The organism is Rathayibacter sp. KR2-224, assembly GCF_049446075.1.
Classification (GTDB): Bacteria; Actinomycetota; Actinomycetes; order Actinomycetales; family Microbacteriaceae; genus Humibacter.
Map to the genome: position 1 here is coordinate 1,366,163 of NZ_JBMSEB010000001.1, position 115,343 is coordinate 1,481,505.

Consider the following 115,343-nt stretch of genomic DNA (forward strand, 5'->3'; position numbering starts at 1 on the left):
CTTCTCCTTGGTCTCCGCCTTGTCCAGGCCCTGCAGCGCCCCGTAGTGGCGCTCGTTGAGCCGCCACGAGCGACGCACCGGAACCCACAACCGGTCCGCCGACTCGAGTGCGAGGTTCGCCGTCTGAATGGCCCTGGTCAGCACGGAGGTGTGCAGCACATCCGGCAGCAGGTCGGAGGATGCCAGCAGCTCACCCGCGTGCGCGGCCTCGGTGCGCCCCTTGTCGCTGAGCCGCACGTCGACCCAGCCGGTGAAGAGGTTCTTCTGGTTCCACTCGCTCTCGCCATGGCGCAGCAGTATCAGGGTGTAGGGAGCAGGCATGCCTCAAGAATAGTGGCGCGAAACACGGGCAGAAGCACGCGAGCATCGATACTGGGTCGGTGAACCGACCTGCCAGAACACGCACCATCGGCACCGTCACACGCGGCACGACGAACACCAACCGGCTACGTCGGGTCGATCGCTGGATCGCCGCCCAACCGGCGCTTCGCGGCGCGCGGGACCCGTTGGTCGTCGACCTCGGCTACGGCGCGAGCGGCGTCACGGTGTTCGAGCTCGAAAGCAGGCTGCGCCGCGCAAGGCGGCACACCCGGCACGGCCGGGTGCGCGTGCTCGGACTGGAGATCGATCCGGACCGGGCGGAGCGGGCATCCGCTCAGTTGAAGGACGTGCGGGACGGCGTCACCCAGTTCCGCTCCGACGCGCACGTGTCGTTCGCCCGCGGCGGTTTCGAGGTGCCGACGCCGCGCGGCGAGCCGGCGACGGTCATCCGTGCGTTCAACGTGCTTCGGCAGTACGACGAGTCAGAGGTGCTGGATGCCTGGCGGCTGATGAGCGCGCGGCTGCGGCCGGGCGGCTTCGTGGTCGAAGGCACGTGCGACGAACTCGGGCGGGTGTGCAGCTGGGTGACGTTGTCGCCGGATGGCCCCGTCACGTTGACGGTGTCGCTGCGGCTGCGAGAACTCGAGCGCCCGTCGATCGTGGCTGAGCGGTTGCCGAAGGCGCTGATCCACCGGAATGTGCCTGGCGAGCGGGTGCACGGGTTCCTGTCGGCTCTGGATGCCGCATGGTCGCACTCCGCTGCGCTGTCCCCATACGGTCCGGTTCAGCGATGGATCGGCACGATCGAGCACATGCGCGACGACTGCTGGCCGGGCGGCGGCTGGCGCGTCCTGGGCGATCGCAGCAGATGGCGCCTCGGCGAGGTCAGTCTTCCGTGGAGTCACGTGGCGCCCGGGTGACGGCGCCAAGACGTGGAATGCGCGGCACATGGGCCTCGGCGCCCGCGTCGGTCGGAACGATGGTCTCCTGTGCGGCCGCGACGTCGCCGTACGCGGTCGCGACGACGAGGTCGATGGACGCGTCGGTGGAGCGTTTGACGACGGCCAGCGCTATCGGCCCGAGCTCGTGATGCACCGCGGACGAGGTGACGCGCCCCACGACGGAGTCACCCGCGCGGACTTCTGACCCCGCCAGCACCTGGATGCCCTCCGAACCATCGAGGTGCAGGAAGACGAGCCTGCGCGGCGGGTGTCCCAGATTGTGCACCTTCGCGACCGTCTCCTGCCCTCGGTAGCAGCCCTTGTTGAGGTGCACGGCTGTGCGCAACCAGTCGAGTTCGTGCGGGATGGTTCGTTCGTCGACCTCGGCGCCCAGGCGGGGCCGCCACGCGGCCACACGCAGAGCCTCGGCCGCCAGAGTGCCTGCGACGGAGAGGTCTCCCGATGCGGCCTTGGCGGCAAGGGCCGGCAGCTGTTCGCGCGGGACCAGCGTCTCGACCCAGTGGAATCCGGCGCCGGGATGCTCGTGCGCGGCCGCGTCGATCCCCGCTCGGGCGTACTGATGCCCGCCGGCCACGACAGCCGGCCACGGATCGTGCCAGACGAGGCGGATGCCGCCTGCCGAGGCGGCAGCCGAGCTCACGGCATCCGTCTCTCCGATGGTGCCGACGGTTGCGTACTCGCCCGTACGATCGACCGGCTCCACGCGCAGAATGAACCGCATCTTCTGCAGGAAGTCGAGCACGGCATCGGTGTCGGAGCGCTCGACGAGCAGCCACGCCGACTCGCCGTCGTCGACGACGTGCAGGGCATGCTCGATGTGGCCGGCCGGATCGAGCAGAAGCGCCTCGGCGGATTCGCCCGGCTGGAGTGTGCGGAGGGACTGGCTCGTCATGGAGTCGAGCCAGCTCAACCGGTCGGGACCCGTGATCGAGATGACGCCGCGTGTCGAGAGGTCGACGACGGCACCGGCCTCCAACGCGCGTTGCTCCGTGAGCGGGTTGCCGTAGTGGGCGGCAACGCCCGGATCGGCCGCGTCGTCGGCAGCCGCGACGGCTCCTTGAAGAGCTAGGAAGGGCGATGCGTTCACTCGGGGACCGCCTCATCAGTGCCGGCGAGGTCGGTGCGGGCCAGGCGGGCTGAGGCGTGCGTGCGCAGCTCCTGGCCGAGCGCCGCGATGTCCCATGCCCAGAGCAGGTGCGACTCCACGAGGCCGTACAGCCGAGTGGCCGCTGAGTAGTCCTTCGCGCCGGACGTGCGAAGCACGGCATCCGTCGCCAGGTCGATGCGCGGGCCGTTCACCTGTCCGACGTAGAGCTCGGAGATGCCATCGGGATGCAGGATCTGCGCCTCGATCTCGAAGCCGCCAGAGGAGCTGCGCAGCGTCTCGACGGACTGGGCCGTGCCGAACGGCCTGATATCAGCGCCGGGCAGGAGGCCGGGGCCGGCATCCTCGGGAAGAAGGGTGCGGCTGAGCCGCCAATAGCCCGACTCCGCCGACAGCGGTGTCTGTTGTTCGTCGAGCAGCCAGGTGAAGGAGTTGTAGGCCAACGCGGGGAGCCCTTCGTGCCTGAAGCTGATGCGCTGCCCGAACTCCCGCTGGACGTGTCCGTCGCCGGTCTCGTAGTCGAGCACACCAGTGCCCTCCCAGACGCCGAGCAGCCAGGAGAGCGGAACGAGCTCAGCGGGGAGCCCTTCTGGGATGGAGATCAGCGCTGGCCCCTGAACAGGTTGTAGACGACGAGGACCGAGACGCCGGCGATCGCCAGCACTGCAAGCGAGAGCAGGCCGACGAACACGAGCTCGAGGGTGACAAGCATGTGATTCAGTCTATCGACTCGACCTGCTTCGACTGCGCTCAACCCACGTGCACGAGCGCCAGCACGAGAGTCGCAAGCGCGACGACGACGAACGAGCCGGACAGGCTCGCGCCCATGCGCATCACGAACCCGTGCTTCTCCTGCGTCGCCAGCTGTACGCACATGGAGACCAGGATCGATGCGGCCATGGCGACACCGAGCCAGCCCAGGTACGCCTGGCGTCCGGCGAAGACGCCGACGAGCACGACCGCTATCGCCGTGGCGGCCCACACCGAGACCACGGATGTCCACCGCATGACGGGGGTGAGGGATTCGCCTTCCACCCGGCCATTCTCCCCTGCGGTGCGCGTTCCCCCAAAGGAGAGGTGCGGGGGCGGGAACGAGGAGGCCTCCGGCTGACGGTAGGATCGGGATACTCTCAAGTCCGGGCGGGAGGTCGCGTGGCTCAACTGTTGGTGCTGACGCCCACGCCCGCGCTCGAAGTGCTCGCCTCTCTCGGATTGCTCTCGCACCGCGTTCGCCAGCTCGCCGCCGATACGTCGGCTCTGCTGAACGCTCCGTCGTCCGATCTGATCTTCCTCGACGCGCGTCGCGACCTCGCGGGCGCTAAGGCCTTGTGCAAGATCCTCGCCACGACCGGCAACGCAGTCCCCGTCGTGCTCGTGCTCACCGAGGGCGGGCTCACGGCGGTCACGGGCGACTGGGGCGCAGACGACGTGATTCTCGACGGGGCAGGGCCTGCCGAGGTGGACACGCGCATCCGGCTCGCCATCGAGCGCCGCTCGAACGACCCCGCGCAATCCAAAATCCAGGCCTCGGGCGTGACGATCGACGAGGCGAGCTACTCGGCGAAGGTGCACGGCCGGCCGCTCGACCTCACGTTCAAGGAGTTCGAGCTGCTGCGATTCCTCGCCACCCACCCTTCACGGGTGTTCACGCGGGAGCAGTTGCTCAGCGAGGTGTGGGGCTACGACTACTTCGGCGGCACCAGAACGGTGGACGTGCACGTGCGGCGCCTGCGCGCCAAACTCGGAGACTCCGAGTCGCTCATCGGCACGGTGCGCAACGTGGGCTACCGCTTCAACGTGGTCGACGACGAGGACGCCTGATCGCATGGCCGACGACCTCTCCGAGGCGCTGGCCGTAGCGGATGCCGCCCGCGAGAACGACGGGGCCGATCCATTCAACGAGCAGACGCGCCTCGACCTCGCCTCGGGACGCAGGTCGGCTCATGTGGCAAGGGCGGGTGGGCAAGCCGTTGCGGCCGCCGCAACGGGTGAGGGCGAGCTCGATCTCGTCGTGCTACCCGCCGAACGCGGTCGGGGCCATGGCTCGGCCATGCTCGAGTCGCTGCTACCCGAGCTCGAGCCGGATGTCTCAGCGTGGTCGCACGGCAATCACCCCGCGGCCGCCGTGCTCGCCGGGCGATACGGGTTTCAGCGTGTGCGCACACTGCTGCGGCTGACACTGCCCGACCTTGCGCGCGCGCCGGTCGACGAGCCGCTCGAGGGCATCCTGATCAGCACCTTCGATCCCGAGCGGGATGCCTCCGAGTGGCTGGCCCTGAACGCGCGCGCCTTCGCCGCGCATCCTGAGCAGGGAGCCACGACGGCCGACGACCTGTTGGAACGCGAGGCCGAGCCGTGGTTCGACCCTGGCGACTTCCTGATCGCCAGAGACACCGACGGCCGAATGCTGGGCTTCGACTGGCTGAAGCTCGAACCAGATGGCACGGATGGCGAGGTCTACGTGCTGGGCGTCGATCCGGACGCGGCGGGCCGCGGTCTGGGCAGGGCGTTGCTGGCCCGTGGACTGCGCCGCATGCGTGAGCGCGGCCGCACGTCGGCATCCCTCTACGTCGAGGGTGACAATGCACCCGCTCTCGCCCTGTACCGCAGGGCGGGATTCCTGGACGACGCGGTAGACGTGCAATACCGGCGGCACCACCAGGGGAGCTGACACTTAACCTCCCGTTTCCATTGCCGGTGTCATGATGAGTGAATGGACGGCGAGGACACCCTGATCGGCAGCGGGCTGAGCCCCGAGTTCGACGACGATTTCGAACAGCCGTGGAATCCGGAGCAGGATCAGACCCTGCCGCCAGACCGCTACCTCGACCGCGAACTGAGCTGGCTGGCGTTCAACCAGCGTGTGCTCGAGCTGGCCGAGGACCCGCTCGTGCCGGTGTTGGAGCGCGCGAACTTCCTCGCGATCTTCGCCAGCAACCTGGACGAGTTCTTCATGGTGCGCGTCGCCGGCCTGAAGCGGCGCATCCTCACGGGGCTCGCCGTGCAGACGAACACCGGCAGGGCGCCGGTGGACGTGCTCGCGGACATCTCGGAGAAGGCGCACGAGCTGCAGTCCAGGCAGTCAGCCGCCTATCATTTCGGCGTCATGCCGGCTCTCGCCGACGCCGGAATCTCGATCGCCACCTGGGACAGCCTCGACGACGCCGACCGGGAGCAGATGCGTGAGATCTTCTCGCGGCAGATCTTCCCCGTGCTCATGCCGCTCGCCGTCGATCCGGCCCACCCGTTCCCCTACATCTCGGGTCTTTCGCTCAACCTCGCCATCCGGGTACGCAACTCGAAGACCGGCAAGGAGCAGTTCGCCAGGCTCAAGGTTCCGACCATGCTGCCGCGATTCGTGCGCATCGACCAGCGCGAGTCGATCGGGCAGATGCGGTTCATCATGCTCGAGGACCTGATCGCCCACCACCTCGGAGACCTCTTCCCCGGCATGGAGGTGCTCGCCCATCACGTGTTCCGTGTCACGCGCAACGAAGACGTCGAGATCGACGAGGACGAGACCGAGAACCTCATCCAGGCGCTCGAGCGTGAGTTGCTGCGCCGTCGATTCGGACCGCCGATCCGGCTCGAGGTCTCGGAAGACATGGATCCGATCACGCTGGATCTGCTCGTGCGGGAGCTGGACATCACGCAGCAGGAGGTCTACCTGTTGCCCGCGCCGCTCGACCTCGGCGGCCTGTTCGAGCTGACCAGGATCGAGCGCCCAGAGCTGCACTACCCGAACCATGTGCCCACGACGCCGGCTCAGCTGATGCCGCGCGAGCCCAATGCGAAACCGGATGTCTTCGCCTCGATATCCCGAGGCAGCATCCTTCTGCACCACCCGTACGAGTCGTTCGCGACGAGCGTTCAGGCCTTCCTCGAGCAGGCGGCGCACGACCCGCACGTGCTGGCCATCAAGCAGACGCTGTATCGCACGAGCGGCGACAGCCCCATCGTGGAGGCGCTGATCGACGCCGCGGAGCGCGGCAAGCAGGTGCTCGCGCTCGTGGAGATCAAGGCCAGGTTCGACGAGCAGGCGAACATCGAGTGGGCGCGAAAGCTCGAAAAGGCCGGAGTGCACGTCGTGTACGGCATCGTCGGCCTCAAGACGCACTGCAAGCTGGCGCTCGTGGTGCGCGAGGAGAACGGCGTGCTGCGGCACTACAGCCACATCGGCACCGGGAACTACAACCCGAAAACCTCGCGCATCTACGAGGACCTCGGACTGCTGACGGCCGACGACCAGGTGGGCAAGGACCTCACGCGCCTGTTCAACGAGCTCAGCGGTTACGCGATCGAGAAGAAGTTCAAGCGCCTTCTGGTCGCGCCGCTGCATCTGCGGAAGGGCCTGCTGAAGGCAATCGAACGGGAACGCGCGAACGCGGAGGCGGGAAAGCCGAGCGGCATCCGCATCAAGGTCAACTCGATCGTCGACGAAGCCATCATCGATGCGCTCTACCGCGCGAGCAGGGCCGGCGTGCCGATCGACCTCTGGGTTCGCGGCATCTGCGGGCTGAAGGCCGGGCAGGAGGACTACAGCGCGAACATCCGGGTGCGCTCGATCCTTGGGCGTTACCTCGAGCATTCGCGCATCTTCTCGTTCGTGAACGCGGGCGATCCGCAGGTGTACATCGGAAGCGCCGACATGATGCACCGCAACCTCGACCGCAGAGTGGAGGCCCTCGTTCGGCTCGCCGACCCCTCCCATATCGCCGAGCTCGAGGACCTCTTCGATCGCGCGATGGACGACCGCACCTCGTCGTGGTGGCTCGCATCGGACGGCAACTGGATCAGGCACAGCCTCGACGACGATGGACAGCCGCTCGACGATCTGCAGAATAGGCTCATGCAGTTGATCTCCCACCGTCAGCGCTCCGGCAGCCGCCGGTGACCGAAACCGCCATCTATGCCGGCGGCGCGGTGTGCTGGCGCATCATCGACGGCACGCCGCATGTGCTGGTGGTGCACAGGGCGAAGTACGCCGATGTGACGCTCCCCAAGGGCAAGGTCGACCCAGGGGAATCACTTCCCCAGGCCGCCCAGCGCGAGGTGCTCGAAGAGACCGGTCTGAAGGTCGCTCTCGGCGTTCCGCTCGGCGTCACAAACTACCTCATCTCGAGCGGTCGTGAGAAGTTCGTGCACTACTGGGCCGCGGAAGTCAGCGACAGGGCGGTGCACGCCTCGACGTTCGTGCCCAACCCGGAGATCGCCGCCATCGAGTGGGTGCCCCTTCGGCGAGTGCGCAAGTACCTCAGCTACGAACGCGACGTCGAGATCGTCGAGCAGTGGGCCGCCCTCTACGACGAAGGCGTGACCAAGACGTTCGCGCTCGTCGTACTGCGCCACGCGAAGGCCGTCTCGAGATCCCGCTGGGACGCGGCGGATGCCCTTCGCCCGCTCACGAAGGTGGGCGTGCGGCAGGCCGCGAGCAACGTACCCACCATTGGCGCTTGGCGCCCCAAGCGCATCGTCACCTCGCCTGCCGTGCGGTGCGTTGCCACGGTCGCGCCGCTCGCCGCAGCCTTCGGAGTCACCGTGAAGCGCAACGACAAGCTGTCGCAGGAGACATGGGAGTCGGGCACGGCGACCATGGGCATCCGCGAGGTGGTCGGCAAGCGCGTGCGTGCGCGTAAGACCGCAGTGCTGTGCAGCCACGGCCCCGTGATGCTCGACGTGCTCCGGGAGATCGCGCTTGCGACGGGTACCACCATGGGCAGCTACATCAGGGATGCCGCGGCACTGGAGGTCGGCGAGTACTCCGTCGTGCACCTGTCGAAGACCAACCCGGCGTCCGGCATCATCGCCATCGAGACGCACAGCCCCCGCAACTGAGACTCGAGCCGGTCTCCGCCCGTTCACCTCTCGTTCACCACAGCGCGGGAATCTGGTCACAACCCACGCATACCTTCACTCGCGGGCCGGCACCCGGTCCATGCCGCGCGTCACCCGAGCGCTGCGCTAGATGAGGCAGGCAGCCCACGGCGGCACGGCAGTCACCCACTTCCGAAGGGAACACAGTGAAGTTCAACAAAGCAGCCGCGGCGAGCGCGATCGCTCTCGCGTCCTTGCTCGCACTGACCGCGTGCTCGGGAGACGGCGGCGCGAAGAGCTCCGGCACTCCTGCGGCATCGACGACAGACGCGACCGCTGACTACAGCTCGCTTTCCGGCACCATCACCGCCGGCGGCTCGAGCGCTCAGGCGAACGCGCAGGCGGCGTGGACGGCTGCCTTCCAGGCGCAGGCAACAGGCGTCACGATCAACTACGACAAGTCGCAGGGCTCCGGTGGAGGCGTCACCAACTGGCTCAACGGCTCATACGACTTCGCGGGAACAGACGCAGGCCTGAAGGACGACCAGCAGACGCAGTCCAAGGCGATCTGCGGTGCGGGCGGCGCACTCAACCTGCCCACCTACCTCTCCGGCGTGGCAGTCATCTACAACCTTCCGGGCGTCAAGCTCCAGCTGTCGAACAAGGCCGTCGCCGACATCTTCAGCCTCAAGGTCACCAAGTGGAACGACCCGGAGATCGCGGCCGACAACCCCGGCCAGACCCTGCCGGACTCTGCCATCACCGTCGTGTCCCGTGCGGACGGCTCCGGAACCACCGCCAACTTCACGAGCTACCTGAGCCAGACCCAGCCCAGCATCTGGACCTATCCGGTCTCCACCGCATGGCCGGTGCAGGGCACGAGCGGCCAGCAGGGCGGATCCGGTGTGGTCAACACGGTGACCGCTGGAGTGGGAACCATCGGTTACGCCGACCACAGTTCGATCGGCAAGGCTGAAGCCGCCAAGATCCAGGTCGGCACGAGCAAGACGTTCGCCGACTACTCGGCCTCTGGCGCGACCAAGGCGTTCGACTCGGCCGCCACGGCGACGCCGCAGGTGAAGGGCGACCTGCTGCAGAAGATCGACTACACGAAGATCACGGACAAGTCGGCGTACCCCATCCCGCTGCTCTCGTACGACGTGGTGTGCACCACCTTCAAGGACCCGAAGCAGGCGAAGCTGACCGCCGCCTACCTCGGATTCGTCGCCAGCGAAACCGGCCAGAAGGTCGCCGCGGCCAACGCCGGCTCAGCCCCGCTTCCCACGAAGATCCAGTCGGATGTCGCGGCGAGCCTGAAGCTGGTCAAGTAGCACGTAGCACACAGGCATCCGCGCCCGTACCGATCATCGACCCGAACGTCAGAGAGAGTGAAGTGACAGACAATACGGCTGTGCGAACTCCGGTGAACGGTCTGGTCGGCGACCGGGCGGGCGCGGATGTCCCGCCGCCCGCTCCCGTGAAGCCCGCCCCTGCGCGAGCGAAGGTGAAGGCGCGGCCGGCAGACCGCATCTTCCGCTTTCTGAGCACCGGTTCCGCCGGCCTGATCATGGTGATCCTGGCCGGCGTCGCCATCTTCCTCATCGTGAAGGCCGCGCCGGCGATCGGCGCCAATTGGACGGCGAACCCGGATCTCGCTCACGGCACCACGCAGGGCCATTCCTCGTTCTGGGCGTACGTCGGGCCGCTCATCTGGGGCACTCTATGGTCGGCGCTCATCGCGCTCGTGCTCGGTGCGCCGGTGGCGATCGGTATCGCCCTGTTCATCTCGCACTATGCGCCCCGCCGGCTCGCAAGCGTGCTCGGCTACCTGGTCGACCTGCTCGCTGCTGTGCCGTCCGTCGTATTCGGCCTCTGGGGCATCTTCGTCATCCGGCCGTTCATCGTTCCGTTCCAGGACTGGCTGAACCAATACCTCGGCTGGATTCCGCTCTTCGGCGGCCCCGTGTCCCGCACCGGCTCGACGATGCTGGCCGGCGGCATCGTGCTTGCAGTGATGATCCTGCCGATCATCACCTCGATCTCCCGCGAGATCTTCCTTCAGACTCCGCGCTTGCACGAGGAGGCAGCGCTGGCGCTGGGCTCCACCAAGTGGGAGATGATCAGACTCGCCGTGTTCCCCTACTCCAGGAGCGGCATCGTCAGCGCCACCCTGCTCGGGCTGGGCCGCGCGCTCGGCGAGACGATGGCGATCGCGCTCATCATCTCGCCGTCGCTGATCTACTCGCTGCACATCATCACCGACACCAAGAACTCCCAGACCATCGCAGCGAACGCGGCGCTCAACTTTCCCGAGTCGAATCCGCTCCAGCGGGACGCGCTCATCGCCACTGGCCTCGCACTGTTCATCATCTCGTTCGCCGTCAACTTCATCGCGAGGTGGGTCGTCAGCCGCACAGGTGCCGGTTCACGGCGCAAGAACAGGGCGGCCAAGCAACTGCCACCCACCGATCCGTCGATTGCTGCAGTGACGGATGCCGCTGCCAGCCCGGTTCTCGCGCACAGGATCAACGAGAAGGCACAGGAGGCGGCTGAACGATGACCGCAACAGTCGTGCAGAACGGCCGTCGCCCCCGCGGGCCGGTGCCCAACGCTCTCACCTCCGGACAACTGCCGCGTTTCGTCGAGCTCTACACGCTGGGCGGTGCGCTCGTCGTGAGCGCCGCTGTGCTCGCGATGACCGGGTTCAGCATCGTCGGATGGCTCGTGTTGACCGCCGTGATCTACCTGATCGGCCTCGGTGTGCTCTCGACCGTCGTCGAGAACCGCCGCAAGGCCACCGACCGAGTCATCCGGGGTCTCGTCACGATCGCGTTCCTGCTCGCGCTGATCCCCCTGGTGTCCACGCTCATCACGGTCGTCGCAGGCGGAGCACCGTCGCTCACCTGGGACTTCATCACCAAGACGGGCGGAAGCGTCTTCGACCCGAAGACGCTGAAGGTGACCATCGTCGCCGGCGCCTGGCAGGCCGTGGTCGGCACGCTCATCGTCACGGGCATCGCTGCGCTCATCTCGATCCCGATCGGCATCCTCGCCGCGATCTACCTCGTCGAGTACGCCCAGCCGAAGCAGTGGATGGCACGCACCGTCACGTTCCTGGTGGACGTGATGACGGGCATCCCTTCGATCGTCGCCGGCCTGTTCGCGTTCTCGCTCTTCACGCTGGTGGTCGGGCCGAAGGCTTTCAGCGGCTTCTCGGCATCTGTCGCGCTGTCTGTGCTGATGATCCCGATCGTCATCAGGTCAACAGAGGAGATGCTCAAACTCGTCTCGAACGAGCTGCGGGAGGCCTCGTACGCACTGGGTGTGACGAAGTTCTCGACGATCGTGCGCATTGTTCTGCCCACGGCCATCGCCGGCATCATCACGGGCGTCATGCTCGCGATATCGCGTGTGATCGGCGAGACCGCGCCGATCTTCATCGCCGCGAGCTTCACCGACAACTTCAACGCGAACCCTTTCAACGGGCCGATGCAGACCCTCCCCGTGATGGCGTACTCGGGCTACAAGTTCCCGTCGCAGGACATCGCCTCGTCGTACCAGTCGGCCTGGGGGGCAGCGCTGCTTCTCGTGCTGCTCGTGGTCATCCTGAATCTCATCGCCCGCATCGTCGCCGGGGTGTTCGCACCCAAGGGTGCGCGGTAGAAAACCCGAACAGGAGCAAGCGTGTCGAAGCGCATCAACGTCAACGACCTGAACGTCTACTACGGCGATTTCCTCGCCGTCGAAGGCGTGAGCATGACGATCGAGCCTCGTACCGTGACGGCCTTCATCGGCCCGAGCGGATGCGGCAAGTCCACTTTTCTGCGCACCCTCAACCGCATGCACGAGGTGATCCCCGGCGCCCATGTGCAGGGCGAGGTGCTCATCGACGGCGACAACCTGTACGCACCAGGTGTCGACCCGGTGCTGGTGAGGCGTCAGGTGGGCATGGTCTTCCAGCGCGCGAACCCGTTCCCCACCATGTCCATCCGCGACAACGTGCTCGCGGGCGTCAGGCTGAACAGCCGGCGGATGTCGAAATCCGATCAGGACGACCTCGTCGAGCAGTCTCTGAGCGGCGCGAACCTGTGGAACGAAGTCAAGGACCGCCTGCACCTGCCTGGCTCCGGCCTCTCAGGCGGTCAGCAGCAGCGTCTGTGCATCGCGCGGGCCATCGCCGTGTCGCCCGACATCCTGCTGATGGACGAGCCGTGCTCCGCGCTCGACCCGATCTCGACGCTCGCGATCGAGGATCTCATCGAGGAGCTCAAGAAGGAATACACGATCGTCATCGTCACGCACAACATGCAGCAGGCGACGAGGGTTTCGGACAAGACGGCGTTCTTCAACATCGCCGGCACGGGCAAGCCGGGCAAGCTCATCGAGTACGACGACACAGCGACGATCTTCACGAAGCCCTCTGTGCAGGCGACAGAGGACTACGTCTCCGGCCGCTTCGGATAGTCAAGCGACTAGAGGCTCCCGCGGCGGGCATGAAAGTGCCGGACCGCAGAACGCCTCTCGGCGCGAGGCCGCTCGAAGCGGCTAATGATGGAGCCCGGGGTTACTGCGGCCCGGCCGTTCAATTGTAACGGAGCGACGCGCAGGCGTCAGTCGAGGGAGTCGCTGCGCCAGAGCCCTGCCGCAGCGGTCAGCTCGGAGGCGAACTCCGAGAACCGAAGCGCCCTGCGGGTCAGCACGGTGGCGCGTTCGGGCTCCGTGGGTTCCGCGTCGTCCGCGAGGCTCGTGCATCCCGCCGCACTGACTCTGCAGAACGCGGCCGCGCGCTCCAGTGCCACCGCGAAGTCCCCCTCGTACACACCGCGCAGGATGCGATCGGCGAGGTCGAGGATCTCGCTTGGACCCGTCGGTGCTTCCGCGCCGGCGACGACCGTGTCGATCGACTGCAGCACCTCCGTGCCGCGCTGGAACTGCAGGCTCGTCGACTCGGGGTCCTCACGGATGGCGAGTCTGATCAGGTAGATGCGCCAGAGCGCGCCCGGCAGGCTGTGCGCTGCCGCTCGCGCCCACAGCTCCGCGATCGCGTCGATCCCGTTGTCGTCGGTGTACGAGACGAGCCGGGAGACGATGTCGGGGTCGGGATGCCTGCGCACGCGCTCGAGCAGCGCGGCGGCGGTCTCGTGGGCGACGCGGCTCGTCTGAGCCGGGTCGTCCGCGCCGTGCATGTTGTCGAACTTGAAGCCGGGGAACCTGGTGGGCTTGTGATACGGGCGCTGCGAGTCGGTCACCACTCAAGGATTCCGCATCGTCCCCGACGGCGCAGCGGCAGCCCAGTGGCGGCCCAACCGCGGCGGCCGAGCCTCGCGGGAAGCACGGCCACTACGTCCCTGTCAAGCACTACAGCCCCCAGCTGCATTCGGGCTAGCGTCTCGCCCATGAACATCCTCTTGATCATCGTGGTCATCATCGCCGTCATCCTGCTCTTCACGGGCGGCTTCGTGCAGGCGCTGAACTGGCTGCTCTGGGTCGGCATCGTTCTGCTCGTACTGGCGATCATCGTCTGGATCGTCCGTGCTCTCACGGGCAGCCGGCGCGTCTGACCCTCACACTGACCTATTCGCGAAGGCGGGCGTTGCAGACAGTGTCGCGGCGCCCGCCGCTTTCGTGTCTCCGGACGCGTTGCTCCCCGCACGCCCGGTAGATTGGTCTGCGCGCCCCTCTAGCTCAGTTGGTAGAGCATCGGACTTTTAATCCGCGGGTCGCCGGTTCGAGCCCGGCGGGGGGCACCTGTCGCGTGCCGCGGAGCATCGCGAACGCGTGTGAACACGGGAATGCCCGGCCGCCTCCCTCTGTTCACATCTATGCAAACGCATACAAAACGGAGGCGGCATCCCATGCAATTCGGAATCTTCTCGGTCAGCGACATCACGCGCGACCCGACCACCGGCGTCACGCCGAGCGAGGCCGAGCGCATCGATGCCGCAGTTCAGATGGCGGTCCAAGCCGAGGAGGTCGGGCTCGATGTCTTCGCCATCGGCGAGCACCACAACCCGCCGTTCTTCTCCTCCTCCCCCACGACTCTGCTCGCCCACATCGCAGCCCTCACGAAGCGGTTGGTCGTCACCACGTCGACGACTCTGATCACGACGAACGACCCGGTGCGCATCGCAGAGGAATACGCCATGCTGCAGCACCTTTCGAAGGGTCGCATGGACCTCATGATCGGGCGCGGCAACACAGCGCCGGTGTATCCGTGGTTCGGACAGGACATCCGTCAGGGTCTTCCGCTCGCGCTCGAGCACTACAACCTGCTGCACAGGCTGTGGCGCGAGGACGTCGTCGACTGGGAGGGCCACTTCCGCACCCCCCTGCAGGGCTTCACGTCGACGCCTCGCCCGCTCGACGATGTGCCGCCCTTCGTCTGGCACGGCTCCATCCGCACACCGGAGATCGCCGAGCAGGCGGCGTACTACGGTGACGGCTTCTTCGCCAACCACATCTTCTGGCCCAAGGAGCACACCCAGCGCATGGTCCAGTTCTACCGTCAGCGCTTCGAGCACTACGGGCACGGCAGCGCGAAGCAGGCGATCGTCGGCCTCGGCGGGCAGACCTACATCGCGAAGAACTCGCAGGATGCACGCGCCGAGTTCCGCCCATATTTCGACGAGGCGCCGGTCTACGGCAACGGGCCGAGCCTGGAACAGTTCAGCGAGATGACCCCGCTCGCGGTGGGCAGTCCGCAGGAGATCATCGACAAGACGCTGGGCTTTCGCGACTACGTCGGCGACTACCAGCGCCAGCTGTTCCTCGTCGACCACGCGGGTCTGCCGCTCGGCAAGGTTCTCGACCAGCTCGAACTGCTGGGCAGCGAGGTCGTGCCGGTGTTGCGTCGTGAGTTCGACGCGGTGCGCGACCCTGAGGTTCCGGATGCCCCGACCCACGCGAGCCTCGTCAAGGCCAAGTACGGCGACGACGAGCCCAGGCAGCCGCGTCCGAACGCGAACCGCGGCGACAATGTGACGGGCGGCTCGCCATACCAGGACACCGATTCGGTCGCCGTCTCGCCGTTCGAGGAGGACTGAGATGGCGGAGGCCCAGACGTACCGGCTCGCCGTCGTCAACGCCGGCATCAGCGACCCCTCTTCCACGAAGTTGCTCGGCGACCGCCTCGGGCAGGCCGTGCGCGAGCTCGCGGAGAGGCGTGGGCATTCGGTCGTGGTCACCTCGATCGATCTGCGGGAGTTGCTGCCCGAGCTGTCGGGCGCGCTGGCATCCGGCCTGCTCGGGCCGCGATTCACGGCCGCGGTCGAAGCGCTGCGGTCGGCGGACGGCGTGATCGCGAGCACGCCGGTGTACAAGGCGGGGCCGAGTGGGCTGTTCGACTCGTTCTTCCAGGTGCTCGACAACGACCTCCTGATCGCCAAGCCGATCGCATTGGCCGCGACCGCCGGCACGGCCAGGCACGCCCTCGTCGTCGACGAGCAGATGCGCGCATTGTTCGCCTACCTCAGGGCGCTCACCGTGCCGACATCCGTGTTCGCGTCCACCGAGGACTGGCAGGACAAGGCGCTCGCCTCGCGCATTCAGCGTGCGGCGTTCGAGCTGCTGCTCCTCATGGAGAGCGGCTTCGAGCGCGAGGTGCGCGGCGAGAGCTGGCGCAGCTATCAGCACGAATACAGCAGCGCGGGCGGCACGGAGCTGGCGATCGACCTCGACAGCGACCTCATGCGCCTGGCGACAGGCGGTTCGCTGAAGCCCAGGAACTCGGTGATCGAGGGCGTCGAGGAGGCCTGAGATTCCTGGCGCCGACCCCTGTGGGTTCGCTATGCTGACCGCATCCCCAGAGAGCGCTCTCTAGCCTGCCGTGCCGGTCGCGAGAGCCCGAGGCGAAGGTGGCTCGTGACCAGCTCGAATTCCTCATTCAGCAGACGACGCTTCATGGGCATCGCCGGCGCGGTAGCGGTCGGCACGCTGGCGGGAGTTGTACTCCAGGGATGCGTGCCCGCACCGCAGCACCGCACAGCGGCGTGGACCGCGCCCGCCTCCCCCATGCGTTTCCCCAAGGGGTATGTGTGGGGCGCGGCGACGAGTGCGTACCAGGTCGAGGGGGCGTGGAATGAAGACGGCCGCGGTCCATCGATCTGGGACACCTTCTCGCACGAGGGCGGCCGGATCCGCGACCGGTTGACGGGTGACGTGGCAGCCGACCACTATCACCGCTGGCGCTCCGACCTCGATCTGCTGGCCTCGCTCGGCGTCGGCGGCTACCGGTTCTCCCTGTCGTGGCCGCGCATCCAGCCCACCGGCTCGGGCGCTGCGAACCAGAAGGGGCTCGACTTCTACAAGCGGCTCATCGACGGTGTCGCCGAGCGAGGCATCCGGCCCGCCATCACCCTGTATCACTGGGATCTGCCGCAGCCACTGCAGGATGCCGGCGGCTGGCCGGTGCGCGACTGCGCGAACAGATTCGCCGACTACGCCGACCTGGTTTTTGGAGCCTTCTCCGATGTCGACGCAGACTGGTTCACGCTGAACGAGCCGAAGACGCAGGCGTACAACGGCTACTGGTACGGCAATCACGCCCCAGGCGTGATGGACCCGAACCAAGCCGCCGCAACCGTTCACCACCAGCTGCTGGCACACGGGCTCGCAGTCCAGTCGTTTCGGTCGCACGGCGTGAAGGGCCGGGTGGGTCCCGTGCTCAACCTCACGCCGGTGACGGCCACGGATCCGGCCGCGGCGTTGCAGACGAAGAACGTCGACGCGGTGCAGAACCGACTGTTCCTCGACCCCATCCTGAAAGGCAGCTACCCCACGGATGCCATCGGCACCGGAAACGGGCAACTCCCCGCCGACCCAGACCGGTTCGCTTCACTGATCGAAGATGGCGATCTGGCGGCCATCTCCTCCCCCATCGGCGTGCTGGGCGTCAACTACTACGGCGTGTCAGGCGTCGACCTCAACGGGCAGATGGTCCAGATCCACGAGACATCGGCTGCGAGCTGGGAGCAGATCTGGGCGCCGGGGCTGTACGATCTGCTCACGCGCATCAAGAACGACTACAAGAAGGTGCCGCTCGTGCTGACCGAGAACGGCATTCCCGACGACGATCTGCAGCACGGGCTGAACGACCAGGCGCGCATCGACTACCTGCGCTCGCACTTCCAGCAGGCCGCACGGGCCATCCAGGCGGGAGTGCCGCTGGAGGGCCACTATGTGTGGGCGTTCCTCGACAACTTCGAATGGGCGGAGGGCTACACCCAGCGCTGGGGCCTCACCCACGTCGACTTCCTCACGCAGAAACGCTCGCCGAAGAAGAGCTTCGGCTGGTACCGGTCGGTGATCAAGGCGAACGCGGTGGCGCCCAAGTAGCGCGAGGCATCCGGCGCGTCGGGCTCAGCGCGCGACGACGACCTTGCCCATCGTCCGCCCCGTCTCGACAAGCCGGTGCGCCTCGCGGAAGGTGGCGGCATCCCAGCCGTGCAGCACGTTCGTGGCGGTCGAGGTGGTGCGGCCGGAGTCCACGAGGTCGGCGACGGCATCGAGCAACTCGTGCTGGCGGATCATGTCGGGCGTGCGCTGCACGGGCCGGGTGAACATCAACTCCCAGTGCCAGCTGAGGCTCTTCGGCTTGAGCAGGTCGAAGTCCACGTCTCGGCCCGAATCGATCGCCACGATCGCACCGAACGGCTTCAGCACGCGGGCGTAGTCGCCTGCGCGGCCTGCGCTGTGGGCCGAGAACACCCAGTCGACGCCCTCGGGCGCCGCCGCAAGCACGTCGCCGACCAGGTCGGCGTGGTGGTCGGCTGTGGCCGAGGCGCCGAGTGTGCGCACCCATCCGGCCTTTTCGTCGCCGGATGCCGTCGCGATCGTGCGTACGCCCGGCAGGAGCTCCCGCACGAGCTGCAGCATTATCGAACCGACGCCTCCCGTCGCGCCGACGACGAGCAGGTCACCCTCGCTGCCCTCGTCGAGCCCGAGTTTGTCGAACAGGCACTCCCACGCGGTGACGGTCGTGAGCGGCAGCGCCGCGGCTTCGGCGAAGCCGAGCGAGGCCGGCTTTCGCCCGACGATGCGTTCGTCGACAAGCTGCAGGTCGGCATCCGACCCCTGCCGGTCCAGCTGCCCTGCCCACCACACCTCATCGCCCGGACGGAACAGCGTCACGCCTTCGCCCACCTCGCGCACGACCCCAGCACCGTCGTACCCGAGCACGCGCGGCGTCTCCACCTCCGGGCTGCCGGCGCGCTGCTTCACGTCCACGGGGTTCACGGATGCCGCGCGCACCTCGACGAGAACGTCACGCGGTTCCGGCCGGGGATCGGGCAGCTCGACGTCGACGAGGCTCTGTTCGTCGTCGATCGGCAGCCCTCGGGTCAGTGCTACTGCGTGCATGCTGTGGTTCCCTCTCTCCTCGATGGCGTCACAGCCGGCCTATGCGGTCGGGAACCGTGGAGGCGAGCCCGTGCAGCCAGGATGCCTCGTCGTCCGGCCACCAGCGGCCCGCCGGCAGTCCTGCGATGGTCTGCGCGAGGCGCCAGGCATCCGAAGGCGCAGGCACAACTCGGCTCGGTGCTGCTCCGGCCACCGCTCCCAGCCACCAGTGCCGCTCGGTGACCGGCAACGACTCGGGATCGAGCACCACGAAGTAGTCGGGCAGTGTTGCCGAACCGCGTCGCAGCCGCGCAATCAGCTCCTCGACCGCGACCTCGAGCGTGCCGGCAGGGGCGCTCTCATCGAAGTAGGTCACCCAGGCGCGGCCCACACTCGCGAGAGGATCCACATCGTGCACGGCGTAGGGGCTGTGCACGGAGGCTGCGAACGAACGCGCACGCTTCTCGGCTACGTCTTCGTCCTGCGCGGCGGCTTCGGCCCCGAACCGCTCGGCGCGCACGTTGGGAAGCGAATCGAGCTCGTCGAAAACGCGGGATGACACACGGCCGACGAGCACTATCTCGGTGCTTGTTGGTCGCGCCATCTCAACCTCCGGTTGTGGCTCGTGCCGAAAGCCGGGGTCGGATTCCCCACTGCGCCTTGAACGTCTCCCCCGGGCTCAACCACTGCAGGCCCTGCCCGGAGTTGAGTGCGTTGGCAGGCGCGGTCATCGGCTCGACGGCGAGCGCGACCTCGCCGGCCGGCAGGGTCGCGAAGGAACGGTTCGTGAACGCCTGCGCGTAGCCGAACGACTCGTCGGCCCACAGCGTGACGGAGCGTCCGTCCGGTGCCGTGATCGAGTGCTCAGCACGTCCGTCGTGGTGCTGAACGCCGCCGAATCCGTGGTCCAGCTTCAGATCGCCGACCCGCTGTCCGGCCCGCAGGTCGTACTCGGTCCCCTCGACCGGGTGTTCGTCGACCACGTTCATGCGTTCGTCGACGTCGAAGTGCGTGGCGGCATCCAGTCGCAGCACGAGGTCGGCCGTGTTCACGCCGCCGATCTTGAGATAGGGATGGGCCCCGATCGCCACGGGTGCGTCGTGCTCTCCGGCGTTCACGATGGTGTGCTCGACCGTGAGGCCTTCGGCGCCCAGCGTGTAGCGCACAGTGGTGTCGAGCAGAAACGGATACCCGAGCTGGGGGTAGACGGTCGCACTCAGGGTGACCGAATCCCTCCCCCGCATGACGAGCAGGTACGGCGCGTAGCGGAGAAGGCCATGGATCGCGTTGCCGCGTGCGGGCTCGGTGACCGCGAGCCTCTGCTCGCTGACGGAGCCGGATTCGTCACGGAGCCACCAGGTGGCATCCTTCACGCGGTTCGGCCAGGGCACGAGCACGATGCCGCACCCGCCGGGCGGTGTCGACGACTCGTCGAACGGCTCGGTGACGTCGATTCCGCCGACGGAATACGAACGGATGCCTGCAGCGACCTGCGTGACGACGGCTCTCGCCTGCCCGTTGGGCGTCTCGCACGTCAACTCGTACTGATCACCTGTGGGTGCACGCATGACACCAGAGTAGGTCGTGGGACGAACTCGTTGGCGGTCCCTCAGGCGCTGACGATCGTCGTGCGCGTCGCGCGCAGCTTGCGCACCGCTCGCTCGTCAGCGGACGCGCCGAGGTATACGGCGTCGAAATCCGATAGCTCGCCGATGCGGCCCAGGTGCACCATGCCGGCCTTCGAACCGTCCGCCAGGACGACGGCACGAGCGGATGCCTGCACCATCTCGCGCTTCAGCTCCGCCTCGGGGAGGTTGATGTTGGTGACGCCCGCACTGGCATCCACTCCGTTGCAGCCGATGAAGGCGAGGTCGGCGCGCACATGAGGGAACATGAGCGAGGCGAGCGGTGCCACGAGGGAATGCTGCAGCGGGCGGAGCGTTCCGCCCGTCACGATCACCTGGACCCGAGGTATGGCGTTCTCGAGTTCGAGCGCGATGGTCAGTCCGTTGGTGATGACGGTGACATCGTGCAGGTCTTCGCGCCTGGCCAGCTCTCGCGCCAACGCCATGCACGTACTGCCCACGTCCACGATGACGCTCATGCCAGGCTCGACGAGGGCGACCGCGAGTCGGGCGATGGCCAGCTTCTCGTCTGCCGAGCTCTCCAGCGCCTCCTCGAACGAGAGTTCGTGCAGCGGGCCAGTCACGCGCGGCATCGCTCCGCCGTGCACGCGCCTGATGCCCTGCGTGCCCTCGAGTACCGCGAGATCGCCGCGCACGGTGACGTCGGAGACGCCGAACGTCTCGCTCAACTCGCCGACGCGCACGAATCCCCGCTCGCCGATCAGGCTGAGCATTCGCTGCCGCCGGATCGTCGCCGGGGCGCCGGCATCCGGAACAGCGCCGGAGGTCGAAGCTGTGGCGTCGGGCACGCGATAAACTTACGTTTGCTTTTGTTTGGTTGTCAATGCGTAAGGTAAGGTTCAGGGGTGGGCACCATCACCAAGCGAGAGCATCGTCTCGCAGACGGCCGCGAGCTCATCTACTTCGATGACGCGGACACCACCCTTCCGCCCGACCGAGCGCCCGACCTGCGCACGCTCGGTCCCCGGCCGCAGACGGCGCTCATGCGCCAGGATCCGCTGACCGGCGACTGGATCTCCATCGCCGCGGCCAGGCAGAACCGTGTCGTGCTGCCACCAGCCGAGCTCGACCCGCTCGCTCCTCAGACGCCCGACAACCCATCGGAGATCCCCAGCGACTACGACGTCGCGGTGTTCGAGAACCGGTCGCCGTCGTTCGGCCCTGCCGTGGACGATGCGGATGCTCCTGCCGGTCTCGCGGACCTCGCAGAGGTCGGCATCGGTCGCGTTCGCACGGCCGTCGGCAGGTGCGAGGTCGTGTGCTTCTCCTCCAAGCACTCTGGCGCGTTCGGCAGCATCTCGGCCTCTCGAGCGCGCACCGTGATCGAGGCGTGGGCCGACCGCACGGCCGCGCTGTCAGCACTGCCGGGCATCCAGCAGGTCTTCCCCTTCGAGAACCGGGGTGAGGCGATCGGCGTGACGCTCGGGCATCCGCACGGTCAGATCTACGCCTACCCCTACGTCACGCCGCGCACGCAGCGATTGCTCTGCTCCGTGGAGGCGTACGGTCCGAACCTGTTCGACGACATCCTCGAGTTCGAGCGTTCCGGGGAGCGGATGCTCCTCACCGGCTCGCACTGGAGCGCCTACGTTCCGTTCGCGGCGAGGTGGCCGCTCGAGGTGCATCTGGTGCCGCACAGGCAGGTTGCCGACTTCGCCGGCACCAACGGAGACGAGCGCGACGAACTCGCCACGCTCTACCTGCGGCTGCTGCGGGGCGTCGACGCCCTGTACGACACCCCGACCCCGTACATCGCGGCGTGGCATCAGGCACCGGTGAACACGCACAGGGACGACGTGCGTCTGCACCTGCAGCTCACCTCGCCCCGCAGGGCCGCGGACAAGCTCAAGTTCCAGGCAGGCAGCGAGGCGGCCATGGGTGCCTGGGTCGGTGACGTGCCGCCGGAGAAACAGGCTGAAGACCTGCGCGCTGCGATTGCGCGCGCTGACAAGGAGAACCCGGTATGACCCTCGACCTCGTCGCTGCAGCCCACACCCGCTTCACCGAAATCTTCGGCCACGCGCCGGACGGCGTGTGGTCGGCACCTGGCAGGGTGAACCTGATCGGCGAGCACACGGACTACAACGACGGTTTCGTGTTCCCATTCGCGATCGATCGGCGTACCGTCGCGGCGCTCGGCGTGCGCGACGACCGGCTCGTGCGCGTCTCGTCGTCGTTCACCGACCAGGTGGTGGAGGCGTCCTTGTCCGAGCTCGGACCGGGAGGAGCTCCCGGCTGGCAGAACTATCCGCTCGGCGTTGCCTGGGCGCTCGGACAGCTGGGCGCCGACCTCGCCGCCGTGCCCGGCTTCGACCTGTACCTCGATTCCGACGTTCCGGTCGGTGCCGGCCTCTCGTCATCGGCGGCGATCGAGTCGGCGACCGCGGTCGCGCTGAACGACGTGTGGCGGCTCGACCTCGACCGCAAGACGCTCGTGAAGGCTGGGCACATCGCCGAGAACGAGGTGGTCGGCGCGCCGACCGGCATCCTCGACCAGTCGGCCTCGCTCCTGGGGCGACCCGACAGCGGCATCTTCATCGACTGCCGCAGCTTCGAGACCGACGTCATCCCGCTCGGCTTCGACGAGGCGGGACTCGAGGTGCTCGTGATGGACACGAAGGTGGAGCACGAGCACGCGGCTGGCGGGTATGCGGCCCGGCGGGCATCCTGTGAGGCTGGGGCGCGAGCACTCGGAGTGCAGTCGCTTCGGGAGATCTCGATCGCCGACTTGCCGAGGGCACGGGAGGTGCTCGACGGCGAGACCTTCCGGCGTGTGCGTCACGTGGTCACCGAGAACCAGCGGGTTCTCGACACTGTGCGAATCCTGCGCGAGCAGGGCCCGCGCGCCATCGGGGACCTGATGGATGCCTCGCACCGATCCATGCGCGACGACTTCGAGATCTCGGTTCCGCAACTCGATCTCGCCGTGGAGATCTCGCAGAACTATGGCGCCATCGGAGCGAGGATGACGGGCGGCGGGTTCGGCGGTTCGGCCATCGCGCTCGTGCCGCACGAACTCGTATCGCAGGTGGAGGCATCCGTCGACGCCGCGTTCGCCGAGCACGGGTATGCGCAGCCCGATCTGTTCGCGGTCGTCCCCTCGGCAGGGGCATCCAGGAACGAGTGAGCCACCGGGCCCGCTGAGCACGGGCCAACGCGCCCGCTTGGCATACCCTGAATCGCATGACCGCACATCCGGATGCCCGGCTCACCTCGTTGCCGGACCGCCGATCCCCCCGCGTCGCAGACACGGGCTGGGTGGCGCCCGGCGCCCAGCTGATCGGCGCCGTCACCCTTCACGACCGTGCCAGCGTCTGGTACAACGCGGTGCTTCGCGCCGACAACGAGCCGATCGCGATCGGTGAGCGCTCGAACATCCAGGACAACTGCTCGTGCCACGTCGACGACGGCTTTCCGCTCACGCTCGGCGCAGGCGTGTCCGTCGGCCACAACGCGGTGTTGCACGGCTGCACCATCGAGGACGACGTGCTCATCGGAATGCACGCCACGGTAATGAACGGCGCTGTCATCGGTACGCAGTCTCTCGTCGCCGCCGGTGCGCTCGTGACGGCGGGCACGGTCGTGCCACCCCGGTCCCTGGTCGCGGGTGTGCCCGCGAAGGTACGACGCGAGCTCACGGACGAAGAGGTGGCGGGCATCCGTCACAACGCGGAGGTGTACTTGGAGCACCTCGAGTTGCATCGGGGCGGGACCCGGGTGGGGGTCGAGTCGTGAGCAATCTCGCCGCCGTGATGACGGGCATCGACACCATCGAACTGCAGAAGCGTCCCGAGCCGGTTGCCGGCCCGGGCGAGGCGGTCGTCGCGATCCGTGCCGTTGGCGTGTGCGGGTCGGATGTCGCCTACTACCGCTACGGCCGCATCGGCCCGTATGTCGTCGACGGCGACCTCATCCTCGGGCATGAGGTGTCGGGCGAGGTCGTGGCCGTCGGCGAGGGTGTGACGAACGTCGTGCCTGGCGACCGTGTCGCCATCGAGCCGAGCGTGCCGGACTGGACGTGCGAACAGTGCAGGGCCGGCAGGTACCACCTGTGCCCGAACCTTCGGTTCCTTGCCACGCCGCCGGTCGACGGCGCTCTGGTGCAGAGGCTGGCGATCGATGCCCGCACGCTGTTCCGCATGCCCGATTCGATGACGTTCGAGGAGGGCGCCATCGTCGAGCCGCTCTCCGTCGGGCTGTGGGGATGCCAGCGGGCGGGACTGCGTCCGGGCGACGATGTTCTGGTGACAGGTGCCGGCCCCGTCGGGCTGCTGGCCGCCGAGTCGGCGCGCGCCCTCGGGGCGAGAACGGTGACCGTCACCGATGTTGCGGAGCCGCGCCTCGAACTGGCGAGCCGGCATGAATTCGCGGTGGAGCTGAGCGGATCGGCGGGTCGCTCGTCACGCACCTTCGACGTGCTGCTGGAGTGCTCGGGCGCGCCGGGCGTGCTAGCGGACGGGCTCTCACGCCTCGGTCCGGCCGGCCGGGCGGCCGTCATCGGCATCGCCAAGCAGAACGTGGAGCTTGCGCTGCACACGCTGAACTGGAACGAGATCACGATCTCGATGGTGAGCCGCTACCAGAACACCTGGCCGCTCGGCATCGCTCTCATCTCCTCGGGAAGGGTCGACCTCAGCGGCGTGCACACGCACAGCTTCTCGCTTGCGCAGACTGCGGATGCCCTCGCCATCGGCGCTGCCGACCCTGCCGCGGTGAAGGCGATCATCTACCCGCAGGATGCCTGAGCGCCGCGTGTCTGCGGCCTGATTCCTCCTGCGCGTCAGCCGCTCCGCGCTGCCTGCTTCCTAATCCGCGCGCTGCCTGCTTCCTGATCCGCGCGCTGCCTGATGCGTGCTCCGCATCGCGGCCGGGCCTCGGCATCCGGCACGTTAGCGGGTCGGCTCCACCTCGACCTCGGCACCTCCCGTGAGCTCGACGAGTTGGTCATACGTCAGCGGGAACACCGTGTGCGGATGGCCCGCAGCCGCCCAGATCTGGGGAAATGACCGCAGTGCCGTGTCTACCCAGGTGCGAAGGGGCGCTGGGTGCCCGGTGGGCGCCACTCCCCCGATGACCTGTCCGGTCGCCTCCCTGACCGTCTCTGCGGATGCTCGTTTCAGGCTGCCGCCGAGACGCTCGCCGAGATAAGCGGTATCGACGCGATGGCCGCCCGAGGTCATCACGAGCACGGGCTCGCCGTCGAGCGTGAATACGAGGGAGTTGGCGATCGCGCCGACCTCGACGCCGAGCGCTGCGGCCGCAGCGGCGGCGGTCGGCGTCGCTTCGTCGAGCCAGACCACTTCGCCCTGAATGCCGTGTGCGCGTAGCTCGCGCTCCACCGCCTGTACCGCTGAGTGAGAGGTGTCGATGCTCATCGGTCCAGGGTAGCCAGCGATGCGAGCACCGCGTCGACGTCGGTCAGCTCGATGAGCGGCGTGTAGAGCGCCATGGCGTCGAGCGCGCGACGATGGTCGGCGTCGGTGGCGCCGGCGCAGGCATCCGCTGCCACCTGCACGTGCACGCCGGCGTCGGCCGCAGCGAGAGCCGTGGAGATCACGCAGCAGTCGGTCGAGACGCCGGCCAGCACGAGTTCGCGGCTACCGCCTGTCGCGTCGTTCAACGCCGCACCCCACTTGCCGAAGGTGGTCTCGGTGACGATCCCGTGCTCGGGCGCCGGCTCGTCGACCAGGCGGTAGAGCGGGTCGTCGTCGGGCACGAGCGCCCACGGCCACACTTGGTAGTAGGCCGCCCAGGCTCCTTGTGGGTGTTCTGGGGCGATGAACCGCGTGTGCACGACCCGGTTGCCGAAGGCGGGCAACAGACGACCGATGCCTTCCCTCGCCTCGTCGAACCGCGGTGTGAACCAGCCGCTTTGCGGGTCACCGAAGACGTGCTGCATGTCGATGACGACGAGCCAGGGCGATTCGCTCATCGCGCGCGCTCCCGAGCCGTGGAATCGGGGTCGTTCTGCGGCGGCGAGTCCTGCGGCGGCGATTCGGGCAGTGCTTCCTGCCGGCGCACGCGGCCTCGTCCGAAGATGACGACGCCGAGGTAGCCGATCAGGAGGGCGACCAGAACGCCGAGGTTCGCGGCGCCCCAGATGCCCTTGACGCCACCGAGGCCGAGTGGGCCGAGCAGGTAGCCCTGCCAGTTCAGCCAGGCGAGGCCGTATGGGTTGATGACGAGGCCCCATCCGATCGCCGTTCCGATGACGAGCAGGGCGATGGCGAGCCAGTTCCAGCTGCCATAACGACCTCGCGGATCGAACAGGTCGCGGTCGGAGTAGTTGCGGCGGCGCAGAGTGAGGTCGGCGAGGAACACGCCGCACCATGCGGCGATCGGAACGCCGAGTGTGATGAGGAAGCCCTGGAAGGGTCCGATGAAGTCGTTCGCGAAGAACACGATGTAGACGGCACCGGCGATCATGATGACGCCGTCGATGAGGGCGGCGACCGGGCGCGGGATGTTGACGCCCGCGCTGAGCAAGGCAATGCCGGATGAGTAGATGTCGAGCACGGCACCGCCGATGAGTCCGAGTACGGCGACCACGGCGAACGGCACGAGGAACCAGGCGGGGAGGATCGTGGTGAGTGCGCCGATCGGGTCGCTGCCGATGGCCGTCGACAGCTTCTGCGACGAGCCGGCGAGCATGAGCCCGAAGACCACGAGGATGACGGGAGCAAGGGAAGCTCCGAATGTTGTCCAGCCGATGACGCCGCCGCTCGAGGATCTCCGCGGCAGGTAGCGCGAATAGTCCGCGGCCGCCTGCACCCAGCCGAGGCCGAAGCCGGTCATCATGAAGACGAATCCGCCGATGAGCTTCGGCAGGTCGCCCGAGGGGAGCTCGGCGATTCTTGCGAAGTCGATGTGGTTCGCGACGAGCAGGATGTAGACGATCGTGAGCACGGCGGTGGCGATCGTGATCACGACCTGCAGGCGCATGATGACGTGGAAGCCGAACACTCCGCCGCCGATGACCAGGACGACGACGACCACGAGCGTGATGATCTCGGTAGCCGTTCCGCCGGCGCCGCCGAGCTCCTTGAAAACGGTCGTGCTGGCCAGTACCGCAAGTGCGACGAGCACGGTCTCCCAGCCGACGGTGAGCAGCCACGAGATGACCGACGGCACCTTGTTGCCGTGCACGCCGAAGGCCGCGCGGCTCAGAGTCAGAGTCGGGGCCGAGCCCCGCTTGCCTGCAAGGGAGATGAATCCGCAGAACAGGAATGAGACGACGATGCCGAGGATGCCGACGATCGTGGCCTGCCAGAACGAGATGCCGAACCCGAGCAGGAACGATCCGTAGCTCACGCCGAGCACGGACACGTTTGCTGCGAACCACGGCCAGAACAAGCCACGTGGTGTGCCGCGGCGTTCGGACTCGTCGATCGAGTTCAGTGCGTTGAGTTCAACGGCCATGGCGCTGGGCCGTGGGGCGCCTGCTCCGGTCGGGCTTGCACCGGTCGGGCTTGCTGAACCGTCGTCGAGGGTCGTCATGGCGGCGCTCCTGAGTGGGGACCTTGCGGTCGTGCGGAGTTGCAGCGGATGTCTGGAATGTAGCGCAGGGACCGGCGGGCCGGGAACATGAGCGGTCGGCGGGCATTGCACGGCGCACCCCGCGGTCGGCGGGCATTGCACGGCGCACGTTCGCCACGGGCCGTTCGCGCCCGGCGGCTTCTCTCCGGGACACTCCACGCAGCGACTCCACATGGTGTTTCATCCCGGCCCCTCCACACCGACTCCACGTGGTGGTTTCATCCCGCCCTCCGCGCAGCGACTCCACATAGTTGTTCCCACCCCTTCCGCGGGGCGGGTGACGTAGCTCCGCCCCGTTGGACTCACCCAGCTGAGCGTTCCGATCGGCGGTGCACCGTCTTTCCCGCGTGCAGCCTTCACCTGTGCCACCCGCCAATCCGTCAGACCCTTCAGCCTGTGGTGTTTTCGGCATAGATGCGCCAGGTTGTCCGCACTGGTCGTTCCGCCGTGTTCCCAGGGGATCGTGTGGTCCGCCTCGCAGGAGATCGCGCGGCGAAAGCATCCGGGGAACCGACACCAGCCGTCCCTGACCATGAGCCAGTTGCGAAGCGACTTGGGAACCTTGTAGCTCGCACGGTCGACGTCGAGAACTCTGCCCGTGACGGGGTGGGTCAACACCCGGGTCAAGCCGGGAGCGTGCGCGACGAGCCGCCTGGCCATGTCGGGTGGGATGGGGCCCGTAACCGTCGAGCTGCCCTGGCTCATCGGAGAGGCCGGCGAGTGTCATCACAGGTACCGTCACGAGCACACGCAGCGACGGCAGGACCTTCGGGGCCGGATCATCATCGGAAACATCAGGACCTCCTGCCGAACTCTCGCTGTCGGTCCTGGAACGTCCACTCACACCACCGGCGAGCAGCCGCTGCACGAGCACGTCGGTACGCAGTTGATCGATCGTGCGAGAGTCGTCGGCCTTGTGCAGATCGATGGCCTCAGAAGTGAGACTCGCTCTGATGCGCGAAAGTTCGTCGATGGGGGCGATGGCGTGCAGGCATCCCATGGCGTCATCGAGTGCCTCGAGCCATACCCGGCGCCCTGCTCGGGCACGTTCGTGTCGCACGGTCAGCGCGTCAGGCAGAACCTTCTCCCGCCAACGCCTCGCGAGCCGGCGTACCTCGCCAGGTGTCGAGACACAGGCGCGATCGAGCAATCGTTGTTCGAACTCCGCCATGGCGGCGACAGCGGGCGATTCACCATCGGTCTGCAGTAGCGCCTCGAGCTCGTCGACGATCACTGTCGCGTGTACCGAGCCGATTGTGCCGCCGCTCAGCGCGGAGTGCACGGACGGATGCGCGATCAGGGCCGCCGCTCGATCGACGTGTGCGGCAAGCGTGCGTTCCGACGTGCGGGTCGCGGTGGCGAACTCCGCGAGCATCAGACGGTGGGCGAGTTCACGCCGGTGGGCCGGCGTCTCCGAAAGCGCCACGACCTCGTCCGCCCAGCGCGCCGCCCACGCATGACCGCGCGCGAGGACCGATGCTCGTCGCGCTTCAAGCGCCGATCGCTCGCGTTCGATCGCGACGAGTTCTGCCGTGAGCACGTCGAGTTCTTCGTAAGGGGCGTCGAGAATCGGACGGGCCTCCGAGGGCGGCGGCGAAGGACGACGTGCTTCTACCTGCGGGTCGCGTCCCATCTCACGGCTGTCAGCAGATTCGGCAGACGCCTCATCGCTCGGCGGAAGCATACCGACCAGCTGCAGGTATACGGGGTCGTTCTCCGGCCAGCCAGGCGGCAAGAGTTCGGGCTCGAACCCGCCATCGTCTTCGAATGCGAAGGCATCGAGGGGCCAGGTGTCTGGATTCAGCATCTGGGCATCGAGGGGCTGCGCCTCAGCCCAGGTCGGCAACGGCCTTGCCGCCGCGACTGCTTCTCCTCGATTCATGCCTTCACAATAGAACACACAGCCGACATATCAAGTGTGTACCGGAGGAATGGATCGCACCTGTGTTCGAGTGCCGAACATCGCGGTCTGGGGACGGAAAGCCGGCCGGATAAGCGTCTCTCCTCGTCCCCAGCGTGCAGCGGGTAGCGGCCTTCCACACTCCGTGCACGCGGAGGAGCGAATGTCGCGGGCAGGCGGCAGACTTCCACGCATGGAGATCCAACTCAGCATGGTCGTTCTCGAGGTCCGCGACCTGGATGCTTCGATCCAGTTCTATCGCCAGCTCGGTCTCGACATCCCCGACCCACCGCCCGGCCGGCCGATCGTCGTGCACCGCATGGGCAGCGGCGTCAGCCTTCTGCTCACGACGAGCTTCGCGTCACGCTACGATGCGAGCTTCGAGCGGCCGGAATCGGGTTACCAGCAGCTGCTCGAGTTCTACGTCGGCCACGACGAGGTCGTGGACGCGAAATGGTCGGAACTCACGGCGGCGGGCTTCCACGGCAGAATGCAACCGGTGAAGACCGCTGGCCCGTACGCCGCCATGGTGGATGATCCGGATGGAAACGTCGTGTTGCTGACCTCGGACGAAGCAGCGGCGCCGACGAGCTCTGGAGGTGACTGAACGGCGGCACCGACAACCAGCTGAGGTGCCGCACGGCGACACTGACAACCAGCTGAGCTCGCGCAGGGCGCACGTGACGGCGGCGCCACCCACCTACAGCCGCTCGGCGGCCTCCACCACGTTCGTCATCAGCAATGCGACCGTCATTGGGCCCACGCCGCCCGGGTTCGGGGAAAGCCAGCCTGCGACATCCGCAACGCCTGGGGCGACATCGCCGTACACCTTCGACTTGCCGGTCTCGGGATCGTCCTCACGCGTCACACCCACGTCGAGCACAGCCGCCCCTGGCTTCACGTCTTCGGCCCGCACCAGATGCTTCACGCCCGCCGCCGCCACGATCACGTCGGCCTGGCGCAGGTAGAACGGCAGGTCGCGGGTGCCGGTATGCGTGAGCGTCACGGTCGCATTGATCGCCCGCCGCGTAAGCAGCAGGCCGATGGAGCGCCCGATCGTCACGCCGCGCCCGACGACGACGACGTGCTTGCCCTTCAGGTCGTAGTCGTTCCGCAGCAGCAACTCGATCACCGCACGCGGCGTGCACGGCAGCGGCGTCTCGATCGGCGCATTCACGTTCAGTACGAGCCGGCCGAGGTTCGTCGGATGCAGACCGTCGGCATCCTTCGCAGGGTCGATGCGTTCGAGGATGGCATCGGTGTCCAGATGCTTCGGCAACGGCAGCTGCACGATGTAGCCGTGGCACGCCGGATCCGCGTTCAAACGATCGATCGCCGCCTCGACGTCGTGCTGCGTGGCATCGGCAGGCAACTCGACCTGGATCGAGTTCATGCCGATCGCCTCGGACTGCCGGTGCTTCATGCCGACATAGAGCTGCGACGCAGGGTCGGCGCCGACGAGCACAGTCGCGATGCCCGGAACGATCCCCCGCTCCTTCAGCACCGCAACCCGCTCCGCCAGTTCCTGCTTGATCGCCGCAGCAGTTGCCTTGCCGTCCAGCCGGATGGCCGCCATAGCCCTCAACCCTCGATCGACGAAGCGAGCTCGACCTGCTCGACCGGGAAGCCCGACGGACCGAGTCCCGGGTAGAGCGGGAAGGCATCCGTCAGCTTCTTGACCCGAGACCGCAGCGACGGGATGTCCGCGTTCGCCTTCAGCGCGGAAGCGATGACGTCGGCCACCTCGGTGAACTCGCCGTCACCGAAACCGCGCGTCGCCAGCGCGGGCGTGCCGATACGCAGCCCAGAGGTCACCATCGGTGGACGCGGGTCGAACGGCACCGCGTTCTTGTTCACGGTGATACCGACCTCGTGCAGGCGGTCCTCCGCCTCCTTGCCCGTGAACTGGGAGGTACGCAGGTCGACGAGCACGAGGTGCACATCGGTACCGCCGGTGAGCACGTCGACACCCGCCGCCTTCGCGTCGGCAGCGGTCAGCCGCTCGGCGAGGATCTGAGCGCCCCGCACCGTTCGCTCCTGCCTGTCGCGGAACTCGTTGGTCGCCGCCAGCTTGAACGCGGTCGCCTTCGCAGCGATGACGTGCATGAGCGGACCGCCCTGCTGGCCAGGGAACACATTGGAGTTGAGCTTCTTGGCGATGTCGGCGTCATTGCTCAGGATGAAGCCGGAACGCGGGCCGCCGATGGTCTTGTGCACGGTCGAGCTCGTGACGTGCGCGTAGGGCACGGGAGACGGGTGGATGCCTGCGGCTACCAGTCCGGCGAAGTGCGCCATGTCGACCCACAACGTCGCACCCACCTCGTCGGCGATCGCACGGAACGCGGCGAAGTCGAGATGACGCGGGTATGCCGACCAGCCGGCGATGATGACCTTGGGCTTGTGCTCGATGGCCTTCTGGCGCACCACGTCCATGTCGACGCGGAACGTCTCAGGGTCAACGCCGTACGACACGACGTTGTAGAGCTTGCCCGAGAAGTTCAGCCTCATGCCGTGCGTGAGGTGACCGCCGTGCGAGAGCTCGAGCCCGAGGATCGTGTCGCCCGGCTGGGCAATCGCGCTCAGCACGGCAGCGTTCGCGGATGCCCCTGAATGCGGCTGCACGTTCGCGTACTCAGCACCGAAGAGGGACTTCGCACGCTCGATCGCGAGGTTCTCTGCGATGTCGACGTACTCGCATCCGCCGTAGTAACGCCTGCCGGGATAACCCTCGGCGTATTTGTTGGTGAGCACCGAGCCCTGCGACTCGAGCACCGCACGTGGAACGAAGTTCTCGCTCGCGATCATCTCGAGATAGTCGCGCTGGCGACCGAGCTCGAGATTCAGCACCTCGGCGATCTCGGGGTCGACCTCCGCCAATGGCGCGTTGAAGGTGGGGGAAACGGTCATGCCTGGCTCCTCTTCGTTCTCGGGCGGACGTGTGCACGTCTCATTCGCGTCGGCCCAGGCGCGCGGCCGAATCCGCCTTTGAATCTCAGAGGTTCAGTCGCTCCCCGATGGTGAACCATCCGCGACGGATGCCGGATCCCCGGCACGCGCCGATACGCCAGTTGCGACGCCGCAAGCTTACCGTGGCCGCGGGCCCGTCGCAGCACTATCGCAGGTTGTGCTGAGCCGCGGGTTGAGCCGGTCGAAACTCGGTGGTCGGTTTCGACAAGCTCAACCGGCGGTATGAGGTTCAACAGGCGGTCGGGGCACCCGGCGGTCGGGGCTCAACCGGCGGAAGGGGCTCAACCAGCGGTCGGGGCTCTACCCGCGGTCGGGGCACCCGGCCGGGCTGGCGGGAGGACAGTACGTGCCCGTCAGGCGGCGTCCCGCGCTGCGACGAACGCGTCGACGCAGCGGTGGATCTGCTCTGGCGTGTGCGCCGCGGACAGCTGCACGCGGATCCTCGCTCTCCCGACCGGAACGACCGGATAGCTGAACGCGGTGACATACACGCCCCTGCGCTGCATCTGGGAGGCGATGCCGGCAGTGCGCGCCGCATCGCCGAACATGACGGGCACGATCGGATGCTCGCCCGGTAGCAGCTCGAAACCCGCCTCCGTCATGAGCGAACGGAACAGCGCGGCGTTCTCCGTCAGCCGTACCCGTGCGTCGTCCGAGCGCTCGATGAGATCCAGCGCCGCCAGCGTTCCGGCCACGATCGCCGGCGCGAGCGAGTTCGAGAACAGGTAGGGCCGCGAACGCTGCCTCAACAGGTCGACGATCTCGCGCCTGGCAGACACGTAACCCCCTGAGGCCCCGCCGAGCGCCTTCCCGAACGTTCCGGTTCGCACGTCCACGCGATCCTCGACGCCGCACAGCTCAGGTGTTCCGCGCCCGTGCCGGCCGACGAACCCCACTGCGTGCGAGTCGTCCACGATCACGAGCGCGTCGTACTTCTCCGCCAGGTCGCAGATCCCCTGCAATGGCGCGATGTACCCGTCCATCGAGAAGACGCCGTCGGTGACGATCGCGCGGAAGCGGGCATCCTGTGCCGCCTTCAGCTGCTCCTCCAGGTCGTCGAGGTCGCGGTTGCGGTACCGCAGCCGTCGCGCCTTGCACAGCCTGATGCCGTCGATGATCGACGCATGGTTCAGCTCGTCTGAGATGACGGCGTCTTCGGCACCCAGCAGCGTCTCGAACAGGCCGCCGTTGGCGTCGAAGCACGACGAGTACAGAATGGTCGCCTCGGTGCGCAGGAACTCGGACACGCGCCGCTCGAGCTCGAGGTGCTGCTCCTGCGTGCCGCAGATGAACCGCACACTCGCCAGACCATAGCCCCATTCCCGGAGTGCGCCAGTGGCGGCATCCACCAGCTCCGGACTGTCGGCCAGGCCCAGATAGTTGTTGGCGCAGAAGTTGAGAACCTGAAGCCCATCCGCCTCGATCTCGGCCTTCTGCGGGCCCCGGATGCCACGCTCGTGCTTCGCGAGACCCGCGGCCTCGATACCGGCCAACTCGTTGGCCAGGTGCTCCTTGAGTCTTGCGTACATCACACCACCGTCCAGTCCAGGATGACCTTGCCACCGTGCGCGGATGCCGCGGCCTCGAACCCGCGCTCCCACTCGCTCGCGGGCATCCGCTCGGAGATGATCGAGCCGATCGCCTCTCGCAGAACCCCGCTCGTCTGCAGCATGGCATCCATGGCGTTCCACGTCTCGAACATTTCGCGGCCGTAGATGCCCTTCAGCGTCAGCATGTGCGTCACCACGATGCCCCAGTCGATGGCGATCGGACCGCTGGGCAGCCCGAGCATGGCGATGCGCCCGCCGTGGTTCATGTTCTCGATCATCTGCGGCAACGCGGTCGGCGCACCGCTCATCTCGAAGCCCACATCGAAGCCCTCCCGCATGCCCAGCGTGCGCTGAGCATTCCGCATCGTGTCCTCGGAGACATCGACGACGAGATCGGCGCCCATGCGAGACGCCATGGCGAGCCGGTCTTTGCTGATATCGGTTCCGACGATGAAGCGCGCCCCCACGTGCCTGGCGATCGCGATGGCCATCAGCCCGATCGGGCCGCACCCGGCCACGAGCACGTCCTCGCCCACCAGCGGGAAGGCCAGTGCGGTATGCACGGCGTTGCCGAGCGGGTCGAAGATCGCCCCGACATCCGGATCGATCGACTCGTGGTGCACCCAGACGTTGGTCCCAGGCAGCGTGAGGTACTCGGCGAACGCGCCATCTCGCTGCACTCCCAGCCCCTTCGTGCGGATGCACATCTGACGCCGCCCCGCCCGGCAGTTGCGGCACATACCGCACACGATGTGACCCTCACCCGAGACCAGGTCACCGACCACCACCTCGTGCACAAGCGGCCCCACCTCGACCACCTCGCCGAAGAACTCGTGACCGGGAATCAGCGGAGCCACGACCGCCGACGCCGCCCAGTCATCCCAACGACGGATATGCAGATCGGTGCCGCAAATCCCCGTACGAAGCACGCGGATCTTCACCTCGTCCTCAGCGGGCACCGGCTCCGGCCGATCGACCAGCGCCAGACCAGGACCGGCCTGCGCCTTGTAGAGCGCCTTCACGCTGTCGTCCTCCTTCGCACCGACACCCTTACGGTGTATCGCATCTGCCGTCCGCGTTGCGCGTCAACGGGTCAATCACGCACGAGCCGTGCGTTGATCGCTTCTCGCACGCTCAGATAGTGCGCGGGATCCGGTGAGAAGCTGTCGAACCGCAGCGTTCCGTTCGAATCGATCAGGTCGAGCACGGCGTCGAGGCCGTCGCGGTCCCGCAGCGCCTGCATGGCCCTGTGGTCGGCCATCGCCTGTGCAAACACCCGGTAGCGGATCGAGGGCAGCGGATGCCCGTTCTCGCCCGGGTACACCACGAACGGGTCGCCCCCTGGGAATGCACCACCCGAGCACGTGTCCCGGAACGGATCGACGAGTCGGAGCGAGTGCCACGAGTAGTAGAAGTTGAAGCCCCAGTGCAGGAACCCCTGGATGCCGAACCGGAACAGCTGGTGGCCGATCACCCTGTTGCGCGCAGACGGCAGGGCGAAGAACCGGTTCGCCACGTCGCGGTCCTGAGAGACGCAGTAGTACGCCCAGAGCTCGGCCGGGCGACTCTCGAGGAACGCTGCGATGGCATCCGTGGCCACCACGGGCACCTGCACCGCGCCACTGTCGTAGAACGCGAAGTCGCTGAGCGCATCGACGATGCGGCGCCCTTCCAGCAGGTCGGCGACCATGCTCTTTGCGGCCAGGTAGTTCTTGAGCTGCTCGTCGCCGTGCGGCTCGTCGGAGATGTGGAAGACCACCCGATCCCGATCGGCGTTTGCGTCCAGCACCTCGATCAGGCTCGGCAGGAGCTGCTCGAGAAAGGATCGGTACCTCGCGTCGGTCGCCGGCACATCCCAGCCGAACAATCGCACCCGCTCACCGCCGCGGTCTGCATAGACCGCTGGAGTGAATTCGGCGCCCCACTGCGTGAAGAGATGGGCGACCTCGACCCCGGAGACGCCGTGACGTCGGCACAGTTCGAGCCACCGCACCAGCCGATCGAAGCCGAAGCGGTAGGAACCCTCGGGGAGGCATTCAACGTCGACGAGCTGCACGGGCGTGCGGTAGTGCCCGACCGCCGTGTCGAGCGGAGGCGTCCAGATGGGTGTCAGCAGGGAGTTCACGCCCATGCCTGCGGCAGAGGCGACGAAGCGATCTATCAGCTCCCAGTGCTCTTCGCTGAAGACCTCGACGCCGTAGTGGTCGGCGATGGCGTCGGCGTGCAGCCAGTGGCTGTTCACGATCTCCAGAGCAGGCAGTCGCAACGGCAGCACTGTGACGTTCACCTCGCGCCGAAAGAGCTCGACGCCCGACTCGTCGGACACGACGACGATCACGCCCTGGATGCCCGCCCTCGCCTCGTCGTCGACCGTCAGATCGAACCACACGGCACGCCACGAGCCGAACAGCGGCCAGAGCTCGCCGTCGTCCAACGGCCTGAGCAGGTCAGGGTACAAGCCGGGAAGGTCCCGATCGTAGCCGTCGTCGTGTCCGGGGAACGCCGGCATCTGGCACGGAACGAGCTCGACGCGATGGATCGCGACAAGGTCGGAGGACGCCCCCTCGAGGTGGAGGCGCAGCGGCGCCGGAGTGCGGAAGCCGGCACTCATCGGCGGCCGATAGGCGAGCTGGAACGACGCCGTCTCGCCAAGCGTCGCACTCAGGCCGAGGCCCTCCTGCCACGGCCGCGGGTCGGCATCCGGGTACACCTTCTCGAGTGCGTCGCAGAGCATGAAGCTCCACTGTTCTTCAGGCGCAGCCATCACTTCAGCCCGCTGCGGCCGATGCCCGCCACCACGCGCTTCTGCAGCGCGATGAAGAGCACCAGGATGGGCAGCATGGCCATGAGGCTCGCTGCCATGAGCACCGGATAGTTGCTGCTGTGCACGCCCTGCAGGTTGGCGAGGCCGACACTCAGCGGCGCCGACCCGGCACTCGAGGTGACGACCAGCGGCCACATCAGGTCGTTCCACGACCAGAGCACCGTGATGATGCCGAGCGCCCACAGACCGTTGGCTGCCAAGGGCAGCATGATCCTCCAGAAGATCATCAACGAGCTCGCGCCGTCGATGCGGGCGGCGTCTTCAAGCTCCTGCGGAAGGCCCATGAAGAACTGACGCATCAGGAACGTGCCGAAGGCGCTGAAGACACCGGGTGCCGCGATTCCGATGACGGTGTTGAGCCATCCGAGGCTCTGGATGATCTGGTACTGCGGGATCAGGTAGATCTGGGCCGGAACCATGATGATCGACAGGATGACGGCGAGGATGACTCCTTTGGCCGTGAAGCGCATGCGCGCGAACGCGTACCCGGCGATGGAGCACAGGATCAGCTGCCCGATCAGGCGGACCGCCGTGATGGCCACGGTGATCCAGAGCTCCTGACCGAATGGCATCTGGGCGAACACGTCGAGGTAGTTGTGCCACTGCAGCACCCCCGGCCAGAACGTCGGCGGCGCGCTCTCGACCTGTTGACTCGTCGACAGCGACATGACGATCTGGTAGAGCAGCGGCGAGATCATGATCAGCCCGCCGGCGAGCAGCACGATGTGCGCACCGGCGTTCGACTGCGTTCGCCGCCCCCGCGGCCGACGTGCGGCCCTCCGCAGCTCGGCGGGGTCCTGGCCCAGGAAGGCCGCGGTCGAGACGTTCTCAGACATAGTTGACCCACCGTCGCTGCAGACGGAACTGCACGGCGGTCAGCGCCGCGATGATGACCAGGATCAGGATGCCGATGGCACTGGCGTAGCCCTGATTGTTCTGAAGGAACGCCTCGTTGTAGAAGATGTAGACCAGGCTCTGGGTCTGCGGCATGGCGAGGTTCGACTTGCCGAGCATCACGTACAGCAGGTCGAAGAGCTGGAACCCGTTCACCACTGTGATGATCGACACGAAGAAGATGCTCGGGGTCAGCAGCGGAACCGTGATGCTGCGGAATTGGCGGAACCGCGACGCACCGTCCACCTGAGCGGCCTCGTAGAGCTCGACCGGGATTTCGCGCAGGCCGGCGCTGATGATGATCAGGTTGAAGCCGAGCGACATCCAGAGCCCGACCACCGAGACGGCCACGAGCGCGAACCCTGGGGTCGCGAGCCAGTACGGCCCGGAGATGCCGACGAGCGAGAGAAGCCAGTTGATGGGGCCGAAATCGCCGTTGAAGATGAGTCGCCAGACGATTCCCACCGCAGCAGGCATCGTCACGTAGGGAATGAAGTAAAGCGTGCGGTAGAGCCCGCGGAAACGCATGCCTGGCCGCTCGATCAGCGAGGCGAGCCAGACCGCGATCGGAATGCCGAGCAACACGATGACGGTGTACACGGCGGTGTTGAGGATCGAGCGCGGGATCTGCGGATCCGCGAACATCGTCGCGTAGTTCGCCAGACCCGTGAACGTGGAGCCGCCGAAGACCCCGACCGTCGTGAAGCTGAGGTAGAAGGTCTTCAGGATGGGCCACAGATAGAAGATCGCGACGCCGAACACGACGGGAAGCACGAAGACCCACGGCCAGGGGCCGTCGGGCCGCAGGATGCGACGCCGGGACGGCGAATCCTGCGCCGTCCCGGCCGTCGTGGCCGTGGCGGTGGAGGTGCTCATCGCGTCATTCCTTCGCGAGTTCGGCGTTCATCTGGTCGGCGAGCTGTTTCGCCGCCTGGGCCATGGGAGTCTGGCCGGCGAAGGCCGCAGGCAGAATGTCCGACTCCATCTGGTTCCACGCCGAGGTGTTCTTCGAGATCGGATAGGGCGATGCCGACTTCGCCTCGTCGAGGAACAGCTGGAGGTCGAGGCCTTGGATGGACCCCGCCCACACCTCCTGGCTTCCGTTGAACGCCGGAATCACGACACCCGCCTGGGCCTGGACCAGGGCGGCCGGCTTGCTTCCGAGATAGGCGACGAAAGCCATGGCGGCCTCCGGCTCCTTCGTGGTGGCCGCGATGACGTTGCCGAGCCCGTGGATGACGCACTGGTTGCTCTTCGGACCCTTCGGCAGCTGGACCACCCCGAGCTTGTCTCCGAAGGCCTGGTGGTACGGCGTCGTCTCCCAGTCGCCGTCCATCACCATGGCCAGCTTGCCTGAGGTGAACCAGTCGTTGGCGGTCGTGGTGGTGAGCTGCTGCATGGAGGGCGAGATGCCATCGGCGATGACGTCGGCCCAGAACTGAAGGCCCTTGACCGAGCCAGACAGGTCGTAACCCGACTTCTTGTGGTCGGGCGAGATGATGTATCCGCCTGCCTGCAGCATGGTGTTGTACCACGAGGTCTGTCCACCGGTCAGGTCGCCTGCGAAGCCGTAGACACTCTTGTTGAAATGGTCGGAGACGGCCTTGCCGTTCTTCTTGATGTCGTCCCAGGTCCACGACGATGTGGGCTCGGTCACTCCGGCCTGGCTGAGCAGGTCCTTGTTGTAATACAGGCCGATGGTGTCGAAGTCCTTCGGCGTTCCGTAGAGCTTGCCGCCCACGGTGTAGAGGTTGACGAGCGCGGACGGGTAGTCGCTCTTCTTGACCTGGCCGGCGGAGACCAGCGGATCGATGGGCATGAGCTGGTTGTTCATGGCGAACAACTGGATGTGCGGCCCGTTCATCCAGAACACGTCAGGCAGGTTCTTTCCCTGCGCGAGGGTGGTCATCTTCGTCCAGTACGCGTTGCCCGCAGACGGCGTGAGCTGGATGTTGACCTTGATGTTGGGATAGATCTTGTTGAACGCGGCGACGATCTTCTCCATCGCCGGCTGCTGATTCACGTCCCAGATGGCGTAGCTGATCGTCGCCTTCAGATCTTTCGACGGCGGCTTGTAGCTTCCCGACTGGGTACCCGTTCCCGCAGTCTGCGAACTGCAGCCGGCCAGGGTGGCGCCGAGCCCGAGGCTGACGCCGCCGAGTGCCGCCAGGGAGAGGAAGGAACGACGGTCCATGATCGCTTCTCTTTCTTCGGTGTGGTGGGAAGAGGCGTCAGGCGACGCCTCGACGCTGTTGGTGGTGTGCGAAATAGTCGAGGAGCTCAGGCGCAAGGGGCGGAACGCGTCGTGGCATCGACCCGTTGCGCAACGATTCGGTCGCGGCCACGCCGGCAGCGACGGCGTTGCGTGCTGCGACGGGTGACGTGTCGGTGGCCCCTCCATCGCTCACGAAGCGGAGGAACTCGGCCACGGTGAGCGCGTCGGCTCCGTTGTGTCCGCCCTCGCCCTCGGGAATCGGGTACGACTCGTCTCCCGACTCGTTGTAGGACGTTCGGCGGTTCCAGACGCGCACGGTGCCTCCTGCTGAGTCGCCGAAGTTCTCCAGGCGACCCTCCGTGCCGATCACCGTGTAGTTGCGCCAGTAGTCGGGCGTGAAATGGCACTGCTCGTAGCTGGCGAGCACCCCGTTGTCCAGGCGCAGGGAGACCATCGAGATGTCCTCGACGTCGATCACGGGGTTGAGGCCGGTCTGCGATGCCGGCGGCCAGTTGTCGTACGAGAACCAGTCCTGCATGACGTGGCCTGTGTTGTCGGCACGATCCTGAATCGCGCCGTACACCGTCAGGTCGCCCATGCCCGTGACGTCGACGCTGTACCCGTCGGCGAGCCAGTGGATGACGTCGATGTCGTGGGCACCCTTCTGCAGAAGCAGCCCCGTCGTCTTCGCGCGCTCGGCGTGCCAGTCCTTGAAGTAGTAGTCGCCGCCGTTGCCCACGAAATGCCGGCACCAGACGGCCTTCACCTCTCCGATCTCGCCGCTCTGGATGAGCCGGCGCATGAGGCGCACGACCGGCATGTGCCGCATGTTGTGGCCGACGTAGAGCCTCGAGCCCGACTCGTAGGCAGCCCGCAGCACCTCGTCGGCGCCCTCGACGGTGATGGCGAGCGGCTTCTCGAGGTAGACCGCCACGCCGGCACGCAGCAGCTGGGACGCGATGGCCGCGTGCGTGAAGTCCGGCGTCGTGACGAAGGCAGCATCGATGCCCTGCGCGATGAGCGATCCCACATCTGGCACAACGGATGCCTCCGGCCCGAAGATCTGCGCCGCCCTCGCGCGCCCCTCTTCGGTGGTGTCCGCGACCGCCGCGATGCGTGCCGGGACCGAGGAATCCAGCGCGTTCAGCGCCAGCCGGCTCCGGGCGCCCGCGCCGACGACGCCGACCTCGATCTGTTCGCCAACGGGCATCCCTCGCTCCTCACTGCGCTTCTTCGTGCTGTGCCGTGAACCGTGCTGGGTCATTTGAGCACAACAGAAGTGACTCCGCAAGACAGAAGTTGCACGTTTGTTGCCCGTTTGTTTCAACATCGCTCAAATTGCATCGCGATGCGTGTTACCCCAATCCAGTGCGCCGGCCGCCGCATGGCCGGCCGTACCATGACAACGTTGCGCCCTCGTCTGGTGCGGCCAGGTCGGCTACCCCGAGGGGATCGGATGCGATGAAGAACCGCGCGGAACGCCTACGCGCCGTGCTCGACCTCCTCGGCGAATCGGGCAGCGTCGAGATCGGCGACATCGTCTCCCGGCTCGGCGTCTCGGTCGCCACGGCAAGGAGGGATCTCGACGCGCTCGCGACCGAGCAACTGCTCACCCGCACGCGAGGCGGGGCCAGCGCCCGCTCTGTGGCCTACGACCTTCCCCTGCGGTACAAACGGGAACACAACGCGGCTCAGAAGCAGGCCATCGCAAGGGCCGCGAGCGCGCTCGTCCCCGTCGGTGCGGTCGTCGGACTGACGGGTGGCACGACGAGCACGGGCGTCGCGGCCGCGCTCGCCGTCAGGACCGACATCGCCCAGCGCGCTCCCCAGCACGGACTCACGATCGTGACGAACGCCGTGAACATCGCGGCGGAGCTGGCCGTTCGCCCGCAGATCCGCACGGTCGTGACGGGTGGCGTGGTGCAATCACGTTCGTACGAACTGGTCGGACCGTACAGCGACGAAGTCCTCGGCCAGATCACGATGGACCTGGCATTCATCGGCGTGAACGGTGTCGATCCGGCGTTCGGCGTCACGGTCCACGACGAACGCGAAGCCGCCGTAAACGCGCTCATGGCCAGGCGAGCCGAGCGAGCGATACTCATCGCGGACTCCAGCAAGATCGGGCGAAGGGCGTTCGCCACGGTCGGCCTGCTCTCCGACTTCACGACCCTGATCACCGATGACGGCATCACGCAAGGCGATCGCGCTGCCTTCGAGAGCGCCGGAATCGAAGTCGTCGTGGCCTCGTGAGCTGCTCGGCGGCGAGCGGGTGCGCTCGGTGCTCGATCACCCCCGCCCAGGCGATCACTCTTGCAACTTTGACACGCCTTGCGATCATGAACGATCATTGCTGCCATGACCGATGACAAGACCCGCGTGCCAGGGGCAGACCTCGAGGCCGAACTCACCTCCCAGCCCGACGTGTGGGAACGCGCCGCATCGTTGACCGCCGAACGCCAACTGCTCCCGACCCAAGGCCAGCGGGTTGCCGTCGTCGGTTGCGGCACGTCGTGGTTCATGGCCCAGGCCTACGCGAGCCTGCGCGAGCGCGCCGGCCACGGTGAGACGGATGCCTTCGCGGCATCCGAAGCGCTCGTCGACCGCGACTACGACGCCATCGTCGCCATCACCCGCTCCGGAACCACGACGGAGGTGCTCGAACTCCTCGACCAGGTTCGCGCACGGGGCGGGCACGCGCGAACGGTGGGTCTCATCGGAGACCCGGGCACGCCTCTCGTCGATCTCGTCGACGACGTCGTCGCCCTGCCGTTCGCCGACGAGAAGTCGGTCGTGCAGACGCGATTCGCGACGAGCGCGCTCGCGCTGCTGCGAGCATCCCTCGGCGAAGACCTGTCGAGCGTCATCGCGCAAGCCAGGGGTGCGCTCGACGCCGAGCTCGACGACGAGCTCATCGACGCAGATCAGTACACGTTCCTCGGCACGGGCTTCGGAGTCGGGATCGCGCACGAGGCAGCCCTCAAGATGCGCGAGTCGTCGCAGTCGTGGACCGAGTCGTACCCCGCGAAGGAGTACCGGCACGGGCCCATCGCCATCGCGGCACCAGGTCGCGTGACCTGGGCGTTCGGTGATCTGCCCACCGGTATCGCGGCCGATACCGCGGCAACGGGCGCGCGATTCGAGCACAACCCGATCGACCCGATGGCCGACCTCGTGCGGCTGCACCGCGTCGCCCTCGAGCGCGCGCGCCGCAAGGGACTCGACCCGGACCAGCCCCGCAACCTGACGCGTTCCGTCATCCTGGACGCGCAATGACCACTCCCGCGTCACTCGGGCAGGGCGCTGCCGTCTACGCGTTCGATGTGGGCGGCACGGACATGAAGGCTGCTCTCGTCGACGAGCACGGCACGCTGCTGGAGACCCTGCGCGTGCCTACGCCGCTCGCGCAGGTGCACACCGGCGACCGGGTCGTCGAAGAGGCCGCGCGCCTCGCAGGCGAGCTGGCGACTCGGCATCCGCGCGTGCGGGCGGCCGCTGCCGGCCTCATCGTTCCCGGCCACGTGGACGACGTGCGAGGAATAGGCGTGTTCGCCGAGAACCTCGGCTGGCACGACTACCCCTTCCGGTTGAAGGCGGAGGAGGCACTCGGGGTGCCCGTCGGGTTCGGCCACGACGTACGCGGCGCGGGGCAGGCGGAGCACAGGCTTGGGGCGGCGCGCGGGTTCGACGACGTCGTGGTCGTCACCATCGGCACGGGAATCGCGGCGGCCGTATTCGTGGACGGGCGCCTCTACACCGGGGGCGGGCTCGCGGGCGAGATCGGTCACGACCGGGTAGCCGAGGGCCCGACGTGCGCATGCGGCGGACGCGGATGCCTCGAGGCCGTCGCCTCGGCTGCCGCCATCGCCCGGAGGTACACAGCCCGCACAGGGCGCGTGGTCGGCGGCGCGAAGGAGGTGCTCGAGCTCATGCACAACGGCGACGACAATGCGGCCGCCGCCTGGTCCACGGCGCTCGACGCGCTGGCTCTGGGTTTCTCACACGTCGTCGCGCTGCTCGCACCACAGGCCATCGTCATAGGCGGCGGGCTGTCCGGGGCGGGCGAGGAGCTGCTGCAGCCGCTTCGGGAACGGTTGGACGACATCCTCACGTTCCATCGCAGACCGCAGCTCATCGCGGCGAGCATCGGCGCCGACGCCGGCCTGTACGGCTCGGCGCTGGGTGCGCGTGATGCTCTCGCCGATGCGCTCCCGGCGGGCCAGGCGACCGGTGGCGTGGCATGACGCTCACAGCTACACGCGCTCTCGTGGCCGATGCCAGGGCGCAGGGCACGGGGATCGGCGCATTCAACGTGATCCACCTGGAGACGGCGGAGGGCATCGTGGCCGCGGCCGAGCGGGCCGGGCTTCCCGTCATCCTGCAGATCTCGCAGAACTGCGTCGCCTATCACGGCACTCTCGAACCCATCGCGAAGGGATGCCTCGCACTGGCGCAGCAGACCGACGCGCGTGTCGCGGTTCACCTCGATCATGCCGAAGACGAGGACCTGGCCAGGCGTGCCGTCGACCTCGGCTTCGGCTCGATCATGTTCGACGCGTCACGTCTCGACTACGCGGAGAACGTTGCTGCCACGCAGCGCATCACGCGCTACGCGCACGATCGCGACGTCATGGTCGAGGCCGAACTCGGCGAGATCGGCGGCAAGGACGGCGCCCATGCGCCAGGCGTGCGCACCGACCCGGAAGAGGCGCGCCGATTCGTCGCGGAGACCGGGGTGGATGCCCTGGCGGTCGCCGTCGGCTCCTCGCACGCGATGACGACGCGCGAGGCATCCCTCGACCTCGACCTGATCGCCCGGCTGCGCAGCGCACTGAGTGTGCCGCTCGTGCTTCACGGCTCATCGGGCGTGCCCGACGACGTCATAGTGGCGGGCATCCGCGCGGGCATGACCAAGATCAACGTGTCCACCCACCTCAACCGCTTCTTCACGCAGGCCGTGCGCGGGTACCTCGCCGAGAACCATGAGGTCGTGGACTCGCGCAGGTACGTGGCTGCCGGGCGCGCGGCGTTAAGCGCAGAGGCCGAACGGATGCTCCGCCTCTTCGCCGAGGCGAGCGGCGGTCGGCCGCGCGCGGCATCCGAAGGGGCCGGCTCATGAACCGTACGGAGCGGCTGCGTGCCGTGCTCGACCTGCTCGCCGAGACCGGCGCCATCGAGGTCGACGACATCGTCGACCGCCTCGGCGTATCGCCCGCAACGGCCCGCAGGGACCTTGACGCGCTCGCCGCGCAGCAGCTGCTCAGCCGCACCCGCGGCGGTGCAACCGGTCAGTCGGTCGCCTATGACCTGCCCATGCGGTATAAGCGGGAGCAGAACGCGGGACAGAAGCAGGCGATAGCACAGGCGGCGAGCGCACTCGTGCCGCGCGGAGCCGTCGTCGGCCTGTGCGGAGGGACGACGAGCACGGCCGTCGCGACAGCGCTGGGCTCGCGACCCGATGTCTCCGAGCCTTCGGTGCGGCCGACGCTGACCGTGGTGACGAACGCGATCAACATCGCCGCACAACTCGTGATGCGCCCGCAGATCAAGGTCGTCATGACGGGCGGCGTGGTGCACGCCAGGTCGTACGAGCTCGTCGGGCCCTACACCGACGCAGTGCTGAGTCAGATCGCGCTCGACTTCGCGTTCATTGGCGTCAACGGCGTCGACCCGGTGCTCGGACCCACCGTGCACGACGAGCATGAGGCGGCCGTGAACGCCCTGATGGCCGAACGCGCCGAACGCGCGGTGCTCATCGCCGACTCGAGCAAGATCGGCCGTCGCGCCCTCGCCTCCGTCGGCAGGGCCGGCGCATTCGACACGTTCATCACCGACGACGGCATCACACCGCAACAGGTGCGCGAGTTCGAGGATGCGGGCGTGCGCGTCATCGTGGCCTGACGCGCAGGCATCCGCCGGCGCGACACGAGCCGTGCCAGAGTTGTGCCGATGGCGAAGAGCACCCGCACCCTCTTGCGGCCCACGACGGGCGACGGCGCGCACCGCGTCACCTATGTCGAGCTCTTCTTCGACCTCGTGTTCGTGTTCGCCGTCACGCAGCTGTCGCACATTCTGATCGGGCACCAGGATGCGCCGGCGCTGCTGCACAGCGTGATGCTCGCCATGGTCGTCTGGTTCGCCTGGGTGTATTCGACGTGGGCCATGAGCTGGCTGAACCCCGAGCGCTGGCAGGTGTCAGCGCTTCTGTTCGTGATGATGCTGCTCGGCATGCTCGTCGCCGTGGCGATCCCGGATGCCTTCGGGGATCGTGCCGTGCTGTTCGCGGTCTCGCTCGTCGTGTTCGGGCTCACACGTAGCGTGTTCGCAGTCGTGGCCTTCCTGCCGAACAGCAGGGCTCACGCGCTCAACTTCGTGCGCATCACGTGCTGGCATGCCGGCACAGGCGCCGTGTGGATCACGGGCGCCCTGCTGCCGTCAGAGGGCCGCCTCTGGGTGTGGATCGCGGCGCTCGTCTTGGAGTATGCAGGTCCGCGACTGCGGTTCTGGGTTCCCGGCCTCGGTTCCTCCGACATCGGCACCTGGAACGTCTCGGGCGAGCACATGGCCGAGCGTGTGAGTCTCTTCCTCATCATCGCGCTTGGCGAATCCATCATCGAGACGGGTGTGAGCTTCGCCGAGGGCGGCATCGACGCGGCCAGAGCCGACGCCTTCCTTGCGGCCTTCGTCGGCACCGTGCTGCTCTTCCTCCTGTACTTCAGGCGGAACGAACGGGGCGGAAGCGACTACATCTCGCATGCCTCCGAGCGCGGCATGATCGCGCAGACCGCGTACACCTACATACCTCTGCTCCTGATCTTCGGCATCGTCGCCTCCGCGGTCGCCGACGCGCTCATCCTCGGCGGCTCCCTCGGCCACTCGAAGGCCTGGGTGGCCGGGCTCCTCTGCGGCGGAGCGGCGCTCTACGCGTTCGGGAATGCGCTGTTCCGGCGTGCGACCGGCGGACCATGGATGCTCATACACCTGCTCGGCGCGGTCGTGCTGGTTGCGCTCTTCCCGCTGAACTTCGTGGTTCCCCCCGTGGCGCTCAGCTGGATGGTGAACGCGGTGCTCCTGGCGATCGTGCTGAGCGACGGACGTTCGGATGTCTCTCCTCGCGTGCAGGAGGACGACCGCTAGCACGGGCCCTGAACGATCGAGAGTGGCGGTACCGCCGGATTTCACCTCGGCGGTACCGCCCCTTCGCCGCCGGTCGTCCCCACGCGTTCCAGCGGCATCCTGACCGTTTCGGGTCTCAGTCAGGGCCGTCGCGTCGAAGCCGAATGAGACGCGACGGTGTCCTTTCACTTGAAGAGACACTTGGCGGCGCGAATCATGACGCGAAACGGGAAAGATTTCTTCCAAACAGCAGGGGCGTGCCATTCCCGCACTTCGGCGACGGCTTCCAACTGGATCCAGAGCGCCCGAGTTCACCAGGTCGCGGCGAGGCACCTCGACCCGAGCTCAGGCCGCTTCGGCCCGACGAGTCTCGAGGTTGCTGTCACCGTCATGCTCTGACGAGCTGCGTGCGGCCGAGACGAGCATGACCGCGAACATCCCGGCGGCCACGATCAGGATGCCCAGTGCCACCCACGGCACGGCACCGATTCCGAGCGCGGCATAGGCGGCACCACCCACCACGCCTGCGCCGCCGATTCCCACGTTGAACGCCGTCGTGAAGAGTGCGCTCGCCGTGTCACGGAACCGCGCGGAAGCGGCGTGCAGAAGCGCGGTCTGCAGCAGAGGGGGCAGGCATCCGAATGCGAGGGCCCACAGCACGAAGGCCCCGATCGCAACGACGGACACGCCCGGAACTGCAGCGAGCACCGCGACGCCCACGGCCGTCAGCCCGAGGCATACCGAGGCGTACGGCAGCGGGCGCCGGCCGAAGCGCACGCCGACGAGCACGACGCCGATCGCGCCCATGAGCCCGCCGACGAACAGCAGAGGGCCGACTGCACCCGTGCCAAGCCCCATTGCGTCGGAGATGAACGGCGCGATGTAGGCGTTGAGCGTGAAGCTGCCGAGCGTGATGAGCCCGGTCAGCACGCACAGCACGATGACCGGACGGATGCTCGCGTCCCGCCGCCGCGCGCCCTTAGGCCTGGTCGGGATGCCGCCGGTCACCGTCTGCAAGCCGCCCGTCAGGGTGGGGATGCCTGCAGTACGGGAACCTGGAACCACCGCTTTCGGCAGCATGATGCCGACGACGACGGAGCCGACGATGAGCAGGCATCCCACCATCGCGAACGCGAATCGCCAGCCGAGGGCGTGCCCGATGATCGTTCCCAACGGCGAACCGAGGATCAGCGCGAGCGAGACGCCTCCCGACGTGATCGAAACAGCCCGCGCGACCTGGTGCGGCGGAACGATGTGCCCCGCGTACGCACCCGTCACCGCCCAGAACACGCCGTGCGCCATGCCGCCGGTGATCCTCGCGATGACGGCGACGCCGTACGTGGGCGAGAAGGCGAGCAGCAGCGAGCTGAGGCCGATCACGACGATGACGATCACCATGAGCGGCCGCCGCGGAATGCGTCGCGTCAGCGCAGTGAGCGGCGTCGTGGCCACGACCACCGTGAAGGCGTAGACCGACACGAGCATGCCGGTCTCAGGAGTCGTCGAGTTCAGGCCACGGGCGATCTCGGGCAGCAGACCGGTCGGAAGCGACTCGCTCGTCACCGCGAGGAACGCGGCAGCGGCGAGGGCGAGCATCCCGACCCAGGGGAAACGGCCGTTGGTCGTGTCTCTCGAATCGGAATCGGGCGACCCCATCAGCGCTCCCTTACAGCCGGCGACGATCCACTCTAATCGATTCGATCGGCGCCGCGTCGAGCCGTTCTCCCCCGTGCCATACCCTTATGGAATGTCCGTCGAGACGCCGCTTGCACCCGAGACGCCGCTCAAACACTGGGTGCTCACACTGGTCTGCTCGGACCGCCCAGGCATCGTGCACGCCGTCAGCGGGGCAGTGGTTCAGGCCCGTGGCAACATCACGGAGAGTCAGCAGTTCTCCAGCGCCGACACCGGCAGGTTCTTCATGCGCCTGCAGATCGAGTCGCCAGCCGATCGCGCGGAATTCGAGGCGGCGTTGGCGCCCGTCACCGAGCGCTACGACATGACGTGGACGCTCGACACCGTCGGCCGTCCGTTGCGTACCCTCGTGCTCGTCTCGACGGCGGCGCACTGCCTCAACGACCTGCTGTTCCGCCAGCGAGCCGGCCAGCTGCCCGTCGACATCCCCCTCGTGCTCTCCAACCACGGGGCGCTGCGCGAGCTCGCCGGTTTCTACGGGGTACCGTTCGAGTCGCTTCCCGTCACGGATGCCTCGAGCAAGGCGGCCTTCGAGGCGCGCGTTCTCGAGGAGGTCGACCGGAACGACATCGAGCTCGTGGTGCTCGCCAGGTACATGCAGATCCTCTCCCCCGAGCTGTGCGAAGCGCTCGCCGGGCGCTGCATCAACATCCACCACTCGTTCCTGCCGGGCTTCAAGGGCGCGAACCCGTACAAGCAGGCGCACGCTCGAGGCGTCAAGCTCATCGGCGCGACGGCCCATTTCGTGACGAGCGACCTCGACGAAGGCCCCATCATCGAGCAGAACGTGGTGCGTGTCGACCACACTGCATCGCCTGCGCAGCTGGTGTCGATCGGTCAGGACGAAGAGAGCCGAACGCTCACCCAGGCCGTGAAGTGGTTTGCCGAGAACCGGGTGCTGCTCGACGGCGCCCGCACCATCATCTTCCGCTGACGCTTCGAAAGACCGGCTCCACCCGGCCCCGGCTAACATGGAGGCGATGTCTGCCCAGAACTCCGAGCGTTCGCACGCCCAAGGCGAGCGGGATCCGCTCGAGCAACCCAGCATCGGTTTCTGGGAAGTTCTGCGCTTCGTGCTCGAGCTGTTCGCCTTCGTGAGCCTCGCGGTGTGGGGCTTCATCGCCTGGCCGCTCCCGTGGAACTTCGTGGTCGGCATCGGTGCGCCATTACTCGCCGCCGTGCTCTGGGCGCTGTTCCGCTCACCTAAGGCCGTCATCCACATCGATACGTTCGGCAAGGCCATCGTCGAGATCATCGTCATGACGGCTGCCGCGTTCGCCTGGTGGGATCTTCGTCAACCAGTCGTCGCCGTGGTGTTCGCCGTCGTCGCACTCGTGAGCGGCATCGTCAGCGGGCGCAAGGAGCTCGCGTGACCGCGACTCGCGTCATCCATGGAGCCAGAAAGCTGGATGCAGGCGGCCACGTCGACGACTTCTGGCTCGCGACCGCGGGCGACCGCATCGTCGCCACGGGGTCGGGCGCCGGCTGGCACGCGTACGCCGAGGGGGCCGAGATCACGGACGCAGGCGGACGCTGGCTCACCCCCGGCTTCATCGACCTGCACTCCCACGGTGCCGGTGGCCACGCCTACGAGGGCGACCTCGACGACCTCTCGCTCGCATTGCGCGTGCATCGCAGCCATGGCACCACGCGTTCCGTGCTGAGCCTCGTCGCCAATCCGGTCGACGAACTGCGCGTCAGCCTGACCCGCATCGCCGACCTGATGGAGTCCGACCCGCTCGTTCTGGGATCCCACCTCGAAGGCCCGTTCCTCAGCCCGGAGCAGAAGGGTGCGCACAACGCGGAGTTCCTGCGCACGCCGGACGATCTGGAGGCTGTCGAGCTGCTCATCGCCGCCGCTCGCGGAACCCTGCGCCAGATCACGATGGCTCCCGAACTGCCTGGCGCTCTCGAAGCCATCGACGTGCTCGTCGAGGCGGGCGTGATCGTCGCCGTCGGGCACACGAACGCGACGCAGGAGCAGGCGAGAGCGGCGTTCGACCGCGGAGCACGCGTGCTCACGCACGTCTTCAACGCCATGCCTGGCATCCATCACAGGGCACCAGGGCCGATCGTCGCCGCCTTCGACGACGAGCGGGTCGCGCTCGAGCTCATCCTCGACGGATTCCACGTGAACCCGGACGTGGCGCACCTCGCCTTCGTGCAGGCTCCGGGGCGCATCGCACTCATCACCGACTCCATGGTCGCGGCCGGCATGCCGGACGGCGAGTACGGCCTCGGATCACTCGCCGTCACCGTGATGGACGGCCACGTCTACCTGACCGGAACGAACCAGATCGCCGGCTCCACGCTCACGCAAGACGTCGCGCTCAAGATCGCGGTGGAGCAGACCGGGGTCGCGCCCGCGGATGCCGTCGCGGCGCTCACCCTGACGCCCGCGAAGGTGCTTGGTCGCGACCACGAGCTCGGCCGGTTGGCTGCGGGCTATCTCGCCGACGTCGTGCTGCTCGACCACGAGTGGAACGTGCGCGGCGTCTGGGCGGCGGGACAGACACTGGCCTGACGCCGCCGCCCTGTCGCTACAGCTGCCAACTCGGCTTGTTGTCGTAGGTGTACGTGTAGTAGTCGGCGAACCGCAGCTTGCTCGCCGCAGCCTCATCGATGATGACCGTCGCGTGTTCGTGGAACTGAAGGATCGACGCTGGGCACACGCTCGCGACGGGTCCCTCCACTGCCGCAGCGATGGCATCCGCCTTGCCCTCGCCCTGCGCGACGAGCACGAGGCGACGGGCATGCATGATGGTGCCGAGCCCCTGAGTGATGCAGTGCGTCGGCACGTCGTCGGGCGAGCCGAAGAAGCGCGCATTGTCGCGGCGCGTCTTCGGCGCGAGGGTCTTGATGCGCGTGCGCGACCGGAACGACGACGTCGGCTCATTGAAACCGATGTGCCCGTTGGCGCCGATCCCGAGGATCTGGATGTCGATGCCGCCGGCATCCACGATCGCCTGCTCGTAATCGCGGCACGCCACCTCGATGTCGACGGCACGGCCGTCCGGCACCTGCACGAGCGTTGGGTCCATGCCCAGCCGCTCGACCACCTCCGTACGAATGACCGACGCGTAGCTCTGCGGATGCTCCTCTGGGATGCCCACGTACTCGTCGAGCGCGAACCCGCGCACGCCCGTGAAGTCGAGCGTGCCGGCCTTCACCCGCTCGGCCAGGCTCGCGTAGATCGCCAGCGGCGACGAACCCGTCGCAAGGCCGACCACGGCTCGCGGCTTGGACTCCACGACCCGCTCGATGAGGTCGGCGGCGAGCACCCCGACCTCCTCGGCCGTCTGCTTGATCACGACTTCCACTGGGTGCCCTCCTGAGCTCGAGCTACGTCGGTCTCAGTCTTGCGGACTGGGCCGACGGGTACCAACCGAGGGCTCCAGCAGTGCGATGAGCGCTCGGCCGATGAGCCGCGAGGCGCCGAACGTGGCGACGTCGGCGTACTCCCGGCCATCGGACGGCCAGCCCATGTCCACAGCGAGCGTCGGGCGCGCCGCGCGCAACGCGTCGACGGTGCTTCGTGCGAACGGATGCCTGTGCATGGCTTTGCCCACCACAACGACACCCTGACCTTCGGTCACGGCAGCAAGTATGTCCGCGATCCGTCGCTCGAGACCGTCCGATGCGTGCCCGGGTGCCACGTCTTCCCGGACATCGAGCTCCGACACCACGAACACCGGGTGCGCGGCCCAGGCGAGCGAGTCCGCCGCGACCGGCTCGGCGATCGTCTGCGCGAAGGGTCCCCACGGCGCGACCCCGACCGCGATGTTGGCCTCCGTTTCGATGCGCACAACGGCGAACGGAGGCCGCCCGCTCGCCCCATCGGCATCCAGGACCGACCGCAGCGCGCCCTCCCGCACCTCGAAGCTGCCGAGCACGCGGTCGACGCTCGGCGCAGGCGCTTCCTCGCCTTCGACGCTGGGCTCGGGGATGTCGGCCCGCAGCTTTGCCAGACGGGCGGCCAGGCCGCGTACCCGGCGCGCGGCATCCGTCACGCGCTCCGCGCTGAGCCTGCCCGAGGCAACGGCCTCGTAGACGGCTTCGACGATCTCATCGAGCAGCTCGTCGGTCGTGTCGGTTCCGATGCAGAGCAGGTCGCACCCTGCGCCGAGCGCTCGCACGGCGGCCTCGGGAATCCCGATTTCTCCGCTCGCGCCCTTCATGTCCAGCGCGTCGCTGACGATCACCCCGTCGAAGCCCAGTTCCTCGCGCAGGATGCCCTGCAGGATGCGCGACGAGAAGGTCGCGGGCGCGCCGGCATCCACCTGTGGAAGCACGATGTGCGACGTCATGATGCTGAGCGCACCGGCCTCGATGGCAGCACGGAACGGCACAAGCTCCCTGGCCCGCAGCTCATCGAGTGACCGGTCGATGACCGGCAGTGCCAGGTGGGAATCGAGCGCGGTGTCGCCGTGCCCGGGGAAATGCTTGGCGCAGGCGCCGATGCCGGCCGCCTGGATGCCTCGGGTCCACGCCGCGCCGTGTCTGGCGACGAGCGTGGCATCCTCTCCGAAGCTGCGTACTCCGATGACGGGATTGTCCGGATTGGAGTTGACGTCGACGTCGGGCGCGAAGTCGAGCGTGCAGCCGGAGCGGCGCAGCGCCGACCCCACGTCGCGGCCCACCCGCTCGGTCAGCGACTCGTCGTCGAGCCGCCCGAGCACGGCGTTGCCCGGGAACGGCGAGCCCTCTGCGTAGTGCAGGCGCGTGACGTCGCCGCCCTCCTCGTCGATGGCGACCACGGCGAGCGGGTTCGCGGCGAGGATCTCGTCGTCGAGCTCCCGCAGTTGCGACGCCGAGACGATGTTCGGGCCGAACACGCACACGCCGCCGAGACCTTCGGCGAGGCGGGCGCGAAGTGCCTCGGGCAGCCGCGTGCCGGTGAACCCGGGAAGGAGGGTTGCGCTGATGTCGCGCACGACGGCAGCGCTCATGGGGTCGGGCATGTCAGCCAGTAAAGCGCAGGACGCGGTTCGGCTGTACACAGGTGCTCCACCGCGCGCATGCGGATGCCTACAAGGCGCGGCGCGCGCCGCCCGCGACTCCCTGTGGCAGCCGTGCACCACCACCTCCCCCGCCTCCAGCGGGGAGTAGGTTCACGGAACATGAGCGACACGATCCTTTTCGAGGTGTCCGACGGGCTCGCGCACCTCACCCTGAACCGCCCGGAGCGGCTGAACGCCATCGACGGCGACGCCGCGCACAGGTGGCGCGACCTCGCGCGGGAGGTGGCCGAGCGCGACGACATCCGGGCCGTACTGTTCGACGCCAGCGGACCTGCGTTCTGCGCTGGCGGCGACGTCGCCGCGATGGCATCCACGGGAGGCGGGGGTCAGGTGGTCGGGGGCCTTGCCGACGTCATCCACGAGGGCCACCGCATCTTCGACGAGACGCCGAAGCCGATCGTCGCGGCGGTACAGGGCGCCGTGGCGGGCGGCGGCCTCGGATTCATGCTCGTCGCGGACTATGTCGTTGCCGGCGAGGCCGCGTTCTTCGTGTCGAAGTACGCGGACATCGGCCTCACGCCCGACTGCGGCGTCAGCACGCTGCTGCCGCAGGCCGTCGGCGTGAGGCGGGCGCTTCAGCTGCTGCTCACCGACCGCTCCCTCACGGCCGTGGAAGGGCTGGAATGGGGGCTCGTCGCCGAGGTGGTGCCAGACGACGCCCTGACGGCCAGGGCGCGGGCGGTGGCGGAGCACTGGCTAACCGGGGCCGGCGGCGCGTATGGGCAGGCGAAGCGCCTTGTGCGCGCGAGCGTCGGCCGCAGCTACGCTGACGGCCTCGACGACGAGGCACGCACCATCGGTGCCGCGTTCGACACCGAGGATGCCCGCACGCGCGTCGCCGCTTTCGCCGCACGCTCCGCACGTTGACCGAAGGAGACACGTCCATGGCCGATCTCAAGGGCCGCACCATACTGATGTCCGGCGGCAGCCGCGGCATCGGCCTCGCCATCGCCGTGCGAGCGGCGCGTGATGGCGCGAACGTCGCCATGCTCGCGAAGACCGACACCCCCGATCCGCGCCTCCCTGGGACCATTCACACGGCGGCCGACGAGATCCGTGCAGCAGGCGGCAATGCCCTCGCGGTCGTCGGAGACGTGCGCGACGACGACGACATCGCGCGGGCCGTCGACGCCACGGTCGCCGAGTTCGGCGGCATCGACATCGTCGTCAACAATGCAAGCGTCATCAACCTGTCGCGCACGCTCCAACTGGAACCGAAGCGCTACGACCTCATGCAGGACGTGAACGTGCGGGGAACATTCATGCTCTCGCGCGCCGCGATCCCGCACCTGAAGAACGCGCTCAATCCGCACATCCTGTCGCTCAGCCCTCCCATCAACCTCGACCCGAAGTGGCTGGGCGCGCACACCGGCTACACGCTCGCGAAGTACGGCATGAGCATGGTCACGCTCGGCCTCGCCGCCGAGTTCGCGCGCGAGGGCATCGCCGCCAACACGCTCTGGCCGCGCACCACGATCAAGACCGCAGCGGTCGGGAACATCCTCGGCGGCGAGGCGCTGCTGGCCAAGAGCCGCACACCCGAGATCTACGCGGATGCCGCATACGAGGTGCTCACCAAGCCCTCGCGCGAGTACACCGGCCGCTCCCTCATCGTGGAGGACGTTCTCGCGGAGGCGGGCATCACGGATCTCGCGGCCTACTCGCCTGGGGTGCCGGAGAGCGATCTGTTCCCCGACATCTTCCTGTAGGCATCCGGAGCCTGGACGGCTCAGATCGAGGTGCCGATGCCGAAGTCGCTCGGGCCGGTCGTGACGGCGGATATGGTGGTCGGCTCGGCTGCGGCGGGTGCGGGAGCGGGAGCGGGAGCGGCAGACGCGATGCGCGCCGTGAGCGGCGCCAGGTACGCCGCCCGCTGCTGCGGCGTCACGATGCGTCCCGTGATGCCCGGCCGCTGCTGCCACGGCAGAGGGCCGGACGAGCGGCGGTATTCGACGCCGATGGCATCCAGCCTTGCCAGGTGCTGGTCGAGCCGTCCGGCGAACTCGTCGTAGTCGCGCTCACCCTCGAGCCACAGCGCCTCGGCGAGCGCGCAGAGCCGCGGGAACGCGAAGTAGTCGACCGTGCGGGGCGAGTCCATGTGCTCGGTCCAGATGTTCGCCTGGCCGCCGAGCACATGCTGCGCCTCGTCCTGCGTCAGTTCTATCGGCACCGGGTTGAACCGGTACACATCGGCGATGGTGAGAACCGTGCCGACCGGGATGGGCTCGTCCGACCTGTCCGATTGGCGGTAGTCGAGATACACCTGATCGTCCGGGCAGGCCACCACGTCGTGGCCTGCACGCGCCGCCGCGATCGCTCCGGTCATGCCCCGCCACGACGCCACCGTGGCACCCTGGCTCACGGAGCCGGCGAGGCCTCCCTCGAGGATCTCCTCCCAGCCGTACAGCCGTCGCCCTCGTCGCGCCAGGTGATCGTCGAGGCGACGCACGAACCACGCCTGCAGCTCCTCCTCGGTGGCCAGCCCCAGCTCCGCCTTGCGCTGCTGGGTGCGCTCATCGAGCACCCAGCCCGTCTTCGGGCACTCGTCTCCTCCGATGCCGATGAAGGGCGAAGGGAAGATGTCGATCACCTCGTCGAGCACGTTCGTGAAGAACTCGACGGTCGACTCCTCGAGATTGATGATGTTGTCGTCGATGCCCCACCTGGTCCATACGCCGAGCGGCTCGCTCTCCTCCCTGGCGAGGCCGAGCTCGGGGTAGGCGGCGATGGCGGCCTGGGTGTGCCCTGGCGACTCGATCTCGGGCACGACGTTGATCGACCTGTCCATGGCGTACGAGACGATCTCGCGCAGGTCGTCCTGCGTGTAGAAGCCGCCGTGCGGTCGTGAGTCGCCGCGGGCGTACGATGCGCCACCCAGCTGGCTCTCTCGCCGCCACGACCCTACCTCGGTGAGCTTCGGGTACCGCTTGATCTCGACGCGCCATCCCTGGTCGTCTGTCAGGTGAAGGTGCAGCGTATTGAGCCTGTGCATGGCCATGAGGTCGATGAAGCGCATCACGTCGTGCTTGGGCATGAAGTGCCTCGCGACGTCGAGCATGACGCCTCGCCACGTGAACCGCGGGGCGTCCCGGATGCTCACCACCGGCATCACCCACGGAACCTCCAGCACGCGTCCCTTGCGGTAGATCTGCGGCGGCAGCAGCTGCAGCAGGGACTGGCATCCGTAGAACACGCCGGCCGGGCCTCCACCTGCGATGCGCACGCCGTCCGGAGTCACGTCGAGCGTGTAGCCCTCGGGCGCGAGCTGCGGGTTCCACTCCAGCTCGATGCCGCCGTCCGGTCCGGCCTCCAGGGGAAATCCCGTCGCGGGTCGCAGTGCACCCTGCAGCCACGATGCCGCCCCCGCGAGCTCGGCAGGCGCGGTGACGCGGGTGATGCGGGTCAGCTCGAACTCTCCCTCACCGAGGGAAAGGGTCGTCGGTCGGGGAAGCAACATGGACCGGGTGCCTCTCAGTTCGTTCTGGCGGGAATACGCTCGCCAGACTCTAGCCTCTCAGGTCGCGCACAGCTTTCGCGAACGCCTCGGCGCGACGGCGGATGCCCGTCCAATCGGATTCGGCGAGCGCATCAGCAGGAACGACGGAGGAGCCGGCCGTGACGGCGTAGGCGCCGGCGTCGAGGAACGACCGGGCGTTCTCGGCGACGATGCCGCCAGAGGCGATCAGTCTGGCCATCGGCATCGGCCCGAGGAGGTGCTCGAAATGCTCGGGACCCGCCGTCTGCGCCGGGAAGACCTTCACGGCCCAGACCCCCTCCGCGAGCGCCTGCATGATCTCGCTCGGGGTGAACGCGCCCATCATCATGGGAACGGATGCCCCCGCCGCGATCTCCGCAACCGCCCGGCTGAGCCCAGGGGTCACGATGAACTGAGCGCCCGCGTCGAGAGCGCTGCGGGCCTGGCCGGGCGTCAGCACGCTGCCTGCGCCCACCATGGCCCCGGTTTCGCGGGCCATCGCCCGCTCGATGTGGCGCTCCACATCGGGCGTCGTGAATGTGAACTCGATGGCGCGGATGCCGCCGGCGACGAGCGTTTCGGCGAGCGCAGCCGCATCCGGGATGACGCTGGCCCTGATCAACGCCATCGCCCGGTCGTCGCCGATGATGTCGATCTGTGCCATGCCGCCCCTCGCGCCGTTCGCCCCTCTCGCACAGTACCGTCAGCTGGCCGCCTCAGCCATCAGGCGAGCACGGCTCGCGCCGCGCCGTTACTAGGCGAGCACGGCTCTCGCCGGGCCGCTATCAGGCGAGCACGGCTCGCGCCGCGCCGACCTCGTCGGTCACCCGGGCGAGCAGGTCGTCGGACGGCAGCTCCATCGAGTCAGGCGGCCTGTGCATGCGCACCGAGGCGGCGAGGTCGGTGAGGGCGTCGTGCAGGCGCGCGACGGCATCCGGATCCGGGTGGGCCCTGGCCTGTGCGGCATGGATGGCGGTGGAGGTGATGGCGTCGGTCACCCGCTCCAGCGCCACGATCTCGGGCCACCATGCTGCGGCAGCTGTACTGAACGGTGGCGGCTCGGCGAGCGTCTGCTGCACGAGGGTTCGCAGGTCGGAAAGCCGCCGATACGTGGTGCGTCGTGAGGCGGATCGGTCCCTCGCCGCGGAGTAACCGGCCGAACGGCCTTCACCCGCCTCCCCCGGTTCGTCGGGCGCGCCGGCGGGATCGGCCGGGGCGCCGTCGGCGATCGGTCCGAGCGCTATCGCCAGGTACCTCGCGACGTCAGCCGCGACATCCGCGACCCGATTGCCCAGCTGCCGCGACGAACGCCACGTCGAGGGCCACGGGAGGTATCCGATCAGCAGCACGATGGCGCATCCGATGAGCGTGTCGGAGACCCGGCTGACGATGAGTCCCGTGTCGCCGCCGTGCGCGAGCTCCAGCTGGATGACGATGACGGGCGTGATGAAGGTGGAGAACAGTCCATAGTTGCGGCGGATGGCCATCGGCATGGCCCCGGCAAGCAGGGCGAGCGCGACGACCTGCGGCCAGCCCTGCGGTAGCACCTCGACGACGGCAGCACCGATCAGCACGCCGACCACCGTGCCGAGGCCGCGCTGCACCGCCCTCGCGAACACCGACCCGAAGTCGGGCTTCATGATCACCGCGACGGTGAGCATGATCCAGTACGGGCGTTCGAGCGGCAGCAGCACGCTCACCGCCTCCGCCACGGCGATGCACACCACGAGTCGCAGCACGGCGAACCAGGTCTCGCCACCGCTGACGAGGTGATCGAGCGCGGTTCGAGCTCGATCGCGCGGACTCTGACGCGGCAACCCGATGGTGTCCGGGCGCGGTATGGGAACGGTCGTCGTCACGGGGTCGTCGCCCGCCAGCAGGGAGCACGCCAGGCGCAGGGAGGAAGACAACGCCGCGCGCCCCGCCGTCGAACGATCGGGAGCAGGCACTGCCGGCGGCGGCGATCCCGAGTGCTCGATCGACCTGGCGAGAGCCCGCAACGTGTTGGGCAGGCGGGGCGGGATCGGTTGACCCTCCGCAGCGACGGTGGTCGCCGCCTCCACGATCGGGGTCGCCGCGTTCAACTGCGCGACGAGTTCGCGCCAGCGGCTGTCGCGTCCTGCCAGGGAGCTGCGCGCCGCGATCATCAGGTCGTACGCCTGGTTGAGGGCGGTCGTGACGTCGCGCCTCGCCGCTTCGACGCCCGGTGTTCCGATGGCGTCGAGTTGCGCCGCAACCGCCGAATAGACGGATGCCACGACCGAGCACTCGGGAGCGCGCCCCCTGCCGCCCACCGCGATCGCAATGGCCGTGAGCGCCAGGCGCCATGCTGCACCCGCCAGCAGCACGAGCGGTGCGAGCCAGATCGGCCGCAGCCCGAAGTCGATGCCGCTTCCGACGACGGTGTAGACGAGGAACTGCAGCGCGGCCTGGGACGCGTTGGCGCTGATCACGCCGGCGAGACCTGAGCCCAGCGACGCGGCGACCACGACGATGACGGTGGCGATGTCGTGGCCGAGCGCGAGGCATCCGACGAGGAGCCCGACCGCAGCGGACAGCGCCGTCGTGACGATGCGGCGCAGGCGCTCGGCGGCGGCGCCTCCCCTGTCGGCGACGGACGTGATGAGCGCCCCTATGGAGGTCAGCACTCCGATGCCGAGGATCGACGGATTCCCGTGCATGACCGCGAGCGCAACACCGATCGGCACCGCCACGGCGATCGCGGTGAGGATCGCCAGGTCCCAGGGAACATCGGCTCTGCGCGGTCGCACGAGCTCGCGCACCCAGGAGCTGCTCGGCGCTCCTGGAGGTGTCGACATGGAGTTCACGCTAGGCGCAGCAGTGCGCGGAGCAAAGGGTCTTTCCGGCCGTTGCCTGTGGCGCTAGCGGGAAACGAGGCTGCGCTCGGCCGAGACCACAGGCTCCCGCCGGAGCGCTGCGGGTTGCGGCTCGCGGGGCTGCGGCTCGCGCGGCTCCGGTTCGCTGCGCTCCGGTTCGCTGCGCTCCGGTGCGCTCTGCACGGGAACGCCGACGCGCCTGCGCACGGCGTGCACCGCGACCGCCACGCGTTTGCCTGCCCAACTGGCGAGCCGTGTCGAGGGACGTTCGACGAGCAGGTACATGCCGATGGCCAGCGCAAAGCTCGTGACGAGCGCAAGCAAAGCGCCCAGCCACCAGTTCTCACCCGTGAAGTTGAGCCCGAACAGCACGACGATGGGCGAGTGCACGAGGTAGAGGCTGAAGCTCACCTTGCCGAGCGCCGCGAACGGCCGTGCGGCGAACACGCGGCCGAGCGACGGCAGGAAGGCGACGGCTCCGACCAGGAGCAGTGCGCCAGGAACACGCATCGCGAGGGCCAGGTCGTCGCCTGTCGGGCCGAAGACCGGGCGCACGAACCAGTAGCAGATGGACAGCAGCGGGCCGGACACCACGATCGCTGCGAACGTGAGGGTATGCCTGCGCGTGCCATGCCAACGGTCGGAGAGTGCACGGATGCGCTCCGCGTTCGCGCCGAGCAGCGCCCCGAGCGCGAACGCCGGAAGATACATGGCGGCGTCGATGTGCGCGACGTAGCCGTACACGCTGACGCCGATGAAGAACGCCCCCCACAGCACGGGAACCCTGCGGCTCCACAGCGCCAGAAGCACCACGAAGGGCAGCAGCAGCGAGAACCACATCTCCCACGTCAGGGACCACAGCGGAGGATCGATCGACGGGTGGTTCGGGTCGACGATGAGCAGCGTCTCGGTCCACAGGTTGTGCAGGCTGGTGTCGGGGTGCGCCTGCCGCGACAGCCACGAGCCGGTCGAGGCACCCGATGGGTGCGGGAAGGCGGTGATCACCACATACGCAAGCGCCATGGCGGCCACCACGGGAACCCCGAGGCGAAGGATGCGACGCGGAAAGTACGCGAGCCAGTCGTAGGGGCCTCTGGAACTCCCGACCTCGACCCGAGCCGTGCGCGCCTTCAGCGGCGCCAGGGTGAGCACGTAACCGCTCAGCACGAAGAAGACGAGCACGAACTCGGGACCCGCCACGAAGATCTTCAGCGGCGACGCGACGAGCCACCACGCCGGCGAGAACAACTCGAGGTTCGCCGAGTTGTCGTAGCCGTTGGAGACCGCCGGAATCGTCATCGACAGGTGATGGAGCAGCACGACACCGGCCGCTATGCCACGCAGCCCGTCGAGCGAGCGGAGCCGCAGCCCGGGTTCTGAAACAGATGCTCCTGTTGCCGATCGCATCGTCCCGACGGTAGAGCCCGAACCTCCGAACCCCCCGAATGTGGGTCAGGGGTTGACTATCAGTCGACGTTCGTTCTCGTGTCGCGTCTAGGCCAGGCGTGCGCGCAACGTCACCACCTGGAAGGGGCGCAGCGAAAGGATGCCCGTCACCGAGTCGTACGCGTCCGGGTGCGCGAGCTCGCCCTCGAGCAGGTCGGTCTGCGCGGCCGACGCGACCGCGAAGCCGAATCTCATGCTCGCCTTCGCACGCCGGCCGAGCCCTTCGTAGACGCGCACGATGACGTCGCCCGAGCGGTCCTCCGCAAGCTTCACGGCCTCGACGAACACACCGTCGCCATGCACAGCCACGAGCGGCTCGACGGGAGCCGTGCCCGCGCGGAGCGGCAGGTTGAGTGCGTAACCTGCCGCGATGGCATCCGCCACCTCTGCGCCCACCGTGATCGAGGAGCGGACGACGTGCTCGCCCTGGTCCGCCTGGGGGTCGGGGAAGAGCGGAGCACGCAAAAGCGACTGCCGCACGAGGGTCATGGTGCCGCCGCCGAGCCTTTGCCGGCGCGTCACATCGTGCCCGTACGTCGAGTCGTTGGCGACGGCGACGCCGAAGCCGGGCTCCGCAACGTGCACCCAGCGGTGCGCTGCGGTCTCGAACCTCGCGGCATCCCACGACGTGTTCTCGTGCGTCGCCCGGTACACGTGCCCGAACTGCACCTCGCTGGCCGCCCGGTCGGCGCGCACATCGAGCGGGAACGCGAACTTGAGCAGCTTCTGGCGCTCGTGCCACTCGACGCGCGTCGTGATCTCGAGAGTCGGCGATCCCGGCGCGAGCGCGAACTCCTGCTCGATGGTCGACTCCCCAACACTGCGCGAAACCCGCACAGCGCCCCGCTGCTCGTCGGCTTCGACCGAGACGGCCTCGTCGAGGTCCTGCTCGTGCCTGCGGTAGTGCTCGTCGACGTCCCACGCGTCCCACTGGTTCGGGGTGTCGCGGAACAGCTGCAGGCCGGCGGACTCGCCCGGCGCGATGGCCTCCCGCCCACTGGCCGCGTCGACCGCGGACACCAGGCGGCCGCTGGCATCCAGCGTGAACCTCGCGAGCGCGTTCTCCAGCACGATGGCGTCGCCGTCACGGCGCACAGATGCCTGCGCCGCGACATCCGGGACCCCCGCGCCCAGCGCGGGCACGCCGCGCACCGGCACCGGGGCCGCGTTCACGAGCACTCCCGCGCTGTCGGCGGATGCGCCGCCGACCACAGTCGTGTCGTCTGCGCCGCCGCCCAGAGAGGTCAGCGCCTGCTCGACGAGGGAGTCGACGCGCTGCGCGACCTGCGCGTAGTTTCGCTCCGCCTCACGGTGCACCCAGGCGATCGACGATCCGGGCAGGATGTCGTGGAACTGCTGCAGAAGCACGGTCTGCCACGCGGACTCGAGCTCGTCGTACGGGTAGTCAGCGCCGGCACGCACCGCAGCCGTCGTGGCCCACAACTCCGCCTCGCGCAGCAGGTGCTCGCTGCGCCTGTTGCCCTGCTTGGTGCGCGCCTGCGACGTGTAGGTGCCGCGGTGCAGCTCGAGGTACAGCTCGCCCGACCACACGGGCGCGTGCTCGTACTCCGCCTTCGCTCGCGCGAAGAACCCTTCTGGCGTGCCCAGCTCGACCTCGGGCGAGCCGTCGAGGGAGCGCGCCCTTCGAGCGGTCGCGACCATCTCACGCGTCGGGCCTCCCCCGCCGTCGCCGTACCCGTAGAGCGCGAGCGATGAGTTCGCCTCGCCCTTCTCCGCGTACTGGCGGTCGGAGAGCGCCAGCTCGCGCGGCGACAGATCGGAGTTGTAGGTGTCCATCGGCGGGAAGTGCGTGAACATGCGGGTTCCGTCGATGCCCTCCCACCAGAACGTGTGGTGCGGGAAGCGGTCGGTGTCGTTCCACGAGATCTTCTGCGTCACGAAGTGCTCGATGCCGGCGCCGGCCAGAAGCTGCGGCAGCGCGCCGGTGTAACCGAACGAATCCGGTAGCCACCCGGTCACCGTCCTCTTGCCGAACTCCCGCTCGAAGAACCCCTGGCCGGCCACGAACTGCCGCACCATCGCCTCGCCGCCCACCATGTTCGTGTCGGACTCCACCCACATGCCGCCGACGGGCACGAACCTGCCCTCGGCGACGCGCTCGCGGATGCGTTCGAACAGCTCTGGGTAGAACTGCTTGACCCACGCGTACTGCTGCGCAGACGAGCAGGCGAAGACGAAGTCCGGATGCTCGTCCATGAGCGCGAGCACGTTGGAGAACGTGCGAGCGCACTTGCGAACGGTCTCGCGTGTTGGCCACAACCAGGCCGAATCGATGTGCGCGTGCCCGACCGCCGTGATGTGGTGCGCGCTCGCCGCCGCCTCCACTGCCAACACGCCAGCCAAAGCGTCGCGCCCGGCCTGCGCCGTTCCGGGCACGTCGCTCGGATCCATCGCATCGCACATGTGCTCGAGGGCCCGCAGAAGCTGCGCCGCCCGGTTGGAAGCAGGCGGCAACTGGGCCTGCAGCCCAAGCAGGGTGAACACGTCGCGCTCCAGCTCCCACACGGTCTCATCGCGCAGGCCAAGGTCGAGCGCGCGCAGCACGTAGATGGGCGCTGTTCCCGCCGTCGTCTTGTCGCCCATCTGCGTGGGCTGCCAGTCCCATGGGAACCCCACGTCGGGGTTCGAGGCGGCCTCGATGTAGAGATCGAGACCTGCGCCGTCCGCAGCCCCGCCTCTCGCGCCCGCGAGCGCCTCGAGCGCGACCGTCGCATTCATGGGCTCGATCGCCTTCACCACCACGCCTTCAGGCGTGTAGACCAGGCCCTCCGCCTGGAATCCGGGCTGGGCGAGCGTGAACCCGAGATCGGCGACGAGCTCGACCCGGAGGCTCCCGGATGCCTCGCGCCACGCATCAGGAACGGCGCCCGTCACGTGGAACCACGTCGTGCCCCACGGCTTGCCCCACACCGAGCCGGGCGCGACGGGCGCGAACTGCTCCTGTACGGCATCCGTGAACGGCACGGGCTCGTCTGGCACCTCCCACGCCGTGACGGTGAGCGGAATGCGCTCCCGGTAGATGGCGGGGACGATGCGCTCGGCCAGGAATCGGTTGATGCGCTGGAGGACGAGACGGGAGTCGTCGTGCACGTGATGCTCCTTGTGAAGGGTGAAGGGGTCGGGCGGTGGAAAGTGCGAATGGGCAGGCTGAATGTGCGTGCACAGCGGCGTTGTGCCGCGGTCAGCCCTTGACGGCTCCGGCGAGCGCCGAACCGCCGCCCAGCACGCGCGAGATGAACACGTAGAGGCCGAGTACGGGAACCGAGTAGACGAGCGAGAACGCGGCCAGCTTGCCGTAGGCGACCGCGCCGTACTGTCCGAAGAACGCGAAGATGCTCACGGCGGCCGGCTGGTTCTCCGGGCTGAGCAGCAGCACGAACGGGACGAAGAAGTTTCCCCACGCCTGCACGAACACGAAGATGAACACCACCGCGATGCCCGGCCGCATGAGCGGCACGACGACCCTGGTGAGCGTCGTCATCATCGAGGCCCCGTCTGCCCAGGCGGCCTCCTCGAGCACGACAGGCACGGAATCCATGAAGTTCTTCATCATCCAGATCGCCATGGGCAGGCTGGATGCCGCCATGAAGAGGATGGTTCCCCACATCGAGTCGATGAGGTTGAGCGACACGAACAGGCTGTAGACCGGCACCATCATGGCCGTGATGGGCAGGCAGGTGCCGAACAGGATGCCGTACAGGTACGGCTTGTTGATGCGCAGCCGGTACCTGGAGAGCGGGTAGGCCGCGAGCACGGCGACCACGACGGTGACGATTGCGCATCCGCCGGAGAGCAGCACGCTGTTCCACAGCGGGAGCCACGCCAGGTCCGGCGTGAGCACGGAAGTGAAGTTGTCGAGCGTGAGGGTCGACGGCCACTTGAGTGTGAGCGTCGCGCGCGGGTCGAACGATGCCAGCAGCAGCCACGCGAGCGGCAGCGCGAAGCAGATGCCGATGAGCCCGAGCACAGTGTTGGAGACCCAGCGCAGCGCCCTGCCGGAGGGTGAGCTCATGGCGATGGACGGGCGCGCGATGCGAGCGCGCGCTACGGGTGTCGTCGTCACGTCAGTCCACCTCCGGCCTGAGTGCCCTGATGTAGACGATCGAGAAGATCCCGCCGATCACGAGCAGGATGGTCGCGATCGCCGTGCCGAGACCGAGCTGGGAGAACTTGAACGCCTCCTGGTACGCGAGGATCGGCAGTGTCGAGCTCTTGGTGCCCGGTCCGCCCGCCGTCATCACGTAGATGAGCGTGAAGACGCTGAGGGTCTGCAGTGTGGTGAGCATCAGGTTGGTCGAGATGCTGCGCCTGATCATCGGAAGCGTGATGTAGATCAGCCGCTTGAATCCGCCTGCGCCGTCGATCGCTGCCGACTCCGTGACGTCCTCAGGAACATCGGACAACGCGGCCGAGTAGACGAGCATCGAGAACGCGGTGCCCCTCCATACGTTGGCCAGGATGACCGCGAGCATGGGAAGGCCGTACAGCCAGTTCGGGCCGTGGATGCCCACGAGCGCGAGCAGTTCGTTGAGCGTGCCATCGTTGTGGAAGAACGCGTACGACGCGAACGCCGCCACGATCTCCGGCAGGATCCAGGCCGTGACCACGAGCGTTCCGACGATGCCGCGCATCACGGCGTTGCCGCTGCGCATGAGCATCGCGAGTCCCATGCCCAGCACGTTCTGGCCGATGATGGCGCTTCCGATGAGGAACAGCACCGTGAGCCACACCGACTGCAGGAAGTCCGGGTTCTGGAACAACTGCACGTAGTTATCGAAGCCGATGAACGTGGCGCCCTGCGCCGCGCTCCCGGTGAGCGACATGTCGGTGAACGAGCCGTAGAACGACGAGATCACCGGCCCGAGCAGGAAGACGGCGACGAGCACCATCGACGGGATGAGTGGCGCCGTTCGCCCGAGGGTTCGGCCGGGGTGCCTCCGGCGGGCCGGCCGGCGGGGAGAGGATGCCCCTCCCCGCCCGCCTGCGCCGGTCGCCACCTGGTGAGTCAGCGACGACATGCTTGCTCTACTCGGCCTTCACGTGACTGGACCCGCCGACGGCATCCGTCAGCGCATCGTCGTACGCCTTGGCGGCCTCCTTCGGCGTCTGCTGCCCGCTCATGACCGATTCCATCGCCACCTGGATGTTGTTCGACACCTTCGGATAAACAGACGTCGCCGGACGGAAGTGCGTCACCTTCACCAGATCCGAGAAGAACTTGTTGGTGGGGTTGGCGTCTGTGTACTTCGGGTCGCTTGCCACGTCGGAACGCACCGCGATCTGGGTGGCGTTGACGTCGTACGCAAGCGAGTTCTTCTGGTTGAGGGCGAGCTTGATGAAGTCCCACGCCGCGCCCTTGTTCTTCGACTTCGAGCCGAGAGCGAGGGTCCAGCCGCCGGACATGCTCGTGGATCCAGGCGATGCGCCGTCCTGCGTCGGCATGGCCACCTGACCCATCACCTTGGTCCAGTCCGACCAGGGTGCGGCACCGGACTTCAGCCAGTTGCTCGACAACCACGAGCCGTCGAGGTCGATGGCGAGCTTGCTCTGCGGGAGAAGCTGGCCGGAGACGACGTTGCCGAAGTTCGGGTCGAGAGCGTCCTGGACCGCCGGTCCGAGGCCGCCTGTGTAGACATCCTTGATGAAGCCGAGCGAGTCCTCGAAGCCCTTGGATCCGGAGATCCACTTCTTGGAGGATTCGTCGTACAGGGTGTCCTTCGTGCCGTACAGCAGCATCTCGAAGCCCTGCATGGTCGAGCCTTCGCCTGCACCTTTGCCCGAGTAGACGTTGATGGGCGTCACGCCCGGCTCGGCCGCCTTGACCTTCTTCGCGGCGTCGAGCACGTCGTTCCACGTCTTGGGCTGCCACGGCAGGGTGACGCCGGCTTTCTGAAGCAGATCCTTGTTGTACCAGAGCGCGCGGGTGTCCGTGCCCATCGAGATGCCGTACAGCTTGCCGTCCTCGCCCTTGCCCGCGTCTTGCGCGTTGGCGGGGAACTTCGACCAGTCGCTCCAGCTCTTCACGTACGAGTCGAGCGGTGCGAGGTAGCCGGCGTCGGCATCCGACTTGATCAGGAATGTGTCTTCGTAGAGAACGTCGGGTGCCGTCGAAGCCGACTTGTTCATCAGCGAGAGCTTCGTGTAGTAGTCGTTCTCCGCCGCCTGGATGGGAATGAGCTTGACGGTGTAGCCCTTGTGCGCGGCCTCGTACTGCTTGGCCACGGCCTTCATCTGCGTATCCATCTGTGTGAAGTTGCCGAACTTCTGGTAGGCGACCTTGATGGTCTTTTCGCCGCCCCCGCTTGCCGAACAGCCAGACAGTGCCGCGGCGGCGACGACGCCGATCGAGAGCACGGAGAGGATCCGTTTCATGATGCTCCTTTGCCTCATGGTGCATGGATGCCCGGGGCCGGGCTCCCGGGCAGGTGCGACCGGGCGTACCCCTGCCGCGTGCCCCTAACGAGTGCCGACCCGAACTGGATTACTACATCATTTTTAGTTATTCCGCGTCAAGGGGCAATCGAGGTTGCCCAAGACCGCAGGGTGCGAGTTCCTAGCGTTGGATGAGCAGCGCGGCCGGCCGCGGAGAGAGCACGTGGTCGAGCACGAGGCACGCGGCACCGACGGCGGCGACGTCTTCACCGATGGCCGAAGGTGCGAACGCGATGTCGTGCGGCATGACCATGACGGGCGAGCCGAGCACGAGAGGCGGCACCCGCTGCAGCAGGAAGTCCTGGAGCGGTGTGAAGAACGGGCCGCCGAACACGATGTGATCGACATCGAGCACGTTGACCAGGGTGACGAGGGTTTCGGCGATGTCGACGGCGACCGCGTCGAACAGGGAGGCCGCCCGTGGGTCTGAGGTGCGGGCATCCGCAAGGTACAGGAACGCCTCCCTGACCTCGGCCGTCGTCATCGCCTGAGCATCGCCGGAAAGCACCCCGAGCTTGATGGCGTCGGCAACCAGGTAGCGCGGGAGCACCGCGTCGCCAGCGCGCCACCGATGATGCTGCGGGGCCGCAGGAACGCCGCCGACGACCATGCTGCCGATGTCGCCCGCGTTGTTGGAGACGCCGCGGATGACCTCGCCGTGCACAGCGAGACCCACGCCGCTTCCCGTGCCGTAGTAGAAGAACACCATGTCGCTGCGTTCGCCCGAGGTGTCCATCCAGAGTTCGCCGACGGCAGCAGCCGTGACGTCCTTCTCGAGCAGCACGGGCAGCTGCAGCCGTTGAGCCAACTCGTCGCGCACGGGAACGTTGCGCCAGCCGGGCAGCAGCGGCGGGTCGAGCACAACGCCCGCCTCGACGTCGACCGGGCCCGGCGCGGCGATGCCGACGCCCATGATGCGGCCCGCGTCGACGCCCGCGGCGTCGACCAGGCCCGAGGCGACGCGAACGATGCGCTGCAGCGTCTTGGGCGCGGTTGCCGACGGCGGCGTGGGAATCGTGCGGTGGGCGACGACCCTTCCCTCGAGGTCGAGCAGCACGACGGTGATGATCGAGGGGTCCAGATGCACGCCCAGCGCGAGGCGCCCGCGCGGCCGCAGCCGGAGGATGGTGCGCGGCTTGCCGACGCCGGAACCGCGCGTTCCCGCCTCGAGCACGAGGCCCTCGTCGATGAGCCTGCGCACGATGTTCGTCACCGCCTGCGCCGACAGTCCCGTGCGCTCTGCCACCTCTACGCGGCTGACGCCCTCGGCGCCCGCGCGGCGCACGGCATCCAGGATCACCGCCTGGTTGTACCCCCCGACGGCGGGGAGGTTGCTGCCCGCCCGCATGTCGTCCTCGTTCTCGGGGCGGCGCGTGCCGCCGCCCTGCGTGCACCGAGACTATAGGGCGACGGTGCCCGGCGGGCGTTCGAGCCGCCGTCCGAACACGTCGGGTAGCGTGGCATGGGCTGGTGTCGGGTATCGTCTATGCAGGCGATTTATCTTGACGTCGAGATTCTTTCTCCGCCATTTCCGCTGATTGGAGCGTGCCGACGCGATGACGAAGATCATCTACACCCACACGGACGAGGCGCCGCTGCTGGCGACCTACTCCTTCCTTCCCATCGTCTCGGCGTTCGCCGAAAAGGCGGGAGTCGAGTTCGAGACGCGAGACATCTCGGTGGCCGGACGCATCCTCGCGCAGTTCGGTCTGGCCGACGACGCTCTCGCCGAGCTCGGTGAGCTGACGGGCTCTCCCGACGCGAACATCGTCAAGCTGCCGAACATCTCGGCCTCGATTCCCCAGCTGAAAGCGGCCATCAAGGAACTCCAGGACAAGGGATACGACATCCCCGACTACCCGGACTCGCCCTCCACCGACGAGCAGGCCGAGGTTCGCGCGAAGTACTTCAGGGTGCTCGGTTCCGTGGTGAACCCCGTGCTGCGTCAGGGCAACTCCGACCGCAGGGCGCCCCAGTCGGTCAAGGCCTATGCGAAGAAGCATCCGCACACCAACAAGCCGTTCGGCGAGGGCTCGAAGACGACCGTCGCCACCATGGGCGAGCACGACTTCAAGAGCAACGAGAAGTCAGTGACGATCCCGGCAGACGACACCCTCACGATCGTGCTCGAGACGACGGATCGCGAGCAGAATGTGCTGCTCGAATCGCTGCCGGTGAAGGCCGGAGAGGTCATCGACGCCACGCACCTGTCGGCAGAGCACCTCGACGCGTTCCTGGCCAACGCCATGAAGCGCGCTCAGGCGGAGGGCGTGCTGTTCTCCGTGCATCTCAAGGCGACCATGATGAAGGTCTCCGACCCGATCATCTTCGGCCACGTGGTGCGTGCGTACTTCAAGGATGTCTTCGACAAGTACGGTGACGACCTCGCGGCCGCCGGCCTCAAAGCGAACGACGGACTCGGCGGCATCCTCGCTGGGCTCGACTCGCTGCCCAACGGCGACGAGATCCGCGAAGCGTTCGACCTCGGCCTTGCGGCCGGCCCCCGGCTGTCGTACGTCAACTCCGACAAGGGCATCACGAACCTGCACGTGCCCTCCGACGTCATCATCGACGCCTCGATGCCAGCGCTCATCCGCAACGGCGGCAAGCTGTGGGACGGCGAGGGCCGGGAGGATGACACGCTCGCCGTCATCCCGGATTCCTCGTACTCCGGTGTCTACGCCACGGTCATCGACGACGTGAAGAAGAACGGCCCGCTCGACCCTGCCACCATCGGATCCGTGTCGAACGTCGGCCTCATGGCGCAGGCGGCCGAGGAGTACGGCTCGCACAACAAGACGTTCGAGATTCCGGTCGCCGGCACCGTCAAGGTGCTCAACAAGGCGGGCGAGGTGCTGCTGCAGCACGAGGTCGGCGCGGGAGACATCTGGCGCGCCTGCCAGACCAAGGATGTCGCGGTGCGCGACTGGGTCAAGCTGGCCGTGACGAGGGCGCGCGCCACCGGAGACCCCGCCGTGTTCTGGCTCGACGAGACGCGCGCGCACGACGCACAGCTCATCGCGAAGGTGCGCGAGTACCTGCAGGATTCCGACCTCGTCGGCGATACAGCGGGTCTCACAATCGAGATCCTTGCGCCCGAGCTCGCCACGGCCTACTCGCTGGAGCGCATGCGCAAGGGCGAAGACACCATCTCGGTGACGGGCAACGTGCTGCGCGACTACAACACCGACCTCTTCCCCATCCTCGAGCTCGGCACGTCGGCCAAGATGCTGTCCGTGGTGCCGCTGATCGCAGGCGGCGGCCTCTTCGAGACGGGCGCGGGTGGCTCGGCTCCCAAGCATGTGCAGCAGCTGGTGCAGGAGAACTACCTGCGCTGGGACTCGCTTGGCGAGTTCTTCGCGTTGGTGCCGTCGTTCGAGAAGTACGCGGACCAGGCCGGCACGCCCGCGGCCAAGGTACTGGCCGACACCCTCGACCGTGCAACCGCAACGTTCCTCGACGAGGACCGCAGCCCCGGCCGCAAGCTCGGCACGATCGACAACCGCGGCTCGCACTTCTACCTGGCGCTGTACTGGGCGCAGGAGCTGGCCAAGCAGACGGATGACCTGCAGCTGGCTGCGACGTTCCGCTCGCTTGCTGAGCGGCTCACGGCCGACGAGTCGACCATCGTCGACGAGCTCGTCGCCGTGCAGGGCAACCCCGCCGACGTCGGAGGCTACTACCTGCCCGACCCCGAGAAGGCCAGCGCGGTGATGCGCCCGTCGAAGACGTTCAACGAGGCACTCTCCGCCTTCTGAGCGAACCGCGACTATCCGCCCGTCTATGCCGCACGTTACCCTTGTGCCATGGCTGAGCTGCGTCTTGAGGAACTGTCCGCATCGAACATCTCCGCGGCGAACGCACTCACTCTGAAGCCCGGGCAGGAACAGTTCATCACGCCCGTCTCGTACTCGGCTGCCGCGGCCGTCAACGATCCGAGCATGACCTGGCAGCGGGTCGTGGTCGACGGCGACGAGGTCGTCGGCTTCGTCATGGGCAGCTTCGATCCGGATGCCGAAGACGAGTTCTGCTCCATCCTCTGGCGCATCAACGTGGACGCCGACGACCAGGGTCGAGGCATCGGCCGATTCGCGGTCGACGGCCTGGCAGACGAGGCGCGTCGCAGAGGACAGCACCGACTCCACGTCATCTGGGAGCCGGGCGAACTCGGGCCGGAGGCGTTCTTCCTCCGCACCGGTTTCACGCCGGTCGGCGAGACGCAGTACGGCGAGGTCGTCGGAGCGATGGATCTCTGAGCTGTGGACTTCGCCCTCGTCCGAGTCCACTCGCACGGCGTGCCCGCTTCGCCTGAGCCGCGGCGGGCGCCAGAGCCCCCGGAGGGCTTCGTGGAGGCCGTGCTCGAGGTGGTCGCCGACATCCCAGAGGGCCGGGTCATGACCTACGGTCAGGTTGCCGCCGTGCTCGGATCGCGTGGAGCCCGAGTGGTCGGCCAAGTGATGGCGCGCTACGGGTCCGACGTGCCGTGGTGGCGGGTGATCAGGGCATCCGGGCAGCCGCCACTGTGTCACGAGGGTGCAGCGCTCGAGCACTACCTTCAGGAGGGAACTCCGTTGAGGGGCATGACGGCCGACCAGGCCTCGCGTGAGGATGCCCTCGAGCGCTACCGCGTCGATCTCGCGGCAGCGCGCTGGTCGCCCTCCTGAGAAGCAACGGCGCGGCTCGCAATCCGCGATGGGCGGCGCGCGCTACGGCGGAAAACGGACGATGCGCCGTACGAGAAGAGCCTTCTCGGTACGGCGCATCGTGCCATCTCCGGCCGATCGTCAGACGAGTGAGTCCCGCCAGGCGGCGTGCAACTGAGCGAACCTCCCGGTGCCCGCGATGAGGTCGGCGGGCGAGCCGTCCTCGACCACGCGCCCGTGCTCCATGACGAGCACCCGGTCGGCGATCGCGACCGTCGAGAGACGGTGCGCGATGATCAACGCGGTGCGGTCCTTCAGAAGCGTCTGCAACGCCTCCTGCACCAAACGTTCGCTCGGGATGTCGAGCGAGCTCGTCGCCTCGTCGAGAATGAGCACCGCCGGGTTGGCCAGGAAGGCGCGTGCGAACGAGATCAGCTGGCGCTGCCCGGCCGAAACGCGCCCTCCTCGCTTGTTCACGTCGGTCGCATACCCGTCCGGCAGGTTCTGGATGAACTCGTCGGCGCCGACGGCCTCGGCGGCCGCACGGATCTCGTCGAGCGTGGCATCCGGCTTGCCCAGCGCGATGTTGTCTGCCACGGTTCCGGAGAACAGGTACGCCTCCTGCGTGACCATGACGATCGCGCGACGCAGATCCTTCGGATGCAGGTCGCGCAGGTCGACGCCGTCGAGCTTCACCGAGCCCTCCGTCGGGTCGTAGAACCGCGCGATCAGCTTTGCGAGCGTGGACTTTCCCGCTCCCGTCGAGCCGACGAGCGCAATCGTCTGCCCAGCAGGCACGTCGAGCGTGAACTGCGGCAGGATGACCCGGTCCTTCTTGTAGGCGAACGTGACATCGTCGAACTCGACGTGACCGGATGCCTCCCACAGGTCAACGGGACGCGCCGGATCGGGCACGCTCGGCTCCTCCTCCAGCACGCCCGAGATCTTCTCGAGTGCGGCGGCAGCCGACTGGTAGGAGTTGTAGAACATCGCCATCTCCTCCATCGGGTCGAAGAACCGACGGGTGTAGAGCAGCACGGCCAGCAGAACACCGATGGGAAGTGCGCCGAGCGCGACGCGGAATCCGCCGACCAGGAGCACGACCGCCACCGTCACATTGCCGATCAGCACCAGCCCTGGATCGAAGATCCCGAACAGCTGAATGGTCTTGGCGTTGACGTCTCGGTAGTCCTCGACCAGGTCGCCGAACTCCTTCTCGTTGCGCTTCTCCTTGCGGAACGCCTTGACGGCGCGGATGCCGGTCATGGTCTCCACGAAGTGCACGATGAGCTTCGCGGATGCCACGCGCGAGCGCCGGAAGAGCACCTGCGACCGCTTCTGGAACCACCGCGTCAAGAAGTACAGCGGCACCAGCGAGCAGAACAGGATCACGCCGGAGACCCAGTCGTTCAGGAACATGAACACTGCGATGAAGCCCGAGTACAACACGCCCTGCACCAGCTGGTTGATGCCGGAGTCCAGCAGCTCCCGGATGGCGTCCAGATCGCTCGTCTGGCGCGAGATGATGCGGCCGGACGTGTACGACTCGTGGAACTCCAGGCTGAGCCGCTGCGTGTGCAGGAACACACGCTTGCGCAGATCGAGCAGGATCGCCTGGCTGATGCGCGCCGACATCACCGTGTACCACGACACGGTCGCGGCGCCGATCACGCCCGTGGCGAGATAGGCGGCGCCGGTGAGAGCGATGGGCCACCAGTGCTGGGACTTCAGCGCGCCGAGCCCCTGGTCGATGCCGATTCCGATCAGCGTCGGGCCGATCACCTGGGCGAGCGTGGAGAACACGATCACCACCAACGCGAACACGACCTTGCTCCGCAGCGGGCGCAGCAGAGACCCGAGCAGGCCGAGCGAGCGGCGACGGATCTGCCGCGACTCCTGTTTGGAGAAGTCGTTGCGCTCTTCGCCTTCTACGCCGAGAACAGTTGTGGTGCTCACAGGTTCACCTCCTCGAGTTCCTCTTCTTCTTCGTCGTCCTCGAGGCTCGAGATGACGAATCGGTAGTGTTCGTTGGTCGCCAGCAGACTGCTGTGCGTACCGACGGCCGTGATCCTGCCGTCTTCGAGCAGCGCAACACGGTCGGCCAGCATGACGGTGGACGGGCGGTGCGCCACGATGAGCGCTGTTGTGGATGCCAGCACCCTTCGCAACGCGGCCTCGACGAGCGCCTCGGTGTCGACATCCAGTGCCGACAGCGGGTCATCGAGCACGAGCACCTCGGGGTTGGCGGCGACGGCACGCGCGAGCGCGAGACGCTGCCTCTGTCCGCCGGACAGGCTCAGGCCCTCTTCTCCCACCTTCGTGTCGACGCCGTCCGGCAGGTCGTACGCGAAGCCAGCCTGCGCGACCTCGAGCGCCTCGGTGAGCACGGCATCCGCCTTCGCCTTGGTCTCCTGGTCGTCGCTTACGAGGTCCGCCCGGCCGAGCAGCACGTTGTCACGCACCGACGCGGAGAACAGGGTCGCGTCTTCGAACGCCATGGCGATGTGCGTGCGCAGCTCGTTCCTGGTGAGGTCGCGCACGTCGACGCCGTCGAGCAGGATCGACCCACCCGTGACGTCGTACAGCCTCGTGGGCAGGGCAGTCAGGGTTGACTTGCCGCTTCCCGTGAGGCCGACGAGCGCCATGGTCTCCCCCGGCTCGAGCTCGAGGTCGATGCCGTCGAGCAGGTCGCGCTCGCCCTCAGGCGTGTCCGGGTAGCGGAAGTGCACGTCGTCGAAGACGAGCCGCCCGTGCGGGTTCTCGACGGTCTTCGGATGCTCAGGGTCACCGATCGTGTTCCGCGTGCTCATCACGTCGAAGAACCGGTCGGCGGCGGTTCGCGTGTCGAACGTCATCGACAGCAGGAATCCGATCGACTCGATCGGGAACCGCAGAACCGTGGCGGTGGCGAAGAAGGCCAGCAGCTGCCCAGCGGTCAGGGAGCCAGTGGACACGAGCCACACGCCCACCACGAGGCACACCGCGAACGCCACGTCTGGTACCAGCAGCAGCCACAGCCAGATGCCGGCGATGGCCTTCGCCTTGGCGATCTCGGTGCCGCGCAGGTCCTCAGCCTGCTTCTCGAAGTTGCGCAGGGCGTGCCTGCCGCGTCCGAACGCCTTGAGCACACGGATGCCGTGCACCGACTCCTCGACGGTCGTCGCGAGGTCGCCGGCCTGGTCCTGGCTGCGTCGGGCGATGGTCGAGTAGCGGTTCTCGAACACGTAGCCGTAGATCCAGAGCGGGATCGAGCACACGATGAAGATGACCGCGAGCAACCAGTTCCAGGTGACCAGCACCACGAAGCCGATCACGATCGTGAGCACGTTGACGAAGAGCAGCACGAAGCCGAAGCTCAGCCAGCGGCGGATCAGGTTGAGGTCGCTGACGGCACGGCTGAGCAGCTGCCCGCTCGGCCATCCGTCGTGGAAACTCACCGGCAGGTCCTGCAGCTTGGCGTAGAACGCGTTGCGCAGGTCGGCCTCGACCTTGGTGCCAGGTGTGAGCACGAACCAGCGGCGCAGCGAGATGAGCACCGCCTCCGCGATGCCCAACACAAGCACGAGCACCGCCGACGGCACGACGTGCGACGGGTCGCCGTTCTTCATGGGGCCGTCGACGAGTGCCTGCAGCACGATGGGGATGAGCAGCGCCACGACGGACGCGCCGATAGCGGCCACCATGCCGAGGTAGATGCGCGGCATGGCCGGCTTCGCGAACGGGTAGATGCGCGCGAGCGAGCGGAACGTGCTCTGTCGTGCGCCACCCTTCGAGAGGTGTTCTGGAGGGTGGTTCTGGGGTGCCTGATTCGAAGGTGCCTCAGGGGCGGACATGGTTCACCGTTTCGTGTGGAAGGTGTGTTGTGCGGTTGAGGGATGCCGGGTGAGGCATGCCTCGTAGCGGAGCAGAATCGCTGAGTCGAATCGATTCTGCCGCTGGGGAGCGACACGGGATCCGTGCGGTCACGAGATCGGTCGCCGCGGAGAGGTCCGAGCGGTGGACGGGGTCGCAGTGCCGGAATTGGCGGCTGCGCCGTGCGCGTCGGACGTTCGCGTTGCGGGCGGAGTGGTGCGCTCGCCTGGTCGGAAGGGCTGTCGGCTCCGGGCCGCGGAGGACCCGGTCAGCTAGCCGATGACGCCAGGGCGTTCCTTGGCGGGATACCCTGCGCGCCGGAACCCGGCCGGACCGGTGAAAGCGGACGGCACGAGGACCGCAACGCCCGCGCACAGCCGCGGCGTGATCTCGGTCTTCGTCATGTCGTCCTCCTCGCGTATCGGAACGCTCGCACGTGGAGCGCTCCGCGGTCTCGACCAGTCATCCGTGTGCCGCATCCGGTCCTTCTAGCCACACCGTCAGAGACGGTGCGACAACGGCGACGAAGCCGGTGAGAGCCGAAAGAGCGACAGCAGGTCAGGCTATACCCGCTCGAGTCGGCCGCGCAATGCCGAACCGACGGATTCGCGCCGCATTCGCGCCCGACCTGCCGGGTGCGAGAACACGCAAGAAGGGCGGGAACAGATGCCGGCGCATCCGTCCCCGCCCTCTCGAACGGCTCGTACTACTGCGCGAGGAACTCGCCGAGCGCTGCGTTCACCTCGTCCGTGTGGGTCCACAACAGACCGTGCGGCGCACCCTCGATCTCGATGTACTTCGCCTCGGGAAGCGCCTGGTGGAAACGGCGAGCGGTGGCGTCGATCGGAAGGATGTTGTCGCTCGTGCCGTGCAGGATGAGCGTGGGCTTGCCTGCCGCACGCACCGCCTCTACGTCGCTACGGAAGTCCTCGATCCAGGAGGGCACGACGGCGTAGGCGGCGACCGGAGCGCTGCCGATCGCGACGTTCCAGCTGCCGGTCACGGCCTCCTGGCTGATGCGGGAGCCGAGGTTCTCGTCAAGGTTGTAGAAGTTGTTGTAGAACTGGGTGAACCACGCGAACCTGTCACCCTTGGCTGCCGCGACGATGCCGTCGAAGACGTCTTGCGGCACGCCGTCCGGGTTGTCGTCGCGCTGAACGAGGAACGGCTCGAGCGAGGCGAGGAAGGCGAGCTTGGCCACCCGCTCGTGACCGTAGCGTCCGACGTACCTGGCGAGTTCGCCCGTGCCCATCGAGAACCCGACGAGGACGACGTCGTGCAGGTCGAGCTTCTCGAGCACCGTGTTGAGGTCTGCCGCGAACGTGTCGTAGTCGTAGCCGGCGTTGACCTTCGACGACTGGCCGAAGCCGCGACGGTCATACGTGATGACCCGATATCCGTCGGCCAGAAGCTGCCGCGTCTGGCGCTCCCAGCTGTGACCGTCGAGCGGGTAGCCGTGGATGAGGACGACAGGCTGCCCGGAGCCCTGGTCTTCGTAGTAGAGCTCGATCGGAGTCGTGTTCTCGGTGCCGACGGTGATGTAACCCATGATGCCTTCCCTTTCGCCCTGGCGAGAACGGTCGTTCTCACCGATGCATCTCACACTAGAGAACGAGCGTTCTCATGTCAAGTACACTGTTCGCATGACCGAAGGAGACGCGCGCGAGCGCATCCTCACCGCCGCGGAGGAGCTGTACTACCGAAAGGGGTACGCGTCCGTCGGCATGGACGAGCTGCGAGCGGCGGCAGGAGTGTCGCTGCGCCGGCTCTACGCGCTCTACCCATCGAAGAACGAGATTGTGCAGGCGGTGCTTGCACGCAAACACACCGAGTGGGAGCAGGGCCTGGATCACGCCGTGGCGGATGCCGGTGCCGACGCCCGCGCACGGCTGCTGGCGGTGTACGGCTACCTGGAGGACTGGTTCTGCACCGACAGCTTCCGCGGGTGCGCATTCATCAACGCCTTCGGAGAGCTCGGCGGCACGAACCCGGAGGTCGCAAGGATCGTCCGTGAGCACAAGGCGTCGTTCCAGGAGTACATGGCGGGCCTCGTGAGTGCGACGGGGGCGCCGTCATCTCTCGGGGCGCAGCTCTCGATCCTCGCCGAGGGAGCGCAGAGCACGGCCGCGATCTCCGGCGACCCGCACGTGGCCGTTCAGGCCAGGGCGGCGGCCGAGGTGCTCATCGACGCAGCGGTGCGCGGCTAGTCTCGCCGGGCATCCGCACTCGGTTGCGCCCGTCGCCGCGGCGTCCCCGAGGGCGAGCCGCCGGGGCGAGCCATCGGAGCGTCAGGCCAGCACCGGCACGCGGTCGAGCCGCTCCATGGCGATCGCCTCGGCGGCCGCGAGCGTCGTGATGTCGCGCTGCGCTGCATCCGCGAAGATCTCGCCGACGGTGTCGCCGATCTGCTCGACGCGCCGCCTCGTGGCGTCGGCGGACGCACCGGGGCGGGTGAGCGTGTCGAGGAAGATGACGCCGCCCGCATTCACGACGAAGTCGGGCGCCCACAGAATGCGGCGACGGCGCAGCAGCTCGGCGACGCCGCGCTCCGCCAGCTGGTTGTTCGCCGGCCCGCACACGGCTCGCACCTGCAACTCGTCGACCGCCTCGACCGTGAGGATGCCGCCGACGCCTGCAGGCACGAGCACGTCGCCTGGCACCCTGGTCGCCTCGTCCGGCTCCGTCCACTGGGCTCCGAGGCGGGCCGCCAGCTCGCGCTTCGCCGGGTTCACATCGGTGACCGTGAGGATGCCTCCGTCGGCCGCCAGTCGCGTCGCAAGGATGGAGCCGACGTGCCCGAGGCCGACCACCGTGAACCGACGACCTGCGACGGTGCGATCGCCGAAGACGGAGTGAAGCGTCGAAAGGATGCCTGCGTACACGCCCTGGGCGGTGGCGTCGCTCGGCTCGCCGACGCCGCCCTTGTCGGCGGGGAGGCCGCACACGTGCGATGTGCGCTCGGCCACCACGGCCATGTCGTCTGCGCTGGTGCCGACGTCTTCGGCGGTCATGTACGCGCCGCCGAGGGACTCGATCGCGTCGCCCAGGTCGAGCATCACGGCGCGCCGGCGGTCGGCATCCAGTTGAACGCCACGCGGCACGTGGATGACGGTCTTACCGCCGCCTCGGTTCAAACCCGCTGCCGCGTTCTTGAACGTCATGCCCTCTGCCAGGCGAAGCGAGTCGTAGACGGCATCGACCCAGTCGTCGTAGGTCCACAGCCGGCAGCCGCCCAGGGCTTGCCCGAGCCGGGTGGAGTGCACCGCGATGCTGATCGTCAGCCCGCTTCGCGGCCCCTTCACGATCAGGAGCTTCTCGTGCGGAAGTTCGGTTCCGAAAGCTTCGGCGAGATCGGGCATGGCGGACATCGGTGTCTCCTTCTGCTGGCCGCGACAACGGGGTGGTGTGTCATGGCGACTGTCCCGCCTCGTGAGCGGGAGGTACATCGACTATCTTGCCATCGCGCGCGGGGCCTGCGGGTCGTCTGCGCCGCCTGCACCCCCGGCGCCTGCACCACCGGCGCCACAGCGCCGCATCCTGCGCGGCCACCACACCCCGCCGCCTGATGCGCCGCCACCGCGCCCCACCTGCTGCACCGTCCACAACGTCTGCGCCACTTTGCAGCGATTGCGCCACGCTTTCTGGCGCAATCAGCGCACAGTGGCGCACTCAGCGAGGGCGGTCTGCGCGCCGGGCGCAGCGACGCCGGCGTGCGGCCTCGGTGGTCAGCCGACGCGCGGAGCGTGCGCGCCGTCTGCGCCACCACCTGCACCACCGGCACCCCGGCGCCGTCCACAACTTCTGCGCCACTTTGCAGTGACTGCGCCACGCTTTCTGGCGCAATCAGCGCAAAGTGGCGCACTCAGCAAGGGCGGTGTGAGCGCCGGGCGCAGCGGGGCGGGTGTGCGCGCCGGGCGCAGCGGCGCGGGTGTGCGCGCCGGGCGCGATGGTGCGCGCCGGGCTCGGCGGCGGCGTGCGGGTTGGTGGTCAGCCGACCTGGATGCTCAGGCAGGTGACGCAACCCTCGAGCTTCTCGAACTCGGAGACGTCGACCGTGACCACGCGGTAGCCGAGATCGGTGAGAAGCTCCGCCGTCTTGGGAGCGGATGCCGCCAGCAGCACGGCATCCGGTGCCAGCACCACGACGGAGACACCGGATGGCTCAGGCACCTCGAGGAAGCGGTCGAAGACGCTCGGGTCGACGTGCTCACGGCTGCCGATGACCGTGCCGTCCGGCAGTGCAGTCACGGCGGACTTCAGGTGCAGGGCGCCCTTCACGGGCACGGCGACGACGGAGTAGCCCTCCTCCGCCGCGATGACCCGGAGCTGACGGATGCCCTCGGCGTTGGTTCGCTCGCTTCGTCCGACATACACGGTCTCGCCGACGCGCAGCACGTCGCCACCGTCGAGCGTTCCGGGCTCCTCGATGCGGTCGATACGCAGTCCCAGCTCGGTGAGCACGGCTTCCGTGCCGGCCGTCTCGCCGCGGCGCTGCTCCGCGCCAGGGCGGGCGATGACGGCGCGGTCGCCGAGCACGACCGCCGTGTCCTCGACGAAGACGGAGTCGGCCAGCACCTCGGCCGAAGCGACCTCGACGGTCTCCCAGCCGTTCTCGGCGAGCGCCGCGACGTAGGCATCCCACTGCTCGTCGGCCTTCGTCGGCTCGACGGGCACCCTGTCGATGTTCGTGACGATGCCCTCTGCGAGGTTCGTCGCAGGGATGCGCACGAGCGCGACCCTGCGGCCACGCACCGCCGCCGTGTCGTAGCGGGCGATCACGCGGTACAGCCAGCGACCGAACGTGGGCGTCAGGGCGGTGACCAGGGCGATGAAGAGCAGATTGCGTTCGCCCGCGATGCTCCAGAGCACCCCGATGTCGGGCTTCTGACCGTTTGTGGCCAGGTAGATCATGGTGTCGATCGTGGTGGCGACGATGCCGACCAGGAATCCCGTGATGAGAGCGCCCCACCACGTGGCGAACACGTCGACGAGCGCGGCGACCGCGATAAGCACGAACGTGAAGACCGATGCGAGCGTGAAGAACCCGCTCAGCGAAACCACCGCCGACCATCCCGCGCCCTGCAAGAGGAAGGCCTCGTTCGTGAGCACCACCGTGCCGACGTGCACCAGAAGCGCGACGAGGAAGCCGGTGAGAACGGATGCCACGATACGGCGGCTCCAGGGGACAGTCATGCGTATGACCCTACTGGAGCGGATGCTATGCGCCGGCTGGGCGGGCGCCGCAGCTCCCCTGCAGCACTACTCCCCCGCCATCGACGACGACGGGTCTGCTTCGATCGCTCGGGCTGCCTGGGTGTGCGAGAACTTGAACGCGCGCAAGCCGAGGAGCACGAGCAGGATCGGCACAGCGGACGAGCAGGCGACGACCAGGAACGCGGTGCGTGGGCCTGTCGCGTCATTGATGAGGCCGCCGACGAAGGAGCCGAGCGACATTCCGCAGATGACGAGCATGTTCAACCACGCGAGGGCTTCGGTAATGATGGTCGGCGCGACGATCTCGTGGGCGATGTGGTTGACGGCGATCATGAGCGGGGCGATCGTGGCGCCGGCAAGGAATCCAAGCGGGTAGAACCACCAGATGCTCGGGGCCAGGGCGAGCGACGCCCACGTGATGAACAGGGCCAGCGACGTGCCGACGAGCATCTGGCGGGAACGGAGCCTGGTGGACAGCGCGCCGAAGATGAATCCCCCGGAGGCGCTGCCGATGGAGTAGGCCGTGAGCACTGTTCCGGCGAGTTCGGGCACTCCGCCCGCGGTCGCCATCGAGACGATCGTCAGGTCGTTGATGCCGAAGCCGATGCCGGTCGCGAAACTCGCAAGCAGGAGGATGAGGAACGGGGCCGAGTGCAGCAGCCGGCCCGGCCGGTGGGCGTGCTCGGCCACGGGCGCCGGTTTCGCATCCGGCATCATCCTCAGGAAGAGAGCGCCGAGCGGTCCGACGATCCCGGAGAGGATCAGTCCCCCGGCCGGAGCGACGCCGGCCGCGAGGAAGGCTGCCACGGCCGGCCCGAACACCCAGACGATCTCGTCTGCGACGGCTTCGACGGCGTAGGCGGTGCGTAGCAGGAAGGTGTCCTCGACGATCGCGGCCCATCGCGCACGCATGAAGGCTCCGACGGGCGCGACGGTGATGCCGCAGAACACCGACATGATCACCAGGCCCACCATTGAACCGAGGTAGCCACTGGCGACGGCGCCCGCTATCGCCAACGGATGCGTGATCGCGGATGCCAGGAGCAGTTGCCGCTGCCCGCGACGATCGGCGACGCGGCCGGCAAGAGGGCCGACGAGACCCATCGAGGCGATGGCGAGGCCAGAGGTGAGACCGCCGAGCGCGTACGACCCGGTGCTCGCGTGCGCGAAGAAGAGGAAGCCGAAACCCAGCACGGCGATCGGGGTGCGTGCGAGCAGGCCGGCGACCACCATGATGGTGCGGGACGGTGCCGACAAGAGCCTGCCGTACGCACGGAAACCGAGGTTGCTCACGGCGCGATCCGCCCGTTCTCGATCCAACCGATCACCGTCTCGTCCGCCCTTCGACCGCAGCTTTCTAGGCTATCGCGCGAGCGGCCGAATCGATTCGTCTCGGCCGGGCGGCATCCGCGTGCCGATCACGCGAGGTAGCCGCCCAGGGTCTCGAGCACGCCTCGGCTGCCCCTTTCCCGGTTCGGCCCGTCTGCCCAGAAACGGTCGAAGAAGACGCCGTGCTCGACCTGCGTGAGTCGCGTGCCGCCCTCGATCCGGTCGAACTCGAACGATGCGACGGACGTGGACATGTGGACGCCGTCAAGCCACATGTCATAGGTGTTGACGATGCGGACGTGCTCGACGATGTCGGTGTACGTGGCCTCGAATCGCGAGACCGGCCCGTCGTGGAACGTGCCTTCAGCGATGTCGCGGCCACCCACCCGGAAGTCGAATGCCCATTCGCCGGTCTCGAAGGCATCCCCTGCCCCGAACCATTCGAACTTCTCAGACTCGATGGCAAACGCATTCCAGACACGTTCGAGGGCGACGGGGTAGTCCCGGTTGAGCGTGAATCCGGAATGGGCGAGCCGGCGATCGCTGGTCATTGGGCAGGTCCTATCGCGAGAAGGTGACGTGGATGGTGCCGCTGTCCGCCACTTCGGTCGTGACGGTGTGAGTGCGCTCGAGCCCGCCCAGGTCATCCCACAGTCGCGTTCCCCTGCCGAGGACGATCGGGGCGATCATGAGGTGCAAGTGGTCGACGAGTCCGGCAAGCAGGAACTCCCGGGCCGTGCCGATGCCCCCTCCGACCCGCACGTCCGCACCCGCCGCTGCGTCCGCCGCCTCTTCGAGCACCTTCTCGACGGCGTCGTTGCGGAAGTGGAAGACCGTTCCGCCCGCCATCGGGATCGACGGACGCGGCGCTGTGCCCGTGAGCACGTAGACCGGGGTGTGGAACGGGGGCTGATCGCCCCACCAGCCCTTCCATTCCGGGTCGTCGGGGAAGGAGTGCAGGCCGAACATTCCCGCGCCCATGATCTCCGCTCCGATGCCATCGAAGAACGCGGAGGCGTAGTGTTCGTCGATCCCGGTCGTGCCGCTTCCGCTGGTGTCGCCGAAGACCGTCCTGCGGAAGGTGCGTGTCGCCGTGTACGCGGCGGTGAGGCGCTCCCAGTCCTCGCCCATCGGACTCTCCGGCGTCGGCTCCGCTGTTGCGGCGTAGCCGTCCAGGGAGAGGAACAGGTCGATGCGTACACGAGTCATGTCAGGCTTCTTTCGGTGCAGTGCGGGTCAGGTGGATGCCGAGCCGGTCGGCTTGGCGTTCTGCCGGGGTTCGTTGCTCGCTGAGCCACAGGTGCAGCACGTCGAGAGCTCCGGGGTTCAGGTTCACTGTGCGGACGCGTCCGTGCTTCTCAGATGTCATGATTCCTGCGTTCTCGAGCACCTTGAGGTGCTGCATGAGGGAGGGCAACGCCATCGAGAACGGTGCTGCGAGTTCGGACACGACGGCCGGAGCTTTCGCCAAACGCTCAACGATGGCACGACGCGTCGGATCCGCGAGAGCGCGGAGTACGGCGTCGACCGCATCGTGATAGTTAGGCATATGCCTAAGTATGAGTTATGGCTGCCGCTCGCGTCAATCGGCTCGCGCCGCGGGTTGAGTAGCGCGACGCGAAGCGGCCCGCGCATCGAAACCGGGGCGCGGAAGGCCCACGAGGGTTTCGATACGCCGGCTTCGCCGGCTACTCAACGCGCGGTGGGGCGGCGGCGCCGGCGGGTGGTGAGCAGGGTCGCGCCGGCGAGGAGCACGAGCAGGGCCACGGCGAGCTGCGGTGCGGCATCCGTTCCGGTGGGTGCCAAGCCGGTGGCCCCATTAGTCCCGGCACCGGTCCCCGACGGCGAGACCGGCTGCACCGGAGGAGCAGGCGGCGTCGGCGGCGTCGGCGGTGTGGGCGGCGGCAGGTTGACGTAGACGTTCGCGATGCTCGCGTGGTTGTACGCGGGGTCGTCGCTCTGGCTCGAGTGGCTGATGGTCTCCACGATCTCGTCGGGGTCCACCACGGTTCCCGGCGCGTACTGCACGTAGATCGTGTGCTCGCTCGTGTCGCCCGCGTGGATGACGAGCATGAGCATGCTCGAGTAGGTGACGCCGTCGAGCGAGATGAGAGCGTACGGGTCGCCAGGGCCGTAGGCGACGGAGATGGTGATGTAGACATCCGCCGTCGAGGCCGCGCCGAGCCGGATCGTGTAGGTGGCGTCGGTGGGACCGCCCGGAAGGATGACCGTGCGCCCGCCCGTCTCGGTGACAATGATCTGGCCGTCGCCCGTCACCGGGTCGGCGACCGGGATGACCGGGAACACGGGCGGGTCCTCGTCAGGCAGCAGGTACGGCAGCGGCGTCACCAGCGGTGCCGTCACGAGGGTGGGAGCCGCCCGGAAGTTGCGCGTCAGCAGGTTGAGGCCCTCGCCTGTTGTTGCGTTGAGGTCGGAGTGCAGCTGCGACGGCGCCCCGATGACGTCGATGGAGGCTGTGCTCGGCTGCGGTCCGCCGTCGAGCGAGACGTGAGCGTTCTGCAGGAATCCGGATGCCGCGAGCACCGGGTTGAACACGAACGAGTCGGTGCCGGTGCCGGCTTCCAGCCGCAGTTCGGCCAGGTTGTGATTGACGATGAACGTGTCGTCGCCTGCGCCGCCGTAGATCGTGGTCGGGAAGCTCACGCCGCGGCTCACGTACCCGTAACCGGTGAGCGTGGTCGGGAAGGCATCCTCCGGGTGCACGTCGGGCGCGATTCTCGGAGTCGCGTAGAACTGGCCGACGATGAACGTGTCGTTGCCGTCCCCACCGTTGATCGTGGTGATCGAGCTGTTGTCGTCGACGGCGAACACGTCGTCGCCGCCGAGGCCGTTCACCGTCAGGCGTGCGTTGAGGTGGTCGTCGTAGTTGATGCGCTCCGCACCTGTCACGGTGCCGAGCGCGCTGTGCAGCAGGGCGACGAACGAGGGCTGCTGTGCCTGCGGCTGGTCGGGGATGATGGATGCCCCGCGCAGCAGGAACAGGTCATGCCCGTCCGATCCGTTCACGGTCAGCGTGTTGAGACCGCCGAACGCGCCGCTGTTCAGCACATCGATGCGGTACCGGTGGTTCAGGGGATCCACGCTCCCCCAGGTGGTGACCGTGTAGGAGTTGTTGCCGAGCTCACCGTCGAGGTGCAGCGTGTCGGCCACGAGCGTGCCGTCGTACGGATCGCCCGACGTGTCGAGGTGCGTGGTCGTCATGGTCTGCAGGTGGTCCACGACGAACGTATCGTTGCCGTCGGGGAGGGATGCTTTCGCGCTCGCGCTGCCGTAGACATCCGTCTGCCCGCCGAGGTACGTGTGATCGAACACGAACGTGTCGTTGCCCGCGCCGCCGAACACGTGCGTCGGGTGGCCGGTGAGCGTGCCTCCGAAGTACAGGGTCGAGCCGACGGGAGTCGCCGGGTTCTGGCCGTATTCGGCGTAGATGGTGATCGTCTCGCCCTGGATGATCGCGCCGGCCGGCTCCGCCAGGTCGTCGCCCACCTGCAGCAGCACGTCGGTCGGCGAGACGATGCGGCCCTGCGTCACGGCGGCTGCGCCGTCGAGCGTGGTGCCCGTGTTGATGACAGTGAGGTCGGATGCTCCCCCGCCGTCGTACGGGACGGCAAGCCGCACGCTGCCGAACATGGACTCCGCACGCAGCACCGTGAGCGGTCCGGCGATCTCCGTGATGTCGATCAGGGCCGGCGGGTTGGATCCGACGGGAAGCGACGCGCTGCGGTCGGTGAAGACGTAGACGCGGCCGTGCGGTGCAGTGTCGATCTTGAATGTGGCGCCGGTCGCGCCGATGGAGCCGTTGTAGGCGATCAGGTCGATGTTCGCGCCCACCGCTTGCACGGCATCCGTCGGCTTGTCGTCAAGGATCGAGCCGTTCAGGTCGGTCAGGGCGACGTCGCCGGTGAGCGAGTCGATCAGCTGCACGTAGAGGTCGCCGGTGGTCTGCGTGAGGTAGACGCCGTCCCTGGCGATCGCCAGCACGCTGCCGCGCGCCGCGTTCGAGGAGTGGATCTCGAGGTAGTTCGCGTCCGGCGTCACGTATCCGATGCCGCCGAACAGGGCGAACATGGTGATCGTGTTGCCGGTGACGCGCGCGCTGCCGTCGTGAACGGCGTCGACGTCGAAGATGGAGCTGCCCGCGGCATCCTCTGCGACAAGCGTCACGTCAGACCCCGTCGAGGTGATCGTGCCCACTCGCAGGTCGCTGACCGTCTCGGTGTCGATGATGTAGCCGTTCGTGTACATGTCGATCTCGCCGACGCCGTCGCTCGTCGAGAACGGAACGGGGAACTCGGCGCCGGTGAGCGTCGCGTCGACGTTCGTCGTCGCGTTGATGTTGAGGGTCGCGCCGGTGGCGGTGTGGATGACCTTGATGTCGTTGCCCGCTGTGAGGTCGGGGAACACGTATGTGCTGTCGTACGGCTTGTTGACGCTTCCGAATGCCGTGAGCACCAGGCTCAGGTCGTAGGTGGGGGCCTGATCGGGGTGGAAGTACACCTTGTAGGCGCCGGTCGGCGGGAACGTCGTGCCGATGTGATCGGCGTTGTACACGTTCACCTGCAGGTAGTCGGAGGAGATGATGGGCACGTCGTCGCCCTGCAGGCTGTCGCCAAGCACGAGGTCGATGTTGTGGCCGGCGTGGATCGGGCCGAGCGTCGGCGTGAACGGCACAGGCGCGCCGCGCAGGATGGAGGTGATGTCGAGCACGACGTCCACGAGGGCGTCCGCCACGAGTGCCACGAACCTCGTGGGATCGACGTTGTCGACGAGGTAATCGCTCTGCACGAGCTGCACCGGTATGGGGGCGCGCACCGTGCCGCCGCCTGAGACGGTGTAGGTGCCGATGGTGCCGGCATCCGCGTAGATGGCCAGCGTGTTGGTCGTGATCATGGGCGAGTCGGGGCCGGCGAGGATGTCGCCGTGCTGGTTGTCGACGTGCGTCGCGCCGATCGGGTTGTAAACGACGCCGTCGATCACGAGTTGCGGCGAGCCGCCGCCCGCGAGGAAGTTGTCGATGTCGACGAGTGTCGGCGTGAAGATGGGCATGCCGACGCTGAACCGGAACGCGGAGCTGTCGTCCACCTCGATCTGCATCGTCGCGGCGGTGCCGGTGAGATTCACCACGTTGATGGCGTGCACGACCATGGAGTGGTTCGACGAGTTGAACAGTTTGACGAAGTCGAAGGTGTTCTGCACGGTGAAGGTGCCCTGAGTACCCGTGAGCGTGCTTGCAGGAGCGTTCGCGTTGTTCGGCTGGGTCGGCGGTGTGTTGGCGTGGAAGACCACGCTGGCCCCGCCCGTGTTGGAGATGTCCTGCACCTCGATGATGCGGCCGGCGTTGATCGTCGAGCCGAGGGCGTACGTGGTGCCGAGGTCGTCTTTCACGACCACGCCGTACAACTTCGTGATCTTGCCTGTGGCATCGACCACGAGTTGCGGGTCGGCGGCGTGCAGGTAGACATCGGCATTCCACACGATCGTGCGCTGCGCGTTGTTGATGTCGTCGCCGCCGCGGCCCCCGCCGTCGAACACGGCGCCGTCGCGGTCACGGTTCCAGGTCCAGCCGAGCTCGTTCTGCAGCGCCTCGACGTCGAGCGCCGCCGTGCGCACGATCGCGCCAGCGTCCGCCGTGACGTTGGACAGGCTCTGGTAGTTGTTCGTGGCGTCCGAGTCGGTGTCGCCGCCGAAGCAGCTGCAGTTGCCGTCGGAGTGCGCGATGAGCTGAATGTTCTCGTGCTCGGCGGTGAGCGTGACCGACTCGTAGCCGACGATCTTCGTGTCGCGCTCGATGTGGAGCACGGAGTTCGAGGTGACGTAGTTGTTCGCGGATGCCCGGGACCCGGCACCGAGAGCCGAAGCGTGCGTGTAGCCCTGGTTGTTCAGCGTCATGGCGTGCACATCGGAGGTGAGCTCGACCGTGTCGGCCGTGATGCGCGTGCCTGGCTGGATGTCCACGGTGGTGTTGTCTGTGACGTTGATGTCGCAGTGCGGGCCGCCACAGCGCCCGGCGTTGGCGTCGGCGCCCAGGCCGCCCGCCTCCGCATGCGTGCTCACGTTGGCGAAAGCCTGGCTCTGCGAACCGATGTTCACGTCGTCGCCCGCTGCGATGGTGCCTGCGATGTTCGTCGTCGCGGTGATGTTGACGGTGGCGCCGGCATCCGATTCCACCCCTGAGCCCAGGCCTTCGGCGCTCGAGCGGCTCGAGGCATCCGCTTCGCCCGTCGTCATGGGCGCGATCTGGATGTTGTGGCCGGCCGTGAGCGAGGCCCCCGAGCCGACCGTGACGATCGTCGAGGTCGTCGTGGTGGAGGTGCCCTCGGCGCTGCCGATGGCAACGAGCCCACCGCCGCCGTTCGAGGCGTTGGCCTCGACGCCGGCGTTGGAGTTCGTCGTCACCGTGATGCTTCCCAGTGCGGTGAGGGATGCCCCCGCACCGATCGTGACGGTGACGGCCGCCGTCTCGTTCGCCGTCGGTGTCGCACTGGACGAGGAGATGAAGCCGCCGCCGGAGCCGCTGACCGTGGCCGTCGACTTCTGGCCTCCACCTGCCGTCGATCCGCCGATGCCGAGGGCGGTCAGGGTCTGGGTTCCGCTGCCGACCGCGGTGAGATCGATGACGAGCTGCTGCCCGTCGCTGCCGCCTGAGCCGAGCGCGACGGGTGCCGCCACGAAGCTGCCGACACCGGTGATGCCCGTGCCATCGAGGCCCGTGATGGCCGATCCGCCCGGCGTGAGGGACACCTGGAAGTGTCCGGCCGCAGGGTTCACAACGTAGTAGGTCTGCCCGTCGACGAGTCCGCCGATGGGCTGTTGGCCCGGCACCCAGAGCCCGTGGGTGATGGCCTCGCCAGCGGTCGACTTGTCGGGCGTGAGCGGGATCGGGTTGATCGGGATGTCGTTGTTGGAGCCGTCCTTGCAGCCGCCGGTCGCCTCGCACTTGGACGCCGCCAACTGAATGACGTTGGCGTTCACGACGATGACGTAGTAGGTGACACCGTTCGTCAGTCCGCCGAGCGGATCGGTCGCACCCTCGTAGACGACGGCTTCGCCCGTCGAGAGCCCGTGATTCTTGACGACGATCTGGTTGTTGTCCTGGTCGATCAGCTGCGGCGGGCTGCCCGTGAACACCGGGTTGCCGCTTGCGTCGGTCTCGATATTCACCTGCTGGCTCGAGAACGTCACGAGCGAGCCGGGAGCGTGGTAGGTGACGGCGTCGCCCGGCTTGTACGCGTTGCCCACCGTGAACGTGTCGCCGCCCGTCACGGTCGACCCGGTCACGGTGACGGGCGTCTGCGACTCCGTCGGGTCGAAGAGCTGGATGTGAGAGGCGTCGACGACGTGCACCCGGTACTGGTGACCCGAGACGAGGCCGGGCACCGCCGTGCCCCCGTTCGGCAGCACGTAAACGACGATGTCGCCCTCGTGCAGGTTGTGGTTCAGCGGAACGAAGCTGCCCCCTATAGTGGCGCCGAATGCGATGGTGCCGGTGGTGGTGTCGATCTGCGAGCCGTCGAAGAGCGAGCCGAGCTGCACCGAGGTGCCGTTCACGACGATCACGTTGTAGTTCAGGCCGTTCTGCAGGCCGCCGACGGGCGTTCCACCCTGTGCGCTGTAGGTGACGGTGCTGCCCGTTGTGAAGCTGTGCTGCGCCGTGAGTGTGATGACGTTGGTCGTCGTGTTCACGCCTGTTGCGCCGTCGAACTGGCTCGCGTTGGGCGACGGCGGCGCCTGCGTGTTCTGAGTGGCCGTCGCGGTGATGGTGCCGCCCGCGTAGATCTGCGCGCCCTGGCCGACCAGCAGGTTGACCGTCGGATTCGTCGTGACGGATGCCGAGTTGCTCGCCAGGTCGAGGGCGATGCCGACGTGCTCACTCTCCGAGGAGGAGATCGACACCGGGTTCGAGGAGACGCCCACGGAGATGTCGCCGACCGTCGCAATGGGGGCGCCTGCCGTGCCGAAGTCGGTCTCGACCGTGGTGGTGGTCTTCGCCGTCGCACCCGCGTTGGCGACGGAGAGGCCGCCGATGCTCGTGTCGCTGATGAGCGCGATCGCGCTGTCGATGCCGGTCGCCAGGATCTGGATGGCCGCGGCGCCCGGTGTCGTTGCAGTAGCGCCGTGCGCTGCGCCGAGCATCCGCGCGTACGTCATGCCGCTGTCGGTGGCCTGCGGGTTCGCACTGGAGATCGAGCCGAGTCCGCCGTTGGTGGAGCCACCCTTGGCGACAGCCGAGTTGGTTGCCGTTGAGACGACGGAGACAGCCGCGTTCGGTGCATTCAGCAGTGCGGCCGATCCGATGCCCGACTGCGTGATCACTCCGCTCGTGATGATGGCCTGCGGCGAGGAATCGGACGCGCCGGCCAGACCGAAGGCCCGGGCACCGGATGTCGACGACACGGCGGATGTCGACGTGGCCGCGACGGCCAGCCCGGTGCCGCCGGCGAGCCGACCGTCGAATTCCGCGCCCGTTCCCGCGGCGATGCGCGCGATCGGGATGCTCTCGTTGCCTGCGATGAGGCCGCCGTCGAGCGTGTCGGTGTTCGCCGTGGCCGTGTTGCCGCTCGTCGCCTTCACCGTGACGGTGCCGGTCGTCACGAGCGAACCGCCGCCGTAAGTCGCGGAGACGGATGCCGTGCCGAGCACCTCCGCGTCGACGGCGGCCCCCGAGAGGCTGGCGAGCCCGATGCCGAGGGACTGCGTCGTCGCGGTGGACGAGTTGGTGCCGGATGCCGTGACGCCGGCGCCGGTCGAGGCGAGCACGCTGCCGGAGAACGTCGCCGTGACGGCGGCGGCGACAAGGGCGCTGGCGAAGAACACGCCGCCCTGGATGAGTCCGCCGCCCGTCGAGCTGATCTCGGCGTCGGCGGTGTTCCCTCCGGTGCCGAGCGACGCGCCGACGGAGACGATGCCGGATGCGGTGAGCGAGGTCGCCGAGCTCACCGTGGCGAGGACGCCCGCGGATGCCTGCACCTCGGCATCGGCCATCGCGCCGGTCAGGCCGATGACGCTGAAGTTGTCGGCGTTCGCCGTCGCCGTCGCCGTGTTCTGCCCGGAGGCGGTGACGGAGAACGAACCGGAGGTCGTGGTTGCTCCGTCGAATTCCGCCGTCGTGCCTGCCGCGATGATGGCGAAGGGTGTGAGCGCTCCGATCGCCACCACGCCGCCGGAGATCTGCGACGGTGTTGCCGTGGCGTGGTTCACGCTCGACGCGGAGACCGTCACAGCACCGCCGCCGGCGTTCACTGTGGTGGCGGAGCCGTCGACGATCGCCGTGATGGCCGCGGCCGAGGTGATGCGGGCATCCGCTCCCCCGATGGAACCGGAGAGGATGCCGATGCCGAGCAGCGAGGAATCCGCGGTGGCGGTGTTGTGTGCGTCTGCCGAGACCGTGAGGCCGTTCGCGCTGAGCACGGGATCGCCGAGCTCTGCGCGAGTGGGCGCGTCGATGTGGGCGAACGGCAAGGAGGCGGTCAGCGTGAACGCGCCGATGCTGCCGACTTCGGTGCCGACCGTTGAGGTGTTGCTCGCCGTGGCCGAGACGGTGACGAGGCCGGTCGATGAGATGGTGCCGCCCGTAACGATCGCCGTCGTTGCGGCGGTTACGGCGATCTCGGCGACGACGCCTGCCAGACTGACGCCCGCGAACGACATCGAGCCGACCTTGGTGTTCGCCTCCGCAGTGTTCGCCGACGATGCCGTGACGGAGACGCCACCCGAGGAAGAGACCGTGGTGCGCAGCTCTGCCGTCGTGGGGGCGAGAAGTTCGGCGTCTGCCGTGTAGACGCCGGCGTTGATGATGCCGCCACCGCCGCCGAGCACCTTCGCGAACGCGTAGTCGCCGTGCCCTGCACCGTCGATCGTGATGGTCGCGGCGACCGCCACCAGGCCGGTGCTTCGGATGCCCGCGCTAGCGCCGATGCTCGCCAGCACCTGCGCGCTCTGTTCGACGTGCGCGACCGGGAACGTGCCCTGCCCGCCGCCCAGCAGTGCGATGTTGAGCACGTCTGCCTCCGCGCTCGCCTGGTTCTGGCCGGTCGCCGAGACCGCGACGGATCCGGATGCCGTCACCTGGCCATCGAGGTGCGCTTCCGTCGTTCCCGTGACGAGCGCGATGGGCAGCATGAGCGTGACGCCGATGCCGCTGAACGTGCCGCCCTGCGCCTGCACTGTCGCATGGTTGGCCGATGTCGCGGAGACGGCGACGGCGCCGCCGGCCGAGACGGCTGAGCCCTTTGCCAGGCTTGCGACCGTGCTGCGATCGTCTCTGGCGACCACGACCATGATCCCTGCGGCGATCACGCCTGTCGCGACGCCGAGCGTGTAGGCGGAGGTGGTGTTCGTGCCGGAGGCGACCACGGACATCCCGCCGCTCAAGGTTGCCTGGCCGTTGAAAGTCGCGGTCGTGGCGCCCCAGATGTGGGCAACGGCTCCTGCACCGGTGATGCCGTCGCCGACACCGCCCTGCACCGAGTACGCCTGCGTCGGAACGGTGATGACGGACTGCGCCAGTATCGTCACACCGCCTGCCGGTGCCGCGCCGCCGATCGTGACGTTGCCGATCGTCGCCGTGGTGTCGCCGTCGACCTCTGCGTCGGCCACGGCGGCGCCGATCGCTGCTGCCCCGATCGCGATGCCGATCGCGAGCGGGTTCACGGTGCGTGTCGCCTTCGCCTCGACGTCGACGATGCCGCCGGCGGTCGGGATCACGGCGCCCGTGTCGATGTGCGCGTTCTGGGTTGCGTGGCTCGTGATGACGACGACCTGGGCCCCGATGCTGATGAGGCCGCCCTGCCCGGAGAACGCGACGCCGAAGTCGTTCTCGGTCACGACCGACTGCACGGCCACGTCACCGCCCGCCGTGATGGACACGCCGGAGGCGATGCCGGAATCCGCGTTGCTGGTCAGGTTGGCGATGGCGACCGAGCCGCCGATGGCCGCGATGCCGGCGGCGACGGTTCCCACCACGCCGGTGTAGGCGTTCTGCTCGTTCGCCCGCATCCGCACGCTGCCACCGACGACGATGACGACGCCCGTGCCGATCGCGCTGGCGGTGCCGCCCGGTACCTGTGGGTTGTCGAACTCCTTGTTCACGATGTCGCTCGACGGGGCAGCGGAGTTGATGGCACCGGATGCCCCGCCCAGCGACGGCGCGATGCGCGCGTTGGTCGTGGGGTCGGCCGTGCTGTTGCCCGCGTTGTCGAGGATGTGCTGGTAGCCGCCCGTTCCTGCACCGTTGGCGGTGTCGCCTGACTGGGATTGCGCCGTCGTGCCGCTCGAGGGCTTGAGCGCGTCGGCCGCGCCCTCCCACTGCGTGTGCGAAGTGTCGGCGACGGGGTTCAGCGTCGGGTGGTCGACCAGAGCGCCGTAGCGCTTGCCGTCGGAGCCGGTCACCACGTCGCCCTTGAGGTAGTCGCCTGACACCGACCAGGTGCCCTTGTCGACGCCGTTCGCACCCTCGTTGTACGACGTGGTTGGGTCGGTGCCAACGGTCCAGACCGAGACGGACGCCGCGATGCCGACCGCGCCGACGCCCACGCTCAGCGCGTAGCTGCTGATCGACTTGGCGGCGAGCGCGTTGATGATGAGATCGCGTGCGGCGTAGACGGTGGCGTACGCGCCGATGTACGCCTGGGTCGTGGTCTGCGCGATGCCGATGTCGATGCCGCCTGCCACGCCGACGAATCCGCCTGCGATGCCGCCGCCGATGGTCAGCGCCTTGGTGGCGTCAGCCGCCGAGACGTTGACGGACTGCATGGAACCGGCGCCCGATGCGGTATTGATGCGAGTGCGGTCGAGCAGTGTGCTGTCGATGTACGCGGCGGTGGTGGCGTGCAGCACAGTCACGTCCACGCCGCCTGCGACGCCCACGGCTCCCGCGCCCACCGCGACCGCCAGGCCGAAGATGTTCTCGCTCGAGCCTGCCTGCACGGCCAGGCCGTTGAACGGCGAGGTGTGGAAACCGACGCCTGCGAACGTTCCGTCGTAGACGCCGCTCAGCGTGGACGCAGGCTGCGTCGCTTTCGCGTCGACGACGCTGCCGGCTCCGATGAACGCCTTGGTGTCCTTGGAGATCGAGGTGACCGTCACGCCGATGCCGACACCGACGAATCCGGCAGCGGCACCGCCGCCGACCGCGATGATCGTGGTGTCGTCGTGGGCGGCGATCAGCACGTTGTTGCCTGCGGCGATCGTCACGGCGAGCCCCGTGTCCGCGTACGTGTGCGTAGTGAGCACGATGATGGATGCCGCACCCGCGACGCCCACGAATCCGCCGGCACCGGTGAGCGCGACCGAGGTGACGGCATCCGTGGCGGTGGCGACGACGCCGACGTCGCGCTCGGCGGCGACGTAGGCGCTGCGGTCGATGTACGCGTCGGTCGTGAGCTTCACGACTCCGACCGTGGCGCTCGCGCCGACTCCCACCGTGCCGCCTGAGACGACCGCTGAGATCATCAGCAGGCTGAACGCGTTGCCCGCGTCGACCAGCACTGACTGAGCGGAGGATGCCCCAACGTTCACCGCGTTCACCTGTGCGTACTTGCCGACGAACGCGGTGGTGGTCGCAGTGACGACGTTGACGCTGCCGCCCACGCCGACGCCCGCGATGCCCGCGAAGCTCGCCGTGACGCCTGCGGCGGAGATGTCGTCGCTGTTGTTCGCGGTGATCGCGATGCCGCGGAATCCGGTCGCCATGTTGCCGGTCACGGTGTGCTGGCCGAGCGTGGCCGCGGCATCCGGCGAGGGCTGGGCGCCCTGCTTGACGATGCTGTGTGCACGGCCGGAGGCGACCGACGGGTCGAGCGAGATGGCCTGCTGGACGGCGCCGGAGCATCCCGTGGCCGAGGGGTTCGCGTGGCACAGCGAGTCGGCAAGCTGGATCTGGTGCGAGCCGGGCGCTCCCGCGATGACGTAGTACTGGCCGCCGTCGACGAGTCCCCCGATCGGTGCTCCGCCACCTGAGCTGTAGATCACCGGGTCGCCTGTTGTGACGTCGAGGTCGTACGGCAGCGTGATCGTCGTGCCTGAGGCGTCGTGCGGGTCGAAGTAGGGCGCGCTGTTCACCGGCGGCGCTGCCTTATCGGTGGGGATGAGGCGCTGAGACTCTCCACCGCGGGCGGGGGCAGCGAGCGTGATGGGCGCACCACCAGGCGTGAGCGAGAGCTGGATGTCGGTGGGCGAGAGAACGTGCACGTAATAGACGCCGCCCTGTGTGAGCCCGGTGATGGGGTCGCCCCCACCGGCGTCGTAGAGCACCTGTTCGCCATCGGTGTACGTGTGGGTGAAGGGCAGGTGCAGCGTGACGCCGTCCGGCTGGATGGCGGCAGACGAGAATCGCGTGTCCACGGCCGTTGTGGTGAAGCCGCCCGTCGACACCGCGATGCCCGGCGTGTTGCCCCTGGCGTTCAGCACCGAGAAGTCTCCGAGGAAGGCCGAGGTGGTCTTCGTGATGACGGGCACCGCCGCAGCTGCGCCGACGCCGACGGTGCCGCTGCCCGCGATCGCGCCGGCGATGACCGTCATGGTCAGCTGTTCGGTGGCGGCCACCCTGGCGTTGCCACCTGCATCCACCACGGATGCCGAGCCGGCGCAGTTCGCAGCGGTCACCTGTGCGGCCTGGCACTGCTGCCCGATCCACGCCTGCGTCACGATCGTGAACACGGGAACCGACGCGTTGACCGCGACGGCGACCGTGCCGCCGATGGAGCCGCCCGTGGAGATCGACGTGACGGTTTCGCTCGAGGTGGCATCCAACGTGGCGTCGCCTGTGACCTGAACGACGACAGCCGGCGCGATCCACGCCTGGGTGCTCTTGTTCACCACCTCGACGTCTGCCCCTGCGCCGACGCCTGCAGCGCCTCCCACGGCGAGCTGCCCGGCTATGCCCTTCAGCGTGGTGGTGTCGGATGCCGCGAGCGCGATTCCCTCGCCGGCCTGGGCGCCCGTGTTGTCGCCGTTGACGGTGACGCCCGTGTCCACGTGAGCGTGGGTGGTGTTGTTCTGCACGCCGACGGTCGCCGACCCCGCGATGCCGGCACTGCCGCCTCCCGCGCCGCCGACGGCCAGCAGCGTCACGTTCTCGGACTGCGTCGCGCCGATGGCGAGGCCGGGCGCTCCGAGCGCCCGGATGTCGTCGCCGGCCGCGATGAAGGCATCCACGATGCCCGTGCGCACCAGCACGGCGGACGAGACGCCTACGCCTGCGCTACCGCCGATCGTGAGGTTGCCGGCGTAGAGCGAAAGGGTCGGAACGGTGTCGCTCGCGTTGATGCTCATGCCGCCACCGGCATATACCCGGCTCGGCTGGGCTCCGCCGTCGATGTACGCCCGGGTGCCAGGCGCGCTGCCGCCCTGGTTGATCACGAGCACGATGATGGATCCGGCGACGGCGACGCTCGAGGCGATGCCGGCATCCGCGGCGAGAGCCGTGAACGACTCGGTCGCGGTGGCCGTGATGGAGACGGAGCCACCGAATCGGGCGGTGACGGCGTCGCCGAGGTAGGCGCGGACATCCTTGTCGAAGACGACCACGACGAGTCCGAGGCCGATGCCGACCTCGCCTGCGGTGAGGGCGATGGCGCCGGCGAGCTCGACGAACTGCGTGGCATCCTGTGCGCTGAGCGTGATGGACTGCGCTGCGTTCACCGGCACGTTCTGGTTGATGGCGGCGTGCCCTGCGATGTAGGCGCGCGTCGTGAGGTCGACGATGTCGACGATGACGGATCCGCCGATCGCCACGCTGCTCGTGCCCGCCCCGCCTGCGACGGCGACGCTCGTGACGGCGATGGAGAGCTTGGGGATGCCGGGTACGACGAGCGCGACGATCCCGGCGCCGGAGGTGACGAGGATGGCGCCGCCCGCGTCGATCACGGTCGGTGCGCTCGCGCTGGAGTCGATGTAGGCGAGCGTCGGGATTGTGAGCACGTTGACAGCGATGGCGGCGCCGACGCCTGCGCCGTCGAGCGACACCCCGCCTGCTGCAGCGATGTTCTGCAGGCCCATGGGGTTGCTCGCCTGCACCGCGATGCCTCCGGCCGAGCCGACCGTTGAACCGGCGCCGATGACGGCTGTCGTCTCGTAGTCGACCACCTGCACGCCCACCGAGCCCGCGACGGATGCCTCGCCGTCGCCACCCGCGGCCGACAGGCCCCAGACCACGAAGTCGTTCTCGGCGCCCGCCGGAGTGATGGCCTGCACCGAGACGCTGCCGCCTGTGACGTGGTCGCCCGCGCCGATCGAACCCGTGACCGTGACGGTGGCAACGTTGAGTCCGACGGCAGCGCCGATGTTCGTGCTGTTGAGCTTGAGCGCGGTGCCGATGGACTTCGCCGTGGCGTCGACCGTGTTGGATGCTGCTACGACCACGGCACCCGTCGCCGCGATCGTGAGGTGGTCGGCGACCATGGCGGTCGTGGTGACGACCACCCAGTTGACTGTGACGGCCGCGCCCACGCCGACGCCCTGGCCGGACTGGCCGGACTGGCCGCTCGCCTGCCCGTTCGCGTTGCTCACGGTGCTGCTGGAGGAGGGCAACGTTCCCGTCTTGCCCGAGGTGCTCGGCGTGCCGTTCAGCTGGTCGCTCGCCTGCGAGTCCGAGTTACCGCCCGTGCCCTTCGACGAGCCCTGCGCGCTCGCCGTGGCCTGCGCCGAGCCGGCCTCGCTGCTGGATGCCGTGAGCACGACGGAGGCGCCCGTCACGTCGCGCATCGTGGTCGCCGTCGTCGTCGCGGTGAGGATGTTCAGCGCGATGACGGCTCCGACCGCGACGCCGTCGCCCGCCGCGTTCGCGTCGCCCTGCACGGACGCCGAACCGGTGTGCGTCGCCGAGATGAGCACGGCGCCCGTTGCGACCAGACCGCCCGTACCCGTTCCACCGCTACCTGCGCCGGTCGGGGCGACCCCGAGCCGGGCGATCGTGACCGGGGAGACGATGTTGATGCCGACCGCGGGGCTCACGGCGACGCTGCTGCCGGCCGAGCCCGCGGTCACCACGTTGGTCACCGGGTCCGAGCTCGTTGCGTTGAGCGTGACATTCGCGCCGCCGGTGAGCACGGCGCCATCCACGACCTCTGCCCTTGTGAGGTTGGTCGTGAGCACGTTGATGGCGACCGACGCGCCGATGCCGACCTTGCCTCCGCCGCCGATCGAGGCATCCGCCTTCGCCTTCGCGGAGTCGGTGCGCAGGTTCTGTGCGCTCAGCGTGACGTCCCCGGTGCCTGCGTGCACGACAGCGGTGCCCGGCACGTACGCCTCGGTGTTGTCGGTGACGAGGTTCAGCGCGACCGCGCCGGCGACGCCGATGTCTTTCGAGCCCGCGCCGGCATCCGCTTCGGCGGTGAACGTGTGGGTGGTGTCGCCACTGACGTTCGTCATGGTCGCCGTCTCGGCGAAGCCGTTGCCGGTCACGGTGGTGTGGTCGCCCAGGTACGCCTTGTTGACGAGCGCGACCAGGTTGAGTGCGACAGCCGCTCCGATCCCGACATCCTGCGCCTGAACCGCCGTGCCGTCCGCCTTGACGATGCCGTCGACGTTCTCGGAGCTGCGCAGTGCGACGGCGCCGCCTGCGACGAGCGTGAGGCCGTCCGGCAGAGTGGCCATGGCCGTGACGTCGGCGACGTTGATGGCGATGGCGGCAGCCACGGCGACCTTGCCGTCCGAGGTGGACGCGGACGGGTTGGCGCTGCCGTTCGCACCTTGCCCGTTGTACTTGACGGCGGTCGTCGAGGCGAAGTCGCGCTGGTCCTGCGCCTGCTTGTCGACGTCCCCAGATGGCGCGTTGGGATCGCTCTTGCCAGGGGCGCCGCTTGCCGAAGCGCTCGCCGACGCCCCGTCGGCGGACGAGCCGTAGGCCTGGAATGTGATCGAGCCGCCTGCCGTGATGTCGCGTCCCGTCGTGCTCGTCACGGTGTGCGTGACGAGGTTGAGGCCGAGCGCGATGCCCACGGATGCGGACGACCCGCCGGCCGCGACCGCTCCCGCCGAACTCGTCGCACCAGCGGTCTGCGCGGCATCCGCCGCGAAGTCGCCGGTGATGACGAGGCCGCCGAGGGCGGAGGTTCCGATGCTGGCCGAGGTGACGACGTTGGAGATGGTGATGGCGATGGCCGGCGTGACAGCGACCTTGGCACTGCCCGTGCCCTGCGCGCCCATCTTCGCCTCGGTCGTCGCGATGTCGCCTGCGGTGGCCGTGATCGTGAAGTTGCGTGCACCTGTCACCGTGATGCCGTTGTCGAGCAGCGCGGTCGTGGTGTCGGTGACGAGGTTCAGGGCGATGGATGCTCCGATGCCCACATCGCTGGCACTCACTCCACCGGGCGTGGGCTCGGCCTTCACGGTGCTCGTCGCGTTGCTGCCCGCCGTGATCGCCACATCGCCGCCCGTGAGGGTGACGACGCCCGACAGTTCGGCGAGCGTCACCTGTTTGACCACCGCGAGGGCGAAGGATCCGGCGACCGAGATCTTGCCCTGGCCTGCGCCCGACGCGGACTGCGCGCCGTACGTGCTCGTGGCATCCGTTCCGCCGGCGCCGTCGGGCGTCACGGTCTCCGTGGCCGAGACGATGAGGGCGTGCGCGTGGATGGTGTCGCCGACGGGCAGCTGCGCGGTGTTCGCGACGTTGGCGAGCGTGATGGCGACGGCGGCGCCCACAGTGGCCGTCGTTCCACGCGACGCTGATCCGTCGGCGGTGGTGGAGGCATCAGTGTTCTGGCTCGAGGCCAGCGTGACGGTGCCGATTGCGGTGATGTCGAGGCCGTCGTGTTCGATGGTGGCCGTCGCGGTGACGGTCGCGACCGTGATGGCGATGGCTGCCGCGACGTTCACCTTGCCGCCGCTGGTGTCTGCGCTCGGCGTCGCCATCGTGCCTGAGCCCGAGACGCCGTTGTCGGTCGCCGAGGTGTCTGCGAACGTGCGCTGACCCTGTACCTGGTCGTCGACGCCGCTGCCGCCCGAACCGGATGACCCGCTCGACTCTGGAGCACCGGAGGCGGATGCCTGCGCGCCCGCCGCCGACGACGACACGCTGGACGCGCCGAGCGTGACGTCGCCGCCCGCGACGATGCTTCGGTCCGTTGTGCCTGTGACCGTGTGGTTGGCGATGGTGAGGCCCAGCCCGATGCCGACTGCCGCGGTGGACGCTCCTCCGGTCACCGCGCCTGCGGTGCTGGCGGCGCTCGCGATCTGCGACGCCTGTGCGCTCAGGCTTCCTGCCAGCTGGATGGGTGCCGCGAGGGATCCGACGCGGGCCTTCGTCGTCACGTTCGAGAGCGTGATGGCGACGGCGGGAGCGATGGCCACCTTGCCGCCCGTTGCGCCCATCTTCGCCTCGGTCACGGCGTCGTCACGGGCCGTGGCGGTCAGTGCGATGTCGTGTGCGCCGGTCAGGGCGATGCCGTCGTCGAGCATCGCGGTCGTGTCGTCTTGAATGAGGCTCAGTGCGACGGATGCTCCGACGCCGACGTTCGTGGACGTCACGCCACCCGTGGTCGGCTCGGCCTTCACTGTGGTGGACGCCACGCTGCCCGCCGTCACTGTCGTGTCGCCGCCGGTCAGTGTGACGACGCCCTTCAGCTCGGCCGTGGTCTGCTGGTTCACGACGGCGAGAGCGAACGAACCGGCGACCGAGACCTTGCCGCCGCCCGCGCCGCTGACGGACTGCGCGCCGTACGTGCTCGTGGCATCCGCTCCGTCGACCGTCTGGGTGGCCGAGACCGTGAGCGCGTGCGCGTGCACGGTGTCGGTCTGCGGCAGGATCGCCGCGTTCGTGACATCCGCGAGTGTGATGGCGACGCCGGCACCGATCGTCGCCGCGCCGCCCTGGGCGGCCGAGCCGTCTGCCGCGCTGGCGGCATCCGTGTTCTGGCTCGAGGCGAGGGTGACAGTCCCGCCCGCGAGCAGGTCGATGCCGATGCCCACGATGGCGGCCGTCGCCGTGACCGTGGCGAGGTCGATGCCGATGGCGGCAGCGACGTTCACGCCGCCCTGCGAGGTGGTGGCCTTCGGCGTGCTCGCGGCGCCGGTGCCCTTCACGCCGTTGTCGGTGGCCGAGGTGTCGGCGAAGTCACGTTGACCCTTCACCTGACTGTCGACGCCCGTGCCTGCTCCGCCGCCCGTGCCGGCGCCGCCCGAACCGTCTGTGCTGTTCTCCGGCGAGCCGGAAGCGGAGGCCTGCGCCCCGGCGGACGACGCCGAGACGCTGAACGCGCCGAGCGTGATGTTCCCACTCGCGTTGATGCTGCGTGCCGTGCTGCCCGTGACGGTGTGGTTGGCGATGGTGAGTCCGAGCGCCACCCCGATTGCCGCGCTCGTGCCGCCGCTGACCACGGCTCCCGCGTTCGAGGATGCCGATGCCTTCTGCGTCGCGGATGCCGTGAAGTCGCCCGTGAGCACGAGCGCGCCGCCGAACGTGCCGATCGCCGCCAGGGTCGTGACGTTGGACAGGTCGATCGCGACCGCCGGTGCGATGTCGACCTTGCCGCCCGCGGCACCCATCTTCGCCTCGACGACGGCGTCGTCTCTGGCGTTCGCCGTCAAGGCGATGTTGCGTGCGCCGGTGATGGCGATGCCATCGTCGAGCCGCGCCGTGGTGTCGTCTTCGATGAGCCCGAGCGCGACGGATGCGCCGACGCCGACGCTCGTCGCGGTCACGCCGCCGGGGGTCGGCTCGGCCTTCACCGTGGTGGATGCCACGCTGGCCGCCGTCACGGCGACGTCCCCGCCTGTGAGCGTCACCGTTCCGGACAGCCGTGCCGTCGTCTCCTGGTTCACGACCGCCAATGCGAACGATCCCGCTACCGACACCTTGCCGCCGCCCGCGCCCGAGGTGGACTGTGCGCCGTACGTGCTCGTGGCATCCGTGCCGCCTGCGCCGTCTGGTGTCGTGGTCTCGGTCGCCGTCACCGTCAGGCCGTGCGCGTGAACAGTGTCGGAGGCGGGCAGGATCGCAGCGTTCGTGACGTCGGCGAGCGTGATCGCGACGGCGGCGCCGATCGTGGCCGTACCACTCTGCGAAGCGGACCCGTCGGCGGTGGTCGCGGCATCCGTGTTCTGACTGGAGGCCAACGTGACAGTGCCGGCCGCCGTGAGGTCGAGCCCCGTGCCGAGGACCGTGGCGGTCGCCTTCACCGTGGCGAGGTCGATCGCGATGGCTGCTGCGACGTTCACACCGCCGTCCGACGTGGTCGCCTTCGGCGTGCTAGCCGCCCCCGACCCTTTCACCCCGTTGTCTGCCGCAGAGGTGTCGGCGAAGTCGCGCTGCCCCTTCACCTGACTGTCGACGCCGCCGCCCGCACCGCCGCCGGTGCCCGCGCCGCCGGAGCCGTCCGTACCGTTCTCCGGTGCGCCGGCCGCTGACGCCGACGCCGCTGCCGAGGTGTCGGACACGCTCGTCGCGCTCAGTGTGACGTCGCCGCCCGCGTTGACGCTTCGCGCCGTCGTCGAGCTGACGGTGTGGTTCGCGATCGTGAGGCCGAGGCCGACGCCGATGGCGGCGCTCGTGCCGCCGGTGACGACCGAGCCTGCGGTCGTCGACGCCGATGCGTTCTGGGTCGCGCCCATGGTGAGAGAACCGCTGAGCTGGATCGATCCGCCCAACGTTCCCAGCCCAGCCGTTGTGGTCACGTTCGACAGCGCGATCGCGACGGCGGGAGCGATGTCGACCTTGCCGCCGGCCGCGCCCATCTTGGCTTCGACCACCGCGTCGTCACGGGCGCTGGCCGTCAGGGAAATGTCGTGTGCGCCGGTGAGAGCGATGCCGTCGTCGAGCGCCGCCGTGGTGTCGTCCTCGATCAGGGCGATTGCGACGGATGCTCCGACACCGACGTTCGTGGACGTCACACCACCCGTGGTCGGCTCGGCCTTCACTGTGGTGGACGCCACGCTGCCCGCCGTCACCGTCGCGTCGCCGCCGGTCAGTGTGACGACGCCCTTCAGCTCGGCCGTGGTCTGCTGGTTCACGACGGCGAGAGCGAACGAACCGGCGACGGAGACCTTGCCGCCGCCTGCGCCGCTAACGGACTGTGCGCCGTACGTGCTCGTGACATCCGCTCCGTCGACCGTCTCGGTGGCCGAAACCATGAGCGCGTGCGCGTGCACGGTGTCGGTCTGCGGCAGGATCGCGGAGTTCGTGACATCCGCCAGCGTGACGGCCACGCCGGCGCCGATGTTGGCGGTGCCGCCCTGGGTGGCCGAGCCGTCTGCCGAGCTGGCAGCATCCGTGTTCTGGCTCGAGGCGAGCGTCATCGTGCCGCCGGCCGTGAGGTCGAGCCCGGCGCCGACGATCGTCGCGGTCGCCGTCACCGTCGCGAGGTCGATCCCGATGGCGGCTGCGACGTTGACGCCGCCGTCTGACGTGGTCGCCTTCGGCGTGCTCGCGCCTCCGCTGCCCTTCACGCCGTTGGCCGTTGCCGAGGTGTCGGCGAAGTCGCGCTGGCCCTTCACCTGGCTGTCGACGCCCGTTCCCGCCCCGCCACCTGTGCCCGCACCGCCCGAGCCGTCCGCGCCGTTCTCCGGTGCGCCGGATGCCGACGCCGAGGCAGATGCGGAGCTCGCCGACACGCTCGATGCGCTCAGCGTGATGTTTCCACCCGCGTCGATGCTGCGCGCCGTGCTGCCCGTGACCGTGTGGTTCGCGATGGTGAGTGCGAGGCCAACTCCGACTGCCGCGCTGGTGCCGCCGGTAACCGCGGAGCCGGCGTTCGACGATGCCGACGCCTTCTGTGTCGCCGACGCCGTGAAGTCGCCGCTCAGCGCCAGCGTGCCACCGAAGGTGCCGATCGTCGCCTGCGTCGTCACGTTCGACAGGTCGATCGCGACCGCCGGCGCGATGTCGACCTTCCCGCCGGCCGCGCCCATCTTCGCCTCGACCACGGCATCATCGACGGCGCCGGCAGTCAGGACGATGTTGTGTGCGCCCGTGATGGCGATCCCGTCGTCCAGTCGCGCCGTCGTGTCGTCCTCGATCAGGGCGATCGCGACGGATGCCCCCACCCCCACGTTCGTGGCGCTCACGCCGCCGCCGGTCGGTTCGGCCTTCACCGTGGTGGATGCCGCGCTGCCGGCCGTCACGGTCGCGTCGCCGCCGGTCAGCGTTACCGTCCCGGCGAGGTCGGCCAGGGTCTGCTGGTTTACGACGGAGAGCGCGAAGGATCCCGCGACGGACACCTTGCCGCCGCCCGCGCCCGACGTGGACTGCGCGCCGTACGTGCTGGTGACATCCGTGCCGCCTGCGCCGTCCGGTGTCGCCGTCTCGGTCGCCGAGACGACGAGTGAGCGCGCGTGCACGGTGTCGCCGGCGGGCAGCTGGGCGGTGTTGGTCACGTCGGCGGAGGTGACGGCGACGGCTGCGCCGATGGTGGCCGTCGCACCCCCGGAGGCTGAGCCGTCTGCGTTCGAGCTGGCATCCGTGTTCTGGCTCGAAGCGAGCGTCACGGTGCCGACAGCGTTGAGGGTGATGCCCGTGCCCACGATCGTGGCGCTGGATCGCACGGTTGCGACGACGACGGCGACGGCTGCGGCCACGTTCACCTTGCCCGTCGACGTCGTCGCGCTCGGCGTCGGCGTGGCACCGGATGCGTCTCCACCGTTGTCCGTTGCCGTGGTGTCGGCGTTCGTGCGCTCCTTCTGCACCTGCTGGTCGACGCCGTCGCTCTGGTTGTCGCTCCCCGCGCCGGCCGCATCATCGTCTGGCGCACCCGATGCCGATGCCTGCGCCGCTGCGGTCGACGAGGAGACGCCGGATGCGCTCAACGTGATGTCACCGCCGGCCGTGATCGTGCGGGCTGTCGTTCCGCTCACCGTGTGGTTCGAAATCGTGAGTGCGAGACCAACGCCGACGGCTGCCGTTGCCGCGCCACTGACCGCCGCTCCGGCCGTCGTGTTCGCCGACGCGCGCTGGGTGGCCGCGGCGGTCACGTCGCCGCCGGCGTTGAGGCCGGCGCCGAGGGTTCCGATCACGGCGGTCGTCGTGACGGTCGAGAGGGTGATCGCGATGGCAGGGGCGATGCCAACCTTGCCACCCGCGGCGCCCATCTTCGCCTCGGTGACGGCGTCGTCCGTGGCCGTCGCGCTGAGTGTGATGGTGCGTGCACCGGCGAGCGAGATGCCGTCGTCCAGCGCCGCGCGGGCGGTGTCGGTGATGAGGTTCAGCGCAACGGACGCACCGACCCCGACGCTCGTCGACGAGACGCCTGCGCCCGCAGGCTCTGCCTTCACGGTGCTGGATGCCGTGCTGCCTGCCGTCACGGTGGCGTCGCCGCCCGACAGCGTCACGTTCCCGGCCAGCTCCGCCAGCGTGTCCTGGTTGACGACGGCGAGTCCGAGGCTCCCCGCGACAGAGACCTTGCCTCCGCCCGCACCCGAGGTGGCCTGTGCGCCGTAGGTGCTGACGGCATCCGTTCCGCCCGCGCCCGGCACAACCGTCTCGGTGGCCGACACTGTGAGCGCATGGGCGGTGACCGTGTCGCCCGCTGGGAGGATTGCCTGGTTCGTCACGTCGGCGAGCGTGATGGCGACGGCGGCGCCGATGGTGGCGGTCGCGCCCTGCGATGCCGACCCGTCAGCCGTCGAGGCGGCATCGGTGTTCTGGCTGGATGCGAGGGTCACGGTGCCGACCGCGGTCAGCGCGAGGCCGGTGCCTGCGATGGTGGCCGTCGATCTCACGGTCGCGACCACGATGCCGATGGCCGCAGCGACGTTGACCTTGCCGCTCGAGGTCGTGGCGCTGGGCGTCGTCGTGGCGCCGGAGCCCTCGCCGCCGCTCGCCTCCGCCGTCACATCGGCGTTGCCGCGTTCCTTCTGCACCTGCTGGTCGACGCCGGCTCCCGCAGCCCCGCCGCTGCCTGCTCCGCCTGACCCGTCCGCGGCGTTCTCCGGGGCGCCGCCCGCCGAGGCCTGCCCGTCGGCGGAAGATGCCGACGCCCCGGTCGCGCTCAGCGCGATGTCCCCGCCCGCGGCGATGGACCGGGCGGTGGTGGAGCTCACGGTGTGGTTGGAGACGGTGAGCGCCAGGCCCACGCCGACGGCGGCGCTGCTTGCACCGGATGCCGCGGCCCCAGCACTCGTGCTCGCCGATGCGTTCTGCGTCGCCTCCCCGGTGAAGGTGCCGCTCAGCGACAGGGCGCCGCCGAACGTGCCGACGACGATCGACGTCGTGACGGTCGAGAGTGTGACGGCGACGGCCGGCGTGATGGCGACGCTGCCGCCTGCCGCGCCCATCTTCGCGTCGGCGAGCGCGTCATCCTTCGCCGTGGCGGTGAGGCTCACGTTGCGGGCGCCCGTGATCGCAATGCCGTCGCTCAGCTGAGCGGTCGTGGTGTCGGTCACGAGATCAAGCGCGACGGACGCCCCGACTCCGACGTTGGTCGAGACCACGCCGCCGCCCGTGGGCTCGGCCTTCACTGTGGATGCCGCGACGCTGCCGGCCGTGATGCTCGCGTCCCCGCCGGTGAGGGCCACGCTGCCGTCCAGTTCGGCCAGCGTGTGCTGGTTGATCACGGCGAGGGCGAGCGATCCGGCGACCGAGATGTTGCCGCCGCCGGCGCCCGAGGTGGACTGTGCGCCGTACGTGCTGACGGCATCCGCTCCGTTCGTCGTCTCGGTGGCGGAGACGACCAGGTCGTGCGCCTCGACCGTGTCACCCGTCGGCAACTGGGCCGTGTTCGCGACGTTCGCGAGCGTGATGGCGACCGCCGCGCCGATGTTCGCGCTCGACCCGCCGACCGCCGAGCCGTCCGCCGTGGATGCCGCGTCGGTGTTCTGCGACGACGCCAGCGTGACCGTGCCTCCCGCGTTGAGGGCGATTCCCGTCCCGACCACCGTCGCTGTCGCCGTCACGGTCGCGACCACGACCGCGATCGCCGCTGCGACGTCGACCTTGCCGCCCGAGGTGGAGGCGCTCGGCGGCGCCGTGTCGTTCGAGGGGGTGCCGCCGTTCTGCGCCGCGGTGTGGTCCGCGTTCGTGCGCTCTCCACTGACGAGTGTGTCGACCCCTCCGCCGGCGTTGCCGCTGCCGTCGCTGCCGCCGGAGCTCTGCTCGCCGGCCGCGCCGCCTGCCGAAGCAGTCGCCTGTGCGGTGGTGGACGACGTGCCGAAGGCGTTCAGTGCGAGATCGCCGCCTGCGGTGATCGAACGCGCGGTGGTCGCGCTCACGCCATGGTCGGCAAGCGTGAGCGCGAGTCCGACACCGACGGCGGCCGTGCTCGACCCGGACGCCACGGCACCTGCCGCAGTGGATGCCGTCGCGTGCTGTGTCGCGGTCGCGGCGAACGCGCCGGAGAGGGAGAGCGGAGCAGCCCCTGACGTAATCTGCACCGTCGTGGTCACCGTGGAGAGCGTGACGGCGACGGCCGGGGTTGCCGTGACGCTTCCCCCAGAGGCCCCCATCTTCGCCTCGGTCACCGCGTCGTCGGTCGCCGTGCTGGTCAGTGTGACGTTCCGTGCGCCCATGATGTCGCCCGCGAGCGTCGTCGTCGTCGTGTCGGTTACCAGGTTGAGGGCGACCGAGGCGCCGAAGCCGACGCTCGTCGCCACGACTCCGCCCGGCGTCGGCTCGGCTTTCACGGTGCTGGATGCCGCACTGCCGGCCGTGAGCGTCGCGTCGCCTGACGCGAGCGTCACGCTTCCCGTGAGCGTGGCATCCGTGTGCTGGTTGACGACGGCCAGCGCGAGGGATCCCGCGACGGAGAGCTTGCCGCCGCCCGCGCCGCTCGTGGACTGCGCCCCGTACGTGCTCGTGACGTCGACGCCGGCTGGGGTCTCCGTTGCGCTCACGATGAGTTCGTGCGCGTGCACGGCGGCGCCCGTCGGCAGTTCGGCCTTGTTGTCGACGTTCGCGAGCGTGATGGCGACTGCGGCGCCGATGTTGGCGGTGGATCCGCCGACGGCCGAACCGTCTGCTGTCGTGCCGGCATCCGTGTTCTGGCTCGACGCCAGGGTCACTGCGCCGCCGGCTGTGAGTACGACCGCACCGAGCACCGTCGAGGTGGACTTCACACTGGCGACGACGACCGCGACGGCCGCGGCCACGTTGACCTTGCCCTGCGACGTCGACGCGCTCGGCGTCGACGTTCCGCCGGATGCCGCACCGCCGTTCTGCGTGGCCACCTGGTCGGCGTTCTGCCGCTCGCCCTTCACCTGGTCGTCGACACTCGGCGTGCCCGACCCGTCCTCCTTGGCGCCTGCCGCGGACGCCGTGGCCTGCGCGGCCGACGAGGAGATGCCGGATGCCGTGAGCGAGATTGCGCCGCCCGCCGTGACGGAGCGTGACGCGCTCGCTGTCACGGTGTGGTTCGCGATGGTGAGGGCGAGCCCGATGCCGACCGCAGCGGAAGACGCCCCGCTCACGGCGGACCCGGCCGTCGTGCCGGCCGAAGCGCTCTGGTTGGCGGTGGCCGACAGTGCCCCACTCAACTGCACGAGGGCGCCCGTGCCGATCGTCGCCGTTGTCGTGACCGTGGAGAGCGTGACGGCCACGGCGGGTGCGACCGCTACGCCGCCTCCCGAAGCACCCATCGTCGCGGTCGTGGTGGCGGCATCCGTCGCGTTGACCGCGAGCGTGAGGTTCGCGGCTCCGCTCGACGTCGAACCGTCGGCGACGGCCGCAGAGGTGGCATCCGTCACGATCGCGAGTGCCACGGATGCTCCGACACCGATATTCGACGCCGACACGCCTCCGCCTGTCGGCAGCGCTTGCACGGTGGTGGTCGCAGCGCTCCCTGCGGTCAGCGCGAGATCGCCTCCGGTCAGTTGTGCGGTGCCGGCGAGGGTCGCGTTGGTGGTCTGGTTGACGATCACGAGCCCGAGGGATCCGGCGACGGAGACCTTCCCGCCGCCCGCGCCGCTTGTGGACTGGGCCGTGTAGGCGGACGTCGTGTCGGCCCCGTTGACCGCCTCCGTCGCCGACAGCGTCAACGCGCTCGCGTGCACCGCGGCGTTCTGCGGCAGCGAGGCTGTGTTCGTGACGTTCGCGAGCGTGATCGCAACGGCGGCACCGACCGCGGCCGCTCCCCCGCTGACGGCCGAGCCGTCCGCCGTCGTCGAGGCATCCGCGTTCTGTGCCGAGGTCAGGGCGACGGTGCCGGCTGCCGTGAGCGTGATGCCGGGAACCGTGTCGAGCACTGTGGAAGCCGACGACTGGGTGGCGACCACGATCGCCACCGCGGCGGCGACGTCGACCTTGCCGCCTGAGGTTGCTGCCGACGGCGTGGCGGACGTTCCTGTGGGGGTTGGTCCGCTCGCCGCGCCGCCCGCCTCCGCGGTCTGACCCGCGAAGGCGCGCTGTGTCGACACCTGGTCGTCGACGCCCGACTGCGTGCTGCTGCCGCTGGTGTCGCTCGCCCCTCCTGCCGAGGCCGTCGCTTGCGCCGCGGACGACCAGAGCCCGGTCGACGCGAGCGTGATGTTCCCGCCTGCGCCGATGCTGCGCGCCGCGCGCGCCAGCACCGTGTCGTTCGCGATGGTCAGCGCCACCCCGATGCCGACGGCGGCCGTCGACGCGCCGGTGGCGACGGCTCCGGCCGTCGTCGTCGCGGTCGCCGTCTGCGACGCCGTCGCGCTGAAGTTACCGGTGAGCGACGTCGTGCCGCCGAGCGAGCCGGCCTCGGCCGACGTGGTCACGTTCGTGAGCGTCACGGCGACCGCAGGCGAGGCGGTGACTCCGCCGCCGGACGTGCCCATCTTCGCCTCGGTGGTGGCGGCATCCTTCGCGGTCGCCGTCAACGTGATGCCGTTCGACCCCGTGATGTCGCCGCCGTCCGCGATGCGTGCGATGGTGCTGTCGCCGATGAGGTCGAGGGCGACGGATGCGCCCACCCCGACGGTCCCGCCACTCACGCCTGCCCCTACGGGCTCGGCCTTCACGGTGGAGGCCGAGTCACTGGCGGCGGTCACGACCGCGTCACCGCCGGTCAGTGCGACCGCACCTGCGACCTCGGCGAGGGTGTCGAAGCTCAGGGTCGCGAGCGCGAGCGACCCAGCCACCGAGACCTTGCCACCGCCGGCGCCGCTCGCAGCTTGAGAGGCGAAGGTGTGCGTGGCATCCGCACCGTTGGCCGTCATGGTCGCAGAGACGGTGGCCGAGTGCGCGTGGATGCTGTCACCGGCCGGCAGTACGGCGTGGTTGACGACGTGCGCGTACGTGATGGCGACTCCCGCGCCGATGGACGCGGTACCGGCGGCCACGGCCGAGCCGTCGGCTGACGACGACGCATCGGTGTTCGCGCTGGATGCGAGAGTGACCGCCCCGACGGCAGAGAGGTCCGCACCAGTCACGGCCGGGTCGATGCCCGCGCTCGACGTGGACTCGCCGAGCACGATGGCCACGGCCGCCGCCACGTTCACGCCGCCGTCGCTCGTCGACGCCGACGGCGTTGCTGTGGAGTCCGACTTCGCGCCGCCGTTGTCCTCGGCCGTCGTGTCGGCGAAACCGCGCTGCGCGGTCGCCTGGTCGTCCACGCCGGACCCGCCCGCGCCGCCTGCGCTGCTCCCGTTGTCGGGCGCACCGGCCGCTGAGGCGGTGGCCTGTGACGACGAGGCGGCGATGCCGGATGCCTTCAACGTCAGGTCTCCGCCGGCCTGCAGCGACCGAGCCGTCGTGGCCGTGACCGTGTCGTTCGCGATCGTGAGGGCGAGGCTCACGCCGACCGCCGCAGACGAGGCATCCGAAACGGCGGAACCCGCCGCCGTGGTGGCCGAGGCGTTCTGCGTGGCCGATGCCTGGAACGAACCGGCAGTCGAGATCGTGGAACCGGCGAGCACCGCGGCCGACGTGCCGACGGTCGCGAGCACGATGGCGACGGCGGGCGCAACTGCCGCTCCGCCGCCCGCGGATCCAGACTTCGCCTCGGCCTTCGCCGCGTCAGCCGTGGTCGCAGAGAGCGTGGCGCCCCCCACGCCCGTCACGCTCCCTGCGACCGTCGCAGCCGTCGTGTCGGTGACCACGTCGAGCGAGACCGATGCCCCCACACCCGCCTTCGTCGCCGTCACACCTCCCGACGTCGGCTGCGCCTTCACACTCGAGGTCACGGCACTGGCTGCCGTCACCACGAGGTTCCCACCGGTCAGCGTCACGTCTCCTGCGACCGCTGCCGTCGTGGTCGGTGTCACGACCGCGAGCGCAAGCGAGCCGGCGAGCGAGACGCTGCCGCCGCCCGCGCCGCTCGTCGCCTGCGCGGTCACGGTCGATCCGGTATTGCTGCCGTCGGCCGCCACGGTGGCCGAGACCGTGAGCGAGCCGGCATGCACTGAGTCGCCAACGGGCAGCTCTGCGTCGTTCACGGCATGCAGCAGCGCGATCGCGACGGCCGCGCCGATCACGAGATCCGCGGTCGAGACGGCGGAGCCGTCTGCGGTGGTCGTGGCGTCCGCGTTCTGTGCAGACGCGATCGTCACTGCGCCGGTCGCGCTGAGCACGACGCCTGCCCCGTCCACTGATGCCTTCGCGGTGGGCGTCGCGACGACGACCGCGATCGCCGCCGCGGCATCCACTCCGCCCTGCGATGTCGATGCGCTCGGCGCCGCGGTGGCGGCAGGGCCGGCGTTGCCGGTGTCGGTGGCGAGCTGAGCAGCCGAACCCTTGGCATCCGTCACGCTCGTGTCGACCCCGGTGCCTGCCCCGCCCGACCCGGCCGGTGCGCCAGAAGTCGATGCCGTCGAACTCGCCGTGTTCGCGGCGAGTCCTGTCGCGGTGAGCGAGATCGAAGCGGCCGTCACCGACCGCGCAACGCGGGCGGTCACGATGTCGTCGGCGATGACGAGCGCAAGCCCAGCTCCGACTGCGGCTGTTGCGCCGCCCTGCACGGTGCCGCTGGCCGTCGCGGATGCCGTCGTCTGCTGCTGGGCGGAGATCGCGATGGTGCCCGACGCGGTGAGCGGTGAGCCGCTGCCAAGCGATGCGGTGGTCGTGACGTTGGCCGTGACGACCGCTGAGAACGGCGCGACCGAGACGCCGGTGGATGCTGCACCGTCGTTCGCGACGGCGGTGACGCCGTCTGAGGTGGTCGCCCCCACCGTGACGTCGGTGGCTCCCGTGACGGTGGCGCCGTCGCCGATGGCGGCCGTCGTGGTGTCGTTCTGCAGTGCGAGGGCGAACGATGCGCCGATGCCCGTGGTGGGCGTGCCCGATCCGGTGTCGGCCATGAGTGCCGAGACGGTCGAGGCGACGACTGCGGATGCCTGGGCGGAGAAGGCGCCCGTGAGGCTCACGCTCGGCCCGGTGGCTGCTGCGCCGGTGCCGTTGGAGAGGAGGGAGGCCGAGGTGGTGATCGTCGCGGACTGGATGGCGACGGATCCTGCGACCCCGAGTGTGCCGCCGCTGCCTGCGCCTGCTGTGGCTGTGGTGGCGATGCGGTCGGTGCTGTCGGCGGTTCCTGAGGCGTTGGTGGGGCCGACGCCTGCTGTGAGGGTGAGGGAGGTGGATTGGATGGTGCTGGCCGGTCCGACGTTCGCTGTGACGGCGATGTCGGCGAGCGTGATCGCGACGGCTGCCGCGATGCTCGTTCCGCCGCCCGGAGGTGCGCGGGTCGACGGTCCGCCCGACGCGCTCGTCGCAACGGACACGTTGTCCGTCGCGGCCAGGCTCACTCCGTTGGCGATGATGGTGACGCCGTCCACCGATGCGTCGGCGCCCGCGCTGTGCACGGTGATCGAGACGGCGGCGGCAACGCTCACGGTTCCGGCCGGTGTCGCGGGCTGGCCCGGTCCCGGGCTGTCGCCGCTTCCACCGGCGCCGCCCGGCAGCGCGCCGCCCGTGGCGGGCGCTTCGGAATCGGCGAAGGTGCGTGCCCCGGTGGCGAGCGTTGCGGGTGAGGGATGCTGCGCGGCATTCGTTCCCGCGGCTCCCGTGCTCGACGCGGTCGCCGTCGTGACGACGGCCGATGCCCCGTCTGCGGTCAGGCTGAACGTGCCGGCCGCCGTCACATCGCGATGAGTCGTCGCCTGCACGAGGTGGTTGGCGTACGTCTGTGCGACCGCGACGCCGAGTGCGCCGTCGCCCTGCGCCTCGCCGGTCGCGGTGGTCGACACGCTCGCCACCTGGTGGGCTGTCGCGGTGTAGTCGCCAGTGAGCACGAGTGCGGGACCGGACTGGCTGTCGGCCGTCGTCGTCACGTTCGACGTGGTCAGTGCGTACACCGGGGCCAAGGCGACGTCGGCGGAGAACGCGCCGCCGTGCGCTTCGGTCGTGGCCGGCGACGCGGCATCCGCCGCGATGGTCAGGTTGTGAGCACCGTTCAGGGCCGAGCCCGTGGCGAGCCCGGCCGCCGTGGTGTCGTTGATCACGTTGAGCGCGACGGATGCCCCGATCCCGGTCGCCGCACCTCCCGCGTCCGTGCCTGGTGCTGCCTTGGCCGTGTTGGTGTCGTTCGAGCGCGCCACAAGTGCGATGTCTGCCGCCTGACCGGTTCCGCTGAACGAGACGGGACCGCCGCCTGCCGCTACCTGAGCCGTCGTGTTCAGCGTCACCACGTTGATGGCGACCGCCCCGGCCACTCCGACGTCCTGCGCCCCGCCTGCACCTGATGTCGCGCTCGCACCGAAGGTGTTCGTCGCGCCGTCGGCCGCCGGCTTGGTGATCGCCTCGACGTTCACCGTTGGCGTGGTCGCCGCGGGTGCCGAGAACGTGGTGCCCGAGATGTGTGCGTCGGTCGTTGCGTCGACGTGGTTGACCGCGACGGCGACGCCGACGCCGTTCGGGTCGCTCGCGGCAGCGCTGCCGTCGGCTGAGGCCGACGAGCCGCCCCGGTTGCCTGCGTGCACGTTTATCGGCGAGGCACCGCCCGGGCCGCTCGCATCGGTCACGGCGATGACGAGGCCGCCTCCGATGGGTGCGATGTAGGCGTGCGTCGACTGCTGCACGTCGGAGTACGCGAGCGCTCCGGCAACGTCGATCGTGCCGTCCGGCGCCTTGGCCGTGCCATCGGTGCTGCTGGCCGGCGACGAGTCGTTCTGCGTCGCGCCACCCGGGCTCGCTTTCGCGACCGTGACGACCACATTGTCCGAGTCGGCGGAGACGTCCACACTGCCGGCGCTGACGCCCAGGCTCGAGTCGCTGTCGATGTAGGCGGCCGTGTTGCTCGTCACCCTCGTCACGCCGATGCCTGCTCCGGCCGTCGCCGCCGTCGCATCGGCAGTCGTGGTGACCGTCGTGCTGTTCGCGGCGACGAGGGAGAGCGCCCCGCCCGCCGT

The 115,343-nt window shown here is 68.4% G+C and carries 78 protein-coding genes, 1 tRNA gene, 1 pseudogene and 1 riboswitch (2 of these 81 running past the window's edge); of the genes and pseudogenes, 34 read left to right on the plus strand and 46 right to left on the minus strand.

From position 1 onward, the window contains the following. Positions 1-321: the 5' portion of a phosphoglyceromutase gene (locus ACO2Q7_RS06345; protein ID WP_423354764.1), read on the minus strand. Its footprint begins 432 nt before the window's first position; the window shows 321 of its 753 coding nt (coding positions 1-321); the start codon lies at positions 319-321; the stop codon falls past the left edge of the window. Between the two features lie 59 nt (positions 322-380). Here ACO2Q7_RS06345 and ACO2Q7_RS06350 point away from each other — a divergent pair, with 59 nt between their 5' ends. After that, a complete protein-coding gene (locus ACO2Q7_RS06350; RefSeq protein ID WP_423354765.1) occupies positions 381-1,241 on the plus strand; it encodes a class I SAM-dependent methyltransferase in 861 nt (286 codons plus the stop codon). On the opposite strand, the gene ACO2Q7_RS06355 is transcribed toward ACO2Q7_RS06350, so the two are convergent. The 3 genes from ACO2Q7_RS06355 to ACO2Q7_RS06365 form a co-directional block, all read right to left on the minus strand. After that, on the minus strand, positions 1,207-2,370 hold the full coding sequence (locus ACO2Q7_RS06355) for a YgfZ/GcvT domain-containing protein (RefSeq protein WP_423354766.1): 1,164 nt from the start codon (positions 2,368-2,370) through the stop codon (positions 1,207-1,209). The two genes, ACO2Q7_RS06350 and ACO2Q7_RS06355, sit on opposite strands and share 35 nt — an antisense overlap. Next, positions 2,367-2,993, minus strand: a complete 627-nt coding sequence (locus tag ACO2Q7_RS06360; protein ID WP_423355981.1) for an FABP family protein — start codon at positions 2,991-2,993, stop codon at positions 2,367-2,369. Before ACO2Q7_RS06360 ends, ACO2Q7_RS06355 begins: the two co-directional genes overlap by 4 nt. Positions 2,994-3,138: 145 nt before the next feature. Then, the gene (locus tag ACO2Q7_RS06365; RefSeq protein WP_423354767.1) at positions 3,139-3,423 is read right to left on the minus strand and encodes a hypothetical protein; all 285 of its coding nucleotides are present in this window, start codon (positions 3,421-3,423) and stop codon (positions 3,139-3,141) included. Between the two features lie 117 nt (positions 3,424-3,540). Here ACO2Q7_RS06365 and ACO2Q7_RS06370 point away from each other — a divergent pair, with 117 nt between their 5' ends. The 8 genes from ACO2Q7_RS06370 (at position 3,541) to pstB (ending at position 12,666) form a co-directional block, all read left to right on the plus strand. Beyond that, the gene (locus ACO2Q7_RS06370) at positions 3,541-4,209 is read left to right on the plus strand and encodes a response regulator transcription factor (RefSeq protein ID WP_423354768.1); all 669 of its coding nucleotides are present in this window, start codon (positions 3,541-3,543) and stop codon (positions 4,207-4,209) included. A 4-nt stretch (positions 4,210-4,213) separates the two neighbouring features. Further along, entirely contained in the window at positions 4,214-5,059 is an 846-nt protein-coding gene (gene mshD / locus ACO2Q7_RS06375) for a mycothiol synthase (protein ID WP_423354769.1), read from the plus strand. A gap of 42 nt (positions 5,060-5,101) precedes the next feature. Beyond that, positions 5,102-7,282 carry an RNA degradosome polyphosphate kinase gene (locus ACO2Q7_RS06380; RefSeq protein ID WP_423354770.1) on the plus strand — a complete coding sequence of 727 codons (2,181 nt, stop codon included), beginning with the start codon at positions 5,102-5,104 and terminating at the stop codon, positions 7,280-7,282. Then, a complete protein-coding gene (locus ACO2Q7_RS06385; protein WP_423354771.1) occupies positions 7,279-8,223 on the plus strand; it encodes an NUDIX hydrolase in 945 nt (314 codons plus the stop codon). The genes ACO2Q7_RS06380 and ACO2Q7_RS06385 overlap by 4 nt, the downstream gene beginning before the upstream one ends. Before the next feature lie 185 nt (positions 8,224-8,408). Further along, complete coding sequence (locus ACO2Q7_RS06390; protein WP_423354772.1) at positions 8,409-9,533, plus strand: phosphate ABC transporter substrate-binding protein PstS; 1,125 nt, start codon at positions 8,409-8,411, stop codon at positions 9,531-9,533. Between the two features lie 80 nt (positions 9,534-9,613). Continuing rightward, positions 9,614-10,762 (plus strand): phosphate ABC transporter permease subunit PstC, encoded by a 1,149-nt coding sequence (gene pstC, locus ACO2Q7_RS06395; RefSeq protein ID WP_423354773.1) that lies wholly within the window; start codon positions 9,614-9,616, stop codon positions 10,760-10,762. After that, the gene (gene pstA / locus ACO2Q7_RS06400; RefSeq protein ID WP_423354774.1) at positions 10,759-11,865 is read left to right on the plus strand and encodes a phosphate ABC transporter permease PstA; all 1,107 of its coding nucleotides are present in this window, start codon (positions 10,759-10,761) and stop codon (positions 11,863-11,865) included. The genes pstC and pstA overlap by 4 nt, the downstream gene beginning before the upstream one ends. A gap of 21 nt (positions 11,866-11,886) precedes the next feature. Beyond that, entirely contained in the window at positions 11,887-12,666 is a 780-nt protein-coding gene (gene pstB, locus ACO2Q7_RS06405; RefSeq protein WP_423354775.1) for a phosphate ABC transporter ATP-binding protein PstB, read from the plus strand. A gap of 146 nt (positions 12,667-12,812) precedes the next feature. Here pstB and ACO2Q7_RS06410 read toward each other — a convergent pair whose 3' ends face one another. After that, positions 12,813-13,451, minus strand: a complete 639-nt coding sequence (locus ACO2Q7_RS06410; protein WP_423354776.1) for a DNA-directed RNA polymerase subunit beta — start codon at positions 13,449-13,451, stop codon at positions 12,813-12,815. A 147-nt stretch (positions 13,452-13,598) separates the two neighbouring features. Here ACO2Q7_RS06410 and ACO2Q7_RS06415 point away from each other — a divergent pair, with 147 nt between their 5' ends. The 5 genes from ACO2Q7_RS06415 to ACO2Q7_RS06435 all read left to right on the plus strand — a co-directional run bounded on the left by ACO2Q7_RS06415 (position 13,599) and on the right by ACO2Q7_RS06435 (position 17,535). Continuing rightward, positions 13,599-13,763, plus strand: coding sequence for a hypothetical protein (locus ACO2Q7_RS06415; RefSeq protein WP_423354777.1), 165 nt, complete (start codon positions 13,599-13,601; stop codon positions 13,761-13,763). A 113-nt stretch (positions 13,764-13,876) separates the two neighbouring features. Continuing rightward, a tRNA-Lys gene (locus tag ACO2Q7_RS06420) sits at positions 13,877-13,949 on the plus strand. A 108-nt stretch (positions 13,950-14,057) separates the two neighbouring features. Beyond that, a complete protein-coding gene (locus ACO2Q7_RS06425; RefSeq protein ID WP_423354778.1) occupies positions 14,058-15,245 on the plus strand; it encodes an LLM class flavin-dependent oxidoreductase in 1,188 nt (395 codons plus the stop codon). 1 nt (position 15,246) lies between these two features. Beyond that, positions 15,247-15,957 carry a CE1759 family FMN reductase gene (locus ACO2Q7_RS06430; protein WP_423354779.1) on the plus strand — a complete coding sequence of 237 codons (711 nt, stop codon included), beginning with the start codon at positions 15,247-15,249 and terminating at the stop codon, positions 15,955-15,957. A 105-nt stretch (positions 15,958-16,062) separates the two neighbouring features. Then, a complete protein-coding gene (locus ACO2Q7_RS06435) occupies positions 16,063-17,535 on the plus strand; it encodes a GH1 family beta-glucosidase (RefSeq protein ID WP_423354780.1) in 1,473 nt (490 codons plus the stop codon). A gap of 24 nt (positions 17,536-17,559) precedes the next feature. Here ACO2Q7_RS06435 and ACO2Q7_RS06440 read toward each other — a convergent pair whose 3' ends face one another. Genes ACO2Q7_RS06440 through ACO2Q7_RS06455 form a run of 4 tightly spaced genes read right to left on the minus strand, consistent with a single transcriptional unit; the run spans position 17,560 to position 20,971 of the window. Continuing rightward, positions 17,560-18,558 (minus strand): zinc-binding alcohol dehydrogenase family protein, encoded by a 999-nt coding sequence (locus ACO2Q7_RS06440; RefSeq protein ID WP_423354781.1) that lies wholly within the window; start codon positions 18,556-18,558, stop codon positions 17,560-17,562. 28 nt (positions 18,559-18,586) lie between these two features. Further along, positions 18,587-19,141 carry a hypothetical protein gene (locus ACO2Q7_RS06445; protein ID WP_423354782.1) on the minus strand — a complete coding sequence of 185 codons (555 nt, stop codon included), beginning with the start codon at positions 19,139-19,141 and terminating at the stop codon, positions 18,587-18,589. 1 nt (position 19,142) lies between these two features. After that, entirely contained in the window at positions 19,143-20,105 is a 963-nt protein-coding gene (locus ACO2Q7_RS06450) for an aldose 1-epimerase family protein (protein ID WP_423354783.1), read from the minus strand. Positions 20,106-20,146: 41 nt separating this feature from the next. Next, on the minus strand, positions 20,147-20,971 hold the full coding sequence (locus tag ACO2Q7_RS06455; protein WP_423354784.1) for a DeoR/GlpR family DNA-binding transcription regulator: 825 nt from the start codon (positions 20,969-20,971) through the stop codon (positions 20,147-20,149). Positions 20,972-21,028: 57 nt separating this feature from the next. On the opposite strand from ACO2Q7_RS06455, the gene galT reads away from it, so the two are divergent. From galT to ACO2Q7_RS06475, 4 genes are read left to right on the plus strand one after another with little or no spacing between them, the layout of a single operon-like run. Further along, positions 21,029-22,150 (plus strand): galactose-1-phosphate uridylyltransferase, encoded by a 1,122-nt coding sequence (galT, locus tag ACO2Q7_RS06460; protein WP_423354785.1) that lies wholly within the window; start codon positions 21,029-21,031, stop codon positions 22,148-22,150. After that, complete coding sequence (galK, locus tag ACO2Q7_RS06465; RefSeq protein ID WP_423354786.1) at positions 22,147-23,310, plus strand: galactokinase; 1,164 nt, start codon at positions 22,147-22,149, stop codon at positions 23,308-23,310. The genes galT and galK overlap by 4 nt, the downstream gene beginning before the upstream one ends. 56 nt (positions 23,311-23,366) lie before the next feature. Next, positions 23,367-23,918 carry a gamma carbonic anhydrase family protein gene (locus ACO2Q7_RS06470; RefSeq protein ID WP_423354787.1) on the plus strand — a complete coding sequence of 184 codons (552 nt, stop codon included), beginning with the start codon at positions 23,367-23,369 and terminating at the stop codon, positions 23,916-23,918. Further along, positions 23,915-24,928, plus strand: coding sequence for an NAD(P)-dependent alcohol dehydrogenase (locus ACO2Q7_RS06475; protein ID WP_423354788.1), 1,014 nt, complete (start codon positions 23,915-23,917; stop codon positions 24,926-24,928). The genes ACO2Q7_RS06470 and ACO2Q7_RS06475 overlap by 4 nt, the downstream gene beginning before the upstream one ends. Before the next feature lie 144 nt (positions 24,929-25,072). On the opposite strand, the gene ACO2Q7_RS06480 is transcribed toward ACO2Q7_RS06475, so the two are convergent. From ACO2Q7_RS06480 to ACO2Q7_RS06495, 4 genes are all read right to left on the minus strand, one after another. Continuing rightward, entirely contained in the window at positions 25,073-25,558 is a 486-nt protein-coding gene (locus ACO2Q7_RS06480) for a YbaK/EbsC family protein (protein WP_423354789.1), read from the minus strand. Further along, a complete protein-coding gene (locus tag ACO2Q7_RS06485) occupies positions 25,555-26,115 on the minus strand; it encodes a cysteine hydrolase family protein (protein WP_423354790.1) in 561 nt (186 codons plus the stop codon). Before ACO2Q7_RS06485 ends, ACO2Q7_RS06480 begins: the two co-directional genes overlap by 4 nt. After that, a complete protein-coding gene (locus tag ACO2Q7_RS06490) occupies positions 26,112-27,680 on the minus strand; it encodes a purine-cytosine permease family protein (RefSeq protein ID WP_423354791.1) in 1,569 nt (522 codons plus the stop codon). The genes ACO2Q7_RS06485 and ACO2Q7_RS06490 overlap by 4 nt, the downstream gene beginning before the upstream one ends. A 219-nt stretch (positions 27,681-27,899) precedes the next feature. Beyond that, positions 27,900-28,424, minus strand: a complete 525-nt coding sequence (locus tag ACO2Q7_RS06495) for an HNH endonuclease signature motif containing protein (RefSeq protein WP_423354792.1) — start codon at positions 28,422-28,424, stop codon at positions 27,900-27,902. 1,388 nt (positions 28,425-29,812) lie between these two features. On the opposite strand from ACO2Q7_RS06495, the gene ACO2Q7_RS06500 reads away from it, so the two are divergent. Then, positions 29,813-30,226 carry a VOC family protein gene (locus ACO2Q7_RS06500; RefSeq protein ID WP_423354793.1) on the plus strand — a complete coding sequence of 138 codons (414 nt, stop codon included), beginning with the start codon at positions 29,813-29,815 and terminating at the stop codon, positions 30,224-30,226. A gap of 93 nt (positions 30,227-30,319) precedes the next feature. Here the strand turns inward: ACO2Q7_RS06500 and ACO2Q7_RS06505 are convergent, their stop codons facing one another. From ACO2Q7_RS06505 to ACO2Q7_RS06545, 9 genes are all read right to left on the minus strand, one after another. Further along, complete coding sequence (locus ACO2Q7_RS06505; RefSeq protein WP_423354794.1) at positions 30,320-31,195, minus strand: bifunctional methylenetetrahydrofolate dehydrogenase/methenyltetrahydrofolate cyclohydrolase; 876 nt, start codon at positions 31,193-31,195, stop codon at positions 30,320-30,322. 5 nt (positions 31,196-31,200) lie between these two features. After that, positions 31,201-32,526, minus strand: a complete 1,326-nt coding sequence (gene glyA / locus ACO2Q7_RS06510) for a serine hydroxymethyltransferase (RefSeq protein WP_423354795.1) — start codon at positions 32,524-32,526, stop codon at positions 31,201-31,203. 45 nt (positions 32,527-32,571) lie between these two features. Continuing rightward, a riboswitch (ZMP/ZTP riboswitch) is annotated at positions 32,572-32,701 on the minus strand. Between the two features lie 238 nt (positions 32,702-32,939). Beyond that, positions 32,940-34,115, minus strand: a complete 1,176-nt coding sequence (locus tag ACO2Q7_RS06515; RefSeq protein WP_423354796.1) for a glycine C-acetyltransferase — start codon at positions 34,113-34,115, stop codon at positions 32,940-32,942. Then, positions 34,115-35,158: an L-threonine 3-dehydrogenase gene (gene tdh, locus ACO2Q7_RS06520; RefSeq protein WP_423354797.1), complete on the minus strand. Its 1,044-nt coding sequence runs from the start codon at positions 35,156-35,158 to the stop codon at positions 34,115-34,117. The genes ACO2Q7_RS06515 and tdh overlap by 1 nt, the downstream gene beginning before the upstream one ends. Before the next feature lie 71 nt (positions 35,159-35,229). Next, on the minus strand, positions 35,230-36,900 hold the full coding sequence (locus tag ACO2Q7_RS06525; RefSeq protein ID WP_423354798.1) for a DUF4091 domain-containing protein: 1,671 nt from the start codon (positions 36,898-36,900) through the stop codon (positions 35,230-35,232). Further along, positions 36,900-37,796 (minus strand): carbohydrate ABC transporter permease, encoded by an 897-nt coding sequence (locus tag ACO2Q7_RS06530; RefSeq protein ID WP_423354799.1) that lies wholly within the window; start codon positions 37,794-37,796, stop codon positions 36,900-36,902. Before ACO2Q7_RS06530 ends, ACO2Q7_RS06525 begins: the two co-directional genes overlap by 1 nt. After that, entirely contained in the window at positions 37,789-38,730 is a 942-nt protein-coding gene (locus ACO2Q7_RS06535) for a carbohydrate ABC transporter permease (RefSeq protein ID WP_423354800.1), read from the minus strand. The genes ACO2Q7_RS06530 and ACO2Q7_RS06535 overlap by 8 nt, the downstream gene beginning before the upstream one ends. A 4-nt stretch (positions 38,731-38,734) precedes the next feature. Continuing rightward, positions 38,735-40,048: an extracellular solute-binding protein gene (locus ACO2Q7_RS06540; RefSeq protein WP_423354801.1), complete on the minus strand. Its 1,314-nt coding sequence runs from the start codon at positions 40,046-40,048 to the stop codon at positions 38,735-38,737. 37 nt (positions 40,049-40,085) lie between these two features. After that, positions 40,086-41,279 (minus strand): Gfo/Idh/MocA family protein, encoded by a 1,194-nt coding sequence (locus tag ACO2Q7_RS06545; protein WP_423354802.1) that lies wholly within the window; start codon positions 41,277-41,279, stop codon positions 40,086-40,088. A gap of 251 nt (positions 41,280-41,530) precedes the next feature. Here ACO2Q7_RS06545 and ACO2Q7_RS06550 point away from each other — a divergent pair, with 251 nt between their 5' ends. The 6 genes from ACO2Q7_RS06550 (at position 41,531) to ACO2Q7_RS06575 (ending at position 47,206) form a co-directional block, all read left to right on the plus strand. Beyond that, positions 41,531-42,322, plus strand: coding sequence for a DeoR/GlpR family DNA-binding transcription regulator (locus ACO2Q7_RS06550; protein ID WP_423354803.1), 792 nt, complete (start codon positions 41,531-41,533; stop codon positions 42,320-42,322). Positions 42,323-42,427: 105 nt separating this feature from the next. Continuing rightward, the gene (locus ACO2Q7_RS06555) at positions 42,428-43,345 is read left to right on the plus strand and encodes an SIS domain-containing protein (protein ID WP_423354804.1); all 918 of its coding nucleotides are present in this window, start codon (positions 42,428-42,430) and stop codon (positions 43,343-43,345) included. Then, positions 43,342-44,313, plus strand: coding sequence for an ROK family protein (locus ACO2Q7_RS06560; protein WP_423354805.1), 972 nt, complete (start codon positions 43,342-43,344; stop codon positions 44,311-44,313). Before ACO2Q7_RS06555 ends, ACO2Q7_RS06560 begins: the two co-directional genes overlap by 4 nt. Further along, positions 44,310-45,188, plus strand: coding sequence for a class II fructose-bisphosphate aldolase (locus tag ACO2Q7_RS06565; protein ID WP_423354806.1), 879 nt, complete (start codon positions 44,310-44,312; stop codon positions 45,186-45,188). The genes ACO2Q7_RS06560 and ACO2Q7_RS06565 overlap by 4 nt, the downstream gene beginning before the upstream one ends. Continuing rightward, positions 45,185-45,970, plus strand: coding sequence for a DeoR/GlpR family DNA-binding transcription regulator (locus ACO2Q7_RS06570; RefSeq protein ID WP_423354807.1), 786 nt, complete (start codon positions 45,185-45,187; stop codon positions 45,968-45,970). Before ACO2Q7_RS06565 ends, ACO2Q7_RS06570 begins: the two co-directional genes overlap by 4 nt. 48 nt (positions 45,971-46,018) lie before the next feature. Beyond that, a complete protein-coding gene (locus tag ACO2Q7_RS06575; RefSeq protein WP_423354808.1) occupies positions 46,019-47,206 on the plus strand; it encodes a low temperature requirement protein A in 1,188 nt (395 codons plus the stop codon). 324 nt (positions 47,207-47,530) lie between these two features. Here ACO2Q7_RS06575 and ACO2Q7_RS06580 read toward each other — a convergent pair whose 3' ends face one another. Further along, a complete protein-coding gene (locus ACO2Q7_RS06580) occupies positions 47,531-48,841 on the minus strand; it encodes an MFS transporter (protein WP_423354809.1) in 1,311 nt (436 codons plus the stop codon). Positions 48,842-48,932: 91 nt separating this feature from the next. On the opposite strand from ACO2Q7_RS06580, the gene purU reads away from it, so the two are divergent. The 3 genes from purU to nagA are packed head-to-tail and all read left to right on the plus strand — an operon-like array spanning position 48,933 to position 51,404. Further along, positions 48,933-49,814 (plus strand): formyltetrahydrofolate deformylase, encoded by an 882-nt coding sequence (gene purU, locus ACO2Q7_RS06585; protein WP_423354810.1) that lies wholly within the window; start codon positions 48,933-48,935, stop codon positions 49,812-49,814. A gap of 46 nt (positions 49,815-49,860) precedes the next feature. Continuing rightward, the gene (locus ACO2Q7_RS06590) at positions 49,861-50,253 is read left to right on the plus strand and encodes a YrdB family protein (RefSeq protein WP_423354811.1); all 393 of its coding nucleotides are present in this window, start codon (positions 49,861-49,863) and stop codon (positions 50,251-50,253) included. Beyond that, entirely contained in the window at positions 50,250-51,404 is a 1,155-nt protein-coding gene (gene nagA, locus ACO2Q7_RS06595; RefSeq protein ID WP_423354812.1) for an N-acetylglucosamine-6-phosphate deacetylase, read from the plus strand. Before ACO2Q7_RS06590 ends, nagA begins: the two co-directional genes overlap by 4 nt. Before the next feature lie 16 nt (positions 51,405-51,420). Here the strand turns inward: nagA and nagB are convergent, their stop codons facing one another. Then, a complete protein-coding gene (nagB, locus tag ACO2Q7_RS06600; protein WP_423354813.1) occupies positions 51,421-52,200 on the minus strand; it encodes a glucosamine-6-phosphate deaminase in 780 nt (259 codons plus the stop codon). Between the two features lie 33 nt (positions 52,201-52,233). After that, entirely contained in the window at positions 52,234-53,841 is a 1,608-nt protein-coding gene (gene nagZ / locus ACO2Q7_RS06605) for a beta-N-acetylhexosaminidase (RefSeq protein WP_423354814.1), read from the minus strand. Between the two features lie 159 nt (positions 53,842-54,000). Here nagZ and ACO2Q7_RS06610 point away from each other — a divergent pair, with 159 nt between their 5' ends. Beyond that, a complete protein-coding gene (locus tag ACO2Q7_RS06610; protein ID WP_423354815.1) occupies positions 54,001-54,768 on the plus strand; it encodes an enoyl-CoA hydratase/isomerase family protein in 768 nt (255 codons plus the stop codon). Between the two features lie 17 nt (positions 54,769-54,785). Further along, positions 54,786-55,610: an SDR family oxidoreductase gene (locus ACO2Q7_RS06615; RefSeq protein ID WP_423354816.1), complete on the plus strand. Its 825-nt coding sequence runs from the start codon at positions 54,786-54,788 to the stop codon at positions 55,608-55,610. A gap of 20 nt (positions 55,611-55,630) precedes the next feature. Here ACO2Q7_RS06615 and ACO2Q7_RS06620 read toward each other — a convergent pair whose 3' ends face one another. The 10 genes and pseudogenes from ACO2Q7_RS06620 to ACO2Q7_RS06665 all read right to left on the minus strand — a co-directional run. Next, a complete protein-coding gene (locus ACO2Q7_RS06620; protein WP_423354817.1) occupies positions 55,631-57,358 on the minus strand; it encodes a beta-N-acetylhexosaminidase in 1,728 nt (575 codons plus the stop codon). Between the two features lie 49 nt (positions 57,359-57,407). After that, the gene (locus ACO2Q7_RS06625) at positions 57,408-58,040 is read right to left on the minus strand and encodes a bifunctional 4-hydroxy-2-oxoglutarate aldolase/2-dehydro-3-deoxy-phosphogluconate aldolase (protein WP_423354818.1); all 633 of its coding nucleotides are present in this window, start codon (positions 58,038-58,040) and stop codon (positions 57,408-57,410) included. Positions 58,041-58,161: 121 nt separating this feature from the next. Further along, the gene (locus tag ACO2Q7_RS06630) at positions 58,162-60,195 is read right to left on the minus strand and encodes an FUSC family protein (protein ID WP_423354819.1); all 2,034 of its coding nucleotides are present in this window, start codon (positions 60,193-60,195) and stop codon (positions 58,162-58,164) included. Positions 60,196-60,258: 63 nt separating this feature from the next. Continuing rightward, complete coding sequence (locus ACO2Q7_RS06635) at positions 60,259-61,620, minus strand: acyltransferase family protein (protein WP_423354820.1); 1,362 nt, start codon at positions 61,618-61,620, stop codon at positions 60,259-60,261. A gap of 87 nt (positions 61,621-61,707) precedes the next feature. Beyond that, positions 61,708-64,770: an alpha-mannosidase gene (locus ACO2Q7_RS06640; protein WP_423354821.1), complete on the minus strand. Its 3,063-nt coding sequence runs from the start codon at positions 64,768-64,770 to the stop codon at positions 61,708-61,710. 91 nt (positions 64,771-64,861) lie between these two features. Then, a complete protein-coding gene (locus ACO2Q7_RS06645; RefSeq protein WP_423355982.1) occupies positions 64,862-65,692 on the minus strand; it encodes a carbohydrate ABC transporter permease in 831 nt (276 codons plus the stop codon). A gap of 52 nt (positions 65,693-65,744) precedes the next feature. Further along, complete coding sequence (locus tag ACO2Q7_RS06650; RefSeq protein WP_423354822.1) at positions 65,745-66,698, minus strand: carbohydrate ABC transporter permease; 954 nt, start codon at positions 66,696-66,698, stop codon at positions 65,745-65,747. Between the two features lie 7 nt (positions 66,699-66,705). Next, positions 66,706-68,052 (minus strand): extracellular solute-binding protein, encoded by a 1,347-nt coding sequence (locus ACO2Q7_RS06655; protein ID WP_423354823.1) that lies wholly within the window; start codon positions 68,050-68,052, stop codon positions 66,706-66,708. A gap of 181 nt (positions 68,053-68,233) precedes the next feature. Next, positions 68,234-69,313 carry an ROK family protein gene (locus ACO2Q7_RS06660; protein ID WP_423355983.1) on the minus strand — a complete coding sequence of 360 codons (1,080 nt, stop codon included), beginning with the start codon at positions 69,311-69,313 and terminating at the stop codon, positions 68,234-68,236. Next, positions 69,296-69,475: pseudogene (locus ACO2Q7_RS06665) on the minus strand (winged helix-turn-helix domain-containing protein); the annotation flags it as partial. The gene ACO2Q7_RS06660 and the pseudogene ACO2Q7_RS06665, both read right to left, overlap by 18 nt. A 193-nt stretch (positions 69,476-69,668) precedes the next feature. Here ACO2Q7_RS06665 and ACO2Q7_RS06670 point away from each other — a divergent pair. Genes ACO2Q7_RS06670 through ACO2Q7_RS06680 form a run of 3 tightly spaced genes read left to right on the plus strand, consistent with a single transcriptional unit; the run spans position 69,669 to position 72,776 of the window. Further along, positions 69,669-71,870 (plus strand): NADP-dependent isocitrate dehydrogenase, encoded by a 2,202-nt coding sequence (locus ACO2Q7_RS06670; RefSeq protein WP_423354824.1) that lies wholly within the window; start codon positions 69,669-69,671, stop codon positions 71,868-71,870. Between the two features lie 48 nt (positions 71,871-71,918). Next, positions 71,919-72,368, plus strand: coding sequence for a GNAT family N-acetyltransferase (locus tag ACO2Q7_RS06675; RefSeq protein ID WP_423354825.1), 450 nt, complete (start codon positions 71,919-71,921; stop codon positions 72,366-72,368). A gap of 39 nt (positions 72,369-72,407) precedes the next feature. After that, positions 72,408-72,776 carry an MGMT family protein gene (locus tag ACO2Q7_RS06680; RefSeq protein WP_423354826.1) on the plus strand — a complete coding sequence of 123 codons (369 nt, stop codon included), beginning with the start codon at positions 72,408-72,410 and terminating at the stop codon, positions 72,774-72,776. Positions 72,777-72,896: 120 nt separating this feature from the next. On the opposite strand, the gene ACO2Q7_RS06685 is transcribed toward ACO2Q7_RS06680, so the two are convergent. From ACO2Q7_RS06685 to ACO2Q7_RS06700, 4 genes are all read right to left on the minus strand, one after another. Beyond that, entirely contained in the window at positions 72,897-74,711 is a 1,815-nt protein-coding gene (locus ACO2Q7_RS06685; protein WP_423354827.1) for an ABC transporter ATP-binding protein, read from the minus strand. Continuing rightward, positions 74,708-76,588, minus strand: a complete 1,881-nt coding sequence (locus ACO2Q7_RS06690) for an ABC transporter ATP-binding protein (protein ID WP_423354828.1) — start codon at positions 76,586-76,588, stop codon at positions 74,708-74,710. The genes ACO2Q7_RS06685 and ACO2Q7_RS06690 overlap by 4 nt, the downstream gene beginning before the upstream one ends. 291 nt (positions 76,589-76,879) lie before the next feature. After that, a complete protein-coding gene (locus ACO2Q7_RS06695; RefSeq protein WP_423354829.1) occupies positions 76,880-77,011 on the minus strand; it encodes a hypothetical protein in 132 nt (43 codons plus the stop codon). Positions 77,012-77,313: 302 nt separating this feature from the next. Next, positions 77,314-78,156 carry an alpha/beta fold hydrolase gene (locus ACO2Q7_RS06700; RefSeq protein WP_423354830.1) on the minus strand — a complete coding sequence of 281 codons (843 nt, stop codon included), beginning with the start codon at positions 78,154-78,156 and terminating at the stop codon, positions 77,314-77,316. 94 nt (positions 78,157-78,250) lie between these two features. On the opposite strand from ACO2Q7_RS06700, the gene ACO2Q7_RS06705 reads away from it, so the two are divergent. After that, positions 78,251-78,814 carry a TetR/AcrR family transcriptional regulator gene (locus ACO2Q7_RS06705; protein ID WP_423354831.1) on the plus strand — a complete coding sequence of 188 codons (564 nt, stop codon included), beginning with the start codon at positions 78,251-78,253 and terminating at the stop codon, positions 78,812-78,814. A gap of 81 nt (positions 78,815-78,895) precedes the next feature. Here the strand turns inward: ACO2Q7_RS06705 and ACO2Q7_RS06710 are convergent, their stop codons facing one another. The 7 genes from ACO2Q7_RS06710 to ACO2Q7_RS06740 all read right to left on the minus strand — a co-directional run. Beyond that, complete coding sequence (locus tag ACO2Q7_RS06710; protein ID WP_423354832.1) at positions 78,896-79,975, minus strand: Glu/Leu/Phe/Val dehydrogenase dimerization domain-containing protein; 1,080 nt, start codon at positions 79,973-79,975, stop codon at positions 78,896-78,898. Positions 79,976-80,594: 619 nt separating this feature from the next. Then, the gene (gene ddaH / locus ACO2Q7_RS06715) at positions 80,595-81,800 is read right to left on the minus strand and encodes a dimethylargininase (protein ID WP_423354833.1); all 1,206 of its coding nucleotides are present in this window, start codon (positions 81,798-81,800) and stop codon (positions 80,595-80,597) included. A 66-nt stretch (positions 81,801-81,866) separates the two neighbouring features. Beyond that, complete coding sequence (locus tag ACO2Q7_RS06720) at positions 81,867-83,114, minus strand: MFS transporter (protein WP_423354834.1); 1,248 nt, start codon at positions 83,112-83,114, stop codon at positions 81,867-81,869. Between the two features lie 125 nt (positions 83,115-83,239). Further along, on the minus strand, positions 83,240-83,701 hold the full coding sequence (locus tag ACO2Q7_RS06725) for an SRPBCC domain-containing protein (RefSeq protein WP_423354835.1): 462 nt from the start codon (positions 83,699-83,701) through the stop codon (positions 83,240-83,242). Between the two features lie 10 nt (positions 83,702-83,711). Then, positions 83,712-84,359, minus strand: coding sequence for a dihydrofolate reductase family protein (locus ACO2Q7_RS06730; protein ID WP_423354836.1), 648 nt, complete (start codon positions 84,357-84,359; stop codon positions 83,712-83,714). 1 nt (position 84,360) lies between these two features. Next, a complete protein-coding gene (locus tag ACO2Q7_RS06735; RefSeq protein ID WP_423354837.1) occupies positions 84,361-84,699 on the minus strand; it encodes an ArsR/SmtB family transcription factor in 339 nt (112 codons plus the stop codon). A gap of 143 nt (positions 84,700-84,842) precedes the next feature. After that, positions 84,843-115,343: the 3' portion of a beta strand repeat-containing protein gene (locus ACO2Q7_RS06740; protein ID WP_423354838.1), read on the minus strand. The gene runs 2,688 nt beyond the window's last position; the window shows 30,501 of its 33,189 coding nt (coding positions 2,689-33,189); its start codon lies off the right edge, out of view; it ends in the stop codon at positions 84,843-84,845.

What these genes read in the sequence shown, in the direction of transcription:
- ACO2Q7_RS06555 (WP_423354804.1), top strand. Translation starts at nt 42,428, where the DNA reads ATGACCGATGACAAGACCCGCGTGCCAGGGGCAGACCTCGAGGCCGAA.
- ACO2Q7_RS06430 (WP_423354779.1), top strand. Translation starts at nt 15,247, where the DNA reads ATGGCGGAGGCCCAGACGTACCGGCTCGCCGTCGTCAACGCCGGCATC.
- ACO2Q7_RS06635 (WP_423354820.1), bottom strand. Translation starts at nt 61,620, where the DNA reads ATGCGATCGGCAACAGGAGCATCTGTTTCAGAACCCGGGCTGCGGCTC.
- ACO2Q7_RS06705 (WP_423354831.1), top strand. Translation starts at nt 78,251, where the DNA reads ATGACCGAAGGAGACGCGCGCGAGCGCATCCTCACCGCCGCGGAGGAG.
- ACO2Q7_RS06690 (WP_423354828.1), bottom strand. Translation starts at nt 76,588, where the DNA reads ATGTCCGCCCCTGAGGCACCTTCGAATCAGGCACCCCAGAACCACCCT.
- ACO2Q7_RS06565 (WP_423354806.1), top strand. Translation starts at nt 44,310, where the DNA reads ATGACGCTCACAGCTACACGCGCTCTCGTGGCCGATGCCAGGGCGCAG.
- ACO2Q7_RS06505 (WP_423354794.1), bottom strand. Translation starts at nt 31,195, where the DNA reads ATGGCGGCCATCCGGCTGGACGGCAAGGCAACTGCTGCGGCGATCAAG.
- pstA (WP_423354774.1), top strand. Translation starts at nt 10,759, where the DNA reads ATGACCGCAACAGTCGTGCAGAACGGCCGTCGCCCCCGCGGGCCGGTG.
- ACO2Q7_RS06700 (WP_423354830.1), bottom strand. Translation starts at nt 78,156, where the DNA reads ATGGGTTACATCACCGTCGGCACCGAGAACACGACTCCGATCGAGCTC.
- ACO2Q7_RS06675 (WP_423354825.1), top strand. Translation starts at nt 71,919, where the DNA reads ATGGCTGAGCTGCGTCTTGAGGAACTGTCCGCATCGAACATCTCCGCG.
- mshD (WP_423354769.1), top strand. Translation starts at nt 4,214, where the DNA reads ATGGCCGACGACCTCTCCGAGGCGCTGGCCGTAGCGGATGCCGCCCGC.
- ACO2Q7_RS06540 (WP_423354801.1), bottom strand. Translation starts at nt 40,048, where the DNA reads ATGGACCGTCGTTCCTTCCTCTCCCTGGCGGCACTCGGCGGCGTCAGC.
- purU (WP_423354810.1), top strand. Translation starts at nt 48,933, where the DNA reads ATGTCCGTCGAGACGCCGCTTGCACCCGAGACGCCGCTCAAACACTGG.
- ACO2Q7_RS06725 (WP_423354835.1), bottom strand. Translation starts at nt 83,701, where the DNA reads ATGACCAGCGATCGCCGGCTCGCCCATTCCGGATTCACGCTCAACCGG.
- ACO2Q7_RS06560 (WP_423354805.1), top strand. Translation starts at nt 43,342, where the DNA reads ATGACCACTCCCGCGTCACTCGGGCAGGGCGCTGCCGTCTACGCGTTC.
- ACO2Q7_RS06655 (WP_423354823.1), bottom strand. Translation starts at nt 68,052, where the DNA reads ATGAAACGGATCCTCTCCGTGCTCTCGATCGGCGTCGTCGCCGCCGCG.
- ACO2Q7_RS06590 (WP_423354811.1), top strand. Translation starts at nt 49,861, where the DNA reads ATGTCTGCCCAGAACTCCGAGCGTTCGCACGCCCAAGGCGAGCGGGAT.
- ACO2Q7_RS06380 (WP_423354770.1), top strand. Translation starts at nt 5,102, where the DNA reads ATGGACGGCGAGGACACCCTGATCGGCAGCGGGCTGAGCCCCGAGTTC.
- ACO2Q7_RS06650 (WP_423354822.1), bottom strand. Translation starts at nt 66,698, where the DNA reads ATGTCGTCGCTGACTCACCAGGTGGCGACCGGCGCAGGCGGGCGGGGA.
- ACO2Q7_RS06545 (WP_423354802.1), bottom strand. Translation starts at nt 41,279, where the DNA reads ATGCCCGTTGGCGAACAGATCGAGGTCGGCGTCGTCGGCGCGGGCGCC.
- ACO2Q7_RS06470 (WP_423354787.1), top strand. Translation starts at nt 23,367, where the DNA reads ATGACCGCACATCCGGATGCCCGGCTCACCTCGTTGCCGGACCGCCGA.
- nagZ (WP_423354814.1), bottom strand. Translation starts at nt 53,841, where the DNA reads ATGCCCGACCCCATGAGCGCTGCCGTCGTGCGCGACATCAGCGCAACC.
- ACO2Q7_RS06515 (WP_423354796.1), bottom strand. Translation starts at nt 34,115, where the DNA reads ATGTACGCAAGACTCAAGGAGCACCTGGCCAACGAGTTGGCCGGTATC.
- ACO2Q7_RS06710 (WP_423354832.1), bottom strand. Translation starts at nt 79,975, where the DNA reads ATGTCCGCCATGCCCGATCTCGCCGAAGCTTTCGGAACCGAACTTCCG.
- ACO2Q7_RS06580 (WP_423354809.1), bottom strand. Translation starts at nt 48,841, where the DNA reads ATGGGGTCGCCCGATTCCGATTCGAGAGACACGACCAACGGCCGTTTC.
- ACO2Q7_RS06620 (WP_423354817.1), bottom strand. Translation starts at nt 57,358, where the DNA reads ATGTTGCTTCCCCGACCGACGACCCTTTCCCTCGGTGAGGGAGAGTTC.
- ACO2Q7_RS06570 (WP_423354807.1), top strand. Translation starts at nt 45,185, where the DNA reads ATGAACCGTACGGAGCGGCTGCGTGCCGTGCTCGACCTGCTCGCCGAG.
- glyA (WP_423354795.1), bottom strand. Translation starts at nt 32,526, where the DNA reads ATGACCGTTTCCCCCACCTTCAACGCGCCATTGGCGGAGGTCGACCCC.
- ACO2Q7_RS06735 (WP_423354837.1), bottom strand. Translation starts at nt 84,699, where the DNA reads ATGCCTAACTATCACGATGCGGTCGACGCCGTACTCCGCGCTCTCGCG.
- ACO2Q7_RS06630 (WP_423354819.1), bottom strand. Translation starts at nt 60,195, where the DNA reads ATGTCGACACCTCCAGGAGCGCCGAGCAGCTCCTGGGTGCGCGAGCTC.
- ACO2Q7_RS06525 (WP_423354798.1), bottom strand. Translation starts at nt 36,900, where the DNA reads ATGGCTGCGCCTGAAGAACAGTGGAGCTTCATGCTCTGCGACGCACTC.
- ACO2Q7_RS06490 (WP_423354791.1), bottom strand. Translation starts at nt 27,680, where the DNA reads ATGACGACCCTCGACGACGGTTCAGCAAGCCCGACCGGTGCAAGCCCG.
- ACO2Q7_RS06695 (WP_423354829.1), bottom strand. Translation starts at nt 77,011, where the DNA reads ATGACGAAGACCGAGATCACGCCGCGGCTGTGCGCGGGCGTTGCGGTC.
- ACO2Q7_RS06610 (WP_423354815.1), top strand. Translation starts at nt 54,001, where the DNA reads ATGAGCGACACGATCCTTTTCGAGGTGTCCGACGGGCTCGCGCACCTC.
- ACO2Q7_RS06440 (WP_423354781.1), bottom strand. Translation starts at nt 18,558, where the DNA reads ATGCACGCAGTAGCACTGACCCGAGGGCTGCCGATCGACGACGAACAG.
- ACO2Q7_RS06535 (WP_423354800.1), bottom strand. Translation starts at nt 38,730, where the DNA reads ATGAGCACCTCCACCGCCACGGCCACGACGGCCGGGACGGCGCAGGAT.
- ddaH (WP_423354833.1), bottom strand. Translation starts at nt 81,800, where the DNA reads ATGACTGTCCCCTGGAGCCGCCGTATCGTGGCATCCGTTCTCACCGGC.
- ACO2Q7_RS06625 (WP_423354818.1), bottom strand. Translation starts at nt 58,040, where the DNA reads ATGGCACAGATCGACATCATCGGCGACGACCGGGCGATGGCGTTGATC.
- ACO2Q7_RS06495 (WP_423354792.1), bottom strand. Translation starts at nt 28,424, where the DNA reads ATGAGCCAGGGCAGCTCGACGGTTACGGGCCCCATCCCACCCGACATG.
- ACO2Q7_RS06670 (WP_423354824.1), top strand. Translation starts at nt 69,669, where the DNA reads ATGACGAAGATCATCTACACCCACACGGACGAGGCGCCGCTGCTGGCG.
- ACO2Q7_RS06550 (WP_423354803.1), top strand. Translation starts at nt 41,531, where the DNA reads ATGAAGAACCGCGCGGAACGCCTACGCGCCGTGCTCGACCTCCTCGGC.
- ACO2Q7_RS06485 (WP_423354790.1), bottom strand. Translation starts at nt 26,115, where the DNA reads ATGAGCGAATCGCCCTGGCTCGTCGTCATCGACATGCAGCACGTCTTC.
- ACO2Q7_RS06480 (WP_423354789.1), bottom strand. Translation starts at nt 25,558, where the DNA reads ATGAGCATCGACACCTCTCACTCAGCGGTACAGGCGGTGGAGCGCGAG.
- ACO2Q7_RS06415 (WP_423354777.1), top strand. Translation starts at nt 13,599, where the DNA reads ATGAACATCCTCTTGATCATCGTGGTCATCATCGCCGTCATCCTGCTC.
- ACO2Q7_RS06500 (WP_423354793.1), top strand. Translation starts at nt 29,813, where the DNA reads ATGGAGATCCAACTCAGCATGGTCGTTCTCGAGGTCCGCGACCTGGAT.
- ACO2Q7_RS06730 (WP_423354836.1), bottom strand. Translation starts at nt 84,359, where the DNA reads ATGACTCGTGTACGCATCGACCTGTTCCTCTCCCTGGACGGCTACGCC.
- ACO2Q7_RS06615 (WP_423354816.1), top strand. Translation starts at nt 54,786, where the DNA reads ATGGCCGATCTCAAGGGCCGCACCATACTGATGTCCGGCGGCAGCCGC.
- ACO2Q7_RS06575 (WP_423354808.1), top strand. Translation starts at nt 46,019, where the DNA reads ATGGCGAAGAGCACCCGCACCCTCTTGCGGCCCACGACGGGCGACGGC.
- ACO2Q7_RS06425 (WP_423354778.1), top strand. Translation starts at nt 14,058, where the DNA reads ATGCAATTCGGAATCTTCTCGGTCAGCGACATCACGCGCGACCCGACC.
- ACO2Q7_RS06530 (WP_423354799.1), bottom strand. Translation starts at nt 37,796, where the DNA reads ATGTCTGAGAACGTCTCGACCGCGGCCTTCCTGGGCCAGGACCCCGCC.
- galK (WP_423354786.1), top strand. Translation starts at nt 22,147, where the DNA reads ATGACCCTCGACCTCGTCGCTGCAGCCCACACCCGCTTCACCGAAATC.
- ACO2Q7_RS06645 (WP_423355982.1), bottom strand. Translation starts at nt 65,692, where the DNA reads ATGAGCTCACCCTCCGGCAGGGCGCTGCGCTGGGTCTCCAACACTGTG.
- ACO2Q7_RS06450 (WP_423354783.1), bottom strand. Translation starts at nt 20,105, where the DNA reads ATGCGTGCACCCACAGGTGATCAGTACGAGTTGACGTGCGAGACGCCC.
- ACO2Q7_RS06445 (WP_423354782.1), bottom strand. Translation starts at nt 19,141, where the DNA reads ATGGCGCGACCAACAAGCACCGAGATAGTGCTCGTCGGCCGTGTGTCA.